This is a genomic window from Anaerococcus sp. Marseille-P3625, from assembly GCF_900232825.1.
GTDB lineage: Bacteria > Bacillota > Clostridia > Tissierellales > Peptoniphilaceae > Anaerococcus.
In genome coordinates this window covers 1-115,343 of record NZ_OCTP01000011.1, presented here as the reverse complement: position 1 = coordinate 115,343, position 115,343 = coordinate 1, and the positions used below count along the sequence as shown (strand labels likewise).

The following is a 115,343-nucleotide window of genomic DNA, read 5'->3' as shown; positions in this document are numbered from 1 at the left end:
AATTGCAGGACCAGATGTATACATTTGTAACGAATGTGTCGCCTTATGCCAGCAAATAATTGATTTTGATAGCAAAGAAAATCCCGAAGATGATTTTACAGAAATCGACCTATCTACACCAGTAGAAATAAATGAATTTCTAAATGAATATGTTATAGGTCAAGAAGAAGCCAAAAAAATCTTAGCTGTAGCTGTTTATAACCACTATAAGAGAATAAATTCTAATAAAACTAACGATGATGTTGAGCTTAACAAGTCAAATATTTTAATGCTTGGGCCAACTGGTTCTGGTAAAACACTTCTTGCCCAAACACTTGCTAGAAAGCTAAATGTTCCTTTTGCCATTGCAGATGCGACAAGCCTTACAGAAGCAGGTTATGTGGGAGAAGATGTTGAAAATATTATCTTGAAACTCATACAAGCTGCTGATTATGATATTGACTTGGCTGAGCATGGAATAATTTATGTAGATGAAATCGATAAAATCACTAGAAAAAGTGAAAATCCATCCATAACTCGTGATGTATCTGGTGAGGGAGTTCAACAAGCTTTATTAAAGCTAATTGAAGGAACTGAAGCCAATGTTCCGCCACAAGGAGGCAGAAAACATCCAAGTCAAGAATATATTAGGGTTGACACTACAAATATTTTATTTATCCTAGGTGGAGCTTTTGACGGAATTGAAGATATAATCAACAGAAGACAAGCTCAAAAGACTATAGGATTTGGAGCTGACATAAAACCTTCTGATCATAAGGCAAATCTATCCGATGTAAATACCGAAGATTTACTAAAATATGGTCTAATTCCAGAATTTGTAGGGAGAGTTCCAATTATTGTTACCTTAGATAGTTTGGACGAAAACGCACTAGTTAGAATCCTAAAAGAGCCGAAAAATTCACTTGTTAAACAATACCAAAAGATGCTTGAATTGGATAATGTCAAGCTAACTTTTGAAGATGATGCCCTAAAAGCTATAGCTGATAAGGCTATAAAACAAAAAACTGGTGCTCGTGGACTTAGAACTATACTTGAAGATTTACTATTAGATGTGATGTATGAAATCCCATCCAAAGCCGATATAAAAGAAGTTGTAGTAACAAAAGAATCTATTGACGATAAGAGTAAACTAAAATATAAGAAAAGATAAGATAAGGGGATGGTTGCCATTCCCTTTTTTGAAAGAGAAATAATAATGAATGATGTTTATAAAATAAGTAAAAGTGAATATCCTCTTATCCCTCTTAGGGGATTATGGGCCTTTCCTAACACCATCCTAAATTTTGATTGTGCAAGATCTATATCAAAAAAAGCTATCGAAGATGCAAATTTACGAAACACTGATGTTTTTTTGGTAAATCAAAAAAATATTTTTGACGAAAATCCAAATTCGGATAGCCTTTATGATTATGGAATGGTCGTTAGCATTAAGGAATCCTTTAATCTTCCAAATGGCGATATAAGAGTTTATGTAAGTGCAAAAGCAATTGGAAAAATCGAAGAAGTTAGGATAGCTGAGGGTTTTTACAAAGCCAAAGTCACTGAATATAAATATATTGAAGAAGATGAAGAAATAACACCAAGAAAAGAAGCTTTAAGAAAATTATTGATAGATGATTTTAAAAGATATGTCGAACTTGATGGAAATGTTTACGATGAATCAGTATTTTCCATAGGAGAAGTAACAAATCTTCATAAACTTGCCGATATAATTATCTATCATTTGGATTTAAAAGCCAATGAATATTACGATTTACTAAAAGAACTTGATAGTGAAAAAAGATTAACTCTTCTTCACCAAATTCTTTGCAAAGAAATCGACCTAAAAAATCTAAGCATTGAAATTGACCAAGAAGTTCAAGATAATATCAACCAATCACAAAAAGAATACTATCTTAGAGAAAAAATTGATGTAATAAAAAAAGAACTCAACGAAACAACCGGTGAATTCGAAAGCGAAACAGACGAATTAAGGGCAAAGATTGAAAAGCTAAAGATAGATAAAGATAGCAAGAAATCTCTATTTAAAGACCTTTCAAGACTAGAATCCATACCTGAAATGTCTCCTGATTATGGAGTTATAAGTGCTTATTTAGAATTTGCGGCAAATCTTCCTTGGAGCAAAAAATCAAAAGATTTACTAGACATAAGAAGAGCTGAACAAATCCTAAACGAAGATCATTACGGTCTTGATGAGGTCAAAGAAAGAATTCTAGAATCAATAGCAGTAAGAATCAAAAATAAAAACAACCAAGGATCTGTAATTTGTTTAGTTGGCCCTCCAGGAGTTGGAAAAACTTCAATAGCCAAATCCATAGCTCGTGCCTTAAATAGGAAATTTGTAACTATGAGATTGGGTGGAGTAACTGATGAAAGCGAGATAAGAGGCCACAGGAGAACTTATGTTGGAGCAATGGCTGGAAGAATCCTTACAAATATCAACAGAGCTGGAGTTAATAATCCAGTATTTTTGCTAGATGAGCTTGATAAATTAGGGTCAGACTTTAAGGGAGATCCATCATCAGCCTTATTAGAAGTTCTTGATCCTGAACAAAATGACAAATTCATAGATAGGTATCTTGATATTGCCTTTGATTTATCCGATGTATTTTTCATAACCACAGCCAACGATCCAAACGAAATTCCTGATCCGCTTTATGATAGGCTAGAAATTATCGAAATTTCCGGCTACACCATGAGCGAAAAAGAAAATATTGCTAGAAAATATTTGATAGGTAAAGAATTAGAAAAAAATGGCTTAAATGAAAAAGAGCTTTCAATTTCTGATAAAGTTATAGAAACAATTATCAAAAATTACACCAGAGAAGCTGGCGTTAGAGAATTGGAACGTCTTATAGATAAAATTTGCAGACGTGCAGTAAAGGAAATCCTAAAGGGCAAAAAATCTGTCAAAGTCACCATGGCAAATTATGAAAAATATTTAGGCAGAGAAAGATTTTTTGACGACCACATTTCAACCGTTGATAAGGTTGGAGTTGCAAATGGACTTGCTTGGACATCTGTGGGTGGAACTATGCTAACCATTGAGGCAAATGTCATGGATGGCAAGGGAAATGTGGAATTTACAGGATCTCTTGGAGATGTAATGAAAGAATCAGGTCAAGCTGCAATGACTTATATAAGATCAAATGCAAGAGACTTAGGAATTCGTGGCAAATTTTACGAAAATAAAGATATCCACGTTCATGTGCCAGAAGGAGCTACACCAAAAGATGGTCCATCTGCAGGAATAACCATGACAACTGCTATGGTTTCTTCACTAACAGGCAAAAAAGTTAGAAAAGATATAGCTATGACTGGTGAAGTTACAATAACTGGAGATGTTTTGCCAATTGGTGGCCTAAAGGAAAAAGCTCTAGCAGCTTACTCCTATGGCATAAGAGATGTGATAATTCCAGAAAAAAATAAAAAAGACACCTTAGATATACCAAAAGAAATTAGAGATAAGATCAATTTCATAGAAGTTTCCAATGTTTCTCAAGTTTTAGATAGGGCTTTGATATGAAATTTAAGGAAATAAAACTACAACAAGTGGCAGGCTTTAAATCTCAATGGCCAAAAGATGAGCTTTGTGAGATAGCCTTTGTTGGCAGATCTAATGTTGGCAAATCAACCTTTATAAACACTTTTCTAAATAGAAAAAATCTTGCAAAAACTTCATCAAAGCCTGGCAAAACTAGGACAATTAATTTTTATAATATAGATAATAAATTTAGACTTGTCGATTTGCCTGGTTATGGTTATGCTAAAGTTAGCAAGGCTGAAAAAGACAAATGGGATAAGCTAATAAACGAATATTTGCATCTAAGAGAAAATCTTAAAGAAGTATTTCTCTTGGTAGATATCAGACACGAGCCGACAGATCTTGATTTGCAAATGTATGAGTGGATCATAGAATCTGGCTTTACAGGCTTTATCATAGCTACAAAATACGACAAAATTTCAAAGGGAAACTTGCAAAAACACAAAAATCAAATAATGAAAAAGTTAAATATTGAAGATGACGGTCTGATTTTTGTTTATAGCTCTGAAACAGGTCACAACATAGACGTAATAAATGAGCAAGTTGAAGTAATAATAAATAGTTAGTAAAAAGCGAAATTGTGATTTAGAAAAGGAGAATTAATGAAATATAAGTTAGTAATATTTGATATGGACGGACTAATGTTAGATACAGAAATAATCTATCATAAGTCTTGGGAAAGCCTTGATGGTAAATATGATTTAACTTTTGATGATGAATTAAGGTCAAAAGTCTCTGGACTAAATGAAAGTACAATAAGAAAAGTTTTAAAAAAATACCTAGGTTCTGAAGAAAAAGTCCTAGAATTAAGAAAAGATTTAGAGGCTTACAGAGATAATTGGCTAAAAACCTACGATAAAAGCATAAAAAAAGAAGGCTTAGATGAATTATTAGAATTCCTAAGAGAAAATAATATCAGAGCCTGCATAGCATCATCAAATGATAGAGATAAGATTGAATATCTAATAGATAAAGAAAATATCGCCCATTATTTTGACTTTATAATCTCTGGAGAAGATGTAAAAAATAGTAAGCCAGATCCAGAAATTTTCATCAAAGCAGCTAAAAAAGCTGGAGTTTCCAAAGACCAAGCCCTAATCTTAGAAGATTCATACAATGGTTATCTAGCTTGCCAAAAATCTTCAATGGATTATTACATTATCCACGATTCAAGTTTTGAAAAATCATTTGAAGCCAAAAGAGAAGTAGAAAATCTTGCCCAAGTAATTGATAAAATAAAATAATTTAAAAACCCACTTTTAGAATTTTTCCTAAAAGTGGGTTTTTTAAATCTTCTATAGTATTCCTAGTAAGGATAAAATTATTGCTAATACAAAGGTTACAACTATTAGCATGATTGGACTAACGTGTTTTTTCCTTAGGAAATAGAATAATAAGAAAGTATATCCTATTGGCAAAATATTTGGCATAATTTTATCTAGTAAATCAGTTTGAATACTTACTGTATTGCCTGCGGCTGTTTGTATAGTTGAAACAACATCTATCTTGATGTATGAAGCAATTAATGCTCCAATTACTGTCATACCAAGAATTGTCGCAGCTTTTGATATAAGGGCAGATTCTTCTGATGAAAAATCCAAGGCGTTGATACCAAGCTTATATCCGGCTTTGGTTAGAGGAAATCTCAGTAGGTAAACCAAGATATAAACTATAAAAAAGATTATAGGACCTGCTATATTTCCCTCAAGTGCAAGTGAAGCTGTAATACCAGCGACAATTGGCAATAGGGTAAACCATAACAAGGAATCGCCAATACCGGCAAGTGGTCCAAAAAGACCAACTCTAAGTCCGTTTATTGTTTCCCTATTTTCACCATTTTCGTATAAAGATATTAGCATACCCATTAGAAATCCTGCCATTACATTGTGAGTGTTCATAAACTCAAGGTTATCATTCATGGCTATTGAAAGACCTTCTTTATCGTCCTTATATATTTTTTCAAGAGCTGGTAACATTGCAAGTTCCCAACCAGCTGCTTGCATTCTTTCGTAGTTGAAAGCAGCTTGAAGTAGGGTAGATCTTAAAGCAAGATTTGTGATGTCTTTGTCTGTTAAAACTTTTTCCTTAATTTTATCATTATATTCCATTACTATAATCCTCCTTTTCATCTGTTAGAAAAACTTCTTTATTGCTGTTATTTTTTTCTCTAAAGTAAGTTATCAAGGCAAATGAAGCACCGATTAGTGCTATTGGTAAAAGATTTGGAAATTCAATAAATGTTGCTAGAATAAAACCAATTACTAAATATGGAAGATATTCTAATTTAAACATTATATTAAGTAGCATTGCAAAACCAACTGCAGGTAAAATTCCTCCAGCAACTTCTAAGCCGTGTGTAAACCAAGCTGGCAAAGAATTTACTAAGTTTCTCATTAGATCTTGAGCAAGATAGGTAGATAAAAATACCACCAAAGCATAGGTTATAGCCACTATTATCATAGGTATTATTGTATATTTTCTAAAAGTTTTTCCATCTGCATTATTTGCAGCATTTTCCAATCTTACATTGAAAAATGAAAATATAGAATAATAAAATAGCAAAATATATTGCATTAGGAAAGAAAATGGCAAGGCAAGGCCTAATACTTCATTTTCATTTTTGCCAGTGGTATAGGCAAGAACTGTCGCCATAATTCCAGCCATAACAGGGTTTGGTGGTTGAGTTCCACCAGCTGGTGTAAGTCCTGCAAATGCAAGTTCTGTAAGACCTCCAGTTACAAGACCAATTCTTACATCTCCTAAAATTAATCCTGTTAGGGTGCAAACTATAATAGGTCTAAAGATGAATAATGCCTCAAGCCAGAAGTCAATTCCTACTATAAAAGCCATTAAGGCTAATAAAATTCCTTGTAATAAAGATATTTGATTCATAATAACTCCTAAATAACTTGATACTTAGTTTTTAATTTGCCAGGTACATCTTGGATAAAAATATTGATGCCCTTATTGGATAAATAATTTAGACAATCTATCTCACAATCATCGGCGTAAACTTTTGTGCTTATTTGCTTTTTGCCTTCAGATTGGTGCATATTGCCTATATTTAGGTCTTTGATTTCTACACCCTTATCTACTAAGGCCTTAACATCTTGTGGATTTTTGCAAACTAGAAAGATTTTTTGACTTGGAGCAGCCTTATCGATTATTGCAGCTGTTTTTTCAAGTGAGAAAAATCTAATGTCAAAACCTTGACTTTTTGCGATGACTGTCATCAACTTTTGTTGAATCTTATCTTCTGCTACTTCATCATTTGCTACGATTACTAGATTGGCATTTAAGTTTTTTGTCCAAGTTACGCCAACTTGGCCATGAACTAATCTGTTGTCAATTCTAGTTAGAATAATATTGTTCATAATAGCCTCCTTATAATCAATTATAGCATTGAGCTAAACTTCAATCAAATATAAAAAATAGGATATATAACATACACTGATTTTATGCAAAATATCCTAAATTTATAATTATTAATTTTCTTCAAATACAATCTTACCTGGTTCAAGCTTTGCAATTCTTGCTAAAGAATAAACAGGAATGTCCATATCTTCTATGATTTGTCTACCATTGGAGAAAGATTTTTCTATTACAATTCCACAACCAATAGGATTTGCGCCAGCTTGTCTGATAATTGCAATCATGCCCTTGGCTGCTTGTCCATTGGCAAGGAAGTCATCGATCATAAGTATATTTTCACCTTCATTTATGAATTTTTTTGAAACTATAAGCTCATTCATAACTTGTTTGGTAAATGAATATACACTTGAATGATAAATATTTTCATCGGTAGTTAGGGATTGTTTTTTTCTTGCAAAAACGCAATTTACCCCAAGTTTTTGAGCAGTTGCAAGAGCTGGGGCAATACCAGAAGATTCTACAGTTAGTATTTTATCTACCTTTTTGTCCTTAAAATAATTTGCAAATTCTTCTCCAATTTTGTCAATTAGATCCACATCGATTTGATGGTTTAAAAATGAATCAACTTTTAATATATCATTGCCAAGAACTATGCCCTCTTCTAAAATTTTTTCTTCTAATGCTTTCATGCTTACTCCTTATAAATTTCTTATGCTTATAATAGATTATACTAGTTGTAGTAGAAAAACCATATAATCTTTACATTAATTTTATATCTTTCATTAGAATTAATAAATTAATCTTTCTTATACATCCTATTGAAAATATGTACAAAATATCGTACAATAAAACAAAAGGAGTGATTTTATGTTGGCAGTAAATTATAGTGAGCTTAGAAATAATTTGAAAGATTATTGCGATAAAACCATTGATAATCTCGAAACTATTCTTGTTACAAGAAAAAATGACAGAAATGTTGTTATGATAAGTCTTGAAGAATATAATAATTTACTTGAAAATTCCTATATAATGAGTGATTCTGATTATTATAAAGACTTAATTCAAAGAGCAAAAGAAGTTGAAGAAGATAAAGTAATTCAAAAGGATCTTATCAAGGAATGAAAATAATGTTTCATGAAAAGGCCTTTGAGGAATATTTGTATCGGCAGAAAAATGATAAGAAAACCTTAAAAAGACTTAATAATATTATTAGAGATGTTATGAGAAATCCTTATGAGGGTTTGGGAAAACCAGAAGCTTTAAGATATGAATTACAAGGCTATTGGTCAAGAAGAATTACTCTTGAAGATAGGTTGATTTATAAAGTTGAAAATGATAATTTAATAATTATTTCATGTGCTAAGCATTATGAATAGAGGGTATTAGGTTTTTGCTGATACTCTTTTTTTATCATTTTTATTACTTGTCATAGCTAACATATATTTATTATTTTCATTTAAGAGGAGTATATTAATTTTATGAATAATTTAGAATTTTGTAAAGATTTAATTAATTTTATTGATGCTAGTCCCTTAAATTATTTTGCAGTAAAAAATGCAAAGGAAATTTTAGAGGATTATGGTTTTAAAGAGTTAAGGGAAAATGAGAAATGGGAAATTAAGAAAGGTGGCAAATATTATGTTTCCCGCAATGATTCTGCTCTAATCGCCTTTACTCTTTCATCTGATTTGACAAAAGGTTTTGATATTATTGGATCTCACACCGATAGTCCAACTTTTAAAATCAAATCAAATCCAGAAATCAAAGATGAGGGATATTTGAAATTTAATATCGAGCCTTATGGAGGAATGATTTATACGACTTGGCTTGATAGAACCTTATCTCTTGCAGGAAAAGTTTCTTACAAAAAAGATGGTAAGATAAAAGAATCTTTGGTAAATTTTGACAAAGATTTACTAACTATCCCAAATCCTGCTATTCACATGAATAGAGAAGCCAATAAGGGTTTTGAATTTAATCCGCAAAATCATCTTTATCCAATTGTAAAGACTATTACAGATGAATTTGAGGGTGGTTTTATAGAAAATTTAATATCAGAAGAATTATCAATAAAGGCATCTGACATTCTCGATTACGATTTGGGACTTTATGATAGACAAAAAGGATCTATTATCAACGATATGTATCAAATTGGAAGAATTGATAATCTTGGCTCTGTCCATGCATCTCTAATGGCACTTTGCCATGCGGATAATAAGAAAAATAATGTCCTAGTCTTAAATGATAATGAGGAAATAGGTTCACGCACAGCAGCTGGAGCTTTTTCGCCTTTTTTGAAAGATACTCTTAAAAGAATTTGTTTCTTAAATTCTTTGGATGAGGAAGATTTTTATATATCTATGAATAATTCCTATCTAATTTCTGCTGACCAAGCTCACGCTATTCACCCAAATTTCAAGGAATATTCTGATCCAACCAATAAAATCAAAATGAATGGTGGTTTGGTAATAAAAACTGCAGCAAATGGAGCTTATTCATCAAATATAGGATCAAATCCTAGACTAATAGATCTTGCAAATTCAATTTCTTGTAAGATTCAAAAGTTTCATAATAGAAATGACAAACAAGGTGGTTCAACCATTGGACCAATTGCATCAAGCCTACTTGGCATCAAATCAATTGATGTGGGAGAGCCGATTCTTGCCATGCACTCAATTAGAGAACTTGGGGGCATAGATGATCATTATGAGGCTTACAAAATTTATAAGGCATTTTATGAAGTTTAATATTAGGAGGAAATTATGGCAGTAATGGAAATTTGCATAATACCAATAGGAAGCAAAGAAACTTCTGTAAGTAAGTATGTAGCAAGTGCTAGTAGAATTTTGAAAGATTATGATGTAAAGCACGAGCTAAACCCAATGGGAACAGTAATTGAAGCAGATCCTGATAAGTGCTTTGAAATTGCAAGAAAAATGCAAGAAGAAGTTTTCAAAGCTGGCTCAGATAGAGTTTATACAGTAATAAAAATGGACGATAGAAGAGATAAAAATTACCACATGGAAGATAAGGTAAAATCAGTAAAAAGTAAATTATAAAAAACAAAGGATTGTCAAAAATTGGCAATCCTTTTAAAATTATAAAATTTTCTAAAAACTATGAAAATAATGGAAGTAAGTATCTTGCTAAGAATACCAAAGCTAGAATGTAAACTAGTGGTGATACTTCTTTTCCTTTTCCAGTTAAAAGTTTGATTCCAGCATAAGAAATCATTCCAAAAGAAATTCCTTCGGCAATTGAATATGTTATAGGCATCATCAAAATTGTCATGAAAGCTGGAAATGCTTCTGTAATATCTGAAAAATCAATCTCTGCAACAGTTGTTAGCATGAATAATCCAACTACTACAAGTGCTGCTGATGTTGCTTGACTTGGAATAATTGAAAATAGTGGGAAGAAAAATGCTGCAATAGCAAAGCAAATTGCTGTTGTAAGTGTAGTAAGACCTGTTCTTCCTCCTTCTGCAACACCTGCAGATGATTCAACAAAAGTTGTAATAGTTGATGTACCAAGCAAAGCTCCAAATGTTGTTCCAATAGCATCAGAAAGTAAAGCCTTAGATCCATCAGGTAAATTTCCATTTTCATCAAGCATATTAGCCTTAGTTGCAACTCCTGTCAATGTTCCGATTGTATCAAAAATATCTACAAACAAAAATGCAAACAAAACTGAGAACATTTCAAGAGAAAATACATTTGAAAAATCCAATTTAAGAGCTATTGGGCTTATTGATGGTGGTGCTGAAACAATTGCATTTCCATCAGGCAAATGACTTACGCCCAAAAATAAAGAAATAATTGTTGAAATAAGCATACCCCAAAGCAAAGCACCCTTAACTCCTCTTGCAGTCATCACAACCATGATAACTAAGCTTAAGAAAAATACAAAACCTTCCTTGCTAGCAAGAGTATTCAAAGAAAGTGAAACTTCGCCAAGACCAACAATACCTGCATTTAGCAAGCCAATAAGAGCAATAAATAAACCAATTCCTACAGAAACTGCTTTTTTTAGATTTATAGGAATTGAATTAAACAAAGCCTCCCTAAAACCTGTGAAAGATAAAAGTATAAAAATAAGTCCTTCAATAAATACCGCAGTCAAAGCAAATTGCCATGGTTTACCCATTTGCATAACAACTGTGTAAGTGAAAAATGCATTAAGTCCCATACCAGCAGATAAAGCAAATGGCATATTAGCATAAAAAGCCATCATTAGCATAGCAACAATAGAAGCTAAAATTGTAGCTGTAAACACTGCACCAGAATCCATACCAGCATCGCCAAGAATACTAGGATTAACTGCAAGAATATAGCTCATGGTCATAAAAGTAGTAATACCAGCCATAATCTCGGTTTTTGTATCAGTACCGTGTTTTTTGAGTTTAAAAACTCTCTCATTAAACGTTTCCTTTTCCATCTAATCCTCCTTATTAAATGATACAAGGTCATTATACTAAATATTTACTATTTTTGCTAAGTAATATCAAATTTATTGGAAGAAAATAAAAATTTCCAAATAAATATCTGATATAATATGAATAGTTTTATTAGATTGGGAAAAAATATAAGCTCTATGTAATATTTCTCGCTAAAATACGTCTTATAGGATAGAGGGGGTGAATGCTTTGATGGATGATAAGGACATAATCAAATTATATTTTGATAGGAATGAAGCTGCAATAAAAGAAACTGACCTAAAATATAGACCATATTGCTTTAGGATTTCTAATAATATTTTGGCCGATTTTCAAAGTGCAGAGGAATGTGTCAACGATACTTACCTTACGACTTGGAGGAGTATTCCGCCTCAAAATCCCAATGTTTTCAAATTATTTTTGGCAAAAATTACAAGGAATTTATCCCTAGATTCCTATCGAAAAATCCATGCCGAAAAAAGGGGAGGCGGGCAAATGCCACTAATCCTTGACGAGCTAGATGAAGCCATCCCAAGTGCCTATGATTTGGAAGAAGAGATAATTTATAGGGACTTGTTAAGGCTTCTAAATAACTTTGTCAACAACTTATCTGACGAAGATAAAACAATCTTTCTAAAGCGTTACTTCTACGCTATGCCAATCAAGGAGATCGCCTCAAATTCAAATTATAAGTACAACAATCTTGTAACAAAGCTTCATAGGCTTAGAAAAAATTTAAAAGACAGCTTAGAAAGCGAGGAAATATTATGAAAAAGGAAAATAAGGAAAATAAAAATGCCGAGATACTCTTTAAGGCTATGGGCGATCTAGAAGAAGATACCTATAAATCAAGAGAGGGTCAAATCATTGACCCGACCACCAAGGTCAAAAATAAAGCTTTTTCATGGAAAAAAATTGCTGCTCTTGCAGCATGTCTAACCTTAGTAGTTGTTTCTGTTAGATTTTTGAAAGATAAGCTTCCAGGCTCTGATTCTAGGCAAGAGTTGGGTCCATCCGAAGAAATAACAACTGATGAGTCTTGCCAATTTATGCAATATGAGGGACCAATCCTACCCCTAATTATAGGCTCTACAGATCAGAAAGAGGATATAAAAGCTGACCGTAAATTAACTTTTGATTTCTTTACTACAAACGCTGCAGATCAAAGCCCGAGAACAGCCTTGCTAACAGACCAATATCAGATAAAAAACACAGGACCAGCAAAGAAAATAAAACTTTTCTATCCTTTTGTATCAAGCGCTGATGACTTGGCCAGCTCATATCCAAAAATTGACCAAGATGGGAAAGTTTTGCAGGCAAAATTGTCTTATGGCAAATATACGGGGGACTTTGTTTCTACAAATAATGAAATAGATCCAGCAGAAACCTTAAACCTCAAGGATTATGAATCCTGGGAAGCCTACCAAAAAACTCTAAACGAAGAGTCATATTTAAAAGACGCTCTAAGCCAAGCCCCAGATGCTGAGGACATTCCAGTAACAGTTTATAGCTTTACAAATAGCTACTGTGATGAAAGCCCTGAAGATGAAAATCCAACCTTAGTAGCAGGAATAGAAATTGATAGGGATAAGTCCAAGGTTCTAAGCCTAGGCTTTGATGGCTTTGGCAAATTTGATGATGGCAAAGAAGAATTTTACCAATATTCCATCCCAAAAGAGGGTGAAAACCCCTACCATAAAGATAATCACTATTTAATTATCCAAGGCCAAGACACACCAAAAGTAAAAATCGAAGCTCAAAGCACAGGAGGTTGGGATGGCTACGATGGCACATCAAGCAAGCTTAGAAATAACTTAAAAAATGCTGGTGCAGACCTAGAAAGAGAGGAAATGAGCTTAGATGCTGCCCTAGACTTGGCCCTACCAATCCTATATGACAACTATAAGGGAAACCAAGAATCCAGACAAAGAGACTTTGCTTCCTGGAAAATTGAAAATCACAATATTCCATCATACACCTTATCCTACGAAGAATTCAAAGCTCTTTACATCAAAGAACTGTTTGAAACAGGTGCATTAAGCGAAAAACCAATGATGAGATACGAAGATGGCAATATTGACCTAATGGATGTAACAAACACCCAAAGAATTATCTTTGCTGAATTTGAAATCGAACTAGGAGAAAATCAAACAAGCCAAATAACTATAAGCTCTTACAAGCAAGGATCCTACGACTACTACGGTGAGAGAAATGAGCAAGGAGTATTTGGATACGATCTATTAAATAAGATAAACTCATCTATAGACTTGGATAAATTCGAAACAGAAATCATCGACTACGACAAGCTAGACATGAGAGAAGGAAACTTTGCCTTTGATTTAGAAAAAAACATTAAGAGCCTTAGCCTATCCAAGGACCAAGACCACTATTATATGGAAGTAAGCGGAAAGAGATAAACGAAGCCATTTAATTGAAAAATCAGCCAATCTTAAAAAGCACCTAAAATAAGGTGACCCCATAAAGTTGGATCTAATACCAGAGTTAGAACTAAACTAGCTCTGGTATTTCTTTAGCTTGATATAGCTTTTTTTGTTAAATTAATACCGACAAGTATGTTTAAAATAATTTGAATTTCTTTGTTTCATAAGTTACTTCATCTAAAGAATTTCCATCAGTGTCCCAGAGTTCGACTTAACAATAATCAAAATTAGGATAAAAACTTACGATAATACCAATAGTGGTTGGTGGATATTCATCTTTTTTCAACTAAAGTTTTGACTTTATCATATTCTTTAAATTTCTTTTTCAACATGATTGTGCGAATAAGCTCATTAAAACTTATTCGCACAAAATAATTTACGAGATTATTAAAATTGGGAAATGACTAATTATAGCCAATTCGCCTGTGAAAAGGATAGTAAAATAATAATCACACAGAATAATTTTACGCGAATAAATATTCGCGTGATTATTCGCGTAAAATTTATTTGATTATTTTGTATTCTCGTAAAATGAATATATAATATTAATAGAGGTATATATGAAAGAAACATCAAATCTAGAATTAAAAGAAAAATTTAGCAAATCTTTTCTTAAAACTGTCAGTGCCTTTGCAAATTATGAAGGTGGAGAGATAATATTTGGAATAAATGATGATGGAGAGCTTGTGGGATTAGAAAATCCTGATATCCTTGCTTTAAATATAGAAAATACTATAAATGATTCTATAAACCCAAATCCCACATATAGTCTAAAAATAAATGATAATTCAACTTTAACTTTGAAAGTAAAAGCAGGTAAGCATAAGCCATACTTTTATAATTCAAAAGCCTATATTAGACATGGGACATCGAGTATTGAAATGGACAATCTAGAGCTCCAAAGCCTCATATTAGAAAGTTCTAATAAATCGTATGATTCGCTAAAAAGTAATCAAAAAGAATTTACATTTGATTATCTAGAAAAAGAACTAAAAAAAGAACTGAATATAAATGAATTAAATCTAGATATCCTAAAAACATTAGAGCTATACAGTAATGAATATGATTATTATTCAATTGCTGGAGAATTGTTTTCTGACACTAATGATATGGTTGGAATTGATATAGCTAGGTTTGGCGAAGATATCAATACCATACTTGAAAGAAAAAATCTCAGTGGTCAATCAATTTTAAAACAGTTTGAAGATAGCCTAGCTATTTATAAAAGCAACTACCAATATGAAAGAATTGAAGGATCTAAACGTAACAGATATCAACAAATACCTGAAGATGCTTTTAGAGAAGCTGTTGCAAATGCTTTGGTTCATAGAAGATGGGATATTAAATCCAAGATAAGAATTTCTATGTATGATGATAGGATAGAAATATCCTCACCTGGAGGGCTTCCAAAAACAATAACTGAAGAAGAGTATTTAAAAGGTGACCTATCTGTAATAAGAAATCCAATTATTGCAAATGTATTCTTTAGATTAGATATTATCGAACAATTTGGTACTGGTATTAGAAGAATAATTGAATCCTACAAAAAATACTACACTAGACCAAAGTTTAATATAAGCCAAAACTCTATTTCAATAATACTTCCAGTAATTAAGAAGATAGATTTAACCGATGAAGAAAACCAAATTTTATCATTAATAAGTAAAGGTAACGATACCACGAAATCTATAGCAGAAATAAGTGGATATAGCAGGTCCAAAGTTCTCAATTTGCTAGATGAATTAATAAATAAAAACTTGATTGAAAAAATTGGTGGCGGAAGATCAACTAAATATAATAAAGTCATAATCTAAGGAGAATACATTGGGAGAAATTATCATAAAAGAGCAAGTAATACCAGATATAGACAGTATCATGAATTTATACGGTGACGTTTCTTGGACGGCCTACACATCTAATCCATCAAAACTAGAACAAGCTATAATCAACTCCTTGAAAGTTTGGACAGCTTGGGATGATGATTTGCTAGTAGGTTTAGCAAGAGTAGTAGGTGATAGCTCAACAATTATTTATATTCAAGATATTTTAGTTTTACAAGCATATCAGAAAAAAGGAATTGGAAGTCAGCTATTAAAAATAATTCTTGATGAGTATAAAGATATTCGACAAATTATTTTGCTGACAGATGACACTGATAAAACGATAAAGTTTTATGAGAAGAACGGATTTACAAAGGTTAGCAAATATAAGTCTGTGGCTTTTATGAAATAGGATTTGTTTTAAGTCTTTTATCATTACAAATGTTATAGCAAAGATATATTGACTGGCACCTCGCTCATTGTGACAAAGAAGAATTACTAGGGGCAAGTAATCATTATCTATTTGTTTGTAAAACCAAGTAAAAATACTTAAAATGTTTGTTGAGGATCATCCTCATTAGTAAAGAAGCTAAAAAATTGGGAAGGTTTACGTATGTATTTTGAAAAAGTTGTAATTAGTCTATTGCCCATATCAGGGCTTTTTTTATCTTTTTATTATGAGTACAAAGCAAAGGGGGATATTGCTAAATATAGTGGATTTAGAACAGCGTTAAGTACAAAATCAAAACAAAACTGGAAGCATGCGCATAAGTATGCAGCTAAACTTTTGAGATTATATGCCTTATCTTTTATGTTGCTAAATATTATACTAATGTTTAGCAATTGTATAAATATTAAAACTATGACAATTATAGTTATATTACAAATGTTATTTTACTTCATCATTGGATACAAAGTTAATAATGCATTATCAAAAAAAGAAAATGGTTAGAATCTATTAAAAATTTAATGGTAGTTTTGTTGCATAGAGTAATTATTATATAGTAATTATTTTATAGGCCATAATTATAAAAGAGATTAAATTGCCAAAAATTTCGCCAATACGCCGACCACATCAGATGTTTTGGCCAGGAGCTTGATAGCTCTGCTTACAACTTATTACATATGAATATAATTATGAGAGATGTTCCTACAGAATACCTGAGTATAAAAACACCGATATAAGTACCCCAAAAAATGGACAATCAGAATTTTTGGCTAAATAGCTACTTTTGATTGTTAATTTTTCAACACATTTGTTATAATTATACTAACAAGGAGAGTGTATATATGGAAACTAGTGTTAATCTTTACCAGAAACTTTGGGCGGCTTCTGATGACCTTCGTTCTCAGATGGATGCCAATGAGTACAAAAATTACCTACTTGGTATAATTTTTTATAAATACCTATCAGATAAAATGCTTAATGAAGTTAGAGAGATTCTTGAAGTGGAAGATGAAGATCTTGATGAGATTCAAAAAATATATGAAGAAGAAATGCAAGGAGTAGATGCTGACCTTCTTGCAGAAGAACTAAAAAACAATTATTCTTTTATCATAAAACCTAACCACACCTTTACTCATTTCATAAAGGAAATCGAAGAAGGAACTTTCCAGCTAGATGATCTTGGCCAAGCCTTCAATGAAATCGAACGTTCTGCTGACGACTATAAGGGACTTTTTGAAGATATTGACCTCTATTCCAACAAATTAGGCAAGCTTGCTCAAGAAAAAAACAAACGCATTTCAAATGTCATGAAACAATTTGCAAAAGTTAACTTTGCCAACTATACAGGCGATGTCCTTGGTGATGTTTACGAATATATGCTTGCAAATTTCGCCTCAGAATCAGGCAAAAAAGCCGGGGAATTCTACACGCCACATCAAGTATCAAGACTTATGGCGATGATAGCCATGGATGGCAAGGAGGACAAAAAAGGCCTTACAGTATATGACCCAACTCTTGGTTCGGGGTCTTTGCTCCTAAATGTTAGAAATTTTTCCAATGAGTCGGGGCTTATCAGATATTTTGGCCAAGAGCTTAACAATTCTACCTACAACTTATCACGCATGAATATGATTCTTCACGATGTAAAACTTGAGTATCAAACTCTAAACCAAGGCGACACCCTATCTGACGATTGGCCAGTAGATGAGCCAACCAACTTTGATGCAGTTCTTATGAATCCACCATATTCTGCCAAATGGGATGCCAGCAAGGGATTTTTGGATGATCCACGCTTTGCAGAATACGGAGTTCTTCCACCAAAATCAAAGGCGGACTATGCCTTTTTGCTCCACGGCTTTTACCACTTAAAAAACCCTGGAATTATGGCAATCTTACTTCCTCATGGAGTACTTTTTAGATCTGGCGCAGAGGAAAAAATTAGAAAAATACTCTTAGAAAATGGCCGTATAGATGCAGTCATTGGCCTTGCCCCAAATCTTTTCTATTCCACAGGAATTCCCGTATCTTTGATAATACTAAGAAAAGATAAGACTGACAGAAGTGTATATTTTATAGATGCAAGCAACGAATTTGCCAAAAAAGGCAACAAGAACGAGCTTACAGAAGAAAATATCCAAAAAATATTCAAGGCCTACAAGTCCAAAAAAGAAATAGACAAATTTGCCCATCTGGCAAAATTTGAAGAAATAGAAGAAAATGCCTTCAACCTAAACATCCCAAGATATGTGGACACTTTCGAGGAAGAAGAACCCATAGACTTGGCAGAAGTTTCCGCTGATATAAAAGCTATCAACGATGAAAAAGAAGAATTAAAAAAAGCAATCCTTGCTGATATGAATAACCTTGTGGCAAACACAGAAAAAGCCAAAAAAGAACTTGAAAGCTTTATGGAAATCCTAGGCGGTGATTTATGAGAAATGTGCCTCAATTGAGATTTGCTGGTTTTGAGGGTGAGTGGGACTCAAGCTATTTAAAAAAATTAGCTTCTATATATGATGGAACGCACCAAACGCCAAATTATACCAAATCAGGAGTGAAATTTCTATCAGTTGAAAATATAAAAGACTTAAAAGCGACTAAATATATAAGTGAAAAAGATTTTGATAAAGATTTCAAAGTATTTCCGGAATTTAATGATATATTAATGACTAGAATTGGATCAGTTGGTATTACAAATATTATTAAGTCGAAAGAAAAATTTGCGTATTATGTAACACTAGCGTTGATAAAGCCGAAAGAATGGATTTTTCCAGAGTTTTTAAATTATTCCATTAATTCTCATAAGGTTCAAAAGGAGATATGGAAAAGAACTCTACACGTAGCTTTTCCAAATAAAATAAACATGAATCAAATTGGAGAAATACCTTTAAAATACCCAGTGTTGGAAGAACAAGAAAAAATCGGAGAATTGTTTAGAAAGATTGATGCCCTAATCGAAAAGCAAGAGGGCAAAGTTTCCAAGCTGGAAGATTTCAAAAAATCCATGCTCCAAAAAATTTTTCCTAAAAAAGGCCAACTTGTCCCTGAATTTAGATTTGAGGGGTTTGATGGAGATTGGGAAATTAAAAAAATTCACGAAATAGCTAGCGTAAAGACAGGTAAAAGTGATACACAAGATTCAGTTGAGGATGGTGAGTATCCTTTCTATATAAGATCAGATACTCCAGTTAAAAGTTCAAAATATTTATATGATGAAGAAGCTGTTCTTACAATTGGAGACGGACAAATTGGGAAAGTATTTTTTTATGTAAATGGTAAGTATGATTTACATCAGAGAGTTTATAGGATATTTGATTTTACATCTGAAGTAGATACAAAATATTTCTATCACTATTTTTCAAAATATTTCCTACGTAGAGCAATGAGATTATCAGCTAAAGGGACAGTTGACTCTGTTAGGATGGAAATGATAACTGGAATGGAAATAAAACTTCCTAAAAAAATAGAAGAACAGATAAAAATAAGAAATATTTTAGAAAACCTAGATACCCAAATCGAAACAGAAGAAAAATTACTAGTATCATATAAGCAAATGAAAAAATCTTTACTCCAAAAGATGTTTGTATAGGAGATGTTATGGTAGAGATAAAATTTGATGATGAATTAAAATTGGAAAAAGACCTCATTAACCAGTTAATTACTGGCAAAAGTCAGTGGACCTATGAGCCAAAAATCAAGACCCACGAAGCTCTTTGGGCAAATTTTAGGAGGATTCTTGAGAATAACAACAAGTCGATTCTTAAAGAACATCCTTTGACTGATTCTGAGTTTCGCCAAATTCAAAATGCCATGACTTTTTCTTCTTTTTATGAGGCGGGTAAGTTTTTGGTTGGAGAAAATGGCATTGCCAAAGTTTCCCTACAAAGAGAAGACGCCAGCCTTGGTACTGTAAGGCTTATGGTTTTTAAAAGAGAAGATGTGGCTGGTGGAACTAGTGTTTACCAAGTTATAAATCAATTTGTCGCTCCAAAGACCATGGGCCTTGACCAAAATGCACGTTTTGATGTGACTTTGCTTATAAATGGCATTCCTTTGATACAAATAGAGCTAAAAAAGAGATCGGTCTCCCATATGGATGCCTACAATCAAATCAAAAATTATATAGCAACCGATAAGTACAGGGGTTTATTTTCCTTATTACAATGCTTTGTAATTTCAAATGGTGCCACCACTCGTTACATAGCAGCCAACACCGATACTAAGCTTAACAAAAAATTTCTTACTAGGTGGAATGACAGGGACAATAATCCAGTAGATGACCTCAAAGGTTTTGCCAGAGAAGTCTTATCCATCCCCCAAGCCCACCAGCTTATCAGCCATTATAGTGTCTTGGATAATGAGGGGGAAAATATCATACTCCTTCGCCCTTATCAAATACACGCCATAAAGGCTCTAAAAAAGGCGGCAAGTCTTCACGAGTCCGGCTATGTTTGGCATACAACTGGCTCTGGCAAGACCCTAACTTCCTACAAGGCAAGTCGCAATCTCTATCAGATTCCAAGGATTGAAAAGACGATTTTTATAGTCGATAGGGTGGATCTTGACCAGCAAACTACAAATTCATTTTTGGCCTATGCGGCAAATGATACGATCGATATAGAATCAACTGACAATGTCAAAAATCTAAAAAATCATCTACTATCAGAGGATAGGTCGGTGGTGGTGACAACTGTCCAAAAGCTTAATTATTTGATTAATAATAAGGAAAGATGGCTAAAGGAAAAGGAAGTTTCTAAGCTTAGAAAGCTTGAAATTGCCTTTGTCATAGACGAGTGCCACAGGGCGATTTCTCCAGCCCAGCAAAATATATTAAAGAAATTTTTCGTAAATTCCCTCTGGTATGGTTTTACGGGTACGCCAATTTTTGCAGAAAATAAAAAGGCGGCTGTGGGAAATTTGCCACAAACTACAGAAGAACAATTTGGCAGACGCCTTCACGAATACACAGTCAAAGAAGCCATTGGCGATGGGGCAGTTCTCGGTTTTCAGGTGGAAAATATGGATATGATTGGCGAAGGTGTCTACGAACTTGTGGAAAAGGTCAAGCCTGATATAGATGTCTATGCCTACGAGAAAGAAGAACTTGAGCCTTATATACCAGATAAAGTTTACCAGCAAGACGATTACAAACTTACCGTCATAAATAAAATAATAAATGGGATGATAAGAAAATTTGCCCTAGACAGGGGCAGGGGCAAGACCTACGGGGCAATTCTTACAACATCTTCAATCAAGGATGCCCAAGATTATTATAGGCTTTTTAAGGAAGTTATTGAGGGAAATTCAGAAGTGAAAGTTTCTGATAGGGTAAAATCTATGGTTTCCGATTTCCCAAAAGTTGCCATGACCTATTCTCTTGCAGAAAATGAAAATACGACAATCGAAAATAAGGAAGCTATGAAAAAAGCCTTAGCTAACTATAATGAGGAATATGGGACGAATTTTTCACTTGAAACCATAGGCTCTTACAATCGTAACCTAAATGAGAGACTTGCAAGGAAAAAAGATAAGTATAAGTCTAGAGCTGAGCAGGTGGATATAGTAATTGTTGTAGATAGGCTTCTAACAGGCTTTGACTCACCAAACTTATCCCTACTTTTGATAGATAGATTTCCTATGACTCCACAAGGCCTTATTCAAGCATTTTCTAGAACAAATAGGCTATTCGATGATCGTAAGACCTACGGACAGATAGTGACCTTTAGAAGTCCAAAAGCCTTTGAAGATGCAATAGAAAAAGCCTTTAAACTTTATTCAAACGGTGGGGAAAACTTTGTAACAGCACCAACATACGAAGAGTCTAAGGAGAAGTTCACTCTTGCGGTAAAAGATCTATTAAGCTTTGAACTAGTAGAAAATCCAGAAGTCGAATATGGTCTAAAGAAAATGTATGAATATGTTTTAGCTTTCCAAAAATTTGACAAGGCCAATGCAGCTGTCATGGTCTATAGTGAATATGCGCAAGATGAGGAATATTACAAAGATTTGATAGATGTAGAAACTTTGGAAAAATATACTGATTTTTATTACTACATCAAAGCTTTGTTAGTTGATGATATTATTATTGATGGTGACGACCGTAAATTTGATCTCTACTATGAACCAATCTCAGTCCACCAAGGAACTATAGACTATAACTATCTAGCAAGTCTTATGCAAGAAAAGGCAAAAAATCGCCCGACCTATGATGAAAAATTCGATAGTGAGATAGAAAAAACCATAGAAGAACTTGCCAAGACCAATCCAGAAAAATCGGAAGTTTACAGGGAAATTTACCAAGATATGGTAAAAGAACCAGCTAAGTTTGTAAGCGAAAACATAGAAGAGCTGGCACGCATTAAAATAAATCAAATAATTGAAGAAAAAATAAAAGAATTTTCTAATCATTACAAGGTAAAAGCAGACGATCTAATATTCTACACAAGCCATTTCAAAGATAGAGCTCAAGCAAGCAAGGCTCTTGGAGAAGACAGCCTTATAAGAAACGCAGACAAAGACGCCTACAACAAAGAAACTGGCGAAAACATAAGCCTACTAAGATACAGAAAACTAATAAGAACCGAAGCCGCTGACTTTGTGGAAAGAGAAGTTTTGGTGTATTTGGATTAGTGGGGTATAGAAATATTTAAGGAGTGGATTTTTATTAAATAAAAATCGATAATTTGCGTAAAATTATAAGCTTTTGCAAAATAGGAGAGTGATTAGATGGATATTGTTGATAGATTAAAGGGAGCACTTTTTGCTTTTGCCATTGGCGATGCTATGGGTGCGACTACGGAATTTATGAGCGAAGATGAGATAAAAGAAAAATATGGCAGGGTTGATGATATTTTAGGTGGTGGTTGGTTAGATCATAAAATTGGCGATGTAACAGATGATACAGAGATGTCTCTTTGCGTGATGAAAGTTTTGATGAAAAACGACTTTGCCAATTTTAAGAAAGATTGTGCAGATAGTTTTGGCAAATGGCTTGACACTAATCCAAAAGATGTAGGAAATCAATGTTTTAGGGCAATAAATTTTTACCAGCAAATAGGAGAATATATAGATCCTGACGAAGATGCTCTTGGAAATGGTAGTTTGATGAGAGCCTTACCTTGTGCCTTGCTTAATGACAAAGCTTCCTTAGAACTAAATATCAGCCAAGGAGAGATAACTCACAATAATACGACTTGTGCGGAGGCTATTAGAAAATATAATCTTCTTATAAAAAATACCCTGGAAGGAAAAGAGATTGATTTGGGGAAAATTCAATTGATGGAACCTAGTGGATATATAATTAATACTTTTAATAATGCCTTATATTGGAGCAATAAAGAAAGTATTGAAGAATGTGTAATAGGTGCGGTAAATCACGGTGGTGATGCTGATACAATTGCAGCAATTGCAGGCGGCATTTCTGGTGCGAGATTTGGATATTCTTCTATCCCAGAAAAGTGGGTTAGTAAATTAAATTCAAATGTAAAAGATCAGTTAAATGAGTTTTTGCAATTTGTGGCAAAAGGATATTAATAATCAAAAAAAGTATCAAGTTAAAGTTTAGAAAGCTTTTCTTGATATTTTTTTATTTTCACATCTCTTTGTTGGTAAGCTAGTATTTTACTGATATAATATATATATCTTAGGAGGATTTATGAGTAAAATTAATATAATCCAATTAATAGCGATAATTATTGGATTGATGTTATCGGCGTTTTTTTCCTCATCGGAAACCGCCCTTACGAGTGTAAATATTTTTAAAATAAGGCAAATGGAAAAAGATGGAGAGAAAAATGCTCCAATTGTCAAAAAACTAGTTAATAATATAGGATCTGTTTTATCTACTATTTTAATTGGCAATAATATTGTAAATATTGTAACGACAACAATTGCAACTTTGTTTTTTACAGATGTTTATGGAGCTAGGGGAGCTGTTATTTCTCCTATTATTCTTACTATTGTCGTTTTGATTTTTGGGGAAATTACACCAAAAAATATAGCTAGTGCTAATAGCGAAAAAGTTTCCTTAGCTGTTGCTAAGCCAATTAGAGTTTGTGATATTATTTTTAAGCCAATTAATATTATTTTGGGCAAAATCACTGGCGCCATAGCAAGAGCTATCGTTGGAGAAGAAAATAATAGTAATCTTGTTACAGAAGAAGATTTAAAAACTATTGTCGATGTTTCAGAAGAGCAAGGGGTTATTAATAACGAAGAAAGTGAGATTATTAATAATGTCTTTGATTTTGGGAACTCTGATGTATCAGATGTTATGACCCCAAGAACCAATATGGAAGTAATTTGTGTGGATGCTAGCAAAGAAGAGCTTAACGAAATTTTAAAAAATACCAACCACTCAAGAATACCGGTTTATGGCAAAAATATAGACAATATTTTGGGAATTTTGCATATGAAAGATATTGTTTCTGCCATAGCAGATGGCAAGGATATTAATTTATCAGAAATAATTAGACCTGCTTTTTATGTTTATGATAATATGCATATTTTTGATTTGTTTACCAATATGAGGGCAGAAAATGTTTCTCTGGCAGTTGTTATAGACGAATATGGTGGAACGAGCGGTCTTGTTAGTATTGAAGATATTGTAGAAGAATTAGTTGGCGAAATTGACGATGAGTATGATACTGATGATAAGGATATTTTTAAATTAAGTGAAAAATCATACCTAGTAAGAGCTTCCATGCATCTAAGCGATTTTAACGATTATTTTAATTTGGACTTAGAAGAGATAAAAAATGATTCCATAGGTGGTTATGTGATCGACAAATTATCGAGAATTCCTGTTCAAGGGGATAAAATAGTAATTGATAATGTGGTTTTGATAGTTGATAAGGTTGATAGGTACAAAATTGAAATGCTGAAAGTGGAATTTAAATAAGGAGATTATATGAAAGAAACAGTCTATATTACAGGACACAAAAATCCAGACACCGATTCAGTAGTTGCTGCCCTTGCTTATGCAGATCTAAAAAATAGGCAGGGGGATGTTAAGGCCATTCCTATAAGACTTGGCAAATTAAATCCGGAAACTAAATTTGTCTTAGAGTATTTTGGCTTAGAAGCTCCAAAAATTAAAGAATCTATAATTTTGCAAGTAAAGGATATAGATATTGATAAGGCTTTTGCAATCGACCCTTCAATTCCTATTAGAACTGCTTGGGATATTATCCAAGATGGACTTACACACTCACTTTCTGTGGTAGATGATCAGGGGAAGCTAAAAGCTGTCGCTTCCTTATCAAATATTACCAAATCTTATATGGATGTCTGGGATGATAGGATAATAGGCATTGCCAATACGCCTTTGGATAATATAAACGATGTTTTGAATGCAAAAGTTTTGTATTTGCCAGAAAATCCAAGAAAATTTGATGGGAAAATGACTGTTTTGGCGATGAATCAAGATAATGAAGACTTCAATGGATATTTTGCTGAAGGCGATATTGTTATTTTGGGCAATAGGTCAGAGTATTTGGAATATTTGATAAAAAGAAAAGTTGCCTTGATAATTTTGACCAATGGTTCTGATATTGACGAGAAAATAAAAGAATTTGCTGCAAAAAACCAGGTGACAATAATTTCTACCGAATACAATACTTTTATGACAGCAAGGCTTTTGCCAATGACAATTCCAATAAGCCATGTAATGACTACTGGAGATTTGATATATTTCCAAACGACAGATACTATCGATTATGTAAGAGATACTATGTCAAAATCAAGATTTAGATCATATCCGGTAGTTGATGAAAATAAAAAAGTTGTTGGTTCAATTTCCAGATACCACCTTATTTCTGCTAAGATGAAAAAATTGATTTTGGTTGACCATAACGAAAAAAATCAATCCATTGATGATATCGATCAAGCAGAGATAGTTGAAATTATCGACCATCATAGAGTGGCAAATATTGCAACGACAACCCCACTTTTCTTTAGGGCAGAGCCTGTTGGTTCAACTGCAACTATTATTTCAGAAATGTATTTGGAAAGTGGACTTAGACCAAGTAAGAGCATTGCAGGAATTTTGTGTGCTGCGATAATTTCAGACACACTTTTGTTAAGATCTCCTACAACAACAGATGTCGATAGGAGAATATTAAATAGGATGAGTAGAATTGCTGGATTAGATGTAGAAGAATTTGCAGATAAAATGTTTAGAGCTGCAACATCATTAAAGGGCAAATCCGCCAAAGATATAGTAGAAGGCGATGTCAAAACTTTTACAATTGGAGAAAATGCCATAAGAGTTGGCCAAGTAATGACCATGAATCCCGAAGAGCTAAGTCCTCTTAGAGAAGAAATCACAAAATTAATGAAAGAAAAAATTGACCGCAATGGAGAAACGACCTTTGTCTTGGTACTTACAGATATCTTCAATGAAACAAGCGAACTTTTGGTAGTTGGCAAATATATAGAAGATATAGAAGAAGAATTTAAAAACAAGGTAAAAAATGGAACAATTTCAGCTCCAGGAGTTTTAAGTCGTAAAAAACAAGTCATCCCAAGACTTACAAATGCAATACTTTCTGCTAAGTAAATTTTGACAAAAAAAGAGCTTAGAGAAGTTTAAAAAATAAACTTCTAATAAGCTCTTTTATCTGTTTAATTCGCTTAGCAAATATTCAACATCCATTCCATGAACCATGCAAGCTTCTTCCAAGGTTTCATATAAGGATGATGGACATGCTATGCAACCCATACCTGCCATTAGCAAAATATTGATAGTTTCAGGTTTGTTTTTTATAATATCGCCGATAAGCATATCGCGCGTAATTTCCATTTCATCTGTTGTGTTAGTATTGTCCATAAAAGACCCCCTTTTCCTATTGATATATTACTACAATTTTAGGCAAAGACAAGTGTTTTACTAGGGTTTAAAATAAAAAATTTAAGGAGTTTTAATGGAAAAAGAAGAATTATTAAAAGAAAAAGAAGAGATTTTATCAGAAATTACAGCTTTAAGAGAAAAATTAAAAGAAGAAAATGATGAGATAAATAACTTAGGTGGCAACTTATCCTTTGCTAAGTTTTTCCTTACACCACTTATTATAGCTGGAATTGTAACAGGAATTTACAAAATAGGAAATTTTGTCGATGATAGCAAAATCATGGGGATTTTTTTAATTGCTTTTGTGGTAAGCTTTCTAGTGACAAGCCTAAAGAGCAAAAAAGCTTTGGCAAATAAAAAAGAAGAGCTTGTGGCAAATAGGCTTGAAACTCAAAAAGAGATTGTAAAAAAATCCAAAAAGCTAAAAGCTCTTGAAGAAAGAATTAAAAATTAGTTTGAAAAAGTCTACAATTTTAGTATAGTATTAGCAGTCATGAACATAGAGTGCTAAGGAGGGAAAATGAAAAAACAATTTAAAGCCGAAGCAAAAAAAGTTATGGATTTGATGATTAATTCTATCTACACAAATAAGGAAATTTTCCTAAGAGAATTAATTTCAAACGCTTCAGATGCTTTGGATAAATTATATTATATGGACTTAAAAAGCGATAAGGAAACTCACAAGGAAGATTATTATATAGAAATTATCGCTGATAAAGAAAATAGAAGTCTTACAATCAAAGATACTGGAATTGGCATGGACGAAGACGAATTAGCCGAAAACTTGGGAACTATTGCCAAATCTGGAACTGAAAGTTTTAGAAAAACCGTAGAAGATTCCGATATAAGCGATCTTATAGGCCAATTTGGTGTTGGTTTTTATTCTGCTTTTATGGTGGCAGATAAAATCGAAGTCAAAAGTAAAAAATACAATTCTGATAAGGCATATGTGTGGATAAGCGAAAATGCCGATGGTTTTGAGATAAAAGAAATAGAAAAAGCTGACCATGGAACAGAGATCACGCTTTTTCTAAAAGAAAATACTGAAGATGATAATTACGATGATTATTTAGACCAATATAGGATAAAAGCTTTAGTAAATAAATATTCAAATTACATCAGATATCCAATCAAAATGGAAGTTACAAAAACTAGACTAAAGGAAGATTCAACCGAAGATAAGCCAGAATATGAGGATTATAAAGAGCTAGATATTCTAAATTCTGAAATTCCTATTTGGAAGAAAAATAAAAATGAACTAAAGGATGAGGACTATATCAACTTTTACAAGGATCAACATTTTGGTTTTGATGAGCCTCTTTCTTGGATTCATTTTAATGTTGAAGGAACTTTAGAATTTAAGGCAATCATTTATATACCAAAAAAAGCACCTTTTGATTTTTATTCCAAAGATTATCAAAAAGGCCTAACTCTTTACACTCACGGTGTAAAAATTATGGATAGGTGCGAAGATTTGCTTGATAATGCTTATTCTTTTGCCAAGGGAGTTGTAGAAAGTGACGATTTAACCTTAAATATTTCCAGAGAAACTCTCCAACAAGATAGGCAACTAAGGGTTATTTCTAAGCAAATTAACAAGAGAATAAATGCTCATTTGTTGGAGCTTAGAGATAAGGATAGACAAAAATACGAAAGTTTCTTTAATGAATTTGGCAATAATATAAAAGTTGCCATTTATGAATCTTTTGGAGCAAAAAAAGACGAATTAGAAGAGCTTTTACTTTTCTATTCAAGAAATAAAGAAAAGAAAATTTCTCTAGAAGAATACAAGGAAAAAATGAAATCTACTGACAGCGAGATTTTATACGCCACAGGAGATTCTATAGAAAAAATCAAAAATTCTCCAGCTGTTGAATTAGTAGATAAGGATACAGACGTCTTATTTTTAGATCAGCCAATTGACGAATTTTTAATAAGAATGCTTGATTCTTATGATGAAATTAAATTTAAGTCAATAGCTCAAGAAGACACAGAAGTGACTAAGGATGAAAAAGAAAATGACCTTATAGAAAAAATCAAAAAATCCTTGCCAGAAGATGTGGTTGATGTCAAATTTACCGACAAATTGGCAGATATTCCAGCAATGATAAAACAAAGGGGAGAGATTTCTCTCGAGATGGAAAAAGCTCTCAAAAATCAAATCAACACTCCAAATGTCAAGGCAGAAAAAGTTCTTGAAATAAATTCATCTTCAAAGGCTTATCAATTGTTGAAAGATGCCAAAGATGATGATAAGATAGAAGAGGTAGCTTTGTTATTGTTAGATCAGGCAAAGCTTATGGCAGGACTTGAAATTGAAGATCCTGTGACCTATACCAAAAATATTTGGAAATTAATCTAGGAGGAATTATGGAATACAAAAGAAAAAATCTATGGCTAAATATTGATGAAAATCAAAAAAATGACCTAGAAGAAATATCAAAAGACTATATAAATTTCTTAAATACTGCAAAGACAGAAAGACTTGCAACAAAAGAAATTATTAGACGTGCCGAAGAAAAGGGCTTTGTAAACTTAGATGAAAAGATCAAAGAAGGATCTCTAAAAGCTGGAGATAAAGTTTATGCAGTTAACAAAGAAAAAGCTGTGGCACTTTTCCTAATAGGAAGCGAAGACTTAGAAAATGGTTTGGCAATAGTTGGAGCTCACACAGATAGCCCAAGACTTGATTTAAAACCAGTTCCACTATCAGAAGATACAAATATAGCATATTTGAAAACTCACTATTATGGTGGAGTAAAAAAATACCAATGGACAACAATTCCTCTAGAATTACACGGGGTAATTTATAAAAAAGATGGAGAAAAAGTAGAAATTTCTATTGGAGATAAGGAAGATGAACCAGTATTTACAATTTCTGAACTTTTAATCCACTTATCAAGAAAACTAATGGATGAAAAAGCTAGAGATGTTATAAAAGGCGAACAACTACAAATAATAGTAGGTTCAATTCCACTAGATAAAGACTCAGAAAATCCAGTTAAGAAAAATATCCTAAAAATCTTAAATGAAAAATATGGAATCATAGAAGAAGATTTCATAACAGCAGAATTTGAAGCAGTTCCAGCTATAAAAGCAAGAAATGCCGGCTTAGACAATTCTATGATAATTGCCCATGGACAAGATGATAGAGTTTGCTCTTATGCTACATTAAATGCAATTTTATCAATGGAAAATAGCAAAAAAACATTGGTAGCTTTATTTGTGGACAAAGAAGAAATAGGCTCTTATGGTGCAACTGGAATGAGCTCACAATTTTTGGAAAATACAATCCTTGAGCTATTAAACCTAAAGGGCAAAGCTGATCTAATATCATTTAAGAGAACTTTGAAAAATTCAAAAGTTTTATCAGCTGATGTTACTTTAGCCTATGATCCAAACTTCAAAGATGTTTCAGAAATAGATAATGCTGCCCAATTTGGCTGCGGAGTAGCCCTAACCAAATACACTGGTTCAGGTGGAAAAGGTGGCTCAAATGATGCAAACGCTGAATATTTACAAGAAGTAAGAGCTGCTTTTGATAAAAACAATGTTATATATCAAACTGGCGAACTTGGAGCTGTAGATGCAGGTGGCGGTGGAACAATTGCCTTTATCCTTGCAGAATATTGCATGGACGTTGTTGATTGTGGAACACCAGTTATAAGCATGCACGCACCAACAGAATTGGTGTCAAAGGCTGATTTATACTCAACTGTAGAAGCTTACAAATCTTTTTACCAAAATATTTGACAAGAATTTCAGAACTAGTATAATATGATGCTATTTGACTTTATCCTACTTATATAGTACAATATAAATGAGTATTTTATGAGAGGATGATTAGATGGAGATACAATCTGTTAATGATATCAGGGAAAAAGTCAAAGATAGTATTGGCAAAGAAGTTATACTAAAAGCTGACATGGGAAGAAAAAGAATAAAGACAAAGACTGGTGTCATTGTAGATGCTTTTCCTAGTGTCTTTACTGTAAAAGTTAATAACGATTTTGATTGCGAACGAACTGTTAGTTATTCATATTCAGATATACTAACATCAACTGTAGAGCTTTTAAGCGCAGAATAAATATGAGGACTCTTGCATATAGAATAAATTCTAAGCAAGAGTCTTTTTATATAAATATTTAAGTAAGAAGGGTAAGAAAATGAAGAAAAAAGTGGGATTTGTATGTGTTCACAACTCATGTAGGAGTCAAATAGCAGAAGCATTGGCAAAAAAATTCGCAAGCGATTATCTTGAAGTTTATTCCGCAGGAACAGAAATTAAGGATAAAATCAATCCAGATGCTGTTAGGCTTATCAAAGAGCTTTACAATATAGACATGGAAAAAAATCAAAGAGTAAAGCTAATAGATGAAATTGGCAAAGTAGATTATTTAATAACAATGGGCTGCAATGTAACTTGCCCAGTTCTTAGCTATTCTTATAAAAAACAAGACTGGGGACTTGAAGATCCTAGTGGAAAATCTGATGAAGAATTTATAAAGATAATCAAAGAGATTGAAAAAAAAGTTTTTTTATTGGTAGATGAGGTCAAAAAAGAAAATGAAAATAATTAATTGACTAAGTTAAATAAAGTAAGTCTTTTAAAATGGAGTTTTAGTCAATATTTTTCTTGTGAATTTAAGGATAAATTTTAGCAAAATCAAAATTATTTACCTATGCCATAATTTTGATTTTGCAAAGTAATTTATCTGTATTCTTTTTAAGTCTTAATTTTTAAATCATTCTTATTTATTTTTTAAAATTATCTTCTAACAGCTCTTCCATAGAATTGTAGGAAGCTGTTGAAATTGAAATATAATCTACACCTTCTTCGCCTATATCATGACCTTCTTCTGTCATATTTATAGTTTTGTTAGATGGATTAATATCATAGATAAAACCCATCCACCAGCTTAGAAAATCAGCTTCTAGATATAATTTATCATTGGTAATTATCCCTGGATAATCATTTTTCAAGAATATTATTTCATCAACTTTCATATAATCCTTATAAGCAAAACAAGTTGCTCCGTATTTAGGGAAATATTGGAATCGATATTTTATTAAATTAGGATCATCAGTAGGTAAAAATCCAGGATATAGGCAAAAGTAATATGTTCCATCTTCATTTTTCTTAATATATTTGCCGTCATTTTCTTCTAATACTTTCAAATATGGATCTTTGTATTTTTTTAATTCTGGATCTGTCATATATGGAGAATCTTCCATAGAAAATTTGTTGTAGTCATTTACATCTAAATAATATAGGCTATCTTTTTCTATTACGGAAAGCTCGTGATAACTTATTTTATTTGTAAATGGATTATTGATAGTTAGATTGTATAAATCTTCTCTTACAGTATTATCCTTTGATTGTCCAGATTTATACTTATCGATTACTTCCATATAAGTTTTATCGTTCATTGGATACATTTTTACAGGTTTTAATCTAGAAACAAGCTCATTATAGCTTTCTTGGTCAAAAGCTTTGGCACTAGTTTTATCTATTCCAACTAAGTCTATTCTAACGTCAGCAGGTCCTTGTAAGTTCTTAGAAAAACCATAGTTTACACGAATTTTACCATCAACTTTGCCTATCACATAGATCTCATCATTCATTGTATTATCAATAAATAGATGCTTATCATCATAACTATAAACATAATTTGAGCTTATGCCTGATTGTCCCGGGTCTAAGATAAGGTGTGTATTATACTTGCCATTTCCTATATACTGTATGACTGAATAAGTACTATAGCCGTCATGGGTAGATGAAAGGATTAGGTTAGGATAGGAAAAGTCATCAACTTTACAAAGGCCAAATTTCAAATCCTCATTATAATAGGATTCGTTAAGGTAAAGAGGATGGTATTCATCATTATAATAAGGCTTAGTAGAATTTATTATATCCCTATAGAGTTTTACAAATCCAAGGTCATAATCTTCCTTGCTTTGAACTTTTTCTTCCTTATTAATCTCTAAATCTATTGGCGTGAAGTTGCCATCATAATTATTAAAATCATGCTTAATATACACATTGTGGTAATTTCTAGGTTCTAAGGTGATTTTAAATCCATTTAAGAGTCCTTGAGGATAATCTTTAGTATATACAAGGTCCCTATAGGCTAAGCTATCTTTTAATTCCTCTATATGATAAAGCTTGCCCTTATCCATTGCAATGGCTCTTATTGTATAATCTCCAACTGTATTACCTCCATGGTCACGGAAAAGGAAGAGGTAATCAGTAAATTTATCCTTATCAGGGTCATAGAAATTATAGATATATAGGTCTGCAAAGGCACCTTCAAATTCTTCATCAGGGATAAAGTCTTCTACACTTTGTAGACTATATTTAGAAAGGTCTGCATTTGGAATAGCAAGATAAACCTTGAAATTTTGTAAGTCATATTCTGAATGATTATCCTTGGTTACTAGGTAAAATGATGAATCGTCCTTCATTTTGACTAGGTATATTTGGCTTTCCTTAAAATCTACTTGGTCTATTTTTCCTAAGACATTTTCAATAAAATATCTTCTATCTTCTGCTAACTCTGGGTCATTGCGGTCCTGGTAGTAGGATTTCTTTTCCCTATCTGGACTAGACTTTGACTTATTTGACTTAGCATCTATTCTTTCTTCTTTTAAACCTTTTGTATCTTCATCTTTTTCTTGGAAATCTTCTGCCTTTGCTAATTCTGTAAGCTTTCTTGCATCAACTAGCTTAGAATTTTCCCCATTGCGAGAATCAATAACATCAAGATTACCAGATTCTAGAATTAATTTTTTGGCGAGAGGACCGTTCATTTGGTCGGGATAAGCACTGTAAAGATTGGCAGCAAGACCTGTAATAAAAGGTGCTGCCGCTGATGTTCCTTGCCATAAGACAACACGACCTTCTTCGTCATAAGCTGGCATAGCAACTCCTGGTGCAACTATATCTACATTTTTTTTGGTAGAGTATTCCCAATAACTGATTCCATCTTTACTTACTTTTGGATAAGCAGCACCAACTATGATAACATGGTCCTTTAAATCTTCATCTAAATCATCAAAAATGGTTGTTTTAGTAATTTTAACGTCTGAAAAATCTTTTAGTTTTTCTATTTCTTCATCTTCGTTGCCAGCAGAATTTACTATTAAAAAATCTTTATTGTCATTTTTAAATGATCTGAGAGCTAAGTTTATTCTCCTTTTATCATTATCGTCTACACTTTTCTCTTTATTGATAAATTCATTAAAATATTGATAATCTGATTTTAGTGCTTGTTTTTTTAGCTCTTCTTCTTTTAAGAATTGACGGTTATTTACTAGAAATTCTCTAAATTCATTATTTTTTATTTCAGCAGCATTAGTATCACTTGCATTTATATAATAAAGCGACATGATTATGTAACCCCAGCTAATATTAAATATATTTGAGCTGTTATCAGGAGAATATAATCTATAGGCCATTAGATAAGGTAAGAGGCTACTTGAATAAGGCATTAGCTGTACCTTAGACTTATCACTTACACCTGAAATTCCATAATTATTGTGTTTGGCAGCTATGGTTGAAGATACTAGGTAGGTATGCTTTGTTAACTTATTACCTTGTTCATTATTTATCTTATCTGCCATTTCGTATTCTTTTTTGACGTCATTTTCCAAGTCAGGATTTTTTAGGGATGTATCCTTGTCAGAGTCTTGGTTAAGGTCGCTTATATTAAGATTTTCAAAGTCGAGGTCATCGTTCAGATTTTCCATAATTCCATTTTCGAATACATTGACAGTGACATCAGATTTACTTTCAAGATTTTTCCGCATATAAGGTAAGTTTGTTACTTTGTACCCCCAATACGGATTTTTATTATTTAATTCAATATCAGCTCTTAAAAAATACCTTATTTTCTCAAAAGCTTTTAGGTTTTTCTGCCAATTTTTATCCGGATTGAACTTTCCCCATAAGGAATCTTTATTGAAATCTTTTGGCTTCTTCTTATCATCTGGAGGAATAGAGTTTTTATAATCTAAGATAAAATTATCATCAGGATATTCGTATTCATTACTTTGCGTTGGTATTATCCAGTGGACTTCAGAGATTAAAACTCCATTTTCTTGACCAATTTCTTTAGCTATAGCTTCAAGTTCGTCTATAGTTTTATTTGGAATACTTACTTGATAGCCTCCCCAAATATCGCATTTGCCGACTATTTTTGCCCCGTATTTTTCAAAAATATTTTCGTCAAATTCTTCTAAGTCTACATCTACCAGAAGCTCACCATCCACATATTGGCCTAAATCTGTTTGGATAATTTCCTCTTGGCCAGGAATGGTAAAAAAGTTATTATTGTCAGGAAAATCTATTCTTTGTGATTTTTCTGGATAGGATTCTTTGATTGAAGCTTGTAAAGATTCGATTTTCTCATAAGAATCTTCTGAAATCTCTTCATTTTCCACATCTTGATTTTTGCTTACATATTCTTTGCAAAAGAAAAAACCAAGAGCAAGTAAAGCCATTGTAGCTAAGATTAGCAATATCTTCTTAAATACTTTCATACAAATTTCCTTTCTGATTTTCAAATTACTTTATTTGATTATATCAATAAAAGAGATTTTTGACCATAGAAAAACTGAATCGAAAAGCTTGATAAACTTTTTAGATTCAGTTATTTTCAAAATTTAATTAAATTTTTAGCTCTACCCATTTTCCTTTATTAAATCTATATCTTAATCCTAGGAATCTACTAACTTGGTCGGCTAAAACTCCTATCCAAATTCCATCAAGACCAAGATGTAAAATATTTACGGTTATAAGTGTTACTAGAGATCTTATTATTGTTACTGAAACTATGGCAACTAGCAAGGTAAATCTTACATCTCCTGCAGCTCTTAAAGAACCGCCATATATTACCTGTAAGATTTGCATGAAAACTATAAGCCAAATATATCTAATGACTATAGCACTTTTATCAATTGTCGAAGGATCTGTAAAAAATAGGCTAAAGATCGTCTTTCCTAGGGTAAAAAATATTATTGAAATAAGAAGGCTCATCAACAAACCAATTTGCTGGCAGGCCTTGCCATATTTTATGGCTTCATCATTTTTGTTGGCACCTAGGGCATTTCCAGTTAGGGTTATTACAGCCACGCTCATTCCATCTCCCAAAGAAAAGGAAAGTGATAAGAGGTTCATTCCTACATTGTGAATAGCAAATAACTCTGTTCCAAGCCTTGCAGCTGTTAGGGCTGTTATGAAAAATCCAATTCTCATTGACATTATTTCTGCACAGATATTTGTTGAAAGTCTTGAAATTTCCTTACTAATAGCTTTCTCAATTTTTATTGGAAGTTTTTTCATTTCTTTAAAATTTATATAAGAATTTTTCTTAGTTAAAGATTTGATACACATAATCGTTTCAGCCACTGTACCTAAAACTGTTGCAAGAGCAGCACCTTTTGCTCCCATGGCTGGAAAACCAAAGTTACCTTGAATGAGTAAATAGTTAAAAATTATATTTACAATTGATGCTACAACGTTGGTTATGAAAGCTGTATGAGTATCTCCAGCTCCTCTATGAGCAGCATTTATTGACCAAGCTATGGCATTAAAGATATTTCCAAGCATAATTACTATAAAATAATCCTTGGCCATTTGGTGAGTATCTTCAGCACTTCCTGCAAATTTTAAAATAGGATCTGTAAAAAATATCATAATAACCGTTATTAAAATTGCAAAAATAATAGAAATTATAAGCGCTGTTACCAAAGTTTGGTTGGCTTTTAGCCTATTATCTTCGCCTTGCCTTCTGGCTACTAAGGCTGATATTGCACTAGTTATTGCAAAAAATATTGTAAAGGCCAAAAATTTTGGCTGAGTGGTTAGTCCAACAGCAGCAACTGCAGAAGGTCCAAGGCCACTTATCATAAATGTATCTATCATACCTGCAAGTGCTATAAAAAAAGACTCAAAAACAGCAGGCCAGGCTATCTCCATAGATCTTTTATAATATTTTTTTTCAAGCATACTTTCCTCCATAAATTTCACTAAGAATTGATTCGATAGCAAGAGATGGATAATTTCCGTATTTTTCCTTTTGGATTTTTAGAATTTTAGAAATATCTATTGTGGTAAGTTCCAAAGATTTTTTTAAATCTTTAGTTTTTATGTAATAATCCAAAAATAAACTATCAAATAAATCTCCTGTCCCACCGTAGTTAAGATCTATTTTATCATAATAAACTTTATATAAATCTTTATCAATTACTAAATTGTAGGGCTTATTTTCACAATCAAGGCTTGTTATCAAATATTTTTTATTTGTAGCTAAGAGTTTATCAAAATCACAAAGACCCAAAAATTTAGCTTCTGTAGAATTTGGAATAATAATATGGGCGATTTGTAGCAAATCTTTGTATATTTCTAGCTTATCGTTATTTACGTTCTTATATAATTTGCCATTATCTCCCATAATCGGATCTAAGACAATTAGAGGATTATACTTAATTTTATTTATATAATCAATTATTAAATCTTTTTGTTTTTTATTTTCGACATATCCTATAAATATAATATCAAAAGTAAAGCCAAGTTTATCCCAACTATCAAGACAATCTTTGATATAAGAGCTTGTATCTAGCTTTGCAATATTGCCCAAAGAAAAGTTGTGGGATATCAAAGCTGTTGGCAAAAAATAGCATTGGTGAAGCTTATAAGATAAATAAGCATCCATTATATTTCCAGCAATTTTTCCTTTTGAAACAAAATCATTTATAAGTAAAATTTTACTCATTTATTAACTCCTTAAAACTTACATTATTGATTATAATCTTTTTTTTGTTAACTTAAAGGCAAAAATTTGCTATAATTAAATTATGAAAGATGAAGCTTTAAATATTATAGAAAAAGTTAATGAAAATAAGTATGTGAAAAAAACAAAAAAGTCTTTGATTTCTTTGTTTTTTAGCCGTGCTGGAGTCTTCATAATTTTGGTGCTTTTACAACTTGCTCTTATTTTTTACTTATATTGGTATATAGACATCGAACCATCAGTATTGTTGGGAGGCGATACGGTTTTAAGGGCGCTTATAATGTTAATAATTCTTAATATGAATTCTATTAACCCATCTTATAAACTCTCTTGGTTTATGCTTATAGCCATTTGGCCAACTTTTGCCAGCGCAGTATTTTTATTAGATCATTTTAGCATTGGTCATAAAAAAGAACAAGAAAAAGTTACAAGATTAGAAGAAGCAGGCAGAAAGTATTATAATAGGGATTCAAACTTAAATTATTATTTGAAGGAAAATAAGAAAAAAGTTTACAATGTAAGTAACTTCTTTTATGATGCCGGAGGATTTGTAACTTATAATAATACATCTACAAAGTATTACCCAGTAGGTGAAGATGTGTTTGCTGATATATTAACTGCAATTAGATCTGCCAAAGATTTTATTTTCATAGAAATTTTCATCATAGATTATGGTCATATGTGGGGCAGCATACTTGAAGAATTGGTAAAAAAAGTTCAAGAGGGAGTTGAGGTTAGACTTTTGTATGATGGAACAAATTCCTTGATAAGAGTTAAATCTGATTTTAGAGAGCAAATGGAATCTTTGGGCATTAAATGCAGAGTTTTTTCACCTATGATTCCTATAGTTTCAACATATTATAACAATAGAGATCACAGAAAAATATTTGTAATAGATAATAAAATCGCCTTTACAGGTGGGATAAATATTGCTGATGAATATATAAATGTTTTCGAAAGATTTGGCCATTGGAAAGATTGCGGACTAAGACTAGATGGTTCAGCTGTTGAATCTTTTACCATAATGTTTTTACAAATGTGGAATTCAACCTTAGATGAAATGGAAGATTTTTCCAGATATTTGCCAAAATACTTTGATAGCAAGGCTGAAGGATATGTTTTACCATTTGGTGATAGCCCTAAAGATAAGGAAGATTATGGGAAAAATGCACTTTTAAGCATTATTGAAAATTCCAAAGACTACGTTTATATGATGAGTCCTTATTTGATTTTAGAAGATCAAATTATCTTAACAATGATCAATGCTTCTAAAAGAGGTATAGATGTTAGAATTTGCTTGCCTCATATTCCAGATAAAAAAATAGCCTTTGCCCTTGCAAAAACTCATTACAAACAGCTTTTGGAAAATGGAGTCAAAATTTATGAGTACACGCCAGGATTTTGCCATTCCAAAACTTGGTTATCAGATGATTCGTCTGGCTTTGTAGGAACAATTAATCTTGATTATCGAGCTCTTTATTTAAATTACGAGTGCGGAGTTTTGATGAATGAAACTAAAGCTATTAGTCAAATGAGAGAGGATTTTGATGTTTTCTTTAATATAGCTACTGAGATTAACTTGGAAGATTTAGCAAATATTTCTCCAATAGAAAAGGCAATAGGCTTTGTAGCCAAACCCTTTGCAACTTTATTTTAAAAATTAACCATATATTTATAGAAATTCCTATAGATATGTGGTTTTTTATTTAAAGTATTGACAAAGTTGGTAAAAATAATATAATTTATACTAATAGTGTATGGTGTTGCACAAAACGATTTATGGAGGTAATATTTTGTTTGATTTAAATCCTAATTCAGATACGCCTCTTTATATGCAATTGGTAGAACAGACGAAATTAGCTATAGCCAAGGGATATTTTAGAAATGGAGATAAATTTCCTTCTGTTAGGGAACTTTCAAGAGAACTTCTAATTAACCAAGCTACGGTTTCAAAAGCATTTAGAGAGCTTGATAGGCAAGGGATTATAGAAACGAAAACTGGAATTGGAACTTTTATATCCTTTGACGATACAAAAATTAGCGCAAGAATTGATGAAATGATGAAAAAACTTCAAGATGATCTGATAGAAGCAAGATACTTAGGCATCACTTTAGATGATGTTACTAAACTTTATAAAAAAGCAGGTGATATAAATGCTCGTTGAGGTTATTAATTTAAACAAGTCTTTTGATGAGAAAAAAGTTTTAGATAATATTTCTTTTAAGCTTGATGAGGGAAATATCACAGGTCTTGTCGGAAGAAATGGATCTGGTAAGACGACTTTGCTAAAAATAATAGTTGGAATTTATAAGCACGATTCAGGCAAAGTTAAGATTTGTGGAAATTCTTTGGAAATCAATCCTAAAACAATTGAGCATATAGCATATTTGCCAGATAGATTTGATTATTTTGATTATAATAAGGTAAAAAATATTCCGGATTTTTATGAGATTTTGTATCCTAATTTTGATAGGGAGTTTTTTGTAAGTGAAATAGCTAAAAATAATATAAATTTAAACCAATCTGTGAGAAATTTCTCCAAGGGCGAAAAAAATCTTTTGGGACTTATAACAGTTCTTGCAAGTAACACAAAAGTTATTTTGATAGATGAAATTCTCGATGGCATGGATGTAATAAATAAAAGACTTATAACCAATTATTTGCTAGATGCCAAGGATAAGGGATGTGCAGTTTTTGCTTCAAGTCACGAATTGTCAGATCTAACTGGAATATGTGATAATATTTTATATCTAAGCAAAGATGGAAAATTATCATCAACTTCAGAAGAAAATAATCTCAACTTGCACAAAATCCAACTTGTCGTTAAAGATGACTTGCCTAATGAAATAAAAGAAAAAGCGATTATACTTTCTAATATTGGCAGGGTGTATACTTTGCTTATTGATTCAAAGAAAGAAGACTTAGAAAAGATCTTGGCTAATGAAAATGTCGTTCAATATGACAATTTGGAAATCAAAGTAGAAGATTATTTCTATTTAGAAGAAGGAGCAAGAAAATGAGTGATTTTAAGAAATTGTTTAGAATTACCATGAAAAGATTTGGCATATGGATTTTGCTAATATCAATTTTGGTGGCTCTTGCCAACGGTTTGGGATTAAAAAATGGCTTGGATGTTGACTCCAAAAATTTCAAAGAATCCATAAATGAAATGGCAAATGCAACAAATATAAGTTTCAAATTAAAAAACAGAAAAATTGACAAGGAATTTTTAAGTCAAGCAGAAGAAATCGCAAAAACATACCAAGAAAAATATAAGTTAAAAGAAAATGAAGAGCTTCAAAAAGTTGACGAGCAAGAATTTCAAAAAAATATGGAGAATTTCCAAAAAGAATTTGGTGAAGATTATTATTTAATAACACAACCTTACTATACTTATAATAATTACCTTACAACTTGGAAAGATTATGGGGGAAACAAAGTAGAAAATTCCTATGGCGGAAATTACATTGAGGATTTGACGTTGCCAATATGTTTTTTCATATTCATAATAGCAATTCTAGTTACAAGTCTTGAAGAGTCTTTACCTTATTACGAATTTACTTGTATGTTTCCTTGGAGAAAAAAGGATGAAATAGTCATGAAAAGTATCATGGTTTTTATCTTTGGACTAAGCATATTTTTGATTAATTACCTTATAGGTATGGGACTTATGAAAGCATCTGATTGGGGACCATTAATAAGTTTAATAGGTCTAGAAACAATTTCTAAAATGCTTTTGATGTTTTTTGCAACAAGTATTTTTGCAGTAGCTTTGGGAATGATAGCTGGTAATTTCATAGGACACCTTGGACTATCAATTATAGCCATAGGCTCCTTTAGACTTGTAAAAACTTTGATATTTGTGATGATTTCAATATTTAATAAGAATGTAGCCTATGATTTTTCTGAAAATTATAATAATATAGCAAATAATTTACCGGAAATTTTAAAGCCTTTTGAAATAGTCTTTAATGTTAATAAATCTTATCTATCAATTGCTGGATTTTTGATAATAGCAATATTATGGGCAATTTTGGCCTATGGAGTTAATAGTAAAATATCTTCCGAAAAATCTGGATTGATGATAATTTCAAAGCCAGTTAGCATTATAGCAAAAACCCTTGGTATCTTATCACTAACATCAATTATTTATTTTTTGATGAGCGTAGTTGTAGGCCCATATAATTTGTTATTGAACTTAATAATATATGGCTTAGGCCTATTGTTAAGTTATAAATTATTTGATGTTTTGTTTAAAGTTAGACTTAAATTTTAAGGAGTAATTATGGCAAAGGATAGGTTAAGCTGGCAAGAATATTTTATGAATCTTGCTATGACAGTTTCACAAAGAGGTACTTGCGATAGAGCTTATGTAGGTTGTGTAATTGTAAATAAGGAAAATAGAATTGTAAGCACTGGTTATAATGGATCTATAAAAGGCAATCCTCATTGCGATGAAATAGGACACACCATGAGAGATGGCCATTGCATAGCGACAATCCATGCAGAAATGAATGCACTTTTATATTGTGCCAAGGAAGGAATTTCTGTAAATGGTTGTATAGCTTATGTGACCCATTTTCCCTGTCTAAATTGCACAAAAAGCTTGATTCAAGCTGGAATTAGCAAAATATATTATAACAACGCTTATAGGGTTGATGATTATGCAAAAGAATTGCTTGAAAGAAATGAGATTCCTTATATAAAAATTGATTTGCCTATGGAGAAGTAAACAATGAACTATAGCGAGAATAACAAACAATACCATATAAATTTAGATAGTAATGATATCGGTAAATACGTAATTTTGCCAGGAGATCCAAAAAGAAGCAAAAAAATTGCAGAGCATTTTGAAAATGCAAAATTAGTGGCTGATAATAGAGAATATGTGACCTATACAGGATTTTTAAATGGAGAAAAAGTTTCAGTAACATCAACTGGCATAGGAGGACCTTCAGCAGCTATAGCCATGGAAGAACTTACAAAAATAGGAGCACACACTTTTATTAGAGTTGGAACTTGTGGAGGAATTAGTCTTGATGTAAAAAGTGGCGACATAGTCATAGCTAATGCTGCTATAAGAGCTGAAGGAACTAGCAAAGAATATGCGCCTATAGAATTTCCTGCTGTAAGTGATTTTTTAGTTACAAGTACCCTAAAAAAAGCATCCGATAGTCTAAAACAAAATAGTCATTTGGGAGTTGTTCAGTGCAAGGATTCTTTTTATGGTCAACATGAAGCAGATAAAATGCCTATTTCCTATGAACTAAATAATAAATGGCAAGCTTGGAAAAAATTAGGAGCTCTAGCAAGCGAAATGGAATCTGCAGCCTTATTTACGGTAAGCCACTATCTAAAAGTTAGGTGTGGCGCTTGCTTTTTGGTTGTAGCTAACCAAGAAAGAGAAAAAGAAAATTTGGAAAATCCTGTCGTTCACGATACGGAAATTCCTATAAAAGTTGCCATTAAAGCTCTAGAATATTTAATAGAAGATGATAAAAACAAATAGGAGCTTTTAAAGATAAAAAATAAGATCTCTCTTAAAATTAAGGGAGATCTTTTAAATTCTTATTCTATTTCATCAACTGTAACATATTTTAACATTCCCATAATCTCATCATGACTTGGCAAGTCGAGAACTCTAGCAGTTGCACTTGCTGCAGCAATTGAAACTTTGTAGGCTTCTAGTGGATTATTATCTTTTACCAAATTTCCCAAAAATCCAGCAATCATCGCATCTCTACAAGCTGTTGTATTTACAATTTCTCTACCATCGTCAATTTTATTTGAAGCATAAACCTTATCTTCAGCAAAAAGCATGGAACCTTGAGAACCGTAGGAAATAATTACATTTTTTGCTCCCATTTCTTGAAGTTTTTTGCCGTAAGGAATGTAATCTTTTTTCTCTTTAATTTCAACTCCAAAGATTTCAGCAATGTCTTCTCCATTTGGTTTGATTAGTAGAGGTTTTTCCTTAACCATATTTAAAAGATACTTACTTGGAACATCAGCTACAAAATCAGCCTTATTTGACGTGGCAACAGAAACTAATCTGTCATAAATTTCAACATCTCTATTTTCTTCCATAGGTGGGACAGATCCACCAAAAATAAGAGTATCGCCTTCTCTAACTCTGGATAAATAATAAAGCAATTCGTTAACTTCTTGTGAAGAAATTTTAGGGCCTGGAAAATTTATTACACTTTCTCTTTTGTTTTCAAAAATTTTTATATTTGTTCTGTTAACATTTTTCATTTCTACAAAATCGGCTTGGATTTTTTCTTTTTCTAGCCAATCTTTGATAAACATACCTTGAAATCCACCCACAAAACCTGTAGCTATTGAAGGAATTCTAAGAGCTGAAAGGATTCTTGAAACATTTAGGGCCTTTCCACCTGGAAGAGTTGTTTCATATTTTATATTGTTATATTGACCTAAATTTAGATTTTCCAATTCAACCAATAAATCAATTGAAGGGTTAAGGGTTACAGTATAAATCATAATTACTCCTTATATATTTAGCTTTCTAATAGCTTCTATTACTTCTTCCATATGCATTCCATGAGATCCTTTGACAAAAACAAGAGTAGATTTACTAATAAGCTGTTTGAGCTTATCGCACAAATCCGCTTTTTTCTCAAAATAAAATACTCTTGATTTTGGGAAATTTTCTAAGGCGCCCTGGTACATATTAAGGGATAAAGGACCAAAAAATAGGCAATAGTCGATATTATTTGGATCGATTTTCTTTCCTATGTCAAAATGATATGAAGCTTCATCATCTCCTAATTCTAGCATGTCAGATAAAACAACGATTTTTTTGCTATAGCCATTTAGCATATAGGCCATTTTTAGTCCTGCTAGTAAAGCTTGAGGATTTGATTTATACGAATCATCCAAGATATCAAAACCATCTAGCTCAATAAGTTCAGTACGATTTTTTGAACTTATAGCTTTTGAAAATCCTTTGTTAATTTCATCTGTCCTAAGTCCTAAAAAGCTTGCGACCATTGCGACAAAGGCTCCATTATATAATTGATGATCGCCAACTAGTGGAAGAGCAAAAATATCGTCCTTATGTTTAAATTTTACCCCATTAAAATTAGATTCTTTTTTTTCTATCTTATAATCAGATGAATTATCATCAAGACCAAAGCTTAAAACTTTTTGTTTTATAGGAAAATCTGCAATGACCTTTCTTAAAGTTGGGTCATCCTTGTTGTAGATAAACAAACCATCTTCTTTCAATCCTTCTACAATTTCAAGTTTTGCCTTGGCAATACCTTCTTTTGATTTTAGTTTTAGTAAGTGACTATCGCCAATATTTAAAATTGCTGCAATATCAGGTTTTACAATATCTGTAGTTAGGGAAATATCTCCAAAATTGTCTGTTCCAAGTTCGATTACGGCAATTTCTGTTTGAGGATCTAAGTCCAAAACAGTTTTTGGAACTCCTATTTCATTATTTAGGTTGCCAATAGTTTTTTGGACTAGGAATTTTTCAGATAAAACTTTAGCTAGCAAGTCTTTGCAGGTAGTTTTGCCATTAGAACCGGTTATGGCAATTACTTTCATATCCAATTCGCTTCGGTAAGCTTTTGCCAAATCAATAAGAGCTTTTTTGGTATCTTCTACTATTATATAGGGAATGGTGATATTTTTGTTTAGATTAAAATCCTTATCTATAAGAAAGGCGCTTGCACCTTTTTCTTCACATTCTTTGATAAAAATTCTTCCATCATATACTTCTCCTACAAGAGGTATATAAAGGTTTGTTTTATCAATAGTTCTAGAATCTGTTGAAATTCCTTTAATGATTGTATTTTCTTTATCATGATCAGAAATTTCACCCTTTAGCATTTTTGCAATCTGACCTAAAGTTTTATTTATCATTAAATCTCCTTAACCCATCTTCGATTATCTGATCTAGGACATAAGAAAAGTCCTTGTCATAGCTAAGCATAGCAAGTCTTGCAAAAAATGATGATGGAGTAAATCCAGGGAAAGTATTTATTTCATTAATATAAAGCTTTCTATCCTTTGAGTAGAAAATATCTACACGGGCAAAACCAGAACAGCCACAAGCTTTGTAACATTCTTTGGCAAATTCTCTAGCTTTTTCTTCATCTTTTGGATCCATCTTATAAGGAAGTTCTTCTATGGTTTGCTTATCAAAATATTTTGCATCATAATCCAAAAAAATGTGATTTGTAAGATACGCTGCAGGTTTGGTAGCTAGAATATTATTCTTTTCGCCAATAACTGCAATTTCAATTTCTTGACCGACAATAAGCTCTTCGACCAAGGCCTTGTCATCGTATTTTAAGGCTTCATTAATAGCTTTTACCAATTGATCTTTATTTTCTACCTTATTTACTCCAACAGATGAACCGTTAGCTGAAGGTTTTACAATTAGAGGAAATCCTATTTCATTTTCGCATCTTTCTATAAATTTTTCATCAAAGCCTTCTTTATATGTATATAAATATTTAGCTTGGAGGAAACCATTTTTATAGAAAATATCATTGCTTGTAACCTTATCCATGCAGATGGCAGAAGATAAAAGCCCATTTCCTACATAAGGAAAGCCCAAAACATCCAAAAATCCTTGAATTGTTCCATCTTCGCCATAAGTTCCATGGATAGCAGGAATAATTACGGTGTTTTTGGGATCTAAGGATTTAATTTCATCGATAAAATTTCCTATGCTCTCAGCTTTTGAATAATTAATTTCTTTTACTAGGGAAAATTCATCGTTAGTTTCTTCAAAAGCAAAGGCTTTAGAAAAACATCCTTCTTTATTAATATAAACTAAGTTCAAATTGTACTTTTCTTTATTTAAATTTTTGCTAATATTTAGGGCGCTTCTTAAAGCTATATCATGTTCACTAGAAGGGCCACCAAAAAGCAAGTAGACATCAATCATTGCAATCTCTCTTTCATTATCAATATATAAAATTTTACTACATATAAAAATTATCGGCAAATATAAAATTAAATTTATAAAATAAATTACGAAAATCTAGGCAAAAGTTACAAAATAAATATAAAATTTTTGAGGAAAATGTGTAGAAATAGCTATCTAAAAGCATAAATTTCTAATAAAAATCGAGCGTAATTTTGTTTAAAAGCTTGAAATATCAAAGATTCACAAAATAATAAAATAAAAATATATTAAAAAGAATCCACATAATTTCCACACAATTACAAGATATAATTACTCTTGTAAAAAAGAGTTGTTAACATTTTGTAACTATTGTTACAAAACATAATAATAAAAATGAAAGGAAATTAATACATATGATTAATTTTAAAAAATATATACTTGCAACAGCTTTAGTTTTCCCATCAATAATAGCTATAAATGCAAAAGAATCTGATGCAGCAAAGGCAGTAATAGATAAAAACTTAGCTAATGCAGTAAACGTAAGAAACCAAGCAAACTTAGGAGATAATGTAATGGGACTTATCTCAGATCAAGAAAAAAGCTATGAAGTTAAAGCTGACCAAGGAGATTGGTTAAAAATCGACTTTAATGGAAAAGATGCTTTTGTATCAAGAAGATATTTCCATATACTTGGAGAAGATACGATTGTAGCAGCAACAAATTTCAGAGATAAACCAACAATAAACTCCAATGTTATGAGCATTTTACAAAAAGGTGAGCTTGTTGAAGTAATAGAAGTTTCTGAAAATGGTTATGTAAAAGTAGATATTAATGGAAAAATCGGTTATGTTTACCACAACTTACTAGAAAGCTTTAGAGAAAAGAACGTAGCTTTAGAAAAAAATGCTAAGGCTAAAGAAAATAAACAAGCTCAACAAGCTCAACAAACTCAAACAAACAACAATCAAAGCTCTCAAGTAAACCAACAAGCAACTCAACAACAAAGCCAAGAAGATCAAGGTCAAGTAGAATATCAAGCTACTACAAACTGGGCAAAAGAATGGATAGCTCAAAGAGAATCTAATGGTTCATACACAGCTTACAATCCAAGAGGGGGTTATTATGGTAGATATCAACTTAACCCATCATTAATTCATTACGGTGCAAGCCCAGCAGAACAAGAAGCAGCAGCTGATAATTATGTTTACCAAAGATACGGTTCATGGGAAGCAGCTCAACAATTCTGGGCATCACATGGCTGGTATTAAAAATATTTAGCATCCTCATTTATGGGGATGTTTTTTCTTTGGAAATTTTCCTAGAGAAATAAATTAAGGCTGGTAAAATATAAACTATCAATAAATAAACAAAGGAGTTAATAATGGCAAAAAATCCTATAGTTACTTTTGAAATGGAAAATGGAGATATCTTTAAGGCAGAACTTTATCCAGAAATCGCACCAAACACTGTAAATAATTTTATTTCCCTAATAAATAGCAATTTTTACGATGGCTTAATTTTTCATAGAGTCATCAAAAATTTCATGATCCAAGGTGGAGATCCACAAGGAACAGGAATGGGTGGTCCAGGCTATTCAATTAAGGGGGAATTTTCTTCAAACGGATTTAAAAATGATTTAGCTCACAAGGCCGGAGTTTTGTCAATGGCAAGATCAATGATGCCAGATTCAGCAGGAAGTCAATTTTTTATAATGCACAAGGACAGTCCACACTTAGATGGAGAATACGCAGCTTTTGGCAAAGTTATAGAAGGTATGGATATAATTGATAAAATTGCAAATGTAAAAACTGATAGAGCCGATAGACCAGTAGAAGAACAAAAAATGAAAAAAGTCACAGTTGAAACTTTTGGAGAAAATTATCCAGAAGTTGAAAAATATTAATCTAAAAAGGAATCTCTTGTAGGGAAAAAATAAATTTTCCAAGAGATTCCTTTTTTATTGAAACATTTTTGCATTTTGGTCAAAAATTTCTAATCTGATATTTACTTATCTTAGATTTAAAAATCTATACTAAATATTGTCGTAATTTTTTAGGAGATTTTCCAAAACTTCTATACGTTCTTTTAGTTCTTTTCCTTGGTCTGTATCTTTTAGAAGCATTCTTGGGTGTAGAACTTCAACTTCTTTGATGTTTGGCCTGTAAGAATTGACTCCATCAGTTATGGATTCGTAACTTCTATGCTCTGCAAGCGAAACTGCATGGGAGTTATAAACTAAGGTGTAGCCAGCTATGCCTGTTTTTGCCTGGTAAGGTTTTGATATTCCACCATCTATTACATATAATTTGTTGTTGGCCTTTACAGGTGAATCTCCCTTGGTAGTTTTTACTGGAACGTGGCCATTTACAATTCTTCTTCTAGTCGATTTAACGTTAAATTCATCCAAAATCATATCGACAATTTCTTCGTTATTGGATAACTTAAAATATGGATTGTAGTCTTCTTTTTTTAAGTCTTTGTTGTCTACAAAAATATTCTCAAAGTAAGAAAACTGACTTTTGCCAAAAATCGGAGAATTTCTACCATTAAAAAGATACCACATAACATCAACTGAATAAGGGTCCTTATTATAAAATGCTTCTCTAGCAACGCTATCAAATTTATCCATCATAGCTTTGCCTTTAAAAACTCCTCCGTCAATTTCTACTTCCCTAAAAGATCCATCGTCATTTAGTGGAATGCAACCGTGAAAGAGCAAAGAACCATTTTCCACCTTATAAAGTCCACCTTTTTCGTACAAAAATGAAATGTGTGTTTTAAGTTTGCTAGCCCTCATGAAATCCTGTTGAAGATTATCTATAACGTGTTTTTCACCTTTTGTAAGTTCTAGTGGATTTTTAGGATTAACTGTAGGTAAGTTTGTATCCTTTAAAGGCTCGCCCTTGTAAGTCATGTTTGTAAAATCAATATGTTTTAAGAAATTTCTATCATCCATATTAAATTCTTTGTTGCGTTCGATCAATTGCCCATCTAATTTATATCTTATAATTGAAATAGCCTTAAACATCTTGGCTGCAACTAAAGAATCGATATTATCGTAGTGATTTTCATCAAAAATTCTCGGCATGAACAATTCGCAAGGGTCTTCCCTATAATTTTTCATAGTAAATTCATAGAGTGGGCGAAGATTTATTCCATAACCATCTTCAAGCATATCAAAATTGTTATATTGGATTGCATTTGCAACACAAGCAGCAGTAAGAGCCTTACAGCCACAGACAGCTCCCATCCATTCTATATCGTGATTACCCCATTGTATATCAACATTAGGGAAATTTATTAGCTCATCTAAAATTATTTGTGGAGATGGACCTCTATCGAAGATATCGCCTACAACGTGAAGCTTATCTACGCTTACTCTTTGGATTAGCTTTGAAATAAGTATTATAAAATCTTGAGCGGCTCCGTATTTTACGACATTATCGACAAGGTTATCGTAATAAACTTTCTTGTTAAATTCTGAATCGTTGGTGTAAAGAAGCTCATCTACAATGTTTGTATAGGAAGTACCAAACTTTCTTTTGACATAATCTTTGGCGTATTTGGTTGAAACAAATCTAAACAGAGATACTAGCCTATGAATAGTTATGGTAAGATAATCTTCGTTAAGATTTCCCTTAAGCTCAAGATCGTGCAGCACTTCTTTGGGATTATAAACCAAGTCAACCAAGCTATCTTGTTCTTCTTTTAAGAGAGTATCGCCAAAATTTAGAGAAGTTTTTTCCCTAATATTTCCTGAAGCAGACTTTAGCAAATGCAAAAAAGCACTAGCCTCACCATGGATATCAGAGAAAAAATACTCGGTTCCTTTTGGCAAATAAAGCTTTGAATTTAGAGAAATAAGTTCGTTTCTTACCTTAGACTTGCTGTCGTAATGTTCCTTTAGCAACTTGTAACAATTTTTTTCCATAAAAAATCTCCTTAATTAAAATCCAAGTAAAAAGCTATAGTTACTAGTCTATTTTTTTAGTTTCATCATCTTTATAAGCATTAGTAATAACAACTTCCTCTGAATTTTCGTCACTTAGCTCATTTGGATTACTTTGGTAAACTAATTTATCGTCAATTTCTTCATGGGTATTAGAATCTTCTATAAGTTTAGCAGAATCGACAACCATTGGATCCTCATTTTTAGTTTCTATAACAAAATTATTTTCATCGTCGCTTTCTTTTGCGTAAATTTTAACTTTTTCTTCTGTATCATTTGACTCATTTTCTTCAATATCAGATTTTCTCTCAAACTCTATATAATCATTTGCTTTTTTATTTTCCTTATCATTATCATCAGAAATTTCAAAATCTTCATCATCTACATATAGGCCACGAGCTTTGGCTATTAATCCAAAAATAGAATTAATTACAATAAGTCCGTTAAGGGCAAAAAATACGTAGATAAAGAATTTTTGTTCATTTCTCAAGCTAATAAATATAAATCCATCTAAGGCTAAAAAAATTAAAGCAAAAAGTAGGTTAGACAAATGAAATTTACCAGTATCTGCTGCTTTAAAAATATGTCTAGTTATTATAATATTAAGGATAAAAAATATAGCAAAAACCATTATTAGACTTGCTTTTATCAAGGCTTTGGGGATAAAATTAAATCCTATCATATCAAAAGATGCGTAAAGTAAATTAATATCGACCAAAATTGTAAAAGCTATTGCAAGTAAAAACAAAATTGTAACTACGGATCGGAATAATCCGGTAATTGTGCTTATAAATTTAATTAAATTTTTCATAGATCCTCCATTAGTAATATTATAACATAAGTGGCCTTTACAAATAAATATCCTAGAGAAAATTATAAATATGTGGTATAATAAAAAAATTGTGTTTACAATACCAATTATTGTATGTATAGTAAGAGTAATGTAATTTATTTTAATATTATTTTCTGAAATTCCAGTTGACAAATCTAGGTAATCCGTGGTATAATATACCATTGCTAGAAATCTATATACCTAGATTTTTGTAGGATTTTAGGCTAATTTTTAGCCTTTCGTGTTTAAAAGAGTGAAGGAGTTTTAATTAATGGTCCAATATCACAAAGAGTTCTTTGGAAAAACTGAAAGAGTGAGTTTTTCTAAATTTCCTCAAGTCTTAGATTTACCTAATTTACTAAAAGTTCAAAAAGATTCTTATCAATGGTTCTTAGATGAGGGCCTAGGTCAAATTTTAGAAGACATTTCTCCAATTGAGGATTACAACGGCAATTTAATACTTGAATTTGTAGGCTATGAGTTTGACGATCAAACAAAATATAGTATTCAAGAGGCAAAATATAAGGATACAACTTATTCAAGAGATTTAAAAGTCAAAGCTCGTCTTATCAATAAAGAGACAGAAGAAGTAAAAGAGCAAGAAGTTTTTATGGGAGATTTCCCTATGATGACAGATTCTGCAACCTTTGTAATTAATGGTGCAGAAAGGGTTATAGTAAGTCAGCTTGTAAGAAGTCCTGGCGTTTATTACGCAGAAGAAACTGACAAAAGCGGAGATGAACTTTATTCTTGTACTGTAATACCAAATAGAGGAGCTTGGATAGAATTTGATACTGATGCTAGTCATACAGTAAATGTTCGCTTGGATAGGACAAGAAAGCTTCCAGCTACTACTTTGGTTAGAGCCTTATTATTCCAAACTGATGATGAAATAATAAAAGCTTTAGGAGATACCAAACATCTTAGAACAACACTTGAAAAAGAAAATTCACAAACAAGTGAAGAAGCACTAATAGATATTTATAGAAAGCTTAAACCAGGAGATCCTGCAAGTTTAGAATCTGCTCAAAACCTAATAAATAATTTATTATTTGACGATAGAAGATATGACTTGGCAAAAGTTGGTAGATATAAATATAACCAAAAGCTTGCCCTATGGCCAAGAATTGAAGGCGAAAAAGCAGCAGGAGATGTAATTGATGGCGAAACTGGTGAACTTTTTGTAAAAAAAGGCGAAGTTATTGATAAATCTACAGCAATTGCTATAGAAAATGCCGGAATTAATTCTGTTGATATTTTAGCAGAAAAAAATGAAGATGAATATCAAGTTTTAAAAATCGTAGGCAATCATTTTGTAGATATCAAATCTTTTGAAGAATTAAAAGATGTTGATTATGACATAGATGAATTTGCTGAAAAAGTTTATTATCCAGTAATGAGAGAAATAATCGATGAAGCTAGCGATAATGAAGAAATTCTTTCTATGATGATAAAAAGAAAGAAAGAACTTGCGCCAAAAAATATTACAAGAAGTGACTTACTAGCCATAGTAAATTACCAATTTAACCTTTTTGAGGGAATTGGAGATGTTGACGATATTGACCATTTGGGCAATCGTAGAGTTCGTGGAGTTGGAGAATTACTTCAAAATCAATTTAGAGTAGGTCTTGCTCGTATGGAAAGAGTTGTTCGTGAAAGAATGACAACTCAAGATCCTGATCTTGCAACACCACAAGGACTAATTAATATTAAACCTGTTACTGCAGTTATAAAAGAATTCTTTGGTTCATCCCAACTTTCTCAATTTATGGATCAGACAAATCCAATGAGTGAGTTAACTCACAAAAGACGTCTATCAGCTCTAGGGCCTGGTGGTTTATCAAGAGATCGTGCAGGAGTTGAAGTTCGTGACGTTCACGATTCTCACTATGGTAGAATTTGTCCAATAGAAACTCCAGAAGGACCTAATATAGGACTTATAACCTCTCTTACAACCTATGCAAGAGTTAACAAATATGGTTTTATCGAAACTCCTTATAGAATTGTAGAAGCAGGAGGAAAAGTAACTGACCAAATAGACTATCTAACAGCAGATGTTGAAGATAATTTTATTATAGCTCAAGCTAACGAACCACTTGACGATAACAGTGTTTTTGTAAACGAGAGAGTTTCAGGACGTGGTTACAAGGGTGAAAATGATATTTATCCAAGAGAATCCATCCAATATATGGACGTTTCTCCTCAACAAATAGTTTCTGTTGGAGCATCACTAATTCCATTTTTGGAAAACGACGATAGTACCCGTGCTCTAATGGGTGCCAACATGCAACGTCAAGCAGTTCCACTTCTAAAATCTGAAGCACCTATCGTTGCAACAGGTATTGAACATAGAGCAGCCAAAGACTCTGGGGTTTGCGTAGTTAGCAAAAACGCTGGGGAAGTTGTTTATGTTGGAGATGAAAAAATAAAAGTAAAAAGAGATGACAATGGTGAAATTGAAGTCTACGATCTACTTAAATTTAAAAGAGCCAACCAAGGAACAACCATAAACCAAAGACCGATTGTAAAACTTCACGATAAGGTTTTTGCCAATGAAATTTTGGCAGATGGTCCTTCAACCAAAGATGGGGAACTTGCTTTAGGAAAAAATATCCTAATTGCCTTTACAACTTGGGAAGGTTACAACTTCGAGGATGCTATGCTTCTTAATGAGGAGCTTGTTATAGATGATGTTTTAACATCAGTTCATATAGAAGAGCATGAATGCGAAGCTCGTGAAACAAAACTTGGTGCCGAAGAAATAACCAAAGATATACCAAATGTTGGCGATGATATGAAGAAAAACCTTGATGCTAACGGAATCATTCGTATAGGAGCTGAGGTAAAATCTGGCGATATCTTAGTTGGAAAAGTTTCACCAAAAGGAGAAACAGAATTATCACCAGAAGAAAGACTTCTTCGTGCAATATTTGGCGAAAAAGCTCGTGAAGTTCGCGATACATCACTAAAAGTACCTCATGGTGAAGAAGGTATTGTAGTAGATGTAAAAGAATATGACAAAAAAGATGGAGACGAATTATCTCCAGGTGTAAATAAAGTAATTAGAGTTTATGTAGCTACAAAAAGAAAAATAATGGTAGGCGATAAGATGTGTGGTCGCCATGGTAACAAGGGTGTCGTTTCAAGAATTTTACCAAGAGAAGATATGCCATTTTTACCAGATGGAACACCAATACAAATTTGCCTAAACCCATTAGGTATACCAAGCCGTATGAACCTTGGACAAGTACTTGAAGTTCACATGGGACTTGCTGCAAGAGCTATGGGTTGGAAAATAGCTACTCCAGTATTTGATGGTGCAATGGATACTGAAATTGAAGATGCTCTTGAAGAAGCTTCAAAAACTGCACCATATATCAACAAAACTGGTAAAATTCTTCTTCGTGATGGTAGAACTGGGGAAAATTTTGAAAATCCAGTAACAGTTGGCGTAATGTATATGCTAAAACTTCATCACATGGTTGAAGAAAAAATCCACGCTAGATCCATTGGACCATACTCACTTGTAACCCAACAACCACTTGGTGGTAAGGCACAATTTGGTGGTCAAAGATTTGGAGAAATGGAAGTTTGGGCTTTGGAAGCTTATGGTGCAAGCCATACCCTCCAAGAAATTCTAACTGTAAAATCAGATGATGTTACAGGACGTGTAAAAACTTACGAATCCATTGTAAAAGGCGAAAATATCCCAGATCCAGGAACTCCAGAATCATTCAAAGTTCTAGTAAAAGAGCTTCAATCACTTGCCCTAGATGTTGAGCTATTAGATGATGATGGTTCAGTAATAGAAATTAAAGAAAATGTAGACGAACAAGATAGATTTAGTCAAGTTGACAAAATAGATGCATCAAAAATAAAATCCCAAACAAGATCTTTAACACAAAACTTGAATAGTTCAGAAGAAAATGAAAGCGAAAGTGAAGAAGATAGTGAAGATATTCAAATAGAAGAAGAATTTGAAAGCCTATATCAAAAAGATTCAGAAACTGACGGATTTAGCATCAAGGAAGTAGAATAGGGAGATTTATGAGCGAATTACAAAATTTTGACGGGATGAGGATGAAAATTGCATCCCCTGAAAAAATCAGATCCTGGTCTCATGGTGAAGTTAAAAAACCAGAGACAATCAATTATAGAACCCTTAAACCAGAAAAAGATGGTCTATTTTGCGAAAAAATATTTGGACCAACCAAAGACTATGAGTGTTCTTGCGGCAAATACAAGAGAATTAGATATAAGGGCGTAGTTTGTGAAAAATGTGGAGTTGAAGTAACAAAGGCAAAAGTTCGTCGTGAAAGAATGGGACACATTGAACTAGCTGCTCCAGTAAGTCATATTTGGTATTTTAAAGGAATTCCATCAAAAATGGGATTACTACTTGATATGAGTCCTAGAATCCTTGAGAAAATCCTTTATTTTGCCTCTTATGTAGTAATAAATCCTGGCCAGACAGACCTATACGTTAAGCAAGAAATTTCTGAAACAGAATATCAAGATATAATAGAAAAATATCCAGACGATACAGAATTTAAGGCTGCTATGGGCGCTGAAGCTGTTAAGGAATTACTAGCAAATATAGACTTAGAAAAAGAATATGAACTATTGATGAAAGAGCTTGAAGAAGCAACAGGTCAAAAGAAAGTTAGAATTTCAAGACGTCTTGAAGTTGTAGATGCTTTTATAACAAGTGGCAACAAACCTGAATGGATGATTCTTGACGTTCTTCCAGTTATGCCACCAGAGCTTAGACCAATGGTGCAACTTGAAGGTGGAAGATTTGCCACATCTGACCTAAATGATCTTTATAGACGTGTAATCAATAGAAATAACAGATTAAAAAGACTTTTAGATATTGGAGCTCCAGAAATCATCGTAAGAAACGAAAAAAGAATGCTTCAAGAAGCTGTCGATGCCCTAATAGACAATGGTAGAAGAGGAAGAGCTGTAACAGGTGCTTCTAATAGAAATATGAAATCTCTATCAGATCTTCTAAAAGGAAAATCCGGACGTTTTAGACAAAACTTACTAGGTAAACGTGTAGATTATTCAGGCCGTTCAGTAATAGTTGTAGGTCCAGATCTAAAATTTAACCAATGTGGTTTACCACAAGAGATGGCACTTGAATTATTTAAGCCATTTATAATGAATAAGGTCGTAGATCGTGGCATGGCTCACAATCTAAAAGCTGCCAAGAAAATGGTAGAGAAAAAAGATCCAAGAGTTTATGAAGTCTTAGAAGAAGTTATAAAAGATCATCCAGTCTTATTAAACCGTGCCCCTACTTTGCACAGACTTGGTATTCAAGCTTTTGAACCAGTTCTTGTAGAAGGTAAGGCAATAAAACTACATCCACTTGCTTGTAACGCATTTAATGCGGACTTTGATGGTGACCAAATGGCTATCCACTTGCCATTATCAAATGAAGCACAAATAGAAGCAAGACTTTTGATGATGTCAACAAATAATATTTTAGGCTTAAAAGATGGAAAACCAATAACCACACCTTCTCAAGATATGGTATTAGGTGCATATTATCTAACAACTATCAAAGAAGGCGCCAAAGGCGAGGGAATGGTTTTTGAATCAACCAATGAAATGAAAAAAGCTCTTCTAACAGGAGCAGTAGAATTTCAAAGTGAAGTTTCAGTAAGAATCAAAAAAGACCCAGAAGATAAGGGCAAAATTGTAAAATCTTCTGTAGGTAGATTTATCTATAACGAGGGAATTCCTCAAGATTTAGGTTATGTAAATCGAAAAGAAGATCCATATTCACTAGAAATAGATCAAGTTATCGATTCTGGTGTTCTAAAAGATATAGTAGGTAGGTGTTTTAGAAAACATGGCAATATCAAAACTGCAGAAGTTTTGGACTATATCAAACAAACAGGCTATAAATACTCAACCCTTTCAGGACTTACAGTTTCTATGGCAGATGTAAATATTCCAAAAGAAAAATGGGATATCATAGCTGAAGCTGATAACGAAGTTGACAAATACGAAAAACTTTACAGACGTGGTCTTATAACAGATGACGAAAGATATGAAAAAGTAATAGATATTTGGAGAATTACAACAGATAGGGTAACAGACGCTCTACTAAGTGATTTGCGTGATGATAACAACATAAAAATCTTTGCAGATTCTGGTGCCCGTGGTTCAACCAACCAAATCAGACAATTAGGCGGTATGCGTGGACTAATGAGCCAGGCTGATGGTAAAACAATAGAAATTCCAGTAAAGGCAAACTTTAGAGAAGGACTTTCTGTACAAGAATACTTTATCTCAAGCCACGGTTCTCGTAAGGGTCTTACAGATACAGCTCTAAGAACAGCAGACTCAGGTTACTTAACTCGTAGGATGGTAGATATTTCTCAAGATGTAATAGTTACAGAAGATGATTGTCATACCCATAGTTATGTTGAAGCCTACGAATTTAAAGATGGCAACGAACTAGTAGAAAACTTATACACCCGTATAGTTGGTAGAACTTCATTTGAAGATATAAAAGATGAAAATGGAGAGCTAATTGCTAGCAAAGATCAATTAATAGATGAAGATACAGCCGATAGAATAGTTCAAGCAGGCATAAAGAAAGTAAAACTACGTTCAGTTCTTGAATGTAAGGCTAAACAAGGTGTTTGCGCAAAATGCTATGGTAGAAACTTAGCAACAGGAAAACCAGTTAATATTGGAGAGGCTGTAGGAATAATAGCAGCTCAATCAATAGGTGAGCCTGGTACACAACTTACCATGAGAACCTTCCACTCAGGTGGTATAGCAGGAGTAGGAATAACCTCAGGTCTTCCAAGAGTTGAAGAATTATTTGAAGCTCGTAAACCTAAAGGACTTGCTTATATAGCAGAAAATTCTGGAACTGTAAGTCTAATCCAAAATGAAAAGAAAACTGACGTAGAAATCTTATCAGAAGATGGCTATGCTCAAAAATATAACATTCCATTTGGCTCAAGAATTCTTGTCCACGATGGAGATGTGGTAGAAAAGGGAGCTCAACTAACAGAAGGTTCTCTAGATCCACATGATGTATTAAATGTTTTAGGCAAAGTTGGAGTTCAAAATTATATCACCAAGGAAGTACAAAAAGTTTACCGTATCCAAGGTGTAGAAATTGACGATAGACATATAGAAGTAATAACTCGTCAAATGCTAAAGAAAGTAAAAATTGAAGATTCTGGAGATAGTCAATTCTTACCAGGATCCTTGCAAGAAAGACGAGAAGTTGAGCAAGTTAATGAAAAATTGGAAGCAGAAGGCAAAATGCCAGCTAAATACAGCCAAGAGTTACTTGGAATAACCAAGGCATCTCTTGCAACAAATTCATGGCTATCAGCAGCTTCTTTCCAAGAAACAACAAGAGTTCTAACAGATGCATCAATCAAAGGCAAAGTCGATGATCTAATGGGTCTTAAAGAAAATATCATAATAGGAAAACTAATACCAGCAGGAACTGGTATGAGACGCTACAACGATGTAGAAATAGATTATGAAACAAAAGAGCTAGAAGATGCACAAATTGCCATGAACATGGAAGCTTTAGAAAAAGAAGAAGCGCAAATATAAATTTTAAGGACTGTTTAAGGAAAATTTATTCCCTAACAGTCCTTTTTAATTTGCTATAACAATATCAAGATATCACTTTATAAAAAATCAACTTTAAAGCAAATGAAATAAAAGATAAATATTTGTATTATTATTCACTATAATTAAGGAAAATATGAAAACCTTAGTCAAATATGCAAAAAATCTTTAAAAAAAATTTACATTATTCATTTTATCTGTTATAATGCTGTTGGTGGGAAAAATAATCCACCTACATATTATAAAATCAGGAGGAGAAATTTTTAATATGAAAAGGTTTACTAAAGTTCTTCCTTTAGTTTTTGCATTAGTTTTCACAGCTTGTGGAAATAACGCAGATAAGAAAACAGAGGAAAACAAAGAAGCTAGCACAGAAACAAAAACAACAGAACAAGCTAGCACAGAGACAGCAACTAGTGGAGATAAAACTGTTTACAATTCTTTTATAGCAGCAGATCCAAACTCTATAGATGCTCAAAGAGGTTCAGATACATATGGTAACACAGTAGTTAACAACATCTACGAACCACTTTTAAGATTAGTTGAAGACGGTGATGGACTAAAAGTTGAAGAAGCAGCAGCTGAAAGCTGGGAACTTTCTGAAGATGGTAAAACATATACATTCCACATCAGACCAAATATGAAATGGGAAGATGGAGAGCCTTTAACAGCTAAAGACTTCGAATATGGTATCAAACGTACAGTAGATCCAAAAAGTGGTTCTGAAAGTGCCTTCTTACTTGCCGACATTGAAAACTTTATAGAATGTAACAAAGGCAAAAAACCACTTGATGAACTTGGAGTAAAAGCCACAGATGATATGACTCTAGAAATCAAATTATCTCATCCAGCAACTTACTTTACATCAATAATTCCATTTAGAGTTTGCTTCCCACAAAGACAAGACGTTGTAGAAGCAAAAGGTGATGCATTTGGTTCTGAAGCTGATACAGTAGTAGGATGCGGTCCTTTCAAACTAACAGAATGGACACACAACTCTCAATTAGTTCTTGAAAAGAACCCTGAATATTGGGATGCTGATAAGGTATCACTTGAAAAAGTTAACTTAAAAGTATTAACAGATATCAACGCTCGTATGAACGCTTTCCAAGCAAAAGAAATTATGTCAATAATTACAAACTTACCTGAATGGACACAAACATTTGATAAGATGGAAGGTATCGCAACAGCAGATGTGGCACTTCCATCAATGGATTACATGGTTCCAAACCACAAAGATGAGCTATTTAAAAACGCAAAAGTTAGAAAAGCCTTTAACCTTGCTTTAGATAGAGAAGGATTAAATGATGTTGTTCTTTCTGGACAATCAACACCAGCTTATTACTGGGTACCAGGTGCTATTACTCTAAATACAATAAACTTTAGAGAATTTGCTGGAGAACCACTAAAGAAAGCAATCGAAGAAAATTCTGACGTAAAAGCTTTACTTCAAGAAGGTCTTGATGAAATTGGCAAAGGTCAAAAACCAGAAGATCTTGAAATTAGCCTAATTATGACAAACGATACTTTCTTAAAAGCATATGGTGAATACCTACAAGAAAACCTACAACAAAAACTAGGTGTTAAAGTTAACCTAGAAACACTAGAATGGCCAGTTCTATCTAGTAGAGTTCAAAAAGGTGACTACCAATTAGCATTCTTAGCATGGTTTGCAGATTACAACAACCCATCAGCAATGCTTTCATTATTCAAATCTGATGCAGCAGCTGTAAACTCTGGTTGGACAAGCGCAGATTATGATAAACTAATTGATGAAGCAGCAATTGAAACTGATGATCAAAAAGCAGCAGAAATTTACAAAAACGCTGAACAAATGTTAGTTGATGAAGATGTTATCTATCCACTTATTACTGGTAAATCAACCCTATATTACCAAGATAATATAGAAAATATCAAAGTTAACCAATTCTCTACAGCTGGATATAAATATATCAAGATTAAATAAGAATAGAGAAAATATAAGAAAAGTAAGAAGCTGTTAGATTCTAACAGCTTCTGCAATTTTAGGAGATATAATGGCGAAATACATATTAAAGAGGTTATTATATATGGTTATAACCTTATTTATAATAACCACAATAACATTTTACCTAATGCACAATATTCAAGGTGATCCATTGACAGCAGCAGGTAAAACACTTCCAGCCCAAACGCTCGAAAACTATAGGATAAAATACGGTTTGGATAAGTCTACCACAGAGCAATATAAGATGTTCTTAGCTAATGCTATGCATGGAGATTTAGGTTCAAGTTTTAAATTTGCAGGTAGATCAGTTAGTGGAACTATTAAGGAAACTGCACCAATTTCTGGTAAAGTTGGTGGACAAGCAATGATAGTGGGTATTGTAATAGGTCTTACTTTTGGTATTATTGCAGCTCTTACCAGAAATAGATGGCCTGACTCGGTTATTAAAATTATTGCAATTATTGGAGTCACAGTTCCAGTTTTTGTTTTAGGATCACTTCTTCAATATTGGATGGGTGTAAAGAAGGGATGGTTCCCAACTTCTGGTTGGACAGGAGAATTTAAGTATTCTGTTATACCAACTATTGCCCTATGTTTTGGTTCTATTGCAACATATTCTAGATATATGAGAAGTAATGTTCTAGAAGTTTTAAATCAAGATTATATCTTGACTGCCCAAGCTAAGGGTGTTTCTAAATTTAACATTATAACCAAACACGTTCTAAGAAATGCTATGCTACCAATAGTTACAATCGTTGGACCACAAGTAGCAGCAATATTTACTGGATCTTTCATTATTGAAACTATGTTTTCAATTCCAGGACTTGGATATTATTTTGTAAACTCAGTTACTTCAAGAGACTATCCATTTATCATTGGAACTACTATATTTTATGCAGCATTATTCTTAGTTGTACAATTGTTAGTAGATATAGTTTATGGATTAGTAGATCCAAGAATAAAATTAGCTGAATAGGAGAATTTATGCAAAGTATTGATAAATCCTTATTTAATAAAATTTCTGATGATCAAAAATCTTCAGAATTTATAGCAAGACCAGTTGTTACTTATTGGTCAGATGCATGGAGAAGATTTAAGAAAAATAAACTCGCATTAATTTCCCTTATCATCTTAATTATTTTGACAGTTATGGTTATTATTGGACCAATGCTAACACCATATGAGTTTAATCAAATGGTTGGAGCAAAAAACCAAACACCAAATGCACAATTTTGGTTTGGTACTGATAACCTTGGTCGTGATATTTTCACAAGATTGTGGAGAGGTGGTAGAGTTTCTATCATAATTGGTATAGCAGGGGCTTTGATTTCTACAGTTATTGGTAGTGTTTATGGAGCTATTTCTGCTTATTTTGGTGGCAAAGTTGATACTATAATGATGAGAATTGTTGAAATTTTAATTTCAATTCCTTATATACTTATAGTAATAATTCTAAGACTTGCACTTGGTACATCAGGAATTGGTACTCTTATTCTTGCCATGACTATCACTGGTTGGTGTGGTCTTGCAAGACTTGTTAGAGGACAAATCTTATCTTTGAAGGAATATGACTATATTAAGGCTGCTCAAGTTCTTGGTGTAAGCAACAAAGACATAGTTTTAAAACACTTACTACCAAATACTTTAAATGTAATTTTGGTTTCAATTTCTTTTGATGTACCAGGTTATATTTTCTCAGAAGCTTTCCTAAGTTACTTATCACTTGGTGTACAACCACCTGAAACTTCTTGGGGCGCTATGGTTTCTGCAGCACAAAGTTATTTCCAATTCTATCCATACCAATTGCTATTCCCAGCTTTGATGATTGCCCTAACAATGCTTTCATTTACACTCCTTGGCGATGGACTTAGAGATGCCCTTGATCCAAATCTTAGAAGGTAGGTAATATGACAGAAGTAAAAACATTTAACTTAGCTAATAATATTAGTGAGAATGAAACAAACAAAGAAAATATTATAAAAGATGATGGTTTAAGCGTTGATAGAGTTAGTCATCATCAAATATTGTCTTACGAAAATAGGGATAAGGTTATAGAAGTTAGAGATTTAAACTTACACTTTGATACCTATGCTGGCGAAGTAAAGGCAATTAGAGGAGTTAGCTTTGATATTTACGATGGAGAAGTTTTAGCTTTAGTTGGTGAATCTGGTTGTGGTAAAACCGTTGTAAGTAAGTCAATTCTTCAAATTTTGCCAAATAATGCAATAATCCAAGAAGGCTCTGTAATTAATTATATGGGTAAGGATGTTATTCATATGAGTAAAGATGAGCTTAAAGATTACAAGGGTTCAGAAGTTTCAATGATTTTCCAAGACCCTATGACATCTTTAAACCCAACTACAAAAATTGGTAAACAAATTACAGAATCTTTGCTAATTCATACAAAAATGAGCAAAGCTGAAGCCAAAGCTGAGGCAATTAGACTTCTTGAAACTGTAAATATACCAAATGCTGCCAAAAGATTTAACCAATATCCATTTGAGCTTTCAGGTGGTATGCGTCAAAGAGTTATGATAGCAATTGCTCTTGCTTGTAATCCAAATGTTATTCTAGCAGATGAGCCAACAACAGCTTTGGATGTAACAATTCAAGCGCAAATCATCGACTTATTAAGAGAGCTAAAAGATAAACAAAATACATCTATAGTTCTTGTAACTCATGACCTTGGTGTAGTAGCAGATTTTGCAGATAGAATTCAAATAATGTATGCTGGCGAAATAATGGAAACTGGAACTGTAAGAGAAATCTTCTTTGATGGTAAACACCCTTACACCTGGGCTTTATTAAAATCAGTTCCTAAGATGAACTCTACAAAAGATGAAACTTTATATTCATTAAAGGGTACACCACCAGATCTAATTCAAGATATCAAAGGTTGTCCTTTTGTAGATAGGTGCGATTATGCTATGGAAATTTGTAGAGCTCAAAAACCACCGTTTTATGAATTCTCTAAATTCCACAAGTGCAGATGCTGGTTAAATCATGAATATGCACCAAAAGTAGAAAAACCTATATAGGAGTTTTTATGGAAAATAGAGAAAATAAAGAAGTACTTGTAGAAGTTAAAAATATGGATAAGTTTTTTAGAGTTGGCAAAAACCAAAATCTAAAAGCTTGCGAAGACATAAGTATAAATATATACAAAGGTGAAACATTAGGTCTTGTAGGAGAATCAGGTTGTGGAAAAACTACCTTTGGAAGAACACTTATCAAATTATATGATCCAACCAATGGAACTATAAAATATAAGGGTATTGATATAACAAAACTTGATAGATCTCAACTAAAGAAGTTTAGAAAACAAGCTCAAATGATTTTCCAAGATCCTTATGCATCCCTTGACCCTAGAATGACCATTGGAGATATAATTTCTGAAGGAATTCGTGTTCACTTTAAGGATATGAAGGAAAAAGAAATTCAAGCTAAAGTTTCAGACCTTTTGCAAACTGTAGGACTTAATGCAGAACATGGTGCAAGATTCCCTCACGAATTATCCGGTGGACAAAGACAAAGAATTGGTATAGCAAGAGCACTTGCAGTTGAGCCAGAATTTATTATTTGTGATGAGCCAATATCAGCCCTTGATGTTAGTATTCAGGCACAAGTTGTAAACTTATTAATAGAATTGCAAAATACAAGAAAGTTGACCTACTTATTCATTTCTCACGACCTATCAATGGTTTCACACATATCAGATAGGGTTGGAGTAATGTATTTAGGATCTATGGTTGAAGTTGCAAAATCAGAAAGAATCTATGCTAGCGCTTATCACCCATACACCCAAGCTTTGATTTCAGCAATTCCTATACCTGATCCTGATGTATCAACAGCAGGCTATGAAAAACTAGAAGGAGAAATTCCTTCACCAATCAATGCACCTGTTGGTTGCAAATTTAACACACGTTGCAAATACGCAATGGATATTTGTAAAAAAGAAAGACCATCTCTAGTAGAACTTGAACCAAATCATCTATGTGCTTGCCACCTATATGACCAAGGACTAGAAGAAGGTATAGAAAAAATCGAAAGAATAAAAAAAGAATTAGAGAAAAAAGAAGAGATAATACTCTAATTTAAATCTAGACAAAATTAAATAAATAGCAAAAACTAACCTTAAACGGCAAAAGCCTTTAAAGAGTTAGTTTTTTTATTGGAAAATTTATTTTTTATAATTAAATCATCGGCCAATTTCTGTTATAATAAAAAACATAGGAGGAATTATGGCTAAAAAAAAGCGCTTTAATCGTACATATAGTCCCAAGAAATTATCGACAATACTAACTTTTGTAGGGACAGGAATTTTATGTGGAATAGTTATAGGAAGTTTTAAGACTCTTATTAAATTTTATTCAGGCCTTATGCTTGATCTATTTGCCAAAGCAGAGGGAAATATTTCTTATTCCATTTTAATACTTGCCTTATTTTTCATTATTGGAAGTTTTATTTATTATTTATCAAAAAAAGATCCAAATATCAATGGTTCAGGAATCCCAGTTATCTATGCTATGTTAAATGATAAGCTAAATGTCAATTCTTTTAGAACTCTAATTAGAAAATTTATAGCAAGTATTCTCACAATTGGTTCAGGACTTACTCTTGGTAGAGAAGGACCATCCGTACAAATTGGCGGACTTATTGGAGATATTGCCCACAAAATGACCAAATCAGAAGAAGATAAGTCTTATTTTATAGGAGCATCAGCTGGAGCAGGACTAGCAGTAGCTTTTAACGCTCCAATGGCTGGGGTTTTATTTACCATAGAAGAAATTTTCAAAAAAACTGACAGAAAAGTTTTTCTATCAACAGCAATTACAATTTTCTCAGCAGTTATTACTTCAGATTTAATCTTTGGAAATTTGCCAGCCTTGGTAAATGTTCCAAAATTTCATGTAATGCATCTAAAAATGATAATTCATCTAGTAATTTTAGGAATAATTACAGGTTTATCTGGAGTATTTTTTAACAAGATAGTTATTGGGTCTAAGGGATTTTTTGGAAAAATTAATATTAATCCTTTCGTAAAATATATGATTCCTTTCATAATCACAGGACTTGTTTTAATGGTTGATATTAACCTATTTTCTTCAGGAGAATCTTATATATTTTTCCCTATCAAAGGAAACCCAAATCTAGGAAGACTAATTTTTTTGTATTTTGCAAAAATATTATTATTAGCCTTGGCTTTTGGAGTGAGCATACCAGGTGGATCTTTGGTTCCACTTTTAGTAATAGGTTCGCTTGTAGGAAATATATTTGCAAGCTTTTTAGCAAATATAGGCTTAATTGATCCGCAATTAATTTTGGTATTTTCCATGATGGCAATGTGTGGCCACTTCTCAGCCATAGTAAGAACACCGATTACAGCAATAATTTTAGTTTTGGAAATGACAGGAGGAGCTTTTAACTATTTATTAGGCCTATCAGTAGTAAGCCTAGTATCCTACTCCACAGCAGAAATCTTTAAATCAAAACCTTTCTATGATCACTTGTATGAGATTTTGATAAAAAAATAAAGTAAAAAACTGACCTATAAATTGTTCAACAAAATATAGGTCAGCTCCTTTATTAATATGAATCGCCACCGATTATTTTTCCATCATATGCATCTACATAAACCATATCATCAGAAATTTCTACAATATATGCCAGATGCAAATCTTTACTTTCTTTTTCTTTTTGTTTATTTTCATCGAAAAAATCATTTGAATCAACAACGGTCAAAGTAATTTTGTCTACCTTCCTAGCTTTATTATCTAGAAAATCAAGAGCAATTTTACTAGCTTCATCTTCACTAATTTTTGCTTCTTTTTCAATTTTATAATCACTAAATTTATTATATAAAATCACTCTATCTTTTACGTTATCAAAAACCACTCTTATTTGATTGTATGGATTAAAAACTCCTGCTGGATTTTCCTCATAAAATGAATACGCAATGTAATCTTTAGTAAAATCAGATTTTAACACTTTAGTATAATTTTTATCTATAAAATTTTCCTTGATTGATTCTACAAAAGCTTCGCTAGGGTATTTTTTATCAATTTCATTATCAGAAAATTCTAATAAATCTAAAAAATCTGCATGAATAAGTTCTCCTTTATTATCAAAAAGAAGACTACTGACCTTATCTCCTAAAACTTCAAGTTTTCCGGATTTTATATTTTTCTTATAGTTTTTGTCAAACTCTTCTTTTGATATGTCATAACCTAAAGTTTTAAAAACATTTATGATTTTTTCATCAGAAATTTTCTCATTGTCGTTACTAGTTTTGCTTTCATTGGCTTTGATATTTTTACTTTGATTAGCTGTACACGAAAATAGGATAAGTGCAAATGTTACACATATAAAGATATTAATAAATTTTTTTAATTTCATATTTGACTCCTAATATTACTATGGAATTTTATATTTGTTAATTTTAAAATACCAACAATTTAAACATTGTCAATGTGAAAATATAGTTATTTTATTTGTATAATTAAAATAATTTTAAATAAGTGATAATAAAAATTTATTAGTCGTCTATAATAATATTTTGCAATTTTTCCTAAAAAATTATTAATCTATGTAATGTTTTGTAAAAAGCCATAAAAAAAGAGGCTATAAGCTAGCCTCAAATTATTAGATTAATTTTTTAACTTCTTCTAAAGCCTTATCAAAGTCTACTTCGTTTGTTACTTCTGGAACGTATTGTACATATCTAACAATTCCATCTTTGTCTACTATTACAACTCCACGAGCTAGTAATTTGTTTTCTTCCATCAAGAATCCGTATTTTTCGCCAAATTCACGATCTTTATAATCTGAAACCATTATGGTATTTTCTATGCCCTCATTTGAGCAAAATCTAGCTTGAGCAAATGGCAAATCTTCAGTTATTGTTACGATTTTTACATTTTCAAGTTTGCTTGCTTCTTGGTTAAATCTTTTTGCTTGCAAAGCACATACGCTTGTATCAAGAGATGGAGCAACTGAGTAAACTACGACATTTCCTTCATTTTCTTTGCTGTCAAAAACTGACAAATCGTTTTTTGTTGCCTTAAATTCAGGCGCCTTATCAGAAACTTTAATTTCTTTTCCTAGTAAATTTACATCATTTCCTGCAAATGTTATTTTCATTTTCAAACCTCCTAAAATTTATTTACATTATGATTATACCATTAAATTTTTAAATAAATTATTTTTTTAAAATTTTTCTGAAAGTTATCATTAATATCTCTTAGTTGTTGAAATTTAGTTGACATATCGATTCGAAGATAGTAGAATATTTAAGTATTGGCATGCTTGCCAATATTATTAAATTATAAAAGAAAAGGAGGTGCATTATGCCTACAATTAACCAACTTGTTAGGACAGGTAGAAAAAGTGAAAAATCTAAATCAAATACACCAGCTTTAGGTTATAACTACAATACTTTAAAAAGTAGAATTACTCCTAACCAATCACCACAAAAACGTGGAGTTTGTACATCAGTTAGAACCGTAACACCAAAAAAGCCAAACTCAGCTTTACGTAAAGTTGCCAGAGTTAGACTAACTAATGGTGCGGAAGTACTTTCATACATTCCAGGTATTGGTCACAACTTACAAGAACACTCTGTTGTGCTAATCAGAGGTGGAAGAGTAAAGGACCTTCCAGGTGTGCGTTATCACATCATAAGAGGTACTCTTGATACTGCAGGAGTTAACGGACGTAAACAAGGTAGATCTAAATACGGCGCTAAAAAAGGCCAAAACTAGGATCTAAAATAAGTGCATAATGTACCTATTATATATAGAAATCATTCTTGCACACAACGATATATTTAGTCGAGTACTAATGATATTACTTAAAAATTGGTAAAGGAGGGAAGCAAAGTGTCAAGAAAGGGACATATACCAAAAAGAGAAGTAATGCCTGATGCTAAGTATAACGATAGAGTTGTAACAAAACTTATCAATAACGTTATGCTTGATGGCAAAAAAGGCCTTGCTACAAGAATCGTCTATGAAGCATTTGCTATCGTAGAAGAAAAGACAGGAAATGACGCACTAGAAGTTTTCTACCAAGCTATGGAAAATATAATGCCAACACTTGAAGTTAAAGCACGTAGAATTGGTGGTGCTAACTACCAAGTTCCTATGGAAGTTAGACCAGAAAGAAGACAAACTCTAGCTTTAAGATGGCTAGTAAACTTTTCTAGAGCTCGTGGTGAAAAAACAATGGTTGAAAGATTATCTAAAGAAATTTTAGATGCATCTAACAACTCTGGTGCAGCTGTAAAGAGAAAAGAAGAAATGCATAGAGCTGCAGAAGCAAATAAAGCATTTGCACACTACAGATACTAAATTTAGGGGGATAAATGCCTAGACAAGTAGGATTAAAAGATACCAGAAATATAGGAATCATGGCTCACATAGATGCCGGAAAAACAACTGTAACAGAAAGAATCTTATATTACACTGGTAAAATTTACAAAATAGGTGATACCCATGATGGTACAGCTGTTATGGACTCCATGGAACAAGAAAAAGAACGTGGAATTACCATTGGTTCAGCTGCAACTACAGCTTTTTGGAAAGATCATAGAATTAACATTATCGATACTCCAGGACACGTTGATTTTACTGTAGAAGTAGAAAGATCACTTAGAGTTCTTGATGGTGCAGTAGCTTTATTTGATGCAAAAAGCGGGGTAGAACCACAATCAGAAACTGTATGGAGACAAGCAGACAAATACCACATTCCAAGAATATGTTTTATTAACAAAATGGATGCAACAGGTGCTGATTTCTTCATGTCAGTAGAAACAATAAAAGATAAATTAAAAGCTAATGCGCTACCACTTGAAATTCCAATAGGTAGCGAACAACAATTCCAAGGTGCAGTTGACCTAGTAACAATGGAAGCTGTAACCTACAATACAGAAGACTTAGGAGCTCATCCATTATATAGCGAAATTCCAGATGATCTTAAAGCACAAGCTGAAGAATATAGAAATAATATGCTTGAAGAATTATCAGAAATTGATGATAATATAATGATGAAATATCTTGAGGGCGAAGAAGTAAGCGTTGAAGAAATAAAAGCTGCAATAAGAAAAGGAACAATTGAACAAAAAATATTCCCTTGCTTATTAGGTTCAGCTTACAAAAACAAAGGTGTTCAACCACTTCTTGATGCAATAATAGATTTCATGCCAAGCCCACTAGATGTTCCAAATATCAAAGGAACTGATCCTAAAGATGAAACAATAGAACTTGAAAGAAAAGCAACAGATGATGGCCCACTAGCAGCTCTTGCCTTCAAAGTTGTAACAGATCCTTACGTTGGTAAATTAATCTATACAAGAATTTACTCAGGAACTATAGAGTCTGGTTCATACATCTTTAATGCAACCAAAGGTAAAAGAGAACGTGTTGGTCGTATAATGCAAATGCACTCTAACAAGCAACAAGAAATCGAAACTGGTTATGCTGGAGATATAGTTGCCTTATTAGGACTAAAAGATACAACAACAGGAGATTCCCTATGTGATCAAGATAATCAAATCATCTTAGAGAAAATGGAATTCCCTGATCCAGTAATATCAGTAGCAATAGAACCAAAAACAAGAGCATCTCAAGATAAGATGATCATTGGTCTACAAAAACTTGCTGAAGAGGATCCAACATTCGTAACTAGATCTGATGAAGAAACTGGACAAACAATAATCTCAGGAATGGGAGAACTTCACCTTGAAATAATCGTAGATAGACTTCTAAGAGAATTTAAAGTTGAAGCAAACATAGGTAACCCACAAGTAGCTTACAGAGAAGGTATCACTCAAGAAGCAGAAGCTCAAGGTAAGTTTGTAAGACAATCTGGTGGTTCTGGTCAATACGGTGATGTACATCTTAGAGTTACACCAGGTAAAGAAGGATCTGGAATCACATTTGAAAGTAAGATTGTCGGTGGTTCAGTACCAAAAGAATACATCAGACCAGTTGAAGAAGGTGTTCGTGAAGCAGCAACATCAGGAATCCTTGGTGGATATCCAATGGTAGATATGCATGTTGTACTATTTGATGGTTCTTACCACGAAGTAGACTCATCAGAAGTAGCCTTCCACGTAGCAGGTTCAATGGGACTTAAAAATGCAGTAGCAAAAGCAAAACCAGTATTACTTGAACCAATAGAAAAAGTTGAAATTACAACACCAGATGAATATCTTGGAGATGTAATGGGCGATGTATCATCTAGACGTGGAAAAATTGATGGAATGAATCCAAAAGATGGAATCCATGTATTAGATGCTTTCATACCACTATCAGAGATGTTTGGATATGCAACAGATCTTCGTTCAAAAACTCAAGGTAGAGCAACATACTCAATGCAATTTGACCACTATGCTCAAGTACCAGAATCAGTAAAAGAAGAAGTATTAAATAAATAATAATAGGAGATTAAAATGAGTAAACAACAATTTGAAAGAACCAAACCACACTTGAATATCGGAACCATCGGCCACGTAGACCATGGTAAAACAACAACAACAGCAGCAATAACCCAAGCACTAAACAAAAAATACGGCACAGGTGAATATATAGACTACGAACACATCGACAAAGCTCCAGAAGAAAGAGAAAGAGGAATCACAATCAATACCTCAGTAGTAGAATACGAAACACCAAAAAGACACTATGCTCACATAGATGCACCAGGCCACGCAGACTACGTTAAAAACATGATCACCGGAGCAGCACAAATGGACGGAGCAATCATAGTAGTAAGTGCAGCAGACGGTCCAATGCCACAAACAAGAGAACACATCCTACTAGCAAGACAAGTAGGCGTACCAAAAATAGCAGTATTCCTAAACAAAGAAGACCAAGTAGACGATCCAGAACTAATCGAACTAGTAGAAATGGAAGTAAGAGACCTACTAAACGAATACGAATTCGACGGAGACAACTGCCCAGTAGTAGTAGGATCAGCATTAAAATCCCTACAAGAAGGCGGCGAAGGCCCATGGAGCGACAAAATCCTAAAACTAATGGAAGAAGTAGACGAATACTTTGACATACCAGAAAGAGACAACGACCTACCATTCCTAATGCCAGTAGAAGACGTAATGACAATCTCAGGCCGTGGAACAGTAGCAACAGGAAGAGTAGAAAGAGGAACCCTAAAAGTAGGCGACACAGTAGAAATCGTAGGACTAACAGAAAAAACAAGCCAAGCAGTAGTAACAGGCGTAGAAATGTTCCACAAATCACTAGCCCAAGCAGAAAGTGGAGACAACGTAGGAATCCTACTAAGAGGCGTACAAAGAAATGAAATCTCAAGAGGCCAAGTACTAGCAAAACCAGGCAGCGTACACCCACACACAGAATTCGAAGGTCAAGTATACGTACTAACCAAAGAAGAAGGTGGACGTCACACCCCATTCTTCAGTGGATACAGACCACAATTCTTCTTTAGAACAACAGACGTAACAGGTGATATCCAACTAGAAGACGGCGTAGAAATGGTAATGCCAGGAGACAACGCAACATTTAAAATCACCCTACAAAAACCAATCGCTCTAGAAGAAGGCTTAAGATTCGCAGTAAGAGAAGGCGGAAGAACAGTAGCATCTGGAGTAGTAACAAAGGTTGTTAAATAATCTGTGTTATTACACTAAACAATAAAGATCAAAAAGAGTAGACAATAGTCTGCTCTTTTTTAGTATTAGCTTTAGTATAATCAAATTGACAAGGTCAAGGACTAAGTGTTACACTACTAACGGAGGTTACTATGTCATATATGTTAGATAAATTTTTAAATTATGTAAGTTACGATACACAAAGTGATGATAAAAGCTCCTCTTGTCCATCAACAAAGGGACAATTGGAATTAGGAAAAAAATTAGTAGCAGATCTTAAAGAAATCGGCATTGAAAATGCAGTGCAAGATGAAAATGGATATATTTATGCTTCAATTGATGGAACTATCAAAGATGCTCCAAAAATTGGGCTTATAGCTCACATGGATACAGCCTTAGAGCTAAGTGGAAAAAATGTAAATCCACAAATAATAGAAAATTATGATGGGAAAGACATAATTCTTAACGAAAAATACAAATTAACCAATGAAGAATTTCCATTTTTAAAAGATTTGACCGGTCATAAATTAGTTACAACAGATGGCACTACTTTACTTGGAGCTGATGATAAGGCTGGTGTTTCAATAATTATGACAATAGCCAAGTATTTTATGGGAAATAGAGACTTAAAATTTGGCGATATAAAAATAGCTTTTACACCAGATGAAGAAATCGGTAGGGGAGCAGATTTATTTGATGTAAAAAGATTTGGAGCTGACTTTGCTTATACCATTGACGGTGGACCAGTAGGAGAATTAGAATACGAAAACTTCAATGCTTGTAGCGTTAGTGTTGATATAGAAGGTAAAGCTGTTCATCCAGGTTCTGCTAAAAATGTTCTAATCAACGCACTTTTACTTGCCATAGAATTTAATTCTATGCTACCAGTTAACCAAAGACCAGAATATTCTGAAGGATATGAGGGTTTTTATATGCTTCAAGAAATAAATGGAACTGCAGCAAGTGCTAAAATGGATTATATAGTTAGAGACTTTTTTAAAGATTCTTTCCAAGCTAAAAAAGATTTGCTAAATGAAATAGGCGATTTTTTAAATAAGAAATACGGACATGTTATAGATATTACTATTAAAGATTCATATTATAATATGAAAGAAAAAGTTCAACCGCATATGGAAATTGTGGAATTGGCAAAAAATGCCATAGAAGATGTTGGTCTTACACCAATTATCAAGCCTATCCGCGGTGGTACAGATGGAGCAAGCCTATCATATAAAGGACTTCCAACACCAAATTTGTTTACAGGTGGGTATAATTATCATGGAAGATATGAAATAGTTTCTGTAGATTTGATGGAAAAATCTTACGAAGTTATTAAAAATATCATAATAAACAATGCGAAAGGAAATAATTAATGGAAAATTTACAACCTCAAAGAGTATTTTATTATTTTTCAAAACTAATGGAAATACCAAGAGTAAGTCATCATGAAAAAGAAGTTTCAGATTATTTAATAAAAACTGGCAAGGAATTGGGTCTTTTTACTTATCAAGATGAAAATTTAAACGTTATTTTAAGAAGAGATGCAGCCAAAGGCTATGAAAATGCACCAAAAGTTATAATCCAAGGTCACATGGATATGGTTGGATCAAAAACTGAAGATTCCACTCATGATTTTACCAAAGATCCTATAATTCCGGTAATTGAAGGAGATTATCTAAAAGCTAAAGATACAACTTTGGGAGCAGATAATGGTATAGCAGTTGCAATGGGTCTTGCTCTATTGGAAGATGAAAATTACAAGGGACCACAACTAGAATTAGTTGTAACTACTGACGAAGAAACTTCAATGTCAGGCGCCTTAGCTTTGGCAGATGATGTCTTAGAAGGAGAATATCTAATAAATTTGGATTCTGAAGAAGAAGGAATACTTACAGTAGGTTCTGCTGGTGGCATAACATTTTTCGTAAGCCAAGAAATCGGAGAATTAAGCGAAAAAGAAGGCTTTGAAATTAAACTATCAGGACTTTTAGGTGGACATTCAGGTATGCAAATCCATGAAAAAAGAGGAAATGCAGTAAAAATCCTAGGTCAAATCTTAGAAAAAATTGAAGATGAAATAAGCATTGGAGAATTTACAAGCGGAACTTTTGACAATGTAATCCCATCTAGCGGCAAAGTTTTGGTTTTTGATACAAGTTTAGAAAAAATTGAAAAAGCAAAAGAAGAAGTTTTAAAAGAAAATTCTGATTTGCTTGGAAATTTACAAATAGCAGTTAAAGAAACTAAGGGAAAGGATTATAGCAAAGACTTTAGCCAAAAAGTGATAAAAATGGTTAATACTATGCCTACAGGCGTAAATACTTTTATGAAAGATGGCAAGACTGTTGAATCTTCAGACAACTTAGCTCTAATCAAAGAAGAAGATGGAAATCTAAAAAGCGAAATTTCCCTAAGATCTTCAAACCATGAGGTCCTTGATGAATTAAGAGAAAAAATAGGAAAAATTTTAGAAGAAAATTCTTTAGCTTACACAATTGGCGCAGTTTATCCAGGTTGGGAATATAATGAAAACTCAAAACTTAGACCACTTGCTGAAAAAGTCTACAAAGAAATGGAAGGCAAGAAATTTGATACGATTGTAATTCATGCAGGTCTTGAATGTGGTTGCTTCTACGAAAAATATCCACACTTAGATATAATTTCAATTGGACCAAATATTTCTGGCGCTCACAGCCCAGAAGAAAAGCTAGAAATCAAATCTTGCCAAAGAGTTTTCGCTTACGTTAAAAAACTTTTAGAAGAAATTAAGTAAAATCATAAGAACATAGGCCTATATAACAGGGTTTATGTTCTTTTTTTGCTAAATTTTCTTTAATAGATAATTTATTTACAATTCTTTATAAAACATAACAAAACCAGTATAATATTATTCTTGGAGGTTTTATGAGTAAAAAATCAATTACAATCATGTTAGCTTATGTTGGAGTTGTAACAGGGGCTGGTCTTGCTTCTGGTCAAGAACTCTTGCAATATTTTGTTTCTCTAGGAATTCCTGGTCTTATCGGCATAGGAATTGTTGGGATTTTACATATACTTTTTGGTGGAATTTTATTAACAATGGGTTCCCACTTTTTGGCAAGCGATCATTCTGACGTTTTTGGAGAAATAACCAATAAATTCATAGGTAAATTTATGGATCTTGGTCTTATTTTTACCTGTTTTGTTATGGGATTTGTAATGATAGCAGGAGCAGGCTCAAATTTAAACCAAGCTTTTGCAATAGACAAATGGATTGGTCAAGTTATCTGTGCATCTTTGATAATAATTGTTGGCATGTTAGATTTTGAAAAAGTTTCCAAAGTTATAGGCTCTTTTACTCCTATGATAATTATCTTAACCCTAATAGCTTCAATCTATACTTTTATCAATTTCAAAGCTGACTGGAGAAGTCTTAATGACTTTGCTATAAAACTACCGTCAAATTTTAATTCGCTAATATTTACTATTTTAAACTATTATGGAGTTTGCCTAATGAGTGGCGTTTCCATGGGATTTGTTTTAGGAGGAGAAGAACTAAATCCAAAAGATGCTGGAATTGGTGGACTATTAGGAGGAGCGATTGCTGGTCTTTTGGGAATTTTGATATCTTTTACCTTATTTATACGCATTAGAGAAGTGGCAACTCTTGATATTCCAATGTTATACATAATTTCAGATATAAATCCAGTTCTTGGGAAAATCATGGCTCTAGTTATATTTGGAATGATATTTAATACAGGAATTTCACTTTTTTATGCCCTAGCTCGAAGATTTTCAAATGGTAAAGAAAATAGATTTAAGTTTTTATTGGTAGTCATAACTCTAGTAGGCTTTGCTTTAAGCTTTGGTGGATTTAAAAAACTTGTTTCGGTTTTTTATCCTATCATTGGTTATGTAGGAATAGCTATGATGCTTTTGCTTCTTATATCATGGTTTAGAACTAAAGAAGATATAAAAAAAGAAAACTACTGGAGAGTTGGCATAGCTTACTATATGAGAAAAAAAGTAGACGATAGTATAAAATTTACTAAAAAAGATGAGAAAAAACTTGAAAATTTGATAGAAAAATCAAACGTAGATAATGAGCAATTAGAAAATATGGCAGAAGATTATATCAAAAATGATCTTGAAAATGAATAATAAATAGGCTGGTAATAAGAATAAAATTACCAGCTTTTTTATTTAAAATACAACCAATTTAAGGCCTTTGGGCAAATTTCAAAGTTTATTTCTTTTGTTTTAAAAATTTCTCCGTCAATATTTGCCAAAATTTCCTTCTTTGCTTTAATTTTCCCACTCTTTATCCTATATTCAGATAAATATTTAGAATCTTGGTGTTTGCCTTTTTTATATTTTAATATTAGGGGAATTAGATTAAATTTTGGGAATTTTTCGCATAAAACTAAATTGATTATCCCATCGTCAATTTTCCCATCTGGTGCAGGATTAAAGCCTGAACCATAGTAAGAGCCGTTACAAATGGCAGAAATTAGATATTCATTTTTAAGATTGATTTTTCTACCGCAAGCTGAGGTTAAAGAAATATCTAAATCCATATAGGAAAGATGAAAAATTCTATTAATAACTGCTTTTACATAGGCTTTTTTGCCCAATGACTTATCTTTTTCTAAATATTGGTAGGCTTTTGACAAAATTTCCGTATCAAAACCAAGACTTGTGACATTGATACAATATTTTCCATTCACTTTTATCAGATCTATTGGTCTAATTTCAAAATCAAAAGTATCTTCGATTTTAAAATTAGAATAATCGAAGTTTTTAGAAAAATCATTGCCAGTTCCTGTTGGAATTAAGCCAATAGCAACATCTTTACCTTTGCAAAGATTAATAACTTCATTTAAGGATCCATCGCCACCAAGAAGAATAATTACCTTATCGTCAAAATCAGAATTTAGAAAATCATTAACAATTTCTTTGATATGACCCTTGTATTTGGTTTCTTTGACAATTATCTCATCTTCTTTGCCATAGGACTTGTAAATTTCTTCAATTTGTTTTTTAGAAAAATCAAACTCAGTTGCACCAGCAAGTGAGCTTATTAAAAATAATTTTTTCATAAAATCATCCTATTCCACTATTTGTAGTTTAAATTTATATATAGATTTTAGTTGAAATCTAAGCAAACAAAATATTTGCAATAAAAATATCTCCAAATTATTCTTGCTATTTAAATTCAAAAAAAATTCTATTTTTATCGCCTTTAGTCAAATATTTCCTTTAGAGCCTTGTAGGTTTTAATCCTATTTTTTAGTCCATATATTGGTGTAAATCCTAGAATTTCATCAATACCATAAGTTTTAATTTCATCTTCCAAAATATTAGCAATTTCTTTTTTGCTTCCTTTTAATATAAATCTAGCATCATAAGATTTTTTAAGAATTGACTCTTCTTGACTGGTAAACTTATAATCTTTTAATTCTTCTGGATCGATTAACCCTTTGGAGCTACCCCTATATTGTTGAATATGAAAATAATCAAAGGATTTTCCCAAATACTCTAGCTCATCTTTGTCATCTGAAATTAGGATTTGATAGGACATAGAAATGTATGCTTTATCAGCAAAGGCTGATTGTTTGAAATTTTTTTTGTAGTCTTTAAATAATTTTGCCGGTGTTTCTACAGAAAAAAACTTGGCGTGTGAGTAAAAAATTCCAAACTCCGCAGCCTTTTTAATAGCTTGGCCAGTTGATCCTAGCATCCATGGACGGGGAAGATTTTCACCACTTTTTGGCATGGCCTTTGCCATAGAATAGCTAAAGTCATCTGGTCTTTTATCTTGTAAATAATCAAGCAAGGCTTTTATTTCATCAAAGAGATCATGAGATTTACTTGAGAAATTTTTATTTAAGGCACGAATTTCATAAGCACCGGCACCAGGAGCACGACCAAGACCAAGATCTACTCTGCCTGGGGCAAGATATTCCATAGTTTTAAAGGTTTCTGCGATTTTTAGTGGAGAATAATGCATAACCATGGTTCCACCAGTTCCTATATTTAAATTTTTAGTTATTGATAGAAAATAACTAGCTAATATTTCAGGGGCTACTGAAAGCAAATTCTCAAATCCATGATGTTCTGCAAACCAGTACCTATCATAAGAAAGTTTATCTAATTCTTCAACTAATTTTTTTGTATTTTCAAAGACTTCTTCATTACTTTGGGAAACTTCTCTAATTAATAAATCATGAACTCCTAGTTTCACTAAAACCTCCTTCTAATAATATAAGTGTCATTTATATAATTATACCAGATTCAGTGTAATGTTTGATAATTGAATATAATTAATATAATAACAATTGGCCTTATAGAAAAATTATGGATATTTTTTTTATAAATTTTAGAAATATTTTAATTGATTAATCTATAATTTTCCCAAATATCATCTAAGCACACAGCTGATTTTTTTCTGAAGGCTTAGATATTCTTATAAATTGACAAAATTATATTGTAAAGTTGTTTTCTAAATGTATGATATTTGTTGATGAGGAGTATTTATGAAAATTTTAGTTTTTGGACTTGGATATGTAGGATTATCCAATGCCATTTTATTATCTATAGACAACCAAGTAATAGGAATAGATGTTGACAAAAATAAAGTTGATTTGATTTCAAAAAAGCAATCACCATTAGAAGATAAAATGATAATTTCCTATTTGGCAAATGAAGATTTAAATTTAGAAGTTAGGACTAATCCAGAAGGCTTATTTGCTGATAGTGATTTAGCAATTTTAGCTTTGCCAACAAATTATGATGAAGAAACAAAATATTTTGATACATCTTTTTTAGATGAAGTAATAGAAAAAATCAAAAAAGAAAATGAAAATCTTCCGATTTTAATAAAATCAACCATACCAGTTGGCTACACAAAGGCAAAAAGAGAAGAATACCATTGTGATAATATAATATTTTCACCAGAATTTTTGCGTGAGGGTAAGGCCTTAGAAGATAGTTTCTATCCATCAAGGATCATAATAGGCGATAGGGGTAACTTAGCAGAAAAAATTGCTAGTTTGTACCAAAATCAAGCAAAAAATGATCCTCAAGTCTTTTTTATGGATTCAACAGAAGCTGAGGCAGTGAAATTATTTGCCAATACCTATCTTGCAATGAGAGTTTCATATTTTAACGAATTAGATACTTTTGCAGAAATCAAAGGCTTAAATACAAAAGATATTATAGATGGAGTTTCTTCCGATCCAAGAATTGGAAATTATTATAACAATCCATCTTTTGGTTATGGTGGATATTGCTTGCCAAAAGATAGCAAACAACTTTATGCAAATTTTGAAAATGTACCAAATTCTATTTTTGGCGCAGTAATAGAGGCAAATAAAATAAGAAAAGATTTTGTTAGCAAGCAAATTCTCAAAGATAAGCCAAAAACTGTAGGCATTTATAGATTAGTTATGAAAAAAGGTTCAGATAATTTTAGAAAATCCGCTATTTTTGATGTAATTAATAATATTAAAGATAAGACAAATGTAATAATTTACGAACCAACAATAAAAGAGAATGAATTTTATGGTCTAAAAATTGTAAACGACCTAGAAGAATTTAAAAAATCAGACCTAATCGTTGCCAATAGAATTGATGAAAAAATAGTCGATGTAAAAAATAAGATTTACACAAGAGATATTTATAACAAAGATTAAATTATATTATTTACGAGAGGTAATTTATGAGCGAGAAAAAAGAAAAATACATACCCTTGGTTCATTCAAAATTAAGAAAATCTTTTATTACAGTTCCAAAAGAAATTTACAAGGCAAGTGGCATTGTAATTTTTGAAAAAAGAATTAAATCCCTACTATTTACCACAGATCTTGCAATAATAAGAAATACCAATGCCGATAGTATTATGGTTGTATATCCTTACACCCCACAAAACTCCATTTCAGATGCCATTATTAATGTTGCAAATGTACCATGCTTTATTGGAGCAGGTGGAGGAACTACCCAAGGTTTGAGATCAAAATATGTTGCAATAGAAGCAGAACTTGCTGGAGCTTATGGAGTTGTAGTAAATTCTCCAATGCCAAATTCCGATATAAAAGAAATATCTGAATTTGTCGATATACCAGTAATAGCAACAGTTACAAGTCTTAAAAATGATTATATGGGCAAAATTAAAGCAGGTGCAGAAATTTTAAATATTTCTGGTGGCAGATACACAGCAGATTTAGTAAGAAAAATAAGAGCTGATGTAGGAGAAAAATTTCCAATAATTGCAACAGGCGGTAAAACAGGAGAGCAAATTTTAGAAACAATTGAAGCTGGAGCTAATGCCATAAGCTATACCCCGCCTTCAAGTGCAGAAGTATTTGCCCAAATGATGGACAAATACAGAAATGAAGATGTGGCAAAATAAGGAATAAAATATGTATGAAGGTTACATTACCGATATAAAAAGGATAAAAATTGGTCATAGCGAAAATTTAAAAGCAGGAACAGGACTTACAGTTTTAATCCCACCAGCAAATAACACTTGCTCAGTAGAAGTAAGAGGATCAGCACCAGGGACTCGTGAAACTGATTTATTAGATCCAATAAACAGCGTAGAATCTGTAAATGCCATAATTTTAAGCGGTGGCTCAGCTTATGGACTTGATGCAGCTAGTGGAGTAATGCACGCTTTAGAAAAAGATGGTTTGGGATTTGATGTTGGAGTTTGCAAAGTGCCAATAGTAAGCCAAGCAGTTTTATTTGACCTTGCCTATAAAGATTGGAAAATTCGCCCTGATGAAAAAATGGGTGAAATTGCCTACAAAAACGCAAGTGAAAAAGAAAATCGTCAAGGAATAATTGGAGCTGGCACAGGAGCTACTGTTGGAAAAATTTTGGGCATGGAAAATGCTATGAAATCTGGCCTAGGATCTGCAAGTATAAAAGTAAAAGATCTGATTGTAGCAGCTATAGTTGCAGTTAACGCCTTTGGCGATATCTACGATTATGAAAAAAGAATTCAAATTGCAGGGCCAAAAGTCGATGGGAAAATTTTAAATACGCTTGATATAATGCCAAAAACAATGATAGATTTTACAAGCTTTGCCAACAAAAATACAACAATTGGAATAATTGCAACAAATGCAAAATTTGATAAAACAAGGCTTAAAAAAATTTCTCAAATGGCTCATGATGGCTTTGCAAGATCAATAAACCCAGTTCACACAGGCTTTGACGGCGATACAATATTTGCTCTATCAACTAACGAAATAAATTCAGACCTTAATCTAGTTGGATCTTTGGCAGCTAAAGTTGTTTCAAGAGCCATAGCAAATGCAATTTATGCTAGCACAAGTAAAAATGGAATAAAAAGCAAGTGAAAATTAATCGACGATGTTATTAAAATCATATAGAACTACTTCGAACAACTAGATCAGATAAAAAAATTAATTTTATTAAAAAAATAATAATATTAAATAAGAAAATATTGACTTAATAAAAGAAAATAGTAAAATATATCAGTAACACTCTACTCCGTGAGCAATTAACGGGGTCGTTGACCAAAGGGAGGTGAAAAGATGAATAATTATGAAGCAGTATTGATTTTCAAAGCTGATATGACAGATGAAAGCAGAACTGAACTATTAGAAAAATTCAAAAATGTAATTGCAGAAAATGGTGAAGTTACAAGCGTTGATGACTGGGGCAAAAGAAGATTAGCTTACGAAATTAATTATATCAGAGATGGATATTATTATATCGTAGACTTTAAATCAGAGCCTGACCATATCAAGGAATTTGAAAGAAGACTTAGACTTTCAGAATCCATAATCAGATACATGGTTATCAGAAAAGAGGACTAATCAATGAATAGAGTTATACTTATTGGAAGATTAACAAGAGATCCGGAATTAAGATATACTCAAAATAACCAAGCAGTGGCAAGTTTTACTCTTGCTGTTGACAAAAGACTTAGTAGAGAAAAGAGAGCAGAAGCAGAATCTTTAAATCGTCCGACAGCTGATTTTATCCGCATAACTGTATGGGGTAAACAAGGTGAAAATGCATCCAGATATCTAAGAAAAGGAAGTCAATGCGCTGTTGAAGGTAGCATAAATACAGGTAGCTATCAAGATAGAGAAACAGGCAAAACTGTTTATACGACAGAAGTTTGGGCTAATAATGTTGAATTTATAGGCTCAAAATCTGATAATCAATCTAGCGGCTACAGTAATAGTAATTATGGTGACAACCAAGATTATGGTAACAATAATTATGGTGGCAACCAAGATTATGGCAATAATAATTACTCTCAAACAGGCTATCAAAACAATAATCAAAGCCAAGGAGCTTTTGATGATAACGACGATTTCTTTGATGATGATTTCACAGAAATTGAGGATGATGGTAGGATTCCATTCTAAAAATAGAAAGAAAGGAATAACATGGCACCAAATAGAAGATTCAAACCTAGAAAAAAGGTTGATCCATTTGTAAAAGATCCTTCAAAAGTGATCGATTATAAAGATATTGAAACTTTAAAAAGATTTATTTCCGACAGAGGAAAGATCTTACCAAGAAGAGTGACAGGTCTTAATGCAAAGCATCAAAGAGAAATCACACGTGCAATCAAACGTGCTAGACAAGTAGCATTATTACCTTACGAAGAAAACTAAAATAAAAATTAAACATTCAATAAGCAATAATAAGCGCTTAAAGTTAATGCATGTGTGTATGGCTTAAGCGTTTTTTATTTATTATATTAAGAAAACATTGTAAATCTTTGACAAATACATTAAAATATATATATACAAATTTTTAGGAGGTATTTTTATGTCTGTTGAGATTGTATCTTTAGTTGTAGCCATTTTAGCTATAGTGTTCATGGGCTTTAACATAAAAGCAAAAATCATGCCACTATCAGATGGAAATGAGCGTATGCAACAAATCTCAAGCTATATTAGAAACGGAGCAATGACTTTCATTAAGAGAGAATATTCCTTCATTGCAATTTTTGTCGTTGTTGTAGCAATTTTACTAGCAATATTTTTAAATGTTAGAATCATGGTTTGTTATTTACTTGGTTCTATGTTATCAATGCTTGCAGGTTTTATTGGTATGAGAGTTTCTACAGCAAGTAACGTAAGATGTGCTAACCAAGCTCACCAAGAAGGTCAAGATGGAGCTTTAAAGGTAGCATTTTCAGGCGGTTCTGTAATGGGAATGGCTGTAACAGGTCTTGGATTTATTGGAGTAATTATTGCATATATCAATTTTAAAGACCCAGCTATCCTTATGGGATATTCTCTAGGAGCTTCATCTGTTGCATTATTTGCAAGAGTTGGTGGTGGTATTTATACCAAAGCTGCTGACCTTGGAGCTGATTTAGTTGGTAAAGTAGAAGCAGGAATTCCAGAAGATGACCCAAGAAACCCAGCTGTTATAGCTGATAACGTTGGAGATAACGTAGGCGATGTTGCTGGAATGGGTGCAGACTTATTTGAATCATATGTAGGAGCAATAATTTCTTCTATGACCTTAGGTCTAGTTTATTTCCAAAATGCTGGTATAGAATTTACTTTATTCTTATCTGCTCTAGGAATTTGTGCATCAATTATTGCTTCTATAGTATTTTTAGTAAGTAAACATAATAATCCACAAAAATCTTTAATGGGAACCCTATATATCTCAGGAGCCATAGTTCTTGTCGGTGCTTTATTCTTATCAAATAAATATTTTGGCAATTACAGTGCAGCACTTGCTGTAATTACAGGACTTGTAGCTGGTATTTTAATAGGATTATTAACTGAAATTTATACTTCAGATAAATATAAACACGTAAAATACATTGCAAAAGAATCATCAACAGGTGTTGCAACCAACATCATTGCTGGACTTTCAACTGGTATGCTTTCAACAGTATTTCCTATCATAGTAATTGCTATTGCAATTATGCTTTCATTTAAAGTTATGGGAGTATTCGGTATAGCACTTGCTGCTGTAGGAATGCTTTCAATAACAGGAATTACAGTAACAGTTGATGCTTACGGTCCAATAACAGATAATGCTGGTGGTATAGCAGAAATGAGCTACCTACCAGAAAGCGTTCGTGATATTACAGATGGCCTTGACTCAATAGGAAATACAACTGCTGCAATTGGTAAAGGATTTGCAATTGGATCTGCTGCACTAACAGCACTTTCATTATTCATCTCTTACGCAGAATCAATAAATATAACAGAAATTTCTATACTTGATAGTAGAGTAGTAGCTGGAATGTTTATTGGAGCAATGCTTCCATTCCTATTTTCAGCTTTGACAATGAACTCTGTAGGAAAAGCAGCAAGCCAAATGATAGATGAAGTTAGAAGACAATTTAGAGAAAATGATCAAATCCTTGAAGGAAATGCAGATCCAGATTATCAAAATTGTATACAAATTTCAACAACAGCTTCTCTTAGAGAGATGATTATCCCTGGTATTCTTGCAATTGTCGTACCAATAATTGTTGGATTTATCTTAGGACCTCACGCTCTTGGTGGATTACTTGCAGGAGCTTTGGTAACAGGAGTAATGATGGCAATATTTATGTCAAATGCTGGTGGAGCTTGGGATAACGCTAAGAAATACATCGAAGGCGGTGTAGAAGGCGGTAAAGGTTCAGATGCTCACAAAGCTTCAGTAGTAGGTGATACAGTTGGAGATCCATTCAAAGATACTTCAGGACCATCACTAAACATTTTAATCAAACTTATGACTATAGTTTCTGTAGTATTTGCAGGATTATTTATATAAGAAAACAAAAGGCGAGGAGAAATCCTCGCTTTTTTTAAACCAAACTTTGAATAGACTTATTTGACAAAAATAAAAATTAATTATATAATTATCTAGTATTTACGCAGGATTGGCGGAATTGGCAGACGCGCAAGACTAAGGATCTTGTGACCGATTTTAGGTCGTGGAAGTTCAAATCTTCTATCCTGCACCAAGTTTTAATAATAATTTTTATCGAAGATCAAAAATGAGTGGTAAACATTTGTGGTCTTTTTTATTTGTTAAATTTATAGATTTTCTTTAATTTATTTCCTATTTAAGTTATACTATTAGTTAAGGAGTGAGTAATGAGTAAAACACTAATGTTAATAGATGGTTCTTCTTTAATATTTAGGGCATTTTTTGCTTTGCCAAATCTAACTAATAACGATGGGGTAATGACAAATGGAGTTTATGGTTTTTTGACCATGTATCAAAATGCCTTTGATAAATATAAGCCAGATTCTGTGCTTGTAGCCTTCGATAGAAGTAGCAAGACTTTCCGTCATGAGGAATTTAAAGACTACAAGGCCACAAGAGATAAGATGCCGTCAGAGCTTTCTTATCAATTTGGAATTTTAAAAGATATTTTAGATTCTATGAATATCAAATACACAGACCTTGAAGGTTATGAGGCAGATGATATAGTTGGCACCTATGCTAATATGGGCCAAGAAAATGGCTACAAAGTTGTAATAATAACTGGAGATAGGGATTATTTGCAATTGGTAGATGATAATATTTCTGTATATTTAACCAAAAAAGGCATATCTGATATGGCAGAGTATACTGTTGATTCCATAAAAGAAGAGTATGGCCTTTCTCCAAAACAACTAATAGATGTAAAAGGCTTACAAGGCGATAAGTCTGACAACATCCCTGGAGTAGATGGCATTGGACCTAAAAAAGCTATAGGCTTTATCAAAGAATATGGGTCTTTGGAAGGACTTTACGAACACATAGATGAAATTTCTGGCAAAAAAACCAAAGAAAGCCTAATTGACAACGAGCTTATAGCATATCTTAGCAAAAAAATAGGCACTATTGTTACCAATGCTCCAGTTGATTTGGAAATTAGCGATTTAGCGTTGAGAGAAGCTAATATCGAAGAACTTAAAGAAAAATTTTCCAAATACAATTTCAATAGATTTTTAGAAAAACTTGAAAATAATAGTAAGACCAAGGATGAAAAAATTCATGATTTTGACTATGTTATTTCAAAAGATTTTGAGAAATTACTAAAAAGTATAGATAAAGATAAAGAATTTTATTTTAAATCATTTTTTGATGGTGAAAATTATATCCATTCTAAGATTTATAAAATTGCCATAAAAACAAGAGATTCAGAAACTTATGTAATTGATTCAAATAAAAAATTTGTCGAAAGTTTTAAGGAAATTTTTGAAAATCCAGAAATTAACAAGATTTCTTTTGATATAAAAGAAGATTTAGTTTTGCTCGATAAATTAGGAATTAATGTTAATATGGCTTATGATGATTTGATGCTCATGCATTATCTAATCGATCCTTCAAGATCTTCCTACGATATCAAAAATCTAAGCCAATCTTTTTCTGACAAAGAAGTATTAAATGAAAGTGATTTGTTAGGTAAGGGTGCTAAAAAAATAGCTTTTGAAAAACTTGAAGAAGAAAAATTATATAATTATATGGCTTCTTTTTTGTATACACTGGAAAATTCCAAAGAAAAACTTATAGACGAATTAGAAAATTACAAGATGCTAGATCTTTACAAGGATATTGAAATTCCATTATCCAAAGTCTTGGCGGATATGGAAATAAATGGTTTTGTGACAGATTTTAATGTCTTGGAAGATTTGAAAAAAGAAATCGACCAAATATTAGAAGATCTAACGAAAGACATATACGAATTGGCTGGTAGCGAATTTAATATAAATTCTCCAAAGCAATTGGGCGAAATTTTATTTAAGGATTTAGATTTACCAGTAATCAAAAAAACCAAAACTGGATTTTCCACAGATGCCAAAGTTTTGGAAAAACTTAGAGATAAGCATCAAATAATACCAAAGATTGAAAAATACAGAGAGATGTATAAATTGCGCTCAACATACATTGAAGGCTTGGAAAATTCTATAGACGAAGATGGAAGAATTAGATCAACCTTTAGGCAAAATATCGCATCAACCGGTAGATTATCTTCAACAGAACCAAATTTGCAAAATCTACCAATTCGAACTGAAGAAGGCAGGAAAATTAGAAAAGCTTTCAAGGCAAGTCCTGGAATGATTTTAATTGATGCAGATTATTCTCAAATCGAGCTTAGAATTTTAGCTTCCTTGGCAAATGATCAAAATATGATTGATGCTTTTAATCATGGAGTTGATATTCATACAAAAACAGCTTCAGAGGTATTTAAAAGACCGATTGATGAGGTCACAAAGGAAGAAAGATACAGAGCTAAGGCTGTAAATTTTGGTATAATATATGGTATAAGCGATTATGGTTTGTCGCAAAATCTAAATATACCAAGAAAAGTTGCCAAAGAATATATAGATAATTATAAAAAATCTTATCCAAATATCAAAAAATACATGGAAGATATAGTAAAAGATGCAAGAGAAAAAGGCTACACTCAAACACTTTTTAATAGGAGAAGATATATACCAGAAATTTCTTCTAAGAATTTTAATGTAAGAAGTTTTGGAGAAAGAGTTGCCTTAAACACTCCAATCCAAGGAACAGCGGCAGATATTATAAAAATTGCCATGATAAAAACTTACGAAAATCTCAAAAAAGAGAAAGTAAATGCTAGGATAATTCTACAAATCCACGATGAGATTATCATTGAATCGACAATTGAAGATAAACAAAAAGCTGAAAAGATATTAAAAGATTCCATGGAAAGTGCAGCAAAACTTAAAGTGGCATTGCTTGTCGAAATTGACAGTGGAGAAAGTATGTATGAATCCAAGTAAAATTGTAATCACTGGGACGATAGCTTCGGGCAAATCAACCTTATCAAATCTTTTAAAGGAATATGGTTTTGATCTAATATCAGCTGATGAAATCAACAAAAAACTCCTAGAAAAAGGTGAAAAAAATTATCTTGCTATCAAAAATTCCGGTTGTTTTGATCAGGCTTTTGATAGAGAAATTTTAGATAAGAAAAAATTAGCGGAAATTATTTTTTCAGACCCTAAGAAACTATCTTTACTAAATAAGCTCACTCATAAGAATATCTTAGAAGAAATAAACAGAGAAATAAGCCAAATTTCAAAAAAAGTTGTCTTTATTGAAATTCCCTTGTATTTTCAAATGAAGGAGAAATTTGTCGCAGATGAAATTTGGCTAGTTATCGCAAATGAGCAAGTTCAATTGCAAAGGTTGGCAAAAAGAGATGGCATAGATTTAACTTTTGCCAAAACCAAGATAGAAAGTCAAAAAACTACAGAAAATATGATAGATAAAAGTCAAGTGGTTTTTGATAATAGTTCATCAGTTGATGAACTTAATAAAAAATTAAAAGAAATTTTAGAAAAAAAGGATTTATTATGAAAGTTTTAAAATTTTTAGGAAAAATTATAGGTTTTATAATCCTAACAATACTTACGGTTATTGGCCTAAGTTATGGAATAATAGCTTATCAGACCTCAAGAACTCAGATAAATTACCAAGATCAAATAAAAAAATATTCCGATAAATACAATGTTGATCCGCTCTTGACTGCAGCAATTGTAAAAGTCGAGTCTGATTTTGATAACGATGCCCAAAGCCACCAAAATGCCAAGGGACTTATGCAATTATTAGATGAAACCGCCAAGCATTCAGCAGAAGTTATAGGAGAAAAATATTATCCGGAAAAATTAAATGACATCGATTATAACCTAAATTTAGGCGTAGGTTATTATGATTATCTTTTTAAATATTACAATAACAAAGAACTTGCCCTTGCAGCCTACAACGGTGGAGTAGGAAATATCGATAAATGGATAGATGAAGGCTTATTAAATAAAGACGATCCAGATATTTCAAAAATTCCTTTTAATGAAACTAGGCAATATGTGACCAAGGTATTGTCAAATTATAATGTATACAAAACTTTTTACAAAGATGGCTTGCCTACAAACATGGAATTATCGGATTTGGGACAATTATCTTACAATAATTACATGAAATTTATTGACCAAATTTTATCGGATATAAGATAATGATTGAGAAATTTAACAATTTAATTTATAATATAAGAGAGCAAAAGAAAAAGAAGGAGAGAAATATGGCCCAAGATGTTTTAACATTTAAAAAGGGTGTACATATAGATGAGTTTAAGGAACTATCAGAAGATAGCAATCTATTAGTTCTTGAAGTTCCCAAACAAGTGGTAATTCCGCTTACTCAACACATAGGTGCCCCTAGTAAGTGCTTAGTAAACAAAAAAGATGAAGTGGCAGTTGGTCAATTAATCGGTCAAGCGGTCGGTAATTTTTCAGCTAATATTCACTCATCAGTAGCTGGCGTTGTTACAGATATCATTGATATACAAACAGCTTCAGGTAAAAATGCTCAAGCTGTCGTAATTGATACAGAAGGCTTTGATCAAAACAAAGAGTACATATTAAATGAGCATGTAGATTTAAGCAAAGAAGAAATCGTTAGCAAAATCAAGGATGCAGGAATTGTAGGAATGGGTGGAGCAGCTTTTCCAACTCACATCAAATACACTCCTCCAAAACCAATTGATACAGTAATTGTTAATGGTGCAGAATGCGAGCCTTATGTTACATGTGATGATTACATACTTAAAAACAAGCCTGAAGCGATTGTAAAAGGACTTTCTTTATTAGTAAAGGCAGTTGATGCCAAAGAAGGAATCATAGCAATCGAAGATAATAAGCCAAAAGCTTACGAAAGCATAGCAAATTATCTAAAAAATTATGATGCTAAAGTAAAACTAAGAGTAGTAAAATTAGCTACCAAATATCCACAAGGCGATGAAAAAAGAATTATTGATGCAGTCCTTCATAGACATGTTCCATCAGGTGGTTTACCAATGGATGTCGGAGTAAATGTATCAAACGTTTCTTCAGTAAATGCAGTTTATGAAGCAATTTATTACGATAAACCTTTGTATGAAAGAGTGATGACTGTAACAGGTCATAATATTAACAAACCAACAAATATGTTGGTAAAAATAGGAACAGCTTTTGAATATGCAATAGATCAAGCAGCTGGTACAAAAGGGGAAATCGGCAAAATCATAAACGGTGGTCCAATGATGGGAATTGCTCAACCAACAAACGATAAACCAATTGAAAAAGCTACAAACTGTATCTTAGTTCAAACCAAAGAAGAAGCAATTCCACCAGTTACTGAGCCTTGCATAAGATGTGCAAGATGCGTAGAAGTTTGCCCAGTTAATTTAATGCCTTTGTATATTCACAAATTTGCCCTAAAGGAAAAATTAGATATGGCAGAATCATACAGAATTATGGATTGTATAGAATGTGGATCTTGCTCTTATATTTGTCCATCAAAAAGGCCTTTGGTCGAAGCTATAAGATTTGGCAAAAGACAAATAAGACAAGCAGGAAAATAAGGGGAGAAATATGGAAAATACAGAAAAATTATTAGTTACATCTTCTCCTCATGTGAGAAGAAATAGAAGTGTCCAAAAGGAAATGCTAGATGTAGTAATTGCACTTGTACCTGCTGGACTTGCAGCAATTTATTATTTTGGTTTAAGAGCTTTATTACTAATTGCTGTATCAGTTTTAACATGTCTACTATCAGAAACTTTGTTTAACAAAGCAATAAAAAAGGAAAATACTATAAAAGATTGCTCAGCTATAGTTACTGGTATTTTGTTAGCCTTTAACGTACCATGTACACTACCAGTTTGGCAAATTGTTATAGGAGCAGCCTTTGCAATAGTTGTTGTAAAAATGGCATTTGGTGGAATTGGACAAAATATTGTAAACCCTGCCTTGGCAGCTCGTGCATTTATGCTTGCATCATGGCCAAGCGCTATGACAAATTTCATAGCTCCAGATAAAATTTCACAACTAAAAGATGGTGTAGATATTGCTGCAATAACATCTGCAACACCTTTATCTGATCCAGAAAGCTATAAATTAATGGATTTATTCTTAGGAAATATTCCTGGATCATTAGGAGAAGTATCAGCACTTGCTTTAATGATAGGTTTTGTTTATTTATTAATAAGAAGAGTAGTAAGCATAAAAATGCCTCTAATCTACATATTTACAGCAAGCGTACTTCTAGGTTTGTTCAATGGTTTTGATAATATTTTAAGAGATATTTTATCAGGCGGAATGTTACTTGGTGCATTTTTCATGCTAACAGATTATACAACAAGCCCAGTAACACCAAATGGTCAAATTGTATTTGCAGTCTTGGCAGGATTTTTAACTGCTATTATAAGATCTTTTGGAGGATATCCAGAAGGTGTAAGCTATTCAATATTACTTGCAAACCTTGTAGTACCAATCATAGAAAAATATACCATGCCAAAAGTATTTGGTGTTGATTATACAAAAAACAAAGGAGTAGCAAATGAATAAAAGTTTAAAACTTGGATTAAAATTACTTCTTATTACAACTGTAACAGGTTTGCTTTTAGCCTTTACCAACAATATGACAGCACCAGTTATTGCTGAAAGAAAGGCAGAAGAATTAAAACAATCATTGGCAATTGTATATCCAGCTGATAAATATGAAGAAGTTGAAGTTGAAAAACCAGATACTGTCACAAATGTCTACAAGGCAAGCTCAGCTGATGGTGATGGTTACGTATTTCAAATTAATTCACCTGGTGGTTATGGTGGAAATATAGAATTTTTAATTGGTGTGGATAGCGAAAACAAGATCACTGGTTTTGCACCACTAAGCCATTCCGAATCAGCAGGATTTGGCCAACAAATGGAAGAAGACGCTTTCAAAGAAGGAACTGTAGGAGTTAGTATGGATAGTGAAGTTAAGGCTTCAAAAACTGGTGGCGAAAATGAGATCGTAGGAATTTCTGGAGCTACAATTTCAACAACTACAATCCTTCGTGGTATCAACGATGCCAGAAGCGTATTAGAGAAGCTTAAATAGGAGTTATTATGGAACAACAATTCGATAGACCTATTGAAAATGTAGAAGAAAAAACAGAAGAGAAGAAAAAACACGATTTCGGGAAAATTTTTAAAGATGGTGTCTTAACAAACAACCCAGTACTTGTACAAATGGTTGGTATGTGTTCAGTATTAGCTATATCTTCAAGCTTAACTAATGCTATAGGAATGGGAATTGCAGTAATTTTTGTATTGACAATGAGTAACTTAGTAATATCTCTACTTAGAAATTTCATAGAAGATGAAGTTAGAATTCCATCATTTATAGTAGTTATAGCAGGATTTGTAACCATAGTACAGATGTTAATAAAAGCATACTCACCAGCTTTAGATAAATCTCTAGGAATTTTCATTCCACTTATAGTAGTAAACTGTATAATTCTTGCTCGTGCTGAAGGATTTGCTTCACAAAACGGTCCAATAGAATCAATCGTAGATGGAATTAGCCAAGGCTTAGGTTATACTATTGCTATTTCAATACTTGCATCTATAAGAGAGCTTTTTGGTTCAGGAACTTTATTTGGAGTACGAATTATTGCAAAAGAATACACGATAGGATTTTTCTTACAACCAGCATCATCTTTTATCTTGCTAGGCTTATTGTTTGCAGGATTTGCTGCATTGACAAGTAAGAAAAAGAAAGCAAATTAGGAGATAAAAATGAGTGGCTTAATTTCAATAATAATAGGAACAATTTTTGTATCTAACTATGTATTAGGACAATTCTTAGGTATCTGCCCTACACTTGGTGTAACAAGCAAAGTAGAAACCGCAACAGGTATGGGATTTGCAGTAGTTTTCGTAATAACACTAGCTTCCCTAATCACATGGATTATTCAATATTATTTGTTAGAAAAATTTAACATTCAATATTTGCAAACAGTTGTATTTATACTTGTAATTGCAACTTTAGTTCAATCAGTAGAAGCAGTAATGAAAAAATCACTACCAAGCTTATATGCAGCTCTTGGTGTTTATTTGCCATTGATAACTACAAACTGTGTAGTTTTGGGAGTTGCAATAAAAGTTATAGACAATGGTTATAACCTAATTCAAACTTTAGTATATGCAGTATCTGCATCAGTTGGCTTTATGCTAGCTTTGTTGATACTTGCATTTTTAAGAGAAAAAACTCAAGATAATGATATGCCAGAAGCTTTCAAAGGAGCTCCATTATCATTAATAACCCTAGGCCTTATGTCAATAGCCTTTATGGGTTTTGCAGGATTATAGGAGGCAGAAATGACTAGTATTATAACCCCTGTAATCGTCCTTGCCTTATTAGGATTTATCTTTGCCATAGCTTTGGGAGTAATTAGTGAGAAATTTCATGTAGAAACTTCAATAGAAGAAGAATCAGTAAGAGCAGCTTTACCAGGAGCTAACTGTGGTGCTTGTGGATATCCAGGTTGTGATGGTTGTGCAAAGGCCATAGCAAATGGAGAAGCTCCAGTTGACGCTTGCGTAATAGGTGGACCAGCAACAACAGCAGATGTTGCCAAAGCTATGGGAGTTGAAGCTGTTGCAGGTGGAGAAAAGCAAGTAGCAGTTGTAAAATGTAATGGCGATTGCGAAAGTGCAAAAGATAAGTATCAATATGCAGGAATAAATGATTGTAGAGCACAAATTTCCCTATTTGGCGGCAAAAAAGAATGTAACTATGGATGTTTAGGATGTGGATCTTGCGAAAAAGCTTGTCCATTTGATGCCATACATGTCCATAATGGTCTTGCTCTTGTAGATCGTAACAAGTGCGTAGCCTGCGGAAAATGCGTTAAAATTTGTCCAAAAGATATAATAACCTTAGTACCATTTGCTCAAAAAGCAGTAGTTCTTTGTTCTAACCAAGAAAAAGGAAAGGATGCTAGAAAGAAATGTAGCAAAGCTTGTATAGGTTGTACAATATGTGCCAAAACTTATCCAGAAGGCTTTGAAATGAAGAAAAATCTATCAGAAGAAAATATAAATCCTGATTTAGATTTACTTTTATTGCAAGAAGCAGCTGATAAGTGTCCAAACAAGTGTATTAAAGTATATAAATAAATTGTAAAATAAGCCGGTTAGCCGGTTTATTTTTTTTACCTAAATTTACTTATTCTTTAATTGACAATAAAAAAAATTTAATATAAACTCATATAATGAGGTATTTTTATGAAAATCAAAAGGGCAGATATAATTTTATCTTTGGCTTTATTGGTATTGAGCATAATATTAGCAGTAGTATTGGGCAAAACTAATAGCAATTTACCAAAAGTTTTAAGAATTGAAAAAGACTCAAAACTATATGGGGAATATGATTTAAGTATCGATAGAGAAATAGTTTTAGAAGATAAAAATCATTACAATAAAATCATCATAAAAAATGGCAAAGCCACAATGTATGAGGCCAATTGCCCAGATCAAATTTGTGTACATATGCATGACATTAGCAAAAGTGGTGAAACAATAATTTGCCTACCCAACAAAATTTTTTTGGAAATTGTCGATAAAAATCCAAAAAATCAACCAGAAATTGACAAGGTGGTAAGGTAATATGGATAGTACAAAGAAAGTAACAAATATAGCTTTACTTACAGCCATGGCTCTTGCCATTTCTTTAATAGAGCAAATGATTCCACTTCCAGTCCCTATTCCTGGCGCAAAACTTGGTTTTTCCAACATGATTATTTTAATTTGCCTATATTTGTATTCATTAAAATACGCCTTGCTTGTGGGAATTATAAAATCTTTTTTGCTAATGCTTATTACAGGATCTGTAAGCTCGTTTTTTTATTCGATAAGTGGAGCTATTTTTTCAGCCCTTGCAATGGGCATAAGTTTAAAATTATGGGGCAAAATGTTTAGTTTTGTTGGCATTAGTGAAATTGGTGCATTTTTTCATAATTTTGGTCAGATATTAGTTGCATCTTTTGTTATGGGAAATATAAAAATGTATCTTTATTTTCCAATTTTGGTTATTATGGGCATATTTACAAGTTTTTTTGTAGGTTTAAGCGTAAATTATATAACTAGTCACATGGATAAGATAAATTTTGGAGATATTAAAAATGAAAAGATCGATAAAAGATTTTGATGAAGATGATAGACCTCGCGAGAAATTAATCAAAGAAGGTTCAGATAGCTTAACAGATGAGGAACTTTTGGCGATAATCTTATCAACCGGGACAAAGGATAAAAACGCAATCGAGCTTGCAAGAGAAATTTTAGACACATTTTCCTATGAGGAATTGCTTGATATCGAGGTCAATGAATTAAGTAAAATTAATGGAATCAAAAATGCCAAGGCAAGTAAAGTTGTTGCTAGCCTAAAATTTGGTAGAAGAATTGCCCAAAGGTTTAATCAAAAAGAGATAAAAACTATTAAAGAAAGCAAAGATGTGTTTTTATATCTAAAAGATGAATTGAAAAACGTCAAAAACGAATATTTTTATGCTATCCTACTTGATACAAAAAATGTTATAATATCTAAAGAACTAATTAGCAAAGGAACGCTAGATCAATCTCTAGTTCACCCTAGAGAAGCTTTTAAATCTGCTATTAAAAAATCGGCAAAAAGCATAATTTTTGCCCACAATCATCCATCAGGAAATCCAAAACCCTCAAAGGATGATTTTGCAATAACAGATAGGCTTGTAAAAATTGGAGAATTATTAGATATTACCGTTCTTGACCATATAATAATAGGTGAGAACGATTATTATAGTTTTAAAAGAGAAAATTACATATAGGAGCAATAATTAGATGAAATTTAGAATGATTGCAAATGATTTTGCAATTGATTTAGGAACTAGCAATGTACTAGTATATAAAAAAAATGAAGGAATAATTTTAAGTGAACCTTCTATTATGGTACTTGATGATACAAATACAAAAGTTTTAGCTATTGGAGATAAAGCTAAGGAAATGATGGGCAAAACTCCGTCAAATTTGCAAGTTGTAAAGCCAATAGTTAATGGAGTTATAAGTGATTTTAACCTAACAGAGGCCATGCTTAATTATTTTTTCGCCAAGGTTAATCCTGGAATGTCGCTTATACAAGCAAAAATTGTCCTTTGTATTCCAACAGGAATTACAGATATAGAAACTAGGGCGATTTTAGATGCAGCTTTGCACGCAGGATCTAGAGATATTATTTTAGTTGAGCAAACTTTAGCTCAAGCTTTTGGCATGAATTTATCACCAGAAGATCCTAAGGGAAGATTGATCATAAGTATGGGAGCTGGAAGCACAGAAATTTCTGTAATTTCTTTAAATGGCATAGTTGCAGGTAAGTCCATTAATAAGGGCGGAGATTTTATCGACCAAAAAATAGTAGATTATTGTAGAGATAATAGAAAATTGGATATAGGTCTTAATACTGCAGAAAAAATCAAAATAAATATTCTAAGCCTAAAAATAAAAGATAAGGATTTGGCTATGAATGTTGAAGGTAGAGATATGCTTTCAGCTAGTCCAAAATCTATAGAAATCACCAGCAAAGACTTGGTAGAAATTATTTTGCCTTATGCAGATGAGCTTGTAAATGGAATTTATGAAGTTTTTGAACAAATTCCACCAGAATTAACCGCCGATATAAAAAGAGATGGATTTTATTTAACAGGTGGATTTAGTTTGCTTAAAGGAATCAGAGAATTTATAGAAACAAAGACAAACATCAATTCCAATGTTTCAGATAATCCATTAACAGATGCCATAAACGGCGCAGGACAAATTCTCGAAAATCCAGAAAGATTTTTCAAATATCGTAAGTAGGGAAAAAATGACATATAGAAGAAAACAAAAATCAAATAAATCTTTTATAATTACACTTATAATTTTAATATTTCTAATAGGAATTTCTTCACAAACGGATAAAATTTCTGGAGCTGGATCTAATTTGGCAAATACTATCTTTAAGCCAATAGAGAAAGTCACTTATTCAATATCATCAGAGATAATAGAACAAGTTGAAAAAACTGTCGGTTCTAAGGAAACTAGAGCTGAAGTAAATAGATTAGAAGCTTTAAACAAATCTTTGGTTTTGGAAAACGCAAGATTAAATTCAATAATAAATAAGGAAAAATTTCTAAAAGATGAAAAGGAAGCTATAGCAAAATCAAATAACACCTATATTAAGGCGAGCGTTATAAATTCAGATCTAAATTCCATGGCTGAAACTTTTACAATTGATAAGGGAAGAGCTGATGGAATTGAAGAAAATGATATAATCTTGCAAGCAATTGGAGATAGTAATTACTATACTGGCTTAGTTGGTAAAGTGAGCAAAGTTTTTGAAAATACTGCAAGAATTATAACGATAAATAATGAAGCCAATGACGTTTCCTTTGTAAATGCCAGATCCAATGACTATGGAATAATCGATAAATTTACAGCAAAAACGATCCAAGGTTTTATGCTAGATGTCGATGGCGATGCCAAAAATTCCGATATTATTCTTACAAGTGGTTTGGGAGGAGTTTATCCTTTTGGAATTTATATAGGAAAGATAAACAATGTTTCCATGAGCGAAGATTCACTTAGAAAAAATATTACAATCAATTCACCAGTAGACTTTAGCCATCTTTACAGGGTTTTAGTCCTAAAGAAAGATGCTGATTATTCTAATGATGAAATAAATGAAGATGGAGAAATGGAGGATGAAAAAGCAAATGAATAAATTTAAAACTTTTATAATTTTACTAGTGTCATTCATCCTACAAACGACCATTTTTTCAAAAATTGATATTTTTGGAGCTAATGTTAATTTGCTTTTGCCAGCTATTGTTGCAATTAGCCAAGTTTTGGCAAGCAAAACAGCTACTTATGGAGCTTTATTTGTTGGTTTGCTTGAAGATTTTCTCTTTACTAATTTTATAGGAGTAAGAGCTTTGTCATATTTTTTGCTAGGATCATTTGTAGCTAGCGATTCATTTAGATTTGGCAAAAGTAAAGTTACGGGCTTTATTTTGACAATAATTGCCAGCATTTTTAATTTTCTATTGCTAAGTTTAATTTATTATATTTTGACACGCCAATCTGGATTTTTTAATTATATACCATTGCCGTTAGTTGTAGAATCTCTATTAAACGGACTTATATATTTAATTTATATTCTAATAGTTAAGAAAATAATGTATATTCCAACATATAGGATGTAGGGGTGAAAACTAGTGAGAAATCAAAAAGAAAAAAGATTAAGTTTTATACAAATCCTAGTAGTAATTTTATTGGCTATAATTGTAATAAGACTTCACACAGTAATGATAAACCAAGGAGATTATTATAGAGATTTATCTGATAATAGAAAAGTAAAAGAAGTAGATGATCTTGCAAGTCGTGGCAATATTTACGATAGAAATGGTAAATTGCTTGCAACAAGCATACCAGCTTTTGCGGTTCAAATTTATAAAGATGAGCTTTCAAACCTTAAAGCAGAAGATAGAACAAAAAACATATCAGAGCTTGTCAAAATTTTAGAAAGCGATGGTATCAATTACACCAACGACTTTGCCATAAAGCTTAATTCCTTTGCCTACAAAAGAACTGAAGATTATTTTATCCTTGGACAAATGCCTAATGAGCTTGTCGTATCAACACTTATAGATAATGAATTGGTAAATGAATTTATAATTTCAACCTATAAAGACGATAATATCCAATATGAAACCATAAAAACTGCCTTATTGGCTCTAAAAAAGCGTGGAATTGACATTCCTTGCCACGTAAGTCAGAAAAATGGCAACTTAAGAGTTACTTTTAAAGAAAACTCCGCAGAAAAATTAAAGTCCATTGGCTATGACATAAAAGATGATCCAATAGAAGATATTGTAAATGCTATAGGTAATGACAAATCGGTATTGCTATCAGTTCTAGAAAATTCTTTTGCAAGAAAGCTTGCCTACGATATTTTGGATAAAAATAATCTTTTAGGAAGTATAGTTTTAAAACCTTGTGCAGTTAAGGCAGATGAGGATTTAGTAGAAAAAAAAGCTAAACTTTCAAAAGTTTATCCTAAAATTAACCTAAAAAGCAAAGTTGCCGATGATTTTTACGAAATCGTAAGAAAATCTACAATTGCTGATGTATTAACCCAAGCTATAGTAAAAGATGATGGAGCTTACGTTATCCCAGCTGATATTTTGATCCAACAATTAGAAAATCTTGGTATCTACGCAAACTTTGAAACAGAAGTTATAACTGAAAATGACGATCAAAAAAATGAATACAAGGTAAATGTTAGTTTCAAAAACCAGCAATCAGGTTCGCCAGTAGAAGAATTGGCAAGACTTGCAGAAAAAAACAACTTGCTAAAGCCGTTGATTTTGTCAAATGATGTAAAATACATGGCACAAAATGCCAATACTAGAAATAATATTTACCCAAATATAGATGTAACAGAAGATGATCCAGATAAATGGGATTATACTTTTAATATTGATAAGAATAATTTTTACACCTATTATGCTAGCAAAGATAGGGTAAATCCTAACAAAAAAATTATCGAAACTCTAAATAAGGAAACTGATCCAAAAATTATTTTACAATACCTAAAAAAAATAAATAAATTGGAAAATTATTCTGACACAGAAGCTTTGGGAATCCTAACAATTGATAACAAGATTAATACTCAAGGAAACTTTGGCTATAGACCTATTAATTTGGTATATAATATCGATGAATCCACAGTTTTAAAGATAAAAGAAAATATCAAAAAAACATCTGGAATTGCAGTAAATACAATACCGATTAGATCATATCCAAATAGATATGTAGCAAGTCACATCTTAGGATACATGGGGCCAATTGCCACAGAAGCAGAAATTGAAAAATACGTCAAAAAACGTGACTATTTAAGAGATGAAATAATAGGCAAGGCTGGAATTGAGGAATCTTATCAGGATAATTTGAAGGGCAAAAACGGCAAAAGCTTGGTAACAGTCGATTCATCCGGCAATAGAAAAGAAACCATATCTCAAAGTCCATCAGAACCTGGCGATGACTTATATCTTTCAATTGATTTGGACTTGCAAGAACAAGCTGAAAAATCTTTGGCAGGAGTTCTTGATGCCATTAGAAATGGCCACGCTTACGAATCCGAATATGGATTATTTATGCCAATAAGAAGAGCTGCCTATGCAGAAAGTGGTGCGGTTGTAGTTTCAGATGTAAAAACCGGTCAAGTTTTGGCTATGGCCTCCTTACCAAATTACGATCCAAATTTATTTGCCACAGGAATTTCTCAATCAGATTGGGAAAGCTTACAAGTAGAAGAAGACAGCGGACCACTAGTCCCAAGACCAATGTTAAACATAGCAAGTCAAACTGCAGTAATGCCAGGTTCAACATTTAAACTTGTATCAAGCCTTGCAGCCTTAGAAAAAGGACTTGACCCACAAGCTATCAATACTTGCCATGGATTTTTGGATATAGGAAATAGAAGATTTAATTGTCTAATCCGGACAGAAAAAGGCACAACTAATGGTGAAGAAAATCTTTATGGAGCAATTAGAGATTCTTGTAACTACTTTTTCTATTGTCTAGCTTTAGGCGAAAATCCAGGTGATGGTAGATCTGTTGGAGTTAAGTTGGAATTAAACGACATAAGAATTGCTGCAGAAAAATTAGGCCTAGATAAACCTACAGGCATAGAAATAAATATACCAAAAGAAGCAACAGGAAATATCCCTTCAATAAATAAGAAAATAGAAGTAACAAGATTAATGCTTAAAAATTATCTGGAAAAAGAATTACCACTGCACCTAAAAAATGACGTAAAAAAATCAAAAAGCGAATTTGAAAATGATGTAGTAGACATAGTTAACTTTACAGATGATCCTGAAAGCTGGACACGAAAGAAAATCTTAGACTTTTTAGATGAAAGAGGTTACGATCCAGAGCGTATTCTTGAAGGTCAAAGAGCAGGTCTTGCCGATACTATAAAATATACTTATCTAAATCAAGCCGTTTGGGATATAACAGATATGCTAAATATAGTTATAGGTCAAGGACAAAACTCCTATACGCCAATTCAAATGAATAGAGCGATTGCAACCTTAACAAACGGTGGCTATCTATACAAATACACCTTGGTGGACAAAGTTACAAATCACGATTCTCAAGATGTTTTATTTAACAATGTTCCAGAAGGCAACAGAATTGACCTAAAAGATAGAAAATATCTTGAAGATATAAAATATGGTGCTTTGCTTGTAGCTCAAAATAATAAAATCTTATCACAATTACCAGTAGAAATCGGTATAAAAACTGGTACAGCAGAAGTAGAAGGCGAAAATGCCGACGGAGTAAAATACGACAGTTACGCTTGGATGGTAGGATTTGCACCTTATGATGATCCAGAAATTGCAATAAGTATAGTCCTAACCCAGGGAGATACTTCTTACAATGCTTCGCCAATTATGCGCGATATAGTTGCAAAATATTTTGATTTAGATGTATATCTTACAAATACTGGAGATACAGGAGCAAATGTAGATAGGGGACAAATGGGAGATAATCCAACAAATGAAATTGGAAATATAATTGAAAATATAAATCCAGATCATCTAAATAAGCAAAATACCCCTACAGGAAATCAAAAAAAATCTACTAATAATCAAAATAACTCTACCAATAATCAAAACGATGCAAACAAAAGAAATTAAGGTCAGGGAGTAAAATGAAAACATATATTATCAATGGAAAAGAAGGAATAGGCAAGACTGATTTTTCGGTAAATCTAGCAGAATATTTGCAAAAATCTGGAAAAGTTTTGCTTTTACAGACAAAGAGAAATCCAAATTCCAATATAGAAGACTATTTTCAAAAAGATGGAATGATAACTTACGATATAGGAGATTATTTTTCTTCCCTTGCCCCATTAGAAAAGGTAATTGTCCACGAAAATGAGAACTTAGATTTTATCATAAGTCCACTTTTGGAAGATAAATATATATTTAGAGGAGAAGATGTCGAAAAATTATTAGGTGAAATTTCCTATGATTATCTAGTAATTGATAATCTTTCTAAGGATCTTATCAAGGATAAAATCATAATAGAAATTATCGATACAGATTCCTTGAATAAGGAAATTGAAGGAGATTATTTCTTTATCAACAAGGCAAGCGAAGATTACGATATAAGAAATGACAAAAACGCCATTGAAGCAAAAAATAAAAGATTCTTAGGACTTGTCAAAAACGGTCAATACTTTAACGAAGTTATAGAAAACTTGCTAGAAGATAAAAAAATAGAGATACCAAAAATATCATTTTTTGAAAAAATAAAAATGGCATTTAAGCACTAAAAAAGAACTGGTAGAAAGAATTAATTAATTTTAAAACTTTTTACCAGTTCTTCTTTTTTTCTTTTACTTAATTTTTTGATAGCAACTTCTCTTTTTAAAGCTTCAGACATATCAGAAATTTCCTCGTAATAAACAAGCCTACAAGGACCCTTGGCTTTGGTATATTTGGCACCCTTGCCAGAATTATGTAAATTAACTCTTTTTTCTAAATTTCTGCACCAACCCGTATAAAGAGAATTATCAGCACACCTTAAAATATAAACATAACCATAAGTCATTGGAAAATATCTCCAAGAACATTATTTATAATATCAAAATCAAAACCCTTAGAAGCCAAAAATCTAAAAACTTTTTGCCTCATTTGAAAAGAATCATCTCCCTTAGCCTTATTTATCGCAAAATCATAGGCATTTTGATATTCATCTTCGTCACTAATTTCGCTTAAATATTCCTCAATAATATAATCATCAATATTTTTAGACCTTAAAGCATAGCGAATTTTGTTTTTTGGCCACTTAGAAATATTATGTTTATCAGCAATAAAACTTCTAACAAAAGCCTCATCATCAATTAAATCAAATTCTTTAAGAAAATTTATTGTCTTTTCAATCACATCTTGGTCAAAATGTTGGTCTTTTAGAATTTTATAAATTTCACTGGAAGATTTTGGACTAAAAGAAATCTTTCTAAGAGTTAGATTTTTTGCCTTATTATATTGATCGTCTTTTAAAATAACTTTGTAGCTATCAAAATCTATTTGGCTTTCAGAACTAAGATTCAAATCGTAATAAAGATCATAAGAAATCAAAAATTTCTCGCCATCAATAGTTATAATAACTAAATTTAATTTATCTGAATAATCAATACTCTCGACAATCATAATCTAGCCATTGATTCGTATGCACTATATAAAATTGGTGCGATCATTGCAATTGCTATAACAATAGCAAAAATTTTTAGAATAGTTTTTCTGCTTTTCATAAATTCACCTCATAGGTATTTTACTATAATTTGGAAAAATTACATTTTATTTAAAAAAATTCAGCTTCCTATTGACAAGAAAAATAAAAATTTGTATAATGAATAACGTATTAAAAAATCGGCCTTAAAAAGTATATAAAATTTATAATAATGCTTGACTTATATTTTAAATAGTGTATACTAAATAGGTAATGACCTGGTGGGTATGGTCCAGTTGGTTAAGACACCTGGTTGTGGCCCAGGAGGCCGTGAGTTCGAGTCTCACTACTCACCCCATGCGGGATTGGCGGAATTGGCAGACGCGCTAGACTTAGGATCTAGTGAGAATTTCTCGTGAAGGTTCAACTCCTTTATCCCGCACCAGCAAGTAAAAAGAAGTGCTAGAAATTAGCACTTCTTTTTTTGTGTAATATTATTTTTACAAAAAACTTAGCTGGTTTGTTTCTTTTTTTGATAGTTTGGAAATTGAAATTCCTATTAGTCTTATTTCTTCACCCTTATATATTTCATCTAACAATTCTTTGGAAACGTGGTAAATGTCATCATTTTTACAAATTGGTTCTTGGAGTGTTTTTGATTTGCTATAAATTTTGAAGTTAGAATTTTTTACTTTGAGGTTTACAGTTTTGCCCATTAAATTATTTTTGTTCATGTCATCTTCTAGTTTTTCTGCTATTTGTTTTAAATAGTTTTCTAAGATATCTTTATTTTTGGTGTTTGCTCTAAATGTTCTTTCTCTGCCTATGGATTTTCTAAGTCTAGACTCTTTTACTTTTCTATTATCTTCTCCTCGAATTACCTTGTATATGTATTCTCCTTGCTTGCCAAAAGCATTTTTCAAGTAGGAAAGATCTAATTTCATCAGGTCAGAAATTTTATATATGCCAATTTTTTGTAATTTTTCTACTCCATGATTGCCAAGACCATGGACTTTGGATATGTCTAAGTCTAGGAGAATTTCTGGCAGATCTTCTCTGGAAATTTCTTTGATGCCTTTAGGTTTATTCCAATCGCTTGCAAGTTTTGCTAGAAATTTATTGTAGGATACTCCAATGGAAACTCCAATTTTTGTTTTATTGTAAACTTCATTTTGAATTTTTTGGGCTAAGGCTAGAGGATTGTTGCTATTTATTTTAAGATAAGCCTCATCTATTGAAACTTGTTCCAAAATTTCTCCAAAGGGTCTAATTATGTCAAAAACTTCCTTGGATTTTTGCCTGTAATATTTGTGGTCAACTGGAATCATAATCAAATTTGGACAAAGTTCTCTTGCCATAAATACCGGCATTGCAGAATGTATGCCATATTGGCGAGCCTTATAATTTGCTGTTGTAATTATTGATTTATTACTAAGTCCGCCAACAGCGATGGCCTTATCTTTTAATTTTGAATTTCTAAGTTCTTCACAAGATGCGTAAAAAGCATCGCAATCGATGTGCAAAATATCGTTCATAATATCACCACTACCATTATACTATTATAATATTTTCTATAAATTCGCCTGATTTCGAGTCTTTTTTGCAAATCGATAGATAATTTGCTAAAGCTTTTCATTTAAGTGGATAAAAAACCATATATCTAGTAAAATTGATTTATGAGAGTAGATAAATTTTTGAAAAATTCTAGAATTATAAAAAGAAGACAAGTAGCAAAAGAAGCTTGCGAAAACGAGCGAGTTTTAATAAATGGCTCAATTGCAAAGGCTTCTTCCACGGTTGATAAAGGCGATATTATAGAGGTGATTTTTGGCAATAATAGGCTAAAAGTAAGGGTCTTAAATATCATCGATGGGGCAAAAAAATCTGATGCAAGCGAAATGTATGAGGTGGTAGATGGATAAGCGAAATGTTAGAAAGAAAAAAAGGAGAACAAAAAATACTGGCTTTATAATATTTATGTTTGCTCTTATTCTTATTGCTGCAATTTATTTTGCCTTGGCAAATAGGTCTATGGATAAGGAAATCAAAAAACTTGACAGCGACTTATCATCTAACCAGAAAAAATTAGAAGATCTAGATGCAAAAATAAAAGAATTAGAAAAAGACTATGAGATGAGAAATACAGATGAATTTAAAGAAAAAATTGCCGAAGAAAGACTTGGAATGGTAAAGGAAAAAACCGATGAATCTGAAAAAGACAAAGATTCAAACTAGCTTTAGGGAAAATATTCAAAATAACAAACTCATAGAAAAAAATGATACGATCATAGTTGGAGCAAGCGGTGGGCCTGATAGTCAGTTTCTAATTTATTTATTAAAATCCATAAAAGATGAATATAATCTTAAAATAATTTTGGCTCATCTTAATCATCTACATAGAAAAGAAGCCATTAATGATGAGAATTTGGTAAAAGAAACTGCCCATAAATTAAATTTAGAATTTAGAGTCAAAAGAGCTAGTATGGATGACTATGCAAAAATTCACAAAATTTCTGCTGAAGATGCCGGTAGAAGGCTTAGGTATGAGTTTTTTAATGAATTGGCAAGTCAATATGAAAATTCCAAAATCGCCATTGCCCATAATAAAAACGATCAAGCAGAAACTGTTTTGATGCGTTTGATAAGAGGCACTGGTTTGGATGGAATGGTAGCTATGGATTTTAGAAATGGCAATATCATTAGGCCGATTTTATCTTTTTCAAAAGATGAAATAATTTCCTATTTGGATAGCAATTTAATAGCTTATGCAATTGATAAAACAAATTTATCCAATGATTACACAAGAAATTATATTAGAAACCAGATAATGCCTGAATTTTCCACCATCAATCCCAAAGCTGTAGATGCAATTTATAATCTTTCTATGCTTTTAAAAGAAGATTTAAAAATTGTCGATAGGAGTATCGATTCTTTATATAAAGAGGTCCTAGTTTTAGAAGATGAGAATCAAATCTTATTTGACCTATCAAAATTTGACCGATTAGAAGATTTTTACCAAAAAAGATTATTAAGAAAAGCTATTGGCAAGTTAAAAAATAATTTAAAAGATATAAGCAAGAAAAATATCGATGAATTTCTCAGTTTAACGACTTTAGCAAGTGGAAAAAAAATAATAAAAGATGATTTGGAATTTATAAAAAATTACAAGACTTATCAGCTTTCTAAAGTTGAAAACAATTTAAACATAGAAAATTTTGCTTTTCTTTCTTTGGATGAAGAAATTAATTTTAATGGAAAAATTATAAAAGCAACTTTGGTTAATTCTATGGGAGAAAAAAATAAAAATATAGCTTATTTTTCCTTTGATAAGCTAAAATTTCCGCTAAAGCTTAGATATAGGGAAAACGGCGATACTTTTAAGCCACTTGGTTTTAACCACAACAAAAAGCTAAAAGATTTTTTTATCGACCAAAAAATCGATAGAAATCTTAGGGATCAAATACCAATAATTTTATCAGTTGATAAGATTATTTGGCTAGTAGGCTTTAGGCAATCGGAAGAATTTAAGGTTGATAAAGAAGATAAAAATATAATAAAAATAGAGGTAAGAGATGATAATTGATACAAATTCTATAATAGATAAAGTTTTGATAGATGAGGATAGCCTTAATCTTAGAATAAAAAAACTAGCTAATAATATAAACGAATATTACGAAAATGAAGAGGGACCAATAATATTAGTTGGCATCCTAAAGGGTTCAGTAATGTTTATGTCAGAGTTATCAAAATATATAAAAGTTGACACAAATTTAGAATTTATGTCAGTTTCTTCTTACGAGGGCACCCAGTCAACAGGAAACATCAAAATTTTAAAAGATTTGGATATTGATATTCAAGGAAAAAATGTCTTAGTAGTTGAAGATATTATAGATACTGGCAATACTTTGCTAAATCTTAAAAGCAATCTATCAAAGAGAAATCCAAAGGATATAAAAATTATAACCTTGCTCGATAAGCCTGAAAGAAGAGAAGTTGAAATTAAGCCTGATTGGTACGGATTTAAGATTCCAAATGAATTTGTAGTAGGTTTTGGTCTAGACTACAATCAGCTATATAGAAATATTCCTTACATTGGAGTATTAAAAAAATCAGTTTACGAAAAATAATAGACTTTAAGTCTCAATAATAAGGAGGATTTATGGATAAAAATAGAATGGATAGCTTTATTTTGCTTATGTATGGTGCGATAATCGTTTTTTTCGCCTACAAAATTTTTAAAAGCAAAAAAAATAGAGGACTTTTACAAGGAGAAATTAGCGAATTTAAAAGAAAAGTTTCACCAATAGAAATTGGTTTGTTAGTAGTCTTACTAGCTACTGGAGCTGTAAATTTATACATGGGTATTAAACAAAATAATTTTAACAACATGGCTCAGTCTGCTGTAATGATTGTACTTGCAATTATCTTTGGACTATTTTCACAAAACAAACTTTGCATTGGAGAAAATGGAATTTTGGCAAATTCAAATTTTTATGATTATAAACAACTAAAAAAATGGGGATTTGATACATCTTCAAGCGATTTAGTAATGCAAGTAAAAACCAAAAACCAACTTACTAACGAATCTGTAAGAGTAACTCGCGACGATATACAAGAAATAAATAATTTAATTAGAAAATATAAACTTAACAAATAGCTTGAAATTACAAGATTTTAACGTATTATAATAGAGTTAAATTTAAAAGATTTCCACAAAGGAGATAATATGTTACTTGTAGTAGATATAGGCAACACCAATACCGTTCTTGGTGTTTATAATAAAGAAGAATTGTTATTTAGATATAGAGTGGCTACAAATCTCAAACGCACAAGCGATGAATTGGTAGCTACCCTTTTTAATATGTTTAATGTTCATGGTATAGACAAGAATTTTGTTGACGATACGATAATTTCTTGCGTAGTTCCAGATATTTTGTATTCTTGGCAATCTTGCAATAGAAAAATGTTTGACAAAGATCCGATTTTGGTAAATTATCAAACCGATTCAGGCATTGAAATTGCTTACGATATTCCAAGAGAAGTTGGAGCTGATAGGATTGTCGATGCTGTTGCAGTTTACAATAAATATGGCGGACCATCAATAATTGTCGATATGGGAACAGCCATAACTTTTGATGTTGTAACCAAAGATGGCAAATATCTGGGAGGCTCAATTGCTCCTGGAATAAAAATCGCCCAAGATGGACTTTTTGGCAAAACTGCTCAACTACCAAAAATCGAACTTAGAAATCCAGAATCAGCCATAGCAAAAAATACAGTTGATAGCATCAATGCAGGAATTGTTTTTGGATATATCTCATTAATCGATGGACTAATTTTTGAAATAGAAAAAGAATTAAGAGAAGATTATGGTATAGAAGGCGAGATCAATGTCGTTGCAACAGGTGGGTATTCTGAATTAATATCAAATGAATCCAAATTTATCAACAAAATTGAACCAGACCTAATGCTTGATGGTCTAAGATTGATTTATGAGCGAATTAAAAAATAAAGAAATTCTTCTAGCTCCTCTAGCAGGAGTTACCGACAATGCCTTTCGAATTATCTGTGAAAAATATGGAGCGGATAAAACTTTTACTGAAATGATTAGCGTAAATGCCCTAATTTATGACAACAGACAAACAAATGAGCTAATGTATATTTCAGAAAAAGAAAAAAGAGCCAACATACAAATTTTTGGCAGAGATCCAGAAAAAATTGAAAGAGCAATCAAAGAAAAAATAAATCCACTAGAAAATGTAAAAGAAATCAGCTTTAATATGGGATGTCCAGCGCCAAAGATTTTTAAAAATGGCGAGGGTTCTGCTTTGATGAAAGATCCTAATTTAGTAAATGAAATTACAAAAACTTTGGTAAAATCTACTGACAAGAGAATAAATGTAAAGTTTCGAACAGGAATTGACGAACTTTCCAAAAACTTCCTTGAAATAGGTAAAATTTGTGAGGATAATGGCATAGATTATGTAATTATTCACGGCAGAACTAGAGAACAGTATTATCAGGGCAAAGCCAATTGGCAAGACATAAAAAAACTAAAGGAAAGCTTAAAAATACCAGTTATAGCCAACGGAGATGTTTTTACAGTAGAAGATTTTATAGAAATCATGGAAACGACAAAGGCTGATGGTGTAATGCTTGCCAGAGGAATTATGGGAAATCCATTCTTGTTTAAATATATTAAAGATTATTTGGCAAATGGTACTTACAAAAAAGTTTCCTATAAGGAAATCATTGAACAAATTAAAGACCAGTATGAATTGACACTAAAATTTAAAGATGAACTTCTTACAGTCAATCAAATGAGAAAGCATGTAGGTTGGTATCTAAAATCTTTGCCAAATGCTACAAAAATTAGAGCAAAAGTCAACACTTTAAAAAGCAAAGAAGAAATTTTTAAATTGTTGGATGAATATAAAAATTATTTAGAGGTAAATTATGACAGAAAATAAAGAAGTAATATTATCAAAAGAATATCTGGAAAAGTTAGAAGATGAGCTTGAATATCTCAAAACTAAAAGAAGACCAGAAATTGCAGAAAAAATCAAAGTAGCAAGAAGCTTTGGAGATTTATCAGAAAATGCAGACTATGATGAAGCCAAAAACGAACAAGCAGAAGTAGAAGCTAGAATCGCCAAAGTTGAAGATATGATAAGAAATGCCAAAACAATCGAAGTAAATGAAAACTCTGATGAAGTTGGCGTTGGAAACACCGTAACAGTTTACGATGAAGAATTTGACGAAACACTCGATTATAAAATCGTAGGAACAGCAGAAAGCGATCCAGTAAAAGGCTTCATATCAAACGAATCTCCAGTTGGAGCAGCCTTATTAGGCAAAAAGAAAGATGAAAGAGTAGAAGTAATCACACCAAATGGCAAAATTTATTTTACTATAAAAGCAATTAAGTAAAAGGAGCAGAAATGACAGAAAATCAACAAGATCTAAATGAAATGCTACAAATCAAAAGGCAAAAGCTTGAAGAACTTAAAGCAGCTGGCAAAGATCCTCATGAAATTGTAAACTTTAGAGGTCGTATTCCATCAAAAGAAATCAAAGATAAATTTGATGAATATGATGGCAAAACTGTAAGAATAGCAGGCCGTATCATGGCAAAACGTGGCCATGGCAATATGAGCTTCATGGATATACAAGATGACCTTGGAAAAATTCAAATTGTAAATCGTAAAAATGTTATAGGCGATGAATTTAGTGAAGTTAAAAAATACGATATCGGAGATATTGTAGGCGTTGAGGGAAAAGTTTTCAAAACCAACCAAGGCGAAATCTCAATTGAAACAACAATTCCACAATTGCTAACCAAATCTTTGCAAATTTTGCCAGAAAAATGGCATGGCCTAAAAGATCCAGATCTTCGTTACAGACAAAGATATCTTGATTTGATAGTAAATCCAGAAGTAAAAGAAGTATTTGTTCAAAGAAGCAAAATCATCGCAGAAATTAGAAAATTTTTGGATAATAGAGGATTTTTGGAAGTTGATACTCCAATACTAAATACCATAGCTGGTGGAGCTACAGCTCGTCCATTTATAACCCACCACAACACTTTGGACATTGATATGTATCTAAGAATTGCCAACGAATTATATCTAAAAAGATTAATAGTTGGTGGTTTTGACAAAGTTTATGAAATGGGAAGAATGTTTAGAAATGAAGGAATGGATGCTACCCACAATCCAGAATTTACATCAATGGAATTATATCAAGCCTACGCTGATTATGAAGATATGATGGAAATTACTGAACACATGATAGAAACTGTAGCAACAAATGTTCTTGGAACGACTGTCATAGAATTTGATGGCAGAGAAATCGACCTAAAAGCTCCTTGGATTAGATTGCCAATGATAGAAGGAATCAAAAATGTAACAGGTGTTGACTTTAACCAAATTACAACCTATGAAGAAGCAGTTAAAATTGCCAAAGAAAAAGATGTAGAAGTTAAAGAAAGTCGTGGAGAAATCATAGCAGAATTCTTTGAAAAATATGTAGAAGAAACTCTAATCCAACCTACATTTGTTACAGATTATCCAGTAGAAATATCACCACTTGCCAAAAGAAAAGTTGACGATAAGTCACTAACTTATAGATTTGAAGCATTTATCAATGCTAAAGAAGTTGCCAATGCTTTCTCAGAATTAAACGATGCTGCAGATCAAAGACAAAGATTTGAAGCTCAAGTTGCCAAAAGAGAAAAAGGCGATGATGAAGCACAAATGATGGATTATGACTTTGTTAATGCCCTTGAAGTTGGACTTCCACCAACAGGAGGCCTTGGCATAGGTATTGATAGAATAATAATGTTCTTAACAGGTCAACACTCAATCCGTGATGTATTATTATTCCCAACAATGAAGCCAATAGGCTTAGAAAAGGCAGAAAATGGGGGTTTGTCAAAAGAAACTTACGAAACTTACGACAAACTTACGACAGAAGAAATTGACCTTTCAAAAGTGAAAGTTGAACCATTATTTGAAGATATGGTAGACTTTGAAACTTTCTCAAAATCTGATTTTAGAGTTGTAAAGGTTAAAAACTGCGAAGAAGTTCCTAAGTCAAAAAAACTTTTGAAATTTACATTAGATGATGGTTCTGAAAAAGAAAGAGTTATTTTATCTGGTATTAAGGAATATTACAGCGCAGAGAGCTTAATTGGAAAGACACTACTTGCAATTTGTAATCTTCCTCCTCGTAAGATGATGGGAATCGACTCAGAAGGTATGATTATATCTGCAATTTGTGAGTATGACGGTGAAGAAAAACTTAACTTAATAATGCTGGATGATAATATTCCAGCAGGATCAAAATTATATTAAAGGACACGCTAATTATGAAACTGGGGTTTGTTATGAATCCCAGTTTAATTTTTAGGAGTATGTATGAGATGGATAATTAGAATAATTTTATTACCGATAAGATTAGTGTTGAGTTTGCTCATAGCTTTTTTAACCTTCATATTAAGTTTGAGTACTGCGTTGTTAAGCGTAGTTTCTACTTTGATTTTTATAATTGGAATAGCTAGCATTTTTCAAGGAGACAAGCAAATTGTAATTGAAGCACTAATATTAGCATTTTTATTTAGTCCATTTGGATTACCTAAATTAGGTATATATGTTATTGGATTATTAGAATTATTAAACTATACAATAAAATCAATTTGAAGAAAAATAAATATAAGACAACCGTAGACGATAGAAAGCAATAATTCTGTCGTCTTTTTTTATTTTAAAGAGAGGAGGTAGGAATGAATTTTGATTATTTTTATAATAGGCAATCTGAGATGTATAACTTCATTAGGTTGCCTATGGTATTAATGGAAGATGAGGTTTTTGAGAGTATTTCTATTGAAGCTAAAGTTTTGTATTCATATATGCTTAATCGAATGGGTCTTTCATATAAAAATGATTGGATAGATGAAGATGGAAAAGTCTTTATTTACTACACAATTGAAAGTATAAAAGAGCAATTTAATTGTGCGAGTGAAAAAGCAAATAAATTAATAGCTGAACTTGATATTAAGTCAGGAATTGGACTAATTGAAAAGAAAAGACAAGGACTTGGAAAGCCTAATAGAATTTATGTTAAAGATTTTATGAGCATATTTAATAATATGGAATTAAAAAATCAAGAAGTTCGAAAAACAAAATTCCAGAAGTTCGATAATCGAAATTCAAGAGATTCGAATATCGAAAGTCAAGATTTTCGAAAATCGGAAGGTAACTATAACAATATTAATAATAATGAGTTAAGAAAGAATGATTTTAGTAAAGGTCAAAAGCCTTATGGAATATATAAAAATATATTTTTGACTGATGAAGAATACAAGGACTTAACAAATGAGTTAGGAAGTAGAATTAATGAATACATTGATAGGCTCTCGTCATATATGAAAGCAAATAACAGAGAGTATCAAGACCACAAGGCAACGATAATCAATTGGTATCTTAATGATCAGGCGAAAAACATTAATGATAATACAACAAGGAAAATGAATTACGATATAGGAGAGAGTTTATGACAAGTTTAAAAGATTTTGTATTAAGAGAAAATGATATTGAAAGAAATGGGCATATCTATTGCAAGGTATGCGGTAAAAGAGTCGATGGAGAATTACTTGACCTTGGATTTACAAAGTTTATTCCCAGAATTAAATGCGAATGTGAAATAAAAAGAGATAAGGAAAATGAAGAAAGAGAAAGACTGATGAAAATATCATCATTGAAAAGAGATTGCTTCTCATCGCCGCTCCAACACCAATATACTTTTGAGAAATACTTAAATGAAAAAGGTCAAGCTTACAAGGTTGCTTACAATTATGCTAAAAGTTTTGAACAAATGAAGGAAGACAATGTTGGACTTTTATTTTATGGAGATGTTGGCAGTGGAAAAACTTACCTTGCTTGTGCAATAGCAAATGAATTAATTGAAAGAAAACAAGTTAAAGTTAAGATTATGAATTTATCTCAGGTTATAAATCAAATACAAAAATCAGTATTTAAGCTAGATTCAAATGAAATTATCAATAACTTATCTAATATTCCTTTGTTAATCTTAGATGACCTTGGAATTGAAAGGGATACATCTTATGCAAGAGAACAAGTATATAACATTATAAACTCAAGATACTTAAAGGGTAAGCCGACAATTTTTACTACAAACTTATCATTGGAAATTATTCAAAATCCAAACATTGACCTTGAGTATCAAAGGATATATTCAAGAATACTTGAAATGACAATACCAGTTAAAGTTACGGGAGAAGATTTTAGAAGAAAAATCCATCAAGAGAAGTTAAGAAAATACAAAGAGTTACTTTTATATGGAGGTGGAATAGATGATTAATGAAGAAGTATCTAGGTCGAGCCTTAACCTTGAAGTAAGGCTTGCAAAAGCAACAGGTAAAGCAATTCTTGATGCCTTAAAGAAAGTACACAAGCAAATAGAGGAACAAGGAGGCTTGAAAAATGTAATAAAAAATAACGGAGAAGAAGTAAAACTAAAGGATATGGTTAAAAAGGGACAGTTAGAAGAAATTAATCTAAAAGATCCTGAGTTAAAAGAATTAAAGAAAATTTTAAATAAACACGGAGTGAAGTTTTCTGTTATGAAAGATAAGGAAACTGGCAACCACTCTGTGTTTTTTCAATCTAAGGATATAAAAGTTATGGAACACGCCTTTAAAAAAGCAGTTAAGGTTTCTGAAAGAAAGGCCGATAGAAAAGATTCAATAACGAAGACAATAAATAAGTTTAAAGATATGGCTAAGGATACCATCAGTAAAGATAAAGTTAAAAATAAACATAAGGAGCAAAGCTTATGATAAGTAATTTAAAAACATTTGAAAATAAGAATTTTGGGAAACTCACTGTTATTGAAAAAGACGGTGAGTTTTTCTTTATAGCTAATGAAGTAGCAACTATGTTAGGATATGTTAATCCAAGAAAAGCTGTTTATGACCATGTAGATGAAGAAGATAAGGGTGTAACGAAATGGAACACCCCTGGAGGAATACAGAATATTTCAATAATTAACGAATCAGGATTGTATTCACTTATCCTCTCATCAAAACTACCACAAGCAAAAATATTCAAAGCTTGGGTAACTAGAGAAGTCTTACCAAGTATTAGAAAAAA

General features: G+C 32.2%; 106 protein-coding genes and 3 tRNA genes (1 of these 109 running past the window's edge). 88 read left to right on the top strand and 21 right to left on the bottom strand.

Features of this window, described 5'->3' with window-relative positions; genetic code table 11:
* The 4 genes in view from clpX to CS884_RS05420 are tightly spaced (at most 45 nt apart) and all read left to right on the top strand, a layout consistent with a single transcriptional unit that may run on beyond the window.
* Positions 1-1,150, top strand: the 3' portion of a protein-coding gene (gene clpX, locus CS884_RS05435) for an ATP-dependent Clp protease ATP-binding subunit ClpX (protein WP_099321043.1). 71 nt of this gene lie to the left of the window's left edge; only the last 1,150 of its 1,221 coding nucleotides appear in the window; the start codon falls outside the window, past its left edge; its stop codon occupies positions 1,148-1,150.
* A gap of 45 nt (positions 1,151-1,195) precedes the next feature.
* Positions 1,196-3,526, top strand: a complete 2,331-nt coding sequence (lon, locus tag CS884_RS05430; RefSeq protein WP_099321758.1) for an endopeptidase La — start codon at positions 1,196-1,198, stop codon at positions 3,524-3,526.
* Positions 3,523-4,110: a ribosome biogenesis GTP-binding protein YihA/YsxC gene (gene yihA, locus CS884_RS05425; protein WP_099321042.1), complete on the top strand. Its 588-nt coding sequence runs from the start codon at positions 3,523-3,525 to the stop codon at positions 4,108-4,110. Before lon ends, yihA begins: the two co-directional genes overlap by 4 nt.
* A 36-nt stretch (positions 4,111-4,146) precedes the next feature.
* Positions 4,147-4,788 (top strand): HAD family phosphatase, encoded by a 642-nt coding sequence (locus CS884_RS05420; RefSeq protein WP_099321041.1) that lies wholly within the window; start codon positions 4,147-4,149, stop codon positions 4,786-4,788.
* Positions 4,789-4,839: 51 nt separating this feature from the next.
* On the opposite strand, the gene agaD is transcribed toward CS884_RS05420, so the two are convergent.
* From agaD to CS884_RS05400, 4 genes are all read right to left on the bottom strand, one after another.
* Complete coding sequence (gene agaD, locus CS884_RS05415) at positions 4,840-5,652, bottom strand: PTS galactosamine transporter subunit IID (RefSeq protein ID WP_219350579.1); 813 nt, start codon at positions 5,650-5,652, stop codon at positions 4,840-4,842.
* Positions 5,642-6,436, bottom strand: a complete 795-nt coding sequence (gene agaC, locus CS884_RS05410; RefSeq protein WP_099321039.1) for a PTS galactosamine transporter subunit IIC — start codon at positions 6,434-6,436, stop codon at positions 5,642-5,644. The genes agaD and agaC overlap by 11 nt, the downstream gene beginning before the upstream one ends.
* Positions 6,437-6,444: 8 nt before the next feature.
* Positions 6,445-6,918 carry a PTS galactosamine transporter subunit IIB gene (gene agaB / locus CS884_RS05405; protein WP_099321038.1) on the bottom strand — a complete coding sequence of 158 codons (474 nt, stop codon included), beginning with the start codon at positions 6,916-6,918 and terminating at the stop codon, positions 6,445-6,447.
* A 111-nt stretch (positions 6,919-7,029) separates the two neighbouring features.
* A complete protein-coding gene (locus CS884_RS05400; RefSeq protein WP_099321037.1) occupies positions 7,030-7,605 on the bottom strand; it encodes a xanthine phosphoribosyltransferase in 576 nt (191 codons plus the stop codon).
* 178 nt (positions 7,606-7,783) lie between these two features.
* Between CS884_RS05400 and CS884_RS05395 the strand changes: the two genes are divergently transcribed.
* The 4 genes from CS884_RS05395 to CS884_RS05380 all read left to right on the top strand — a co-directional run bounded on the left by CS884_RS05395 (position 7,784) and on the right by CS884_RS05380 (position 9,975).
* A complete protein-coding gene (locus tag CS884_RS05395; protein WP_099321036.1) occupies positions 7,784-8,038 on the top strand; it encodes a type II toxin-antitoxin system Phd/YefM family antitoxin in 255 nt (84 codons plus the stop codon).
* Positions 8,035-8,292: a Txe/YoeB family addiction module toxin gene (locus CS884_RS05390; protein ID WP_099321035.1), complete on the top strand. Its 258-nt coding sequence runs from the start codon at positions 8,035-8,037 to the stop codon at positions 8,290-8,292. Before CS884_RS05395 ends, CS884_RS05390 begins: the two co-directional genes overlap by 4 nt.
* A gap of 102 nt (positions 8,293-8,394) precedes the next feature.
* Positions 8,395-9,663, top strand: coding sequence for a M18 family aminopeptidase (locus CS884_RS05385; RefSeq protein ID WP_099321034.1), 1,269 nt, complete (start codon positions 8,395-8,397; stop codon positions 9,661-9,663).
* A 15-nt stretch (positions 9,664-9,678) separates the two neighbouring features.
* On the top strand, positions 9,679-9,975 hold the full coding sequence (locus CS884_RS05380; RefSeq protein WP_099321033.1) for an MTH1187 family thiamine-binding protein: 297 nt from the start codon (positions 9,679-9,681) through the stop codon (positions 9,973-9,975).
* Between the two features lie 58 nt (positions 9,976-10,033).
* Here the strand turns inward: CS884_RS05380 and CS884_RS05375 are convergent, their stop codons facing one another.
* The gene (locus CS884_RS05375; RefSeq protein WP_099321032.1) at positions 10,034-11,353 is read right to left on the bottom strand and encodes an NCS2 family permease; all 1,320 of its coding nucleotides are present in this window, start codon (positions 11,351-11,353) and stop codon (positions 10,034-10,036) included.
* Positions 11,354-11,564: 211 nt separating this feature from the next.
* Between CS884_RS05375 and CS884_RS05370 the strand changes: the two genes are divergently transcribed.
* The 11 genes from CS884_RS05370 to CS884_RS05320 all read left to right on the top strand — a co-directional run bounded on the left by CS884_RS05370 (position 11,565) and on the right by CS884_RS05320 (position 26,618).
* Positions 11,565-12,122, top strand: a complete 558-nt coding sequence (locus tag CS884_RS05370; RefSeq protein ID WP_099321031.1) for an RNA polymerase sigma factor — start codon at positions 11,565-11,567, stop codon at positions 12,120-12,122.
* Positions 12,119-13,768 (top strand): hypothetical protein, encoded by a 1,650-nt coding sequence (locus tag CS884_RS05365; protein WP_099321030.1) that lies wholly within the window; start codon positions 12,119-12,121, stop codon positions 13,766-13,768. The genes CS884_RS05370 and CS884_RS05365 overlap by 4 nt, the downstream gene beginning before the upstream one ends.
* Before the next feature lie 584 nt (positions 13,769-14,352).
* Positions 14,353-15,606: an ATP-binding protein gene (locus tag CS884_RS05360; RefSeq protein WP_099321029.1), complete on the top strand. Its 1,254-nt coding sequence runs from the start codon at positions 14,353-14,355 to the stop codon at positions 15,604-15,606.
* A gap of 10 nt (positions 15,607-15,616) precedes the next feature.
* Positions 15,617-16,024 (top strand): GNAT family N-acetyltransferase, encoded by a 408-nt coding sequence (locus tag CS884_RS05355; RefSeq protein WP_257875762.1) that lies wholly within the window; start codon positions 15,617-15,619, stop codon positions 16,022-16,024.
* A gap of 201 nt (positions 16,025-16,225) precedes the next feature.
* Positions 16,226-16,564 (top strand): SdpI family protein, encoded by a 339-nt coding sequence (locus CS884_RS05350; RefSeq protein WP_099321028.1) that lies wholly within the window; start codon positions 16,226-16,228, stop codon positions 16,562-16,564.
* Between the two features lie 338 nt (positions 16,565-16,902).
* Entirely contained in the window at positions 16,903-18,495 is a 1,593-nt protein-coding gene (locus CS884_RS05345) for a type I restriction-modification system subunit M (protein ID WP_099321027.1), read from the top strand.
* Complete coding sequence (locus CS884_RS05340; RefSeq protein ID WP_099321026.1) at positions 18,492-19,649, top strand: restriction endonuclease subunit S; 1,158 nt, start codon at positions 18,492-18,494, stop codon at positions 19,647-19,649. Before CS884_RS05345 ends, CS884_RS05340 begins: the two co-directional genes overlap by 4 nt.
* An 8-nt stretch (positions 19,650-19,657) precedes the next feature.
* Positions 19,658-22,690, top strand: coding sequence for an HsdR family type I site-specific deoxyribonuclease (locus tag CS884_RS05335; protein ID WP_099321025.1), 3,033 nt, complete (start codon positions 19,658-19,660; stop codon positions 22,688-22,690).
* A gap of 96 nt (positions 22,691-22,786) precedes the next feature.
* Positions 22,787-23,593, top strand: coding sequence for an ADP-ribosylglycohydrolase family protein (locus tag CS884_RS05330; protein WP_099321024.1), 807 nt, complete (start codon positions 22,787-22,789; stop codon positions 23,591-23,593).
* A 121-nt stretch (positions 23,594-23,714) separates the two neighbouring features.
* A complete protein-coding gene (locus CS884_RS05325; RefSeq protein ID WP_099321023.1) occupies positions 23,715-24,959 on the top strand; it encodes a hemolysin family protein in 1,245 nt (414 codons plus the stop codon).
* A gap of 9 nt (positions 24,960-24,968) precedes the next feature.
* Positions 24,969-26,618 carry a putative manganese-dependent inorganic diphosphatase gene (locus CS884_RS05320; RefSeq protein ID WP_099321022.1) on the top strand — a complete coding sequence of 550 codons (1,650 nt, stop codon included), beginning with the start codon at positions 24,969-24,971 and terminating at the stop codon, positions 26,616-26,618.
* Between the two features lie 57 nt (positions 26,619-26,675).
* Here the strand turns inward: CS884_RS05320 and CS884_RS05315 are convergent, their stop codons facing one another.
* A complete protein-coding gene (locus CS884_RS05315) occupies positions 26,676-26,888 on the bottom strand; it encodes a DUF1858 domain-containing protein (protein ID WP_225791832.1) in 213 nt (70 codons plus the stop codon).
* A 94-nt stretch (positions 26,889-26,982) separates the two neighbouring features.
* Between CS884_RS05315 and CS884_RS05310 the strand changes: the two genes are divergently transcribed.
* From CS884_RS05310 to CS884_RS05290, 5 genes are all read left to right on the top strand, one after another.
* Complete coding sequence (locus tag CS884_RS05310) at positions 26,983-27,363, top strand: hypothetical protein (RefSeq protein WP_099321021.1); 381 nt, start codon at positions 26,983-26,985, stop codon at positions 27,361-27,363.
* Between the two features lie 66 nt (positions 27,364-27,429).
* A complete protein-coding gene (gene htpG, locus CS884_RS05305; protein ID WP_099321020.1) occupies positions 27,430-29,271 on the top strand; it encodes a molecular chaperone HtpG in 1,842 nt (613 codons plus the stop codon).
* Positions 29,272-29,279: 8 nt separating this feature from the next.
* Entirely contained in the window at positions 29,280-30,662 is a 1,383-nt protein-coding gene (locus CS884_RS05300; protein WP_099321019.1) for an aminopeptidase, read from the top strand.
* 94 nt (positions 30,663-30,756) lie between these two features.
* Complete coding sequence (locus CS884_RS05295; protein WP_099321018.1) at positions 30,757-30,996, top strand: Veg family protein; 240 nt, start codon at positions 30,757-30,759, stop codon at positions 30,994-30,996.
* A 79-nt stretch (positions 30,997-31,075) separates the two neighbouring features.
* Positions 31,076-31,489, top strand: coding sequence for an arsenate reductase ArsC (locus CS884_RS05290; RefSeq protein ID WP_099321017.1), 414 nt, complete (start codon positions 31,076-31,078; stop codon positions 31,487-31,489).
* Positions 31,490-31,664: 175 nt separating this feature from the next.
* Here CS884_RS05290 and CS884_RS05285 read toward each other — a convergent pair whose 3' ends face one another.
* The 3 genes from CS884_RS05285 to CS884_RS05275 form a co-directional block, all read right to left on the bottom strand.
* Complete coding sequence (locus tag CS884_RS05285) at positions 31,665-35,450, bottom strand: S8 family serine peptidase (protein WP_099321016.1); 3,786 nt, start codon at positions 35,448-35,450, stop codon at positions 31,665-31,667.
* A 127-nt stretch (positions 35,451-35,577) separates the two neighbouring features.
* On the bottom strand, positions 35,578-36,918 hold the full coding sequence (locus CS884_RS05280; RefSeq protein WP_099321015.1) for an MATE family efflux transporter: 1,341 nt from the start codon (positions 36,916-36,918) through the stop codon (positions 35,578-35,580).
* Positions 36,911-37,684 (bottom strand): bifunctional hydroxymethylpyrimidine kinase/phosphomethylpyrimidine kinase, encoded by a 774-nt coding sequence (locus tag CS884_RS05275; RefSeq protein ID WP_099321014.1) that lies wholly within the window; start codon positions 37,682-37,684, stop codon positions 36,911-36,913. The genes CS884_RS05280 and CS884_RS05275 overlap by 8 nt, the downstream gene beginning before the upstream one ends.
* An 82-nt stretch (positions 37,685-37,766) precedes the next feature.
* On the opposite strand from CS884_RS05275, the gene cls reads away from it, so the two are divergent.
* The 6 genes from cls (at position 37,767) to udp (ending at position 43,212) form a co-directional block, all read left to right on the top strand.
* Positions 37,767-39,359 (top strand): cardiolipin synthase, encoded by a 1,593-nt coding sequence (gene cls, locus CS884_RS05270; protein ID WP_099321013.1) that lies wholly within the window; start codon positions 37,767-37,769, stop codon positions 39,357-39,359.
* A gap of 136 nt (positions 39,360-39,495) precedes the next feature.
* Positions 39,496-39,867 carry a GntR family transcriptional regulator gene (locus tag CS884_RS05265; RefSeq protein ID WP_099321012.1) on the top strand — a complete coding sequence of 124 codons (372 nt, stop codon included), beginning with the start codon at positions 39,496-39,498 and terminating at the stop codon, positions 39,865-39,867.
* A complete protein-coding gene (locus CS884_RS05260; RefSeq protein ID WP_099321011.1) occupies positions 39,857-40,723 on the top strand; it encodes an ATP-binding cassette domain-containing protein in 867 nt (288 codons plus the stop codon). Before CS884_RS05265 ends, CS884_RS05260 begins: the two co-directional genes overlap by 11 nt.
* The gene (locus tag CS884_RS05255) at positions 40,720-41,979 is read left to right on the top strand and encodes an MFS transporter (RefSeq protein WP_099321010.1); all 1,260 of its coding nucleotides are present in this window, start codon (positions 40,720-40,722) and stop codon (positions 41,977-41,979) included. Before CS884_RS05260 ends, CS884_RS05255 begins: the two co-directional genes overlap by 4 nt.
* 9 nt (positions 41,980-41,988) lie before the next feature.
* Entirely contained in the window at positions 41,989-42,435 is a 447-nt protein-coding gene (locus tag CS884_RS05250; RefSeq protein WP_099321009.1) for a deaminase, read from the top strand.
* Between the two features lie 3 nt (positions 42,436-42,438).
* Positions 42,439-43,212, top strand: a complete 774-nt coding sequence (gene udp, locus CS884_RS05245) for a uridine phosphorylase (protein WP_099321008.1) — start codon at positions 42,439-42,441, stop codon at positions 43,210-43,212.
* 59 nt (positions 43,213-43,271) lie between these two features.
* Here the strand turns inward: udp and CS884_RS05240 are convergent, their stop codons facing one another.
* From CS884_RS05240 to CS884_RS05230, 3 genes are read right to left on the bottom strand one after another with little or no spacing between them, the layout of a single operon-like run.
* The gene (locus CS884_RS05240) at positions 43,272-44,204 is read right to left on the bottom strand and encodes a 1-phosphofructokinase family hexose kinase (RefSeq protein ID WP_099321007.1); all 933 of its coding nucleotides are present in this window, start codon (positions 44,202-44,204) and stop codon (positions 43,272-43,274) included.
* Between the two features lie 9 nt (positions 44,205-44,213).
* Positions 44,214-45,596, bottom strand: a complete 1,383-nt coding sequence (gene murF, locus CS884_RS05235; RefSeq protein WP_099321006.1) for a UDP-N-acetylmuramoyl-tripeptide--D-alanyl-D-alanine ligase — start codon at positions 45,594-45,596, stop codon at positions 44,214-44,216.
* Entirely contained in the window at positions 45,586-46,629 is a 1,044-nt protein-coding gene (locus CS884_RS05230) for a D-alanine--D-alanine ligase family protein (RefSeq protein ID WP_099321005.1), read from the bottom strand. Before CS884_RS05230 ends, murF begins: the two co-directional genes overlap by 11 nt.
* Positions 46,630-47,003: 374 nt before the next feature.
* Here CS884_RS05230 and CS884_RS05225 point away from each other — a divergent pair, with 374 nt between their 5' ends.
* Together CS884_RS05225 and CS884_RS05220 are read left to right on the top strand one after the other, a co-directional pair.
* Positions 47,004-47,858, top strand: a complete 855-nt coding sequence (locus tag CS884_RS05225; RefSeq protein WP_099321004.1) for an SH3 domain-containing protein — start codon at positions 47,004-47,006, stop codon at positions 47,856-47,858.
* A 113-nt stretch (positions 47,859-47,971) separates the two neighbouring features.
* A complete protein-coding gene (locus tag CS884_RS05220) occupies positions 47,972-48,493 on the top strand; it encodes a peptidylprolyl isomerase (protein ID WP_099321003.1) in 522 nt (173 codons plus the stop codon).
* 129 nt (positions 48,494-48,622) lie between these two features.
* Here the strand turns inward: CS884_RS05220 and CS884_RS05215 are convergent, their stop codons facing one another.
* Both CS884_RS05215 and CS884_RS05210 read right to left on the bottom strand, forming a co-directional pair.
* Complete coding sequence (locus CS884_RS05215; RefSeq protein ID WP_099321002.1) at positions 48,623-50,521, bottom strand: fructose-1,6-bisphosphatase; 1,899 nt, start codon at positions 50,519-50,521, stop codon at positions 48,623-48,625.
* Between the two features lie 43 nt (positions 50,522-50,564).
* Complete coding sequence (locus CS884_RS05210; RefSeq protein ID WP_099321001.1) at positions 50,565-51,350, bottom strand: hypothetical protein; 786 nt, start codon at positions 51,348-51,350, stop codon at positions 50,565-50,567.
* Positions 51,351-51,642: 292 nt separating this feature from the next.
* Here CS884_RS05210 and CS884_RS05205 point away from each other — a divergent pair, with 292 nt between their 5' ends.
* The 8 genes from CS884_RS05205 (at position 51,643) to CS884_RS05170 (ending at position 66,509) form a co-directional block, all read left to right on the top strand.
* A complete protein-coding gene (locus tag CS884_RS05205; RefSeq protein ID WP_099321000.1) occupies positions 51,643-55,410 on the top strand; it encodes a DNA-directed RNA polymerase subunit beta in 3,768 nt (1,255 codons plus the stop codon).
* A gap of 8 nt (positions 55,411-55,418) precedes the next feature.
* On the top strand, positions 55,419-58,970 hold the full coding sequence (gene rpoC / locus CS884_RS05200; protein ID WP_099320999.1) for a DNA-directed RNA polymerase subunit beta': 3,552 nt from the start codon (positions 55,419-55,421) through the stop codon (positions 58,968-58,970).
* 286 nt (positions 58,971-59,256) lie between these two features.
* Entirely contained in the window at positions 59,257-60,954 is a 1,698-nt protein-coding gene (locus CS884_RS05195) for a peptide ABC transporter substrate-binding protein (RefSeq protein WP_099320998.1), read from the top strand.
* Positions 60,955-61,024: 70 nt separating this feature from the next.
* Positions 61,025-61,951, top strand: coding sequence for an ABC transporter permease (locus tag CS884_RS05190; protein WP_099320997.1), 927 nt, complete (start codon positions 61,025-61,027; stop codon positions 61,949-61,951).
* A gap of 8 nt (positions 61,952-61,959) precedes the next feature.
* On the top strand, positions 61,960-62,877 hold the full coding sequence (locus CS884_RS05185) for an ABC transporter permease (protein ID WP_099320996.1): 918 nt from the start codon (positions 61,960-61,962) through the stop codon (positions 62,875-62,877).
* 5 nt (positions 62,878-62,882) lie between these two features.
* The gene (locus CS884_RS05180) at positions 62,883-64,013 is read left to right on the top strand and encodes an ABC transporter ATP-binding protein (protein WP_099320995.1); all 1,131 of its coding nucleotides are present in this window, start codon (positions 62,883-62,885) and stop codon (positions 64,011-64,013) included.
* Positions 64,014-64,021: 8 nt separating this feature from the next.
* A complete protein-coding gene (locus CS884_RS05175) occupies positions 64,022-65,068 on the top strand; it encodes an ABC transporter ATP-binding protein (protein WP_099320994.1) in 1,047 nt (348 codons plus the stop codon).
* A 148-nt stretch (positions 65,069-65,216) separates the two neighbouring features.
* Complete coding sequence (locus CS884_RS05170; protein ID WP_099320993.1) at positions 65,217-66,509, top strand: ClC family H(+)/Cl(-) exchange transporter; 1,293 nt, start codon at positions 65,217-65,219, stop codon at positions 66,507-66,509.
* Between the two features lie 52 nt (positions 66,510-66,561).
* Here the strand turns inward: CS884_RS05170 and CS884_RS05165 are convergent, their stop codons facing one another.
* Positions 66,562-67,371 carry a PepSY domain-containing protein gene (locus CS884_RS05165; RefSeq protein ID WP_099320992.1) on the bottom strand — a complete coding sequence of 270 codons (810 nt, stop codon included), beginning with the start codon at positions 67,369-67,371 and terminating at the stop codon, positions 66,562-66,564.
* Between the two features lie 246 nt (positions 67,372-67,617).
* Positions 67,618-68,115, bottom strand: a complete 498-nt coding sequence (tpx, locus tag CS884_RS05160) for a thiol peroxidase (protein ID WP_099320991.1) — start codon at positions 68,113-68,115, stop codon at positions 67,618-67,620.
* A gap of 206 nt (positions 68,116-68,321) precedes the next feature.
* Here tpx and rpsL point away from each other — a divergent pair, with 206 nt between their 5' ends.
* The 7 genes from rpsL (at position 68,322) to CS884_RS05125 (ending at position 76,741) form a co-directional block, all read left to right on the top strand.
* A complete protein-coding gene (gene rpsL, locus CS884_RS05155) occupies positions 68,322-68,735 on the top strand; it encodes a 30S ribosomal protein S12 (protein WP_099320990.1) in 414 nt (137 codons plus the stop codon).
* Positions 68,736-68,852: 117 nt separating this feature from the next.
* Complete coding sequence (rpsG, locus tag CS884_RS05150; RefSeq protein ID WP_099320989.1) at positions 68,853-69,323, top strand: 30S ribosomal protein S7; 471 nt, start codon at positions 68,853-68,855, stop codon at positions 69,321-69,323.
* A 14-nt stretch (positions 69,324-69,337) separates the two neighbouring features.
* Complete coding sequence (gene fusA / locus CS884_RS05145; protein WP_099320988.1) at positions 69,338-71,410, top strand: elongation factor G; 2,073 nt, start codon at positions 69,338-69,340, stop codon at positions 71,408-71,410.
* A gap of 15 nt (positions 71,411-71,425) precedes the next feature.
* On the top strand, positions 71,426-72,622 hold the full coding sequence (tuf, locus tag CS884_RS05140) for an elongation factor Tu (RefSeq protein WP_099320561.1): 1,197 nt from the start codon (positions 71,426-71,428) through the stop codon (positions 72,620-72,622).
* 131 nt (positions 72,623-72,753) lie between these two features.
* Entirely contained in the window at positions 72,754-73,974 is a 1,221-nt protein-coding gene (pepT, locus tag CS884_RS05135) for a peptidase T (protein ID WP_257875758.1), read from the top strand.
* The gene (gene pepD / locus CS884_RS05130) at positions 73,974-75,374 is read left to right on the top strand and encodes a beta-Ala-His dipeptidase (protein ID WP_099320987.1); all 1,401 of its coding nucleotides are present in this window, start codon (positions 73,974-73,976) and stop codon (positions 75,372-75,374) included. Before pepT ends, pepD begins: the two co-directional genes overlap by 1 nt.
* A 131-nt stretch (positions 75,375-75,505) precedes the next feature.
* Positions 75,506-76,741, top strand: a complete 1,236-nt coding sequence (locus CS884_RS05125) for a hypothetical protein (RefSeq protein WP_099320986.1) — start codon at positions 75,506-75,508, stop codon at positions 76,739-76,741.
* Positions 76,742-76,779: 38 nt separating this feature from the next.
* Here the strand turns inward: CS884_RS05125 and CS884_RS05120 are convergent, their stop codons facing one another.
* The gene (locus CS884_RS05120) at positions 76,780-77,679 is read right to left on the bottom strand and encodes a diacylglycerol kinase family protein (RefSeq protein ID WP_099320985.1); all 900 of its coding nucleotides are present in this window, start codon (positions 77,677-77,679) and stop codon (positions 76,780-76,782) included.
* Positions 77,680-77,822: 143 nt separating this feature from the next.
* Positions 77,823-78,824, bottom strand: a complete 1,002-nt coding sequence (locus tag CS884_RS05115) for an MsnO8 family LLM class oxidoreductase (protein ID WP_099320984.1) — start codon at positions 78,822-78,824, stop codon at positions 77,823-77,825.
* Positions 78,825-79,116: 292 nt separating this feature from the next.
* Here CS884_RS05115 and CS884_RS05110 point away from each other — a divergent pair, with 292 nt between their 5' ends.
* From CS884_RS05110 to CS884_RS04990, 25 genes are all read left to right on the top strand, one after another.
* The gene (locus tag CS884_RS05110) at positions 79,117-80,274 is read left to right on the top strand and encodes a nucleotide sugar dehydrogenase (RefSeq protein ID WP_099320983.1); all 1,158 of its coding nucleotides are present in this window, start codon (positions 79,117-79,119) and stop codon (positions 80,272-80,274) included.
* A 26-nt stretch (positions 80,275-80,300) separates the two neighbouring features.
* Positions 80,301-80,990 carry a hydrolase gene (locus CS884_RS05105; RefSeq protein ID WP_099320982.1) on the top strand — a complete coding sequence of 230 codons (690 nt, stop codon included), beginning with the start codon at positions 80,301-80,303 and terminating at the stop codon, positions 80,988-80,990.
* A gap of 10 nt (positions 80,991-81,000) precedes the next feature.
* Complete coding sequence (locus CS884_RS05100) at positions 81,001-81,945, top strand: P1 family peptidase (RefSeq protein ID WP_099320981.1); 945 nt, start codon at positions 81,001-81,003, stop codon at positions 81,943-81,945.
* 198 nt (positions 81,946-82,143) lie between these two features.
* Positions 82,144-82,428: a 30S ribosomal protein S6 gene (gene rpsF / locus CS884_RS05095; protein ID WP_099320980.1), complete on the top strand. Its 285-nt coding sequence runs from the start codon at positions 82,144-82,146 to the stop codon at positions 82,426-82,428.
* A gap of 3 nt (positions 82,429-82,431) precedes the next feature.
* On the top strand, positions 82,432-82,989 hold the full coding sequence (locus CS884_RS05090) for a single-stranded DNA-binding protein (protein WP_099320979.1): 558 nt from the start codon (positions 82,432-82,434) through the stop codon (positions 82,987-82,989).
* Positions 82,990-83,010: 21 nt separating this feature from the next.
* Entirely contained in the window at positions 83,011-83,241 is a 231-nt protein-coding gene (gene rpsR / locus CS884_RS05085; RefSeq protein WP_099320978.1) for a 30S ribosomal protein S18, read from the top strand.
* 157 nt (positions 83,242-83,398) lie between these two features.
* Positions 83,399-85,360: a sodium-translocating pyrophosphatase gene (locus CS884_RS05080; RefSeq protein WP_099320977.1), complete on the top strand. Its 1,962-nt coding sequence runs from the start codon at positions 83,399-83,401 to the stop codon at positions 85,358-85,360.
* 103 nt (positions 85,361-85,463) lie between these two features.
* Positions 85,464-85,553 (top strand) — tRNA-Leu (locus tag CS884_RS05075).
* Between the two features lie 133 nt (positions 85,554-85,686).
* Positions 85,687-88,332: a DNA polymerase I gene (polA, locus tag CS884_RS05070; protein ID WP_099320976.1), complete on the top strand. Its 2,646-nt coding sequence runs from the start codon at positions 85,687-85,689 to the stop codon at positions 88,330-88,332.
* Positions 88,319-88,912, top strand: coding sequence for a dephospho-CoA kinase (gene coaE, locus CS884_RS05065; protein WP_099320975.1), 594 nt, complete (start codon positions 88,319-88,321; stop codon positions 88,910-88,912). Before polA ends, coaE begins: the two co-directional genes overlap by 14 nt.
* Positions 88,909-89,565: a lytic transglycosylase domain-containing protein gene (locus tag CS884_RS05060; protein WP_099320974.1), complete on the top strand. Its 657-nt coding sequence runs from the start codon at positions 88,909-88,911 to the stop codon at positions 89,563-89,565. Before coaE ends, CS884_RS05060 begins: the two co-directional genes overlap by 4 nt.
* 65 nt (positions 89,566-89,630) lie before the next feature.
* Positions 89,631-90,950, top strand: a complete 1,320-nt coding sequence (gene rsxC / locus CS884_RS05055) for an electron transport complex subunit RsxC (protein WP_099320973.1) — start codon at positions 89,631-89,633, stop codon at positions 90,948-90,950.
* A 10-nt stretch (positions 90,951-90,960) separates the two neighbouring features.
* Positions 90,961-91,935, top strand: coding sequence for an RnfABCDGE type electron transport complex subunit D (locus CS884_RS05050; protein ID WP_099320972.1), 975 nt, complete (start codon positions 90,961-90,963; stop codon positions 91,933-91,935).
* Positions 91,928-92,470, top strand: a complete 543-nt coding sequence (locus tag CS884_RS05045; RefSeq protein ID WP_099320971.1) for an FMN-binding protein — start codon at positions 91,928-91,930, stop codon at positions 92,468-92,470. Before CS884_RS05050 ends, CS884_RS05045 begins: the two co-directional genes overlap by 8 nt.
* Before the next feature lie 8 nt (positions 92,471-92,478).
* Complete coding sequence (gene rsxE / locus CS884_RS05040) at positions 92,479-93,141, top strand: electron transport complex subunit RsxE (protein WP_099320970.1); 663 nt, start codon at positions 92,479-92,481, stop codon at positions 93,139-93,141.
* A gap of 9 nt (positions 93,142-93,150) precedes the next feature.
* Positions 93,151-93,723 carry an electron transport complex protein RnfA gene (locus CS884_RS05035; protein WP_099320969.1) on the top strand — a complete coding sequence of 191 codons (573 nt, stop codon included), beginning with the start codon at positions 93,151-93,153 and terminating at the stop codon, positions 93,721-93,723.
* 9 nt (positions 93,724-93,732) lie between these two features.
* Positions 93,733-94,533: an RnfABCDGE type electron transport complex subunit B gene (locus CS884_RS05030; RefSeq protein WP_099320968.1), complete on the top strand. Its 801-nt coding sequence runs from the start codon at positions 93,733-93,735 to the stop codon at positions 94,531-94,533.
* Positions 94,534-94,641: 108 nt separating this feature from the next.
* Positions 94,642-95,022 (top strand): NusG domain II-containing protein, encoded by a 381-nt coding sequence (locus tag CS884_RS05025; protein ID WP_099320967.1) that lies wholly within the window; start codon positions 94,642-94,644, stop codon positions 95,020-95,022.
* A gap of 1 nt (position 95,023) precedes the next feature.
* Positions 95,024-95,563, top strand: coding sequence for a Gx transporter family protein (locus CS884_RS05020; protein ID WP_099320966.1), 540 nt, complete (start codon positions 95,024-95,026; stop codon positions 95,561-95,563).
* Complete coding sequence (gene radC / locus CS884_RS05015; protein WP_099320965.1) at positions 95,538-96,218, top strand: DNA repair protein RadC; 681 nt, start codon at positions 95,538-95,540, stop codon at positions 96,216-96,218. The genes CS884_RS05020 and radC overlap by 26 nt, the downstream gene beginning before the upstream one ends.
* 13 nt (positions 96,219-96,231) lie before the next feature.
* On the top strand, positions 96,232-97,242 hold the full coding sequence (locus tag CS884_RS05010) for a rod shape-determining protein (protein ID WP_099320964.1): 1,011 nt from the start codon (positions 96,232-96,234) through the stop codon (positions 97,240-97,242).
* A 7-nt stretch (positions 97,243-97,249) separates the two neighbouring features.
* Complete coding sequence (mreC, locus tag CS884_RS05005; protein WP_099320963.1) at positions 97,250-98,146, top strand: rod shape-determining protein MreC; 897 nt, start codon at positions 97,250-97,252, stop codon at positions 98,144-98,146.
* Positions 98,139-98,627 (top strand): rod shape-determining protein MreD, encoded by a 489-nt coding sequence (gene mreD, locus CS884_RS05000; RefSeq protein ID WP_099321754.1) that lies wholly within the window; start codon positions 98,139-98,141, stop codon positions 98,625-98,627. The genes mreC and mreD overlap by 8 nt, the downstream gene beginning before the upstream one ends.
* Before the next feature lie 12 nt (positions 98,628-98,639).
* Complete coding sequence (locus CS884_RS04995) at positions 98,640-102,131, top strand: penicillin-binding transpeptidase domain-containing protein (protein WP_099320962.1); 3,492 nt, start codon at positions 98,640-98,642, stop codon at positions 102,129-102,131.
* A gap of 14 nt (positions 102,132-102,145) precedes the next feature.
* Positions 102,146-102,772 carry a ParA family protein gene (locus CS884_RS04990; protein WP_099320961.1) on the top strand — a complete coding sequence of 209 codons (627 nt, stop codon included), beginning with the start codon at positions 102,146-102,148 and terminating at the stop codon, positions 102,770-102,772.
* Positions 102,773-102,792: 20 nt separating this feature from the next.
* Here the strand turns inward: CS884_RS04990 and CS884_RS04985 are convergent, their stop codons facing one another.
* Positions 102,793-103,050, bottom strand: a complete 258-nt coding sequence (locus CS884_RS04985) for a GIY-YIG nuclease family protein (RefSeq protein ID WP_099320960.1) — start codon at positions 103,048-103,050, stop codon at positions 102,793-102,795.
* Positions 103,047-103,652, bottom strand: a complete 606-nt coding sequence (locus tag CS884_RS04980; protein ID WP_099320959.1) for a regulatory protein RecX — start codon at positions 103,650-103,652, stop codon at positions 103,047-103,049. Before CS884_RS04980 ends, CS884_RS04985 begins: the two co-directional genes overlap by 4 nt.
* Positions 103,653-103,952: 300 nt before the next feature.
* Here CS884_RS04980 and CS884_RS04975 point away from each other — a divergent pair.
* Positions 103,953-104,029: transfer RNA gene (locus CS884_RS04975), tRNA-His, on the top strand.
* A gap of 1 nt (position 104,030) precedes the next feature.
* A tRNA-Leu gene (locus CS884_RS04970) sits at positions 104,031-104,116 on the top strand.
* 55 nt (positions 104,117-104,171) lie between these two features.
* Here the strand turns inward: CS884_RS04970 and CS884_RS04965 are convergent.
* Entirely contained in the window at positions 104,172-105,206 is a 1,035-nt protein-coding gene (locus tag CS884_RS04965; RefSeq protein WP_099320958.1) for a DNA polymerase IV, read from the bottom strand.
* Between the two features lie 141 nt (positions 105,207-105,347).
* Here CS884_RS04965 and CS884_RS04960 point away from each other — a divergent pair, with 141 nt between their 5' ends.
* The 14 genes from CS884_RS04960 to CS884_RS04895 all read left to right on the top strand — a co-directional run.
* Positions 105,348-105,593: an RNA-binding S4 domain-containing protein gene (locus tag CS884_RS04960; RefSeq protein WP_099320957.1), complete on the top strand. Its 246-nt coding sequence runs from the start codon at positions 105,348-105,350 to the stop codon at positions 105,591-105,593.
* The gene (locus tag CS884_RS04955; RefSeq protein ID WP_099320956.1) at positions 105,586-105,906 is read left to right on the top strand and encodes a septum formation initiator family protein; all 321 of its coding nucleotides are present in this window, start codon (positions 105,586-105,588) and stop codon (positions 105,904-105,906) included. Before CS884_RS04960 ends, CS884_RS04955 begins: the two co-directional genes overlap by 8 nt.
* Entirely contained in the window at positions 105,875-107,254 is a 1,380-nt protein-coding gene (gene tilS, locus CS884_RS04950; protein ID WP_099320955.1) for a tRNA lysidine(34) synthetase TilS, read from the top strand. Before CS884_RS04955 ends, tilS begins: the two co-directional genes overlap by 32 nt.
* A complete protein-coding gene (gene hpt, locus CS884_RS04945) occupies positions 107,244-107,798 on the top strand; it encodes a hypoxanthine phosphoribosyltransferase (RefSeq protein WP_099320954.1) in 555 nt (184 codons plus the stop codon). Before tilS ends, hpt begins: the two co-directional genes overlap by 11 nt.
* Positions 107,799-107,830: 32 nt before the next feature.
* Positions 107,831-108,328 carry a DUF5673 domain-containing protein gene (locus tag CS884_RS04940; protein ID WP_099320953.1) on the top strand — a complete coding sequence of 166 codons (498 nt, stop codon included), beginning with the start codon at positions 107,831-107,833 and terminating at the stop codon, positions 108,326-108,328.
* A gap of 69 nt (positions 108,329-108,397) precedes the next feature.
* Positions 108,398-109,183 (top strand): type III pantothenate kinase, encoded by a 786-nt coding sequence (locus CS884_RS04935; protein WP_099320952.1) that lies wholly within the window; start codon positions 108,398-108,400, stop codon positions 109,181-109,183.
* Positions 109,164-110,141, top strand: coding sequence for a tRNA dihydrouridine synthase DusB (gene dusB, locus CS884_RS04930; RefSeq protein ID WP_099320951.1), 978 nt, complete (start codon positions 109,164-109,166; stop codon positions 110,139-110,141). Before CS884_RS04935 ends, dusB begins: the two co-directional genes overlap by 20 nt.
* The gene (gene greA, locus CS884_RS04925; RefSeq protein ID WP_099320950.1) at positions 110,128-110,601 is read left to right on the top strand and encodes a transcription elongation factor GreA; all 474 of its coding nucleotides are present in this window, start codon (positions 110,128-110,130) and stop codon (positions 110,599-110,601) included. The genes dusB and greA overlap by 14 nt, the downstream gene beginning before the upstream one ends.
* Before the next feature lie 11 nt (positions 110,602-110,612).
* The gene (lysS, locus tag CS884_RS04920; protein ID WP_099320949.1) at positions 110,613-112,526 is read left to right on the top strand and encodes a lysine--tRNA ligase; all 1,914 of its coding nucleotides are present in this window, start codon (positions 110,613-110,615) and stop codon (positions 112,524-112,526) included.
* Between the two features lie 63 nt (positions 112,527-112,589).
* Positions 112,590-112,871, top strand: coding sequence for a CD1845 family protein (locus CS884_RS04915; RefSeq protein ID WP_001267200.1), 282 nt, complete (start codon positions 112,590-112,592; stop codon positions 112,869-112,871).
* A gap of 83 nt (positions 112,872-112,954) precedes the next feature.
* Entirely contained in the window at positions 112,955-113,728 is a 774-nt protein-coding gene (locus tag CS884_RS04910; RefSeq protein ID WP_099320948.1) for a replication initiator protein A, read from the top strand.
* A complete protein-coding gene (locus CS884_RS04905; protein ID WP_099320947.1) occupies positions 113,725-114,552 on the top strand; it encodes an ATP-binding protein in 828 nt (275 codons plus the stop codon). Before CS884_RS04910 ends, CS884_RS04905 begins: the two co-directional genes overlap by 4 nt.
* Entirely contained in the window at positions 114,545-115,030 is a 486-nt protein-coding gene (locus CS884_RS04900) for a PcfB family protein (RefSeq protein WP_099320946.1), read from the top strand. Before CS884_RS04905 ends, CS884_RS04900 begins: the two co-directional genes overlap by 8 nt.
* On the top strand, positions 115,027-115,343 hold a 317-nt coding region (locus CS884_RS04895; RefSeq protein ID WP_143434416.1), incomplete at its 3' end, for a Bro-N domain-containing protein. The genes CS884_RS04900 and CS884_RS04895, both read left to right, overlap by 4 nt.

Bases quoted from the DNA above. Each gene is read 5' to 3' on its own strand.
- lon (WP_099321758.1), top strand. From the start codon at position 1,196: ATGAATGATGTTTATAAAATAAGTAAAAGTGAATATCCTCTTATCCCT.
- yihA (WP_099321042.1), top strand. From the start codon at position 3,523: ATGAAATTTAAGGAAATAAAACTACAACAAGTGGCAGGCTTTAAATCT.
- CS884_RS05420 (WP_099321041.1), top strand. From the start codon at position 4,147: ATGAAATATAAGTTAGTAATATTTGATATGGACGGACTAATGTTAGAT.
- agaD (WP_219350579.1), bottom strand. From the start codon at position 5,652: ATGGAATATAATGATAAAATTAAGGAAAAAGTTTTAACAGACAAAGAC.
- agaC (WP_099321039.1), bottom strand. From the start codon at position 6,436: ATGAATCAAATATCTTTATTACAAGGAATTTTATTAGCCTTAATGGCT.
- agaB (WP_099321038.1), bottom strand. From the start codon at position 6,918: ATGAACAATATTATTCTAACTAGAATTGACAACAGATTAGTTCATGGC.
- CS884_RS05400 (WP_099321037.1), bottom strand. From the start codon at position 7,605: ATGAAAGCATTAGAAGAAAAAATTTTAGAAGAGGGCATAGTTCTTGGC.
- CS884_RS05395 (WP_099321036.1), top strand. From the start codon at position 7,784: ATGTTGGCAGTAAATTATAGTGAGCTTAGAAATAATTTGAAAGATTAT.
- CS884_RS05390 (WP_099321035.1), top strand. From the start codon at position 8,035: ATGAAAATAATGTTTCATGAAAAGGCCTTTGAGGAATATTTGTATCGG.
- CS884_RS05385 (WP_099321034.1), top strand. From the start codon at position 8,395: ATGAATAATTTAGAATTTTGTAAAGATTTAATTAATTTTATTGATGCT.
- CS884_RS05380 (WP_099321033.1), top strand. From the start codon at position 9,679: ATGGCAGTAATGGAAATTTGCATAATACCAATAGGAAGCAAAGAAACT.
- CS884_RS05375 (WP_099321032.1), bottom strand. From the start codon at position 11,353: ATGGAAAAGGAAACGTTTAATGAGAGAGTTTTTAAACTCAAAAAACAC.
- CS884_RS05370 (WP_099321031.1), top strand. From the start codon at position 11,565: ATGGATGATAAGGACATAATCAAATTATATTTTGATAGGAATGAAGCT.
- CS884_RS05365 (WP_099321030.1), top strand. From the start codon at position 12,119: ATGAAAAAGGAAAATAAGGAAAATAAAAATGCCGAGATACTCTTTAAG.
- CS884_RS05360 (WP_099321029.1), top strand. From the start codon at position 14,353: ATGAAAGAAACATCAAATCTAGAATTAAAAGAAAAATTTAGCAAATCT.
- CS884_RS05350 (WP_099321028.1), top strand. From the start codon at position 16,226: ATGTATTTTGAAAAAGTTGTAATTAGTCTATTGCCCATATCAGGGCTT.
- CS884_RS05345 (WP_099321027.1), top strand. From the start codon at position 16,903: ATGGAAACTAGTGTTAATCTTTACCAGAAACTTTGGGCGGCTTCTGAT.
- CS884_RS05340 (WP_099321026.1), top strand. From the start codon at position 18,492: ATGAGAAATGTGCCTCAATTGAGATTTGCTGGTTTTGAGGGTGAGTGG.
- CS884_RS05335 (WP_099321025.1), top strand. From the start codon at position 19,658: ATGGTAGAGATAAAATTTGATGATGAATTAAAATTGGAAAAAGACCTC.
- CS884_RS05330 (WP_099321024.1), top strand. From the start codon at position 22,787: ATGGATATTGTTGATAGATTAAAGGGAGCACTTTTTGCTTTTGCCATT.
- CS884_RS05325 (WP_099321023.1), top strand. From the start codon at position 23,715: ATGAGTAAAATTAATATAATCCAATTAATAGCGATAATTATTGGATTG.
- CS884_RS05320 (WP_099321022.1), top strand. From the start codon at position 24,969: ATGAAAGAAACAGTCTATATTACAGGACACAAAAATCCAGACACCGAT.
- CS884_RS05315 (WP_225791832.1), bottom strand. From the start codon at position 26,888: ATGGACAATACTAACACAACAGATGAAATGGAAATTACGCGCGATATG.
- CS884_RS05310 (WP_099321021.1), top strand. From the start codon at position 26,983: ATGGAAAAAGAAGAATTATTAAAAGAAAAAGAAGAGATTTTATCAGAA.
- htpG (WP_099321020.1), top strand. From the start codon at position 27,430: ATGAAAAAACAATTTAAAGCCGAAGCAAAAAAAGTTATGGATTTGATG.
- CS884_RS05300 (WP_099321019.1), top strand. From the start codon at position 29,280: ATGGAATACAAAAGAAAAAATCTATGGCTAAATATTGATGAAAATCAA.
- CS884_RS05295 (WP_099321018.1), top strand. From the start codon at position 30,757: ATGGAGATACAATCTGTTAATGATATCAGGGAAAAAGTCAAAGATAGT.
- CS884_RS05290 (WP_099321017.1), top strand. From the start codon at position 31,076: ATGAAGAAAAAAGTGGGATTTGTATGTGTTCACAACTCATGTAGGAGT.
- CS884_RS05285 (WP_099321016.1), bottom strand. From the start codon at position 35,450: ATGAAAGTATTTAAGAAGATATTGCTAATCTTAGCTACAATGGCTTTA.
- CS884_RS05280 (WP_099321015.1), bottom strand. From the start codon at position 36,918: ATGCTTGAAAAAAAATATTATAAAAGATCTATGGAGATAGCCTGGCCT.
- CS884_RS05275 (WP_099321014.1), bottom strand. From the start codon at position 37,684: ATGAGTAAAATTTTACTTATAAATGATTTTGTTTCAAAAGGAAAAATT.
- cls (WP_099321013.1), top strand. From the start codon at position 37,767: ATGAAAGATGAAGCTTTAAATATTATAGAAAAAGTTAATGAAAATAAG.
- CS884_RS05260 (WP_099321011.1), top strand. From the start codon at position 39,857: ATGCTCGTTGAGGTTATTAATTTAAACAAGTCTTTTGATGAGAAAAAA.
- CS884_RS05255 (WP_099321010.1), top strand. From the start codon at position 40,720: ATGAGTGATTTTAAGAAATTGTTTAGAATTACCATGAAAAGATTTGGC.
- CS884_RS05250 (WP_099321009.1), top strand. From the start codon at position 41,989: ATGGCAAAGGATAGGTTAAGCTGGCAAGAATATTTTATGAATCTTGCT.
- udp (WP_099321008.1), top strand. From the start codon at position 42,439: ATGAACTATAGCGAGAATAACAAACAATACCATATAAATTTAGATAGT.
- CS884_RS05240 (WP_099321007.1), bottom strand. From the start codon at position 44,204: ATGATTTATACTGTAACCCTTAACCCTTCAATTGATTTATTGGTTGAA.
- murF (WP_099321006.1), bottom strand. From the start codon at position 45,596: ATGATAAATAAAACTTTAGGTCAGATTGCAAAAATGCTAAAGGGTGAA.
- CS884_RS05230 (WP_099321005.1), bottom strand. From the start codon at position 46,629: ATGATTGATGTCTACTTGCTTTTTGGTGGCCCTTCTAGTGAACATGAT.
- CS884_RS05225 (WP_099321004.1), top strand. From the start codon at position 47,004: ATGATTAATTTTAAAAAATATATACTTGCAACAGCTTTAGTTTTCCCA.
- CS884_RS05220 (WP_099321003.1), top strand. From the start codon at position 47,972: ATGGCAAAAAATCCTATAGTTACTTTTGAAATGGAAAATGGAGATATC.
- CS884_RS05215 (WP_099321002.1), bottom strand. From the start codon at position 50,521: ATGGAAAAAAATTGTTACAAGTTGCTAAAGGAACATTACGACAGCAAG.
- CS884_RS05210 (WP_099321001.1), bottom strand. From the start codon at position 51,350: ATGAAAAATTTAATTAAATTTATAAGCACAATTACCGGATTATTCCGA.
- CS884_RS05205 (WP_099321000.1), top strand. From the start codon at position 51,643: ATGGTCCAATATCACAAAGAGTTCTTTGGAAAAACTGAAAGAGTGAGT.
- rpoC (WP_099320999.1), top strand. From the start codon at position 55,419: ATGAGCGAATTACAAAATTTTGACGGGATGAGGATGAAAATTGCATCC.
- CS884_RS05195 (WP_099320998.1), top strand. From the start codon at position 59,257: ATGAAAAGGTTTACTAAAGTTCTTCCTTTAGTTTTTGCATTAGTTTTC.
- CS884_RS05190 (WP_099320997.1), top strand. From the start codon at position 61,025: ATGGCGAAATACATATTAAAGAGGTTATTATATATGGTTATAACCTTA.
- CS884_RS05185 (WP_099320996.1), top strand. From the start codon at position 61,960: ATGCAAAGTATTGATAAATCCTTATTTAATAAAATTTCTGATGATCAA.
- CS884_RS05180 (WP_099320995.1), top strand. From the start codon at position 62,883: ATGACAGAAGTAAAAACATTTAACTTAGCTAATAATATTAGTGAGAAT.
- CS884_RS05175 (WP_099320994.1), top strand. From the start codon at position 64,022: ATGGAAAATAGAGAAAATAAAGAAGTACTTGTAGAAGTTAAAAATATG.
- CS884_RS05170 (WP_099320993.1), top strand. From the start codon at position 65,217: ATGGCTAAAAAAAAGCGCTTTAATCGTACATATAGTCCCAAGAAATTA.
- CS884_RS05165 (WP_099320992.1), bottom strand. From the start codon at position 67,371: ATGAAATTAAAAAAATTTATTAATATCTTTATATGTGTAACATTTGCA.
- tpx (WP_099320991.1), bottom strand. From the start codon at position 68,115: ATGAAAATAACATTTGCAGGAAATGATGTAAATTTACTAGGAAAAGAA.
- rpsL (WP_099320990.1), top strand. From the start codon at position 68,322: ATGCCTACAATTAACCAACTTGTTAGGACAGGTAGAAAAAGTGAAAAA.
- fusA (WP_099320988.1), top strand. From the start codon at position 69,338: ATGCCTAGACAAGTAGGATTAAAAGATACCAGAAATATAGGAATCATG.
- tuf (WP_099320561.1), top strand. From the start codon at position 71,426: ATGAGTAAACAACAATTTGAAAGAACCAAACCACACTTGAATATCGGA.
- pepT (WP_257875758.1), top strand. From the start codon at position 72,754: ATGTCATATATGTTAGATAAATTTTTAAATTATGTAAGTTACGATACA.
- pepD (WP_099320987.1), top strand. From the start codon at position 73,974: ATGGAAAATTTACAACCTCAAAGAGTATTTTATTATTTTTCAAAACTA.
- CS884_RS05125 (WP_099320986.1), top strand. From the start codon at position 75,506: ATGAGTAAAAAATCAATTACAATCATGTTAGCTTATGTTGGAGTTGTA.
- CS884_RS05120 (WP_099320985.1), bottom strand. From the start codon at position 77,679: ATGAAAAAATTATTTTTAATAAGCTCACTTGCTGGTGCAACTGAGTTT.
- CS884_RS05110 (WP_099320983.1), top strand. From the start codon at position 79,117: ATGAAAATTTTAGTTTTTGGACTTGGATATGTAGGATTATCCAATGCC.
- CS884_RS05105 (WP_099320982.1), top strand. From the start codon at position 80,301: ATGAGCGAGAAAAAAGAAAAATACATACCCTTGGTTCATTCAAAATTA.
- CS884_RS05100 (WP_099320981.1), top strand. From the start codon at position 81,001: ATGTATGAAGGTTACATTACCGATATAAAAAGGATAAAAATTGGTCAT.
- rpsF (WP_099320980.1), top strand. From the start codon at position 82,144: ATGAATAATTATGAAGCAGTATTGATTTTCAAAGCTGATATGACAGAT.
- CS884_RS05090 (WP_099320979.1), top strand. From the start codon at position 82,432: ATGAATAGAGTTATACTTATTGGAAGATTAACAAGAGATCCGGAATTA.
- rpsR (WP_099320978.1), top strand. From the start codon at position 83,011: ATGGCACCAAATAGAAGATTCAAACCTAGAAAAAAGGTTGATCCATTT.
- CS884_RS05080 (WP_099320977.1), top strand. From the start codon at position 83,399: ATGTCTGTTGAGATTGTATCTTTAGTTGTAGCCATTTTAGCTATAGTG.
- polA (WP_099320976.1), top strand. From the start codon at position 85,687: ATGAGTAAAACACTAATGTTAATAGATGGTTCTTCTTTAATATTTAGG.
- coaE (WP_099320975.1), top strand. From the start codon at position 88,319: ATGAATCCAAGTAAAATTGTAATCACTGGGACGATAGCTTCGGGCAAA.
- CS884_RS05060 (WP_099320974.1), top strand. From the start codon at position 88,909: ATGAAAGTTTTAAAATTTTTAGGAAAAATTATAGGTTTTATAATCCTA.
- rsxC (WP_099320973.1), top strand. From the start codon at position 89,631: ATGGCCCAAGATGTTTTAACATTTAAAAAGGGTGTACATATAGATGAG.
- CS884_RS05050 (WP_099320972.1), top strand. From the start codon at position 90,961: ATGGAAAATACAGAAAAATTATTAGTTACATCTTCTCCTCATGTGAGA.
- CS884_RS05045 (WP_099320971.1), top strand. From the start codon at position 91,928: ATGAATAAAAGTTTAAAACTTGGATTAAAATTACTTCTTATTACAACT.
- rsxE (WP_099320970.1), top strand. From the start codon at position 92,479: ATGGAACAACAATTCGATAGACCTATTGAAAATGTAGAAGAAAAAACA.
- CS884_RS05035 (WP_099320969.1), top strand. From the start codon at position 93,151: ATGAGTGGCTTAATTTCAATAATAATAGGAACAATTTTTGTATCTAAC.
- CS884_RS05030 (WP_099320968.1), top strand. From the start codon at position 93,733: ATGACTAGTATTATAACCCCTGTAATCGTCCTTGCCTTATTAGGATTT.
- CS884_RS05025 (WP_099320967.1), top strand. From the start codon at position 94,642: ATGAAAATCAAAAGGGCAGATATAATTTTATCTTTGGCTTTATTGGTA.
- CS884_RS05020 (WP_099320966.1), top strand. From the start codon at position 95,024: ATGGATAGTACAAAGAAAGTAACAAATATAGCTTTACTTACAGCCATG.
- radC (WP_099320965.1), top strand. From the start codon at position 95,538: ATGAAAAGATCGATAAAAGATTTTGATGAAGATGATAGACCTCGCGAG.
- CS884_RS05010 (WP_099320964.1), top strand. From the start codon at position 96,232: ATGAAATTTAGAATGATTGCAAATGATTTTGCAATTGATTTAGGAACT.
- mreC (WP_099320963.1), top strand. From the start codon at position 97,250: ATGACATATAGAAGAAAACAAAAATCAAATAAATCTTTTATAATTACA.
- mreD (WP_099321754.1), top strand. From the start codon at position 98,139: ATGAATAAATTTAAAACTTTTATAATTTTACTAGTGTCATTCATCCTA.
- CS884_RS04990 (WP_099320961.1), top strand. From the start codon at position 102,146: ATGAAAACATATATTATCAATGGAAAAGAAGGAATAGGCAAGACTGAT.
- CS884_RS04985 (WP_099320960.1), bottom strand. From the start codon at position 103,050: ATGACTTATGGTTATGTTTATATTTTAAGGTGTGCTGATAATTCTCTT.
- CS884_RS04980 (WP_099320959.1), bottom strand. From the start codon at position 103,652: ATGATTGTCGAGAGTATTGATTATTCAGATAAATTAAATTTAGTTATT.
- CS884_RS04965 (WP_099320958.1), bottom strand. From the start codon at position 105,206: ATGAACGATATTTTGCACATCGATTGCGATGCTTTTTACGCATCTTGT.
- CS884_RS04960 (WP_099320957.1), top strand. From the start codon at position 105,348: ATGAGAGTAGATAAATTTTTGAAAAATTCTAGAATTATAAAAAGAAGA.
- CS884_RS04955 (WP_099320956.1), top strand. From the start codon at position 105,586: ATGGATAAGCGAAATGTTAGAAAGAAAAAAAGGAGAACAAAAAATACT.
- tilS (WP_099320955.1), top strand. From the start codon at position 105,875: ATGAATCTGAAAAAGACAAAGATTCAAACTAGCTTTAGGGAAAATATT.
- hpt (WP_099320954.1), top strand. From the start codon at position 107,244: ATGATAATTGATACAAATTCTATAATAGATAAAGTTTTGATAGATGAG.
- CS884_RS04940 (WP_099320953.1), top strand. From the start codon at position 107,831: ATGGATAAAAATAGAATGGATAGCTTTATTTTGCTTATGTATGGTGCG.
- CS884_RS04935 (WP_099320952.1), top strand. From the start codon at position 108,398: ATGTTACTTGTAGTAGATATAGGCAACACCAATACCGTTCTTGGTGTT.
- dusB (WP_099320951.1), top strand. From the start codon at position 109,164: ATGAGCGAATTAAAAAATAAAGAAATTCTTCTAGCTCCTCTAGCAGGA.
- greA (WP_099320950.1), top strand. From the start codon at position 110,128: ATGACAGAAAATAAAGAAGTAATATTATCAAAAGAATATCTGGAAAAG.
- lysS (WP_099320949.1), top strand. From the start codon at position 110,613: ATGACAGAAAATCAACAAGATCTAAATGAAATGCTACAAATCAAAAGG.
- CS884_RS04915 (WP_001267200.1), top strand. From the start codon at position 112,590: ATGAGATGGATAATTAGAATAATTTTATTACCGATAAGATTAGTGTTG.
- CS884_RS04910 (WP_099320948.1), top strand. From the start codon at position 112,955: ATGAATTTTGATTATTTTTATAATAGGCAATCTGAGATGTATAACTTC.
- CS884_RS04905 (WP_099320947.1), top strand. From the start codon at position 113,725: ATGACAAGTTTAAAAGATTTTGTATTAAGAGAAAATGATATTGAAAGA.
- CS884_RS04900 (WP_099320946.1), top strand. From the start codon at position 114,545: ATGATTAATGAAGAAGTATCTAGGTCGAGCCTTAACCTTGAAGTAAGG.